Genomic DNA, 115,343 nt, shown 5'->3' on the forward strand with positions numbered 1-115,343 from the left:
TTAGCATGAGTAGTTTTACAGGCAAAGCCGAAACGGATGATAACCACCTACTGAAGTAGGTGGTTTAGGGCTGAAAACAAAAAAAGGAGAGCTAACCTGCTCTCCTTTGTATTTTAACCGTGGATAAACTAAGCCACATTAACCGATTTAGCTAAACTGCTACTTTGGAAAAACTCATCATGCAATGCGCAAATCGCGTGCTGGTATTCCTTATCACTGACAACAAATTGCACATTTACATTTCTCAATGATGAGTGCAGTGCAACTGGCGTAACACCATTATTCATCAATGCAAGTACACCTTTTGCCAACGTCTTGTTGGTATCAATTTGTGAACCGATGGCTGAGATAAGCGCGACCATACGGCCTTTAATCGAGGCATTCGGATAACGTTTCTCGGCTTTATACAATACTTTGTTTAAGCTATCAGTACTGCCACCTAGATAATAAGTAATAGAGTTCGCGTTCATCTCTTTACCAACCAAACTTACACGAGCATCGGAGATGATTTCCATCAATTCATAACTAACGTTATCGGCTTTTCCCACCATTGCTTGGTCAAACAAATGCAGTGCAAATACTTTTTCTTTACCTGCGATAATCTCGACTTTGTCTTCTTCTGGGCGGTAGCTTGAAGAGATCAAAGTACCTTCGTGTTCAGGTTCGAATGTATTTTTAATCTGTAGCTCAATACCACTTTCACGCAAACCCGCAGCGGCATTTGGGTGAATCGCTTCCATGCCAAGGTTCGCAAGTTGGTCTGCTACGTCATAGTTTGTACTACCAATTGGTAATACTTTTTTAGGACCAACAACGCGTGGGTCTGCTGAGCTCAAGTGGTACTCTTTGTGAATTACTGCTAAATCCGCTTTTGTTATTGCTGCAATTCGGCTAAATGTCATCTCACTATAACCTCGGTCATAAGTGTGCATTAGGCCCTCTTTACAGTAAGCATAACCTGTCACGATTGGCAGTTCTTTTGATACATCGATATCAGCAAACGCGTCACTGATCGACTCATCAAGGCTTCTTGGCGCTTGATTATCCCAACCAGACAGGTCAACGAACTTAGCGTTAATACCCATATTTTTTAGTTTTAGTGCTGTGTTGTAAGCACTATGTGCCTCACCGATAGACGAGAGAAACTCTCGAATTTGAGGCAAGTACTGGCGCAACGAAAATTGACCGTACTGACAGGTTTCTAAAATATTCGCGATACAGTTTTTCGCTTCAGCAATGCGGGAGCGAATGAATTTATCCGCACGGATACGATTCATTGGGTCCGCAAAAATATTTTCATTGGTCAGCAACATACGGCTTTCAACGTACGCTAACGCTTCTTCCCATTTGTCGTCGCGTTTCGCGATAAGCTGATAAACGCCTGGTTTACTGGTTTTTTTACACTCAAGCAGCGCATCGGTCATACCACCGTATGCAGATACGACAAAAATACGATTGTATGGTGTTTTGGGACGAAGAATAATATTGTCGAGAACAGCATCAAATGCTGTCATTGATGTACCGCCGATTTTTTCTACGGTAAATGTCATGATAAGCCTTTTTTTGATTGGTAACTTTAAAAAGAAAAAAGAAGAGATAGTTAAGTGTGGGGTGGCAAAGCACCCCACCATCATCTTTTAGTCAACGAGAGGATAAACACCGTTTTCATCGTGCACTTCAGCGCCAGTAATCGGTGGGTTAAACACACACGCCATTACCATTTCTTTATTCTTATAAGCTCTCAAGTAGTGCTCATCGTGTTTATCAAGGATGTATAATGTACCTGGTTTAATTGGGTACGTTTCTCCACCTACAACTTCAATCTCACCTTCACCACTCATACAAAACACCGATTCAAGGTGGTTTTGATAGTGAATATGAGTTTCTGTATCTTCATAAATCGTTGTGATGTGGAAAGAGAAACCCATGTTGTCGTCTTTCAACAACATGCGGACACTTTCCCAGTTATCTGAAACAACACGTCGTTCGCTGTTGCGGCATTCATCTAGAGTTCTGACGATCATAATTAAAATCCTTATTAAGATGCTTGTTTGAAATGTTTCGCAGCGATAGTCTCTACTGCATTTTCAAAGATGCTTAGTCCTTGATCTAGCTCTGATTCGCTGATAGTTAGTGGACAGAAGAACTTCACAACTTCATCGTCTGGACCCGCTGTCTCTATCACCATTCCATTCTCGAAACAGTTTTTCGCAATTTCAGATGCCATGTCACCATTGATACATTCAATACCAACCATCATGCCGCGGCCTTTTTTCTGCACAAACATTTGTGGAAAGCGACGAACACAACGGTCAATAACAGCACTTACCTTGTCTGAACACTGCTTGATGTGTGTTTCAAAATCATCGTTTGCCCAGTAAATTTCTAGTGCTTTTGCCGCAGTAATAAAGGCGTGATTATTGCCACGGAACGTACCGTTATGCTCGCCTGGCTTCCACTGGTCAAGCTCAGGCTTAAGTAATACGACAGCCATCGGCAAACCGTAACCACCGATCGACTTCGATAGCGTCACGATATCCGGTTGGATACCAGACGGCTCGAAACTAAAGAAAGTACCGGTACGTCCACAACCTGCTTGAATGTCATCGACAATCACAAGAATGTCATTGGCTTTACAGATTTTGCTCAAACGTTGTAACCACTCGTTTGAAGCAGCATTTAAACCACCTTCACCCTGCACAGTTTCAAGAAGTACAGCGGCTGGTTTATCCATACCTGCAGAGTTATCATTTAGCATGGTTTCGAACAGCGCAAGACCATCTACGCCAGCGTAACCTTCAAATGGAATACGAGTGACGTTACTTAGACTAGAACCGTTACCTTGTCTGTGATGCTGGTTACCCGTTGCAGCCAGTGCGCCAGCAGTACAACCATGGAAACCGTTAGTAAACGCAACGACGCTGTCGCGGCCTTTTACTTTTTTAGCCAGCTTCAATGCCGCCTCAACAGCGTTAGTACCTGTTGGGCCCGTAAACTGAACCTTGTAATCCAAGTTTCTTGGTTTAAGGATGTAAGTATCCAACGCTTCCAGAAACGATGCTTTCGCTTCTGAGTGCATATCCAAACCGTGAGTAATACCGTCCATTTCAATGTACTCAAGCAACGCTTGTTTTAGTACTGGATTGTTATGGCCATAATTTAGAGATCCCGCTCCAGCAAGGAAGTCTAAGTATCGTTCACCTTGTTCTGTTTCTAGCCAGCAGCCTTTCGCTTTACGAAAAACGACCGGGAAATTGTTTGAATATGAGCGTACGTTGGATTCCTGCTTTTTGAAAATATCCATGATGAGACCGTTTTTAATTCCTATTGTTTGAGGATTATTTGAGAGGAATGCGATACAAATACTCTGTATCGTGTTTGCCTTTAAAGTGGGCTTCTTCATCCAAAAATGTGCTTACTTGGCCAGAATTGCCGTTCATCGCATCTAACTTTTTGAACAGTGCCCAAGAGGCTTTATTATCTTCCGTGATGGTAGTTTCTACCGATTTAACACCGCCTAATTCCTCTCGGGTGAGAAGTTCTTTCAACATGCGGAATGCTAAACCATGACCTCTAAAGCGAGGTGAGACTGCAACTTGCCAGACAAATAAAACGTCTTGCTCGTCTGGTTTCTGATAACCGGAAATGAAACCTGCGATTTCGCCTTTTTGCTCAACCAAAATACTGGTTTTGCTGAAATGCGTAGACTGTAGGAAATTGCAATAAGATGAGTTCATGTCCAATGGAGGACAGTCTGCAATCAAGCTGTAAATGTCGTCACCATCAGAGATTTTAGGCTCACGAAAAATCCATTTTTTACTTGAGTCTTCTCCAATCTCTGGATAAAGGACCCAAGGTGCTGATGTGATCATGTGAAAATACATATCCTTTGAGGTCTAATTAAATTTCCTTTTTATTATGGGCATCCCTCGCGACTAAAAATCAAATAATCCGCCTTTTTATCGGTATTTTTGTGACACACATCACAAAAACAAGCCTATTAACCAAAAGTTAAAATAGTTCGAGGTCTAATTTATTAAATAGTCACCTAAATACGCAGTACAAAAAACAACCAGAATAAGACCATTTTCCATGCTGTTCATTTCTCAGAGAAAAATAGAAATCCAAAAAAAAGCGGCATGCTTTCGCATACCGCTTTTATCAATAATTTAATTGCTGATACTAGTTATTTTGATTTATTAGAAACCGCCTTTGGACGAGGTTCATCCATCAAACCTTTTATCAAAGATACCGTTGCAACAAGCAAAACAATAGTAAATGGTAAACCAGTCGTCACCGCCATTGCTTGAGCAGCAGCTAGACCACCACCCAACATCAATGCAATCGCAACCAAACCTTCAAACGTACACCAGAACACGCGTTGTGGCGTTGGTGCATCGACCTTACCGCCCGCAGCAATAGTATCAATAACCAGTGATCCTGAGTCAGAAGAGGTAATGAAGAACACCACGACTAAGATAATGCCGACAAAAGATGTTATCTCAGCCAATGGCATAACATCTAACATGGCAAAAAGTTTTAAAGGTAGTTCTGCGTTAAACACCGCCTCGTAGCCATCATTAACGTATTGGCTAATTGCGTTACCGCCAAAAGCCGTCATCCATAACACACAAACTGAAGATGGGATAAGAATAACGCAAATAATAAACTCACGAACTGAACGACCGCGAGACACACGTGCGATGAACATACCCACAAATGGTGACCAAGAAATCCACCACGCCCAGTAAAACGCCGTCCAGCCTTGAGAGTAATTCACATCCTCTCGTCCAAATGGCATAGATAAGGCAGGGATATTAGCCACATAGGAAACGATGTTCTCGAAGAAACCAGTTAAAATCGCAATCGTCGGGCCAACAACAATAACAAATAGCAATAGCAGCGCTGCAAGACCCATGTTGATTTCAGATAAGATTTTCACGCCCTTATCGAGTCCAGCCACAACAGAGATTAAAGCGAGCGCAGTAATACCAATAATCAATATAACCTGCGTGGTATTGGTCATTGGGACATCAAACAGGAAGTTCAAACCCGTTGCGGCTTGAGACGCACCGTAGCCTAGCGATGTTGCTAAACCAAAAACCGTCGCTACCACTGCAAGAATATCGATAATATGACCAGTCCAACCCCATACACGCTCACCAAACAAAGGGTAAAAAATTGAGCGCATGGTGAGTGGCAAACCTTTGTTAAATGAAAAGATAGCCAGTCCAAGAGCCAAGAGCGCGTATATTGACCACGGATGAAGTGCCCAGTGGTAAATCGTCGCAGCCATCCCTAATGCCGAAGCTGCAGTTGCATCGCCCTCTGCACCACCTAGCGGTGCCCAGTCAGTACGTACACCATTCTCAACGCTCACGCCACCAATCGCAGAACTAAAATGGGACATCGGTTCTGATACACCGAAGAATACGAGACCAATGCCCATACCTGCAGCAAATAGCATTGCCAACCATCCGGCATAGGAGTAATCCGGTGTTGCTTCAGTACCACCGATTCGCACACGGCCCAATGGTGTGAAGATCAATCCGACACAGACAATGACAAAAATATTACCTGAAGCGAGAAAAAACCAGTCTAAATTGTGTAACAAACCCGCTCGTAGGTCTGCAAAAAACGGCTCTACCTGTTCTCGGAATAATAGTGTTATCACAACAAACATGACGATTGCTAAGCCAGAAATTGCAAAAACACGGTTGTGAATATCAAGGCCAAATGGGCCTACCTTTAGCGCAACGTTATCCTGACCAATTTGATAGTCAGTATCTATTGCGTTTACTTTTCCATCGGGGCGTTGAATGCCACCGTTATTATCGGTGCTCACGGATAATCTCCTTAAAAATACGTGACCAAGTTTAAATTACTTTCGTCGGAGTTCGAGTAATGAAACGTCTTCATCACTACCAAGCACATGTTCATAAAACATTGTTCTTATAAGCGGTTACTCAATCCGTCATCATAATCTTAAAGCCCCCTATCTCTCATTGCATTTTATTGTTTTCACCATAAATAACGCCTATTGCCAAACCGAAGATATTGGCATGTTTCGATTAAAGTGATACTGCAGTTGTGCTTGAAACAGCTCCGCAGTTGCTAACGCATCCGTCAGGGCATGGTGAGGTTGATAAGCAGGGAGGCCATATCTTTCACGAGCGTGCCCTAATCGTACAGAACCGGGTTTCTTGCCTTTCAACTTATTGATAAAACCTCTGCATTCACGGCGTTGTATCGCATACTCAATATCTAACGTATCAACAACAGGAAACTGTATCCCCTCTCCGATGCTATTTAGCAAGGCGTTATTAAAGAACTGCCTTTCAATGTTCTTGTAGTGAACAAGTACCACTTTGCCTGACAACGCATCCAATATTTCACCCAAGATCTGAGACAGCTGCGGCGCGTTTTTAACCTCAGAGTCAGTGATACCGTGAATAATGACAGACTCGTGGTTTAACTCTCTGTTTGGGTTAACGACCCAATGAGCAGAACCATTACATTGAACACGATCAATAGTGAACGGCACAAGTCCGATCGTGAGAATGACATCCTCTTCCGAGTTCAATCCTGTTGTCTCAAAGTCTACCGAGACAAATGGCACTTGTTCAATTGGTGTTTCCCCATTAACCATCGGTGTCGAATAGTAGCGTTTGAGCCTCTCGTCTTTCGCTTCTTTAGCTAGTTGTTTGAACAACATTGACCACTCTGGCGTCTGGGATGTATCCAACAACGGCTGTTCTTTTTCTACTTTTTTTGAGAACCACATTATTTGCTACTTCTCTGGTATCGAAACTTAATGAAGTTCTGAGCGTTACTTAGAATTTGAAATGCTGCTTTTAAGTTTCGACGTTCAAATTCAGACATGTTCTCCGGCTCAATATTGTTGTCTGGCTCTTCTCTATTTTCTATATCAAGGGCTTGGTGACGAATTCGAACCATGTAGATTAGCTCCATCGCATCCCTTAAATCCAAACCTCGACCTTTCGGTAAAATGCCAGCATCATTAATGTCATCTAAACGGTCGAAAGAGTTTTGCGATCGCGAACCGATTGCCAGAGAATGCACCCGTATTAAATCGGCCAACGGAGCCGTCCCCCTTCGCTTCAAGTTAATCGAGTTGCGATGACGACCATCTTTCTCCATCACAAAGTCTTTGAAAAAGCCCAGTGGAGGCGTCCTACGTATTGCGTTATACGCCATACAAGCAAGAAAGCGGTTATTTCTTTTCGCTCGTCTCACAATAAAGCTGCTTAATTGCTCCGCCCATTTCACTCGCCCATGCACACCGAGGAGATCAAAAAAGATATTACTATTTAACAATCTCTCAGGGGTTGGATTGTCTATCCAGTTTCCAAAGCATTCTTCCCATTCTGCACGAGTTTTTCGCCATTCTGGGTTGGTAGCCATAATGTCTCCAGTACAATAAGCATAGCCGCATGCCGCTAAACCATCACAAACAAATTTAGCAAACTTTTCAAAGTACTCTCCGTGAATCTCAACGTCATAACTGTTATCGAGAATAAGGGCGTTATCTTGATCCGTTACAATTAGCTGCTCATCCCTCGCCATTGAACCCATTGCGACTAAACAATAAGGAATGGGCGCTGGGCCGAACTCTTGCTCAGCTAATTCAGCGAGGCGTTGTTTGAAACTACTGCCTATAACCGACATGGCTCGACCAATCATGTGCGCGTTGGCATCTTCATTGACCATTCTTACGAAACAGTCTTTTACTTGTTCAGAAACCTGCTTGAGATCCTCGACACTGGTTTGCTGAAAAATAGAGCTCACTAGCAATAGGCTGTTCTGAGATTCGTAACGAACGATGTCCGTCATGCCAATAATTCCTATCGGCTTTTTATCTTTTAAAATTGGTAAATGATGCACGTTGTAACGCAACATGGTTAACATGGCCTCAAACACATAGGCGTTATAATCCAATGAAACCACGTCATAACTCATGACCTCACTCACTGGAATATTGGTATCAATACCTTGAGCTAGTACGCGAATGCAAAGATCGCGATCAGTCAATATTCCAAGCAGCTGTTCATCATCTTCTTCTGTGAGCTCCTCTGTCGGGCGAATAATGAGCAGAGAGGTGACATTTTCCTCTGCCATTAGTATCGCAGCTTCCTGAATTGAAGCCGTTGCCTCCAGAGTTACTGGATCTCTTGCTAAGATTTTACGTGCCTTAGCGGTGGTAAAGTCATTGCTTTCGGAGCGGCTAGATATTGCGCTTCGCAAACGCGCGCTATCTTCCAGTTCCATGTAGTCCGCAAAGTTTTCAAACTCATCACAAAGTTCATTGAAGATGTTTTCCGGAATACAGTAAACGAGAGTGTCTTCTATCGCTTTGGCTGGCATACGTACGCGGTTGTTCATCAACAACCCCATCTGACCAAACAGTCCACCAGCATCAATCCTGTTGTAAAGTTCACCTTTACGTCGATAAATCTCTACCGCCCCACTTCTCACCATATACAAGTCGCGGATCGTATCTCCGAAGTTAAGGATTTTTGTTCCTTGCCGAAAGTATGCAACCTCGGCATTGAGAGCAATTTTTCTAAGCTGCTCTTCAGGTAGGTCATCAAAAGGTGGGTACTGGCTAATGAAATTGAGCACTTCTAACTGTTCGGCTTCCATTTTTTATTCCATACGTTGCCTAAACTACAGCGATAAATATCACCCTGAGTGAAATCAAGCAATAAATAAATCTAAGGATAACAGTACCTAACCGATTTCACAGGACCAAGTCTTAATCAAAAATTAGAGCTCTAACCTTTTTATATGTAGAGTTCTAAGCTATCAAAGCTTATATCTATGCAAGCGAGTTGAGTTGAAATGTACAAAAAAATTCAAAATAAATTCAACCCTACGTCAGGGCAACGTTATGGCGGATAAAAATACATCACAAGCAATTGTTTTAAATATAAAAAATAAGAACTGAACATACCTTGCTCAACGAACTCTCTATGCACGGCAGAACTAGTTAACCAACCCCCTTTCGTTGAAAGTTGAACTAAAATTAATTAGAGTACAAATCGTTAAACAGTTATAAACACACGAAAAAGGACAGATAACATGGATCCCATACTGGAAGTTAAGGGACTGTATAAAGTGTTTGGAGAAGACCCAGAGAGAGCCTTCTCGCTTATCGACAAAGGCGTCGATAAAGACGGTATTTTTGAACAGACAGGTTTAACAGTCGGCGTAAACGATGTATCTCTCACCATAAATGAAGGGGAAATTTTCGTAATCATGGGCCTTTCTGGCTCCGGGAAATCCACCCTTGTTCGACTTCTTAACCGGCTCATTGAGCCGACTAAAGGTAGTGTTTATCTCAAAGGAAGAGATATCGCCCACATCTCCGAAAATGAACTTCGAGAAGTTCGTCGTAACAATATCTCAATGGTGTTTCAAAGTTTCGCACTCATGCCACACATGACGGTGATTGAAAATGCCGCCTTTGGTTTAGAACTTGCCGGCATCGACGTTAATGAGCGTCAGAAAAGTGCCCTTTCCGCCTTAGAAAGAGTGGGTTTAGACCCTTATGCAGAATCTTTCCCTGACGAATTATCCGGTGGTATGAAACAGCGCGTTGGTTTAGCGAGAGCGTTAGCTTGTGATCCAGACATCCTATTAATGGATGAGGCGTTTTCCGCTTTAGACCCATTGATCCGTTCTGAGATGCAAGATGAGCTTATTCGTCTACAGAACGATGACAAACGCACAATTGTCTTCATTTCTCATGATTTGGATGAAGCAATGCGCATTGGCGACCGTATCGCCATCATGCAAAACGGTGAGGTTGTTCAGGTTGGTACACCTGATGAAATATTACACAGTCCAGCAAATGATTATGTCGAAGCGTTTTTCCGCGGCGTAAACATCGCAAGTGTCTTGACAGCAAAAGATATCGCGCGCAAGAAGCCAGCGGCTGTTTTTAAGAAATCGGAAAATGACGGTCCAGGCTCTGCGATGCAGATTCTGATGGATCACGACCGTGATTACGGTATTGTCGTCGATAAATCTAGCCGATATTCCGGCATCGTATCTCTTGATTCACTACGTTTGGCTCATAAAGAAAACCGTTCGTTAGCCAGTGCTCAATTACCGGATGAAGTTACTCTTCAGCCTGATCAGTCAATTAATGACATTTTGGGTCTGGTTGCTGGTGTTCCTTATGCCGTGCCTGTCGTAGATGAGAAAGGAACTTACTTTGGTGTCGTGACTAAATCACGTCTTCTACAAACACTAGATAAGGATTAACACGATGTCTTCAGAGCAAACTAACAATGATCCCTGGTCAAATACTGCTCCTGCGCAAGATGATCCTTGGTCGCAAGGTACAGAGGCCGCGCCAAGTAATGATTGGCTCAACTCAGAAACTGTAGAGCAAGCACCATTCGATATTATGAACCCATTCCAAGATGCGGTTTTACCCCTCGATAGCTGGGTAGAGTCCGGTTTGAACTGGCTGGTGGAACATGGTCGACCTGTTTTCCAAGCAATACGAGTTCCAATCGACTTTATTCTAACGTCGTTTGAAACTGCTTTGGTGTCTACACCTGCGCCTATAATGGTACTCATTTTATTTTTGCTAGCGTGGCAGTTTTCCAATGTAAAACTTGGTTTTTCTACTCTTGTATCCCTTGTTTTCATCGGCCTAATTGGTGCGTGGTCACAAGCGATGACAACGCTAGCACTGGTGTTAACCGCCGTTTTCTTCTGTTTGCTTATAGGGCTACCAATGGGGATATGGTTGGCAAGGAGCCAAACCGCTGCCAAATTTGTTAGGCCAATATTAGATGCAATGCAAACGACTCCCGCGTTCGTTTACCTTGTGCCAATTGTTATGTTGTTTGGTATTGGTAACGTTCCTGGCGTAGTAGTAACGATCATTTTCGCCCTGCCTCCCGTTGTGCGCCTGACTATTTTGGGTATTCAGCAAGTACCTGAAGAGCTTATCGAAGCTGGCCACTCTTTCGGGGCAAACAAAAAACAGATGCTTTATCGCATCCAGTTACCGTTGGCGTTACCAACCATCATGGCAGGTGTAAACCAAACCTTAATGCTGTCACTTTCTATGGTAGTGATTGCTTCAATGATTGCTGTTGGCGGCTTAGGCCAAATGGTACTTCGTGGTATTGGCCGACTTGATATGGGTCTTGCTGCCGTTGGTGGCTTAGGCATCGTTATTCTTGCGATTTTGTTAGACCGTATCACCCAGGTGTTAGGGGTTAATGCGGGCAACACTAAACTTCGCTGGTATCACACAGGTCCTGTTTCATACCTATTAAAACTGAAAACAAAGACGAACCAAGACGATCTAAAACTTAGGAGAAACATCAATGAATAATTCATGGAAGAAAGCGCTCTCTGTTGGAGCTCTAAGTACTATCGCATTTTCAACTTATGGTGTGGCAAGTGAACTACCGGGTGAAGGTGTCACTGTTCAGCCTGTTCAATCAACCGTTGCAGAAGAAACATTTCAAACGTTGATCGTAAACCGCGCACTTGAAGAGCTTGGTTACGATGTTAAACCGACCAAAGAAGTGGACTACAACGTAGGCTACACCTCTATTGCTAAAGGTGATGCTACTTTCTTAGCGGTTGGTTGGTTCCCTCTTCACGCCGATAAGTACACGATGTCTGGCGGTGATGATAAGTTCTTCCGTAAAGGCCAATACGTAAGTGGTGCTGCGCAAGGTTATTTGATCGATAAGAAAACCGCGGAAAAATATAACATCACGAACATTGGTCAGTTAAAAGATCCAAAATTGGCGAAGCTATTCGATGCAAACGGCGATGGCAAAGCGGACTTAACTGGCTGCAACCCAGGTTGGGGTTGTGAAATGGTTGTTGAACATCAGTTGGATGCTTTCAAACTTCGTGACACAGTAACACACAACCAAGGTAACTACGCGGCGATTATCGCTGATACAATCTCACGTTACAAAAAAGGCGATCCGATTCTTTACTACACTTGGACACCGTACTGGGTAAGTGGCGTTTTAGTTCCAGGGAAAGATGTTGTGTGGTTAGAAGTGCCATTCTCTTCACTTCCTGGTGAGCGTAAGGACATTGATACGACACTAGAGAACGGTAAGAACTACGGCTTCGAGATGAACTCTATGCGCATCGTTGCAAATAAAGAGTTTACAGAAAACAACCCTGCTGCTGCAAAGCTGTTTGAAATCATCAAACTAAATATCAATGATGTTAGTGCTCAGAATATGATGATGAGCCAAGGTAAGAACAGCTCAGCGGACATCGAGTCTCATGTAAATGGCTGGATCAAAGCGAACCAGAAAAAGTTCGACGCATGGGTCGAAGAAGCGAAGAAAGCCGCAATGTAATCATGCCTTTATCAACCTCTAGAGCCAGTTGGTGTTATCAACTGGCTCTTTTTTTACACAAACGCCCCTCCCCCTTACATAGACATACCAACACTTACACTACTCGACCATAAACCCACATTATAATTCACGTTTATTTCACGCTTGCTTTGCTAAAAACAACACAACATAACAATTAAACTATTCGAATAAATATGAAAAACTTATCAAAGAGCTCTGTGTGGGGGCCTTTGCAGCCAATTGCTGCCTTTTCTTTGTTTTCGCTTCTATTTCTGTCTATCTCAAGAGTTTTGCTAGCTTTTTGGCAGATTGACCGTATTGACTCTCTAAACGACTTAATTTACATCCTAGGTCAAGGTTTGCGCGTAGATATTGCAACGCTTTGCTGGTTATTTATTCTTCCAGCACTGTTTTCAACCTTCATGCCATTAACCGGTAAGATGGGAGAGTGTTGGAAGCGAATATTACGCATATGGATGGTTTTAGGGCTTTGGGTGCTTGTATACATGGAGCTAGCAACAGCGCCATTCATTCAGGAATACGACCTACGTCCAAACCGCCTGTTTGTGGAATACTTAATCTACCCAAAAGAAGTCTTGAGTATGCTCTGGACTGGCTACAAATTAGAACTGTTTATTGGTGCGTTAGGTACAGTTTTAACCATCACTTTAGGTTGGAAGTGGAGTAAGAAACTGACCGATAAGGCGCAGCAGGTCAACTGGAAATGGCGACCACTATTGGCACTTTTCGTTGTTCTTTTTGGGGTTGCAGGTGCTCGCTCATCTTTAGGGCACCGCCCGCTAAATCCTGCTATGGTCGCCTTTTCTAACGATCCACTGCTTAACGACTTAGCACTGAACTCATCTTACTCATTGTTGTTTGCGGTTAATAGCATGAAGTCAGAAAAGAGTGCTGAGCAGTTCTACGGAAAAATGGACACTCAAAAGATGTTGGAATTAGTTCGCACTTCATCAACAAAGTCCGACTTCACCCCTTCATTACTCCCAACCATGAACAGTAACCCCGCGACTTACCAGGGTAAACATAAAAACTTAGTGATTTTGCTACAAGAAAGCTTAGGCGCCCAATTTGTCGGTGCTTTGGGTGGTTTGCCTCTAACACCAAACCTTGATGAACTCATGAAGGAAGGTTGGCAGTTCACACAAATGTACGCCACTGGTACTCGTTCTGTTCGTGGAATTGAAGCCGTAACCACGGGCTTTCCTCCATCTCCGTCTCGCGCTGTAGTGAAGCTGAGTAAAAGCCAAACGGGTTTCTTTACTATCGCGGACTTACTAAAAGCTCAAGGCTATCACACGCAATTTATTTACGGCGGTGAAGCCAACTTTGACAACATGAAAACTTTCTTCTTTGGTAACGGTTTTGATCAAATAGTAGAAGAAGATGATTATAACAACCCAAGCTTTGTTGGCTCTTGGGGGGTTAGTGATGAAGATCTATATAACAAAGCAAACGAAGAGTTTGAACGCCTTTCAAAAAGCGACAAACCTTTCTTTAGCTTAGTTTTTACGTCAAGTAATCATAGCCCTTATGAGTATCCGAAAGGCAAAATTGAGCCATACGATTCAGAATATATGACACGTAACAACGCCGTAAAATATTCCGATTACGCTTTGGGCACTTTCTTTGAAAAGGCGAAAAAGTCATCTTATTGGGATGATACCATTTTCATTGTAATTGCAGATCATGATGCACGTGTTTCTGGCGCTAACCTTGTTCCGGTTAAGCACTTTCACATTCCAGCATTGATCCTTGGTAAAGGCATTCAACCACGTAAAGATGACCGCATAGCAAACAACATAGACATGCCGCCTACACTGTTATCTCTGATTGGGGTAGATGCTAAAACACCGATGATTGGTCGTGATTTAACGAAGCCACTGGCTCGCGAAGATGAACGCGCAATGATGCAATACGACAAAAACTTTGGTTATTTAACGCGCGACAATCTCGTTGTGCTTTCCCCTGGTGAAAAGGTATCGACCCTGACGTACGACTTTAAAGACCAAACCATGAAGCCGCTAGAGGTGGACGAGTCTATTATCGAGCGTGCAAAAGCAAACGCATTATTTGCATCTAAAGCGTATCAAAACAACTGGTATTCTTCCAAACACACTCATTAATACCAATGATTCCGCTGATAAAAAGGAGCTAAACGGCTCCTTTTTCTTATTCTGTCACTCACCTCGGGAATGTTCTACTGACAACTCCTGTCGTTCCTTTACGTTAGATTGCCCCTACTATTTCTAATTGATTAAGGAACAAACCATGCTGACTATCAATTCATTCGTTCTCTACGTTGAGGACATCCACATAAGCCAAGTTTTTTATTCGAAACTGTTCGAACGCAAAGTCACGCAGTTGTCTCCAACCTTTGCCGCTATTCCAATGACCGAAGGCTTAACGTTGACACTCAAGCAAAGAGATAATCTTTCACCCCACAGCGGAATTAGAGGTGGTGGCACCGAGCTGTCTTTATCAGTGCCCAACAGGCATACGTTAGAGCGCATTTACAAGCGCTGGAAAGACCTAGGTGTTGAGTTTGTTCAACCACCAGCGACATCAGTGTATGGGTTAAATTTTATGGCTATCGATCCAGATAAGCATCGCATTCGTGTTTTCATAAATGAATAAAAATGCGTTAAAAATGCTTTTTACCCATTCCCAATGTGACTTCAATAAATTAGACTCAAGGAAACATCAAAAGCGGCGTAGTAATAAGAAGGAATGCCCATGAGCTCAAGTATGATCCTTAGCGAATCCCTAATCGAGAGCGGAAGAGATATCCCCCTCAAAGAACTGCTTTATGCAAAGCGCGTGCTGGATAACTACATGGCAGTAGCCAAAGAAAGTAGCCCGCTTGAGCTATTAACTGAGATGAAATCGGCAGCAAAGCAAGTAGAATACTTTACAACGACGAGTAACCCGTGTGAGGCTCGTAATGTCATCAGTCAGATGATTGATAAAATCGACACCGCGGAATCTTTTGCTTCGTTCAAAGCATTAGCAGGTAAGCCATCTCAAGCACTCAATGAACTAATTGAAGATCGAGCTCAGCTGATTAAACACGAACGAGAGCTCCTGCTCGCCTCAGGCTATGACGCCTCACGAATCTAATATACGCGACAGGCTAAAAGTCATAGCTAACAACGAAAAAGGAGCTCTTAAAGAGCTCCTTTTGCTTTTCAAAACCGGATACAAAAGACTTAAAGGCCGATATCTTCCGTTATTGCTTTGATTTGTTTGAGGTCCATTTTATAGACTTCAATCATTTGATCGACCTGACTTAGTCGTGAATTAGCTTCATCATGTTTATCACACGCGTCCGACTTCACGTCCCAAGATTTGCCTTCTAAAAATACGTCACACTCTTTCTTGAGTTTCTCAATCTTAGGTAATAATTTCGACCGTTCTTTCTCGAGAGACTCTAATTCTTGCGAAATTTTCAGCTCTTTCTGGAATACTTCGCGGGACCGCTCAAACATAGTCGCTTGCATATCCGCTTGACGACTCAACTTCTCATTTTCTGACTTCGTCGTGTTGATCTTATCTGCCTGCTGCTTCAATTGAGACTCTAGTGACAAGTTAACCTTCTCGACCTCAGTCAATTGCTTTTGCAACTTCTTAAGTGCTTTCTGGTGCGCTTCGTCTTTCGCGGCAAGTAACTCACTAACTTGGTTTTGTATTTCTTGGTCAAGCGCCTCTTCACGCACTTTTACTTGAGATTCCAACTGGGTTTTATCTTGCGTTAGTGCTTGATACTTTTCTTCTAATACGTGGTAAGTCGATTCCCACTTGTTCGCAGTGACAACCGATCCAACAAGGCCACCAAATGCCAAGCCTAACACCGCAGCGATTGCGATATAGATATGCGTACGTTTGTCACGCTCTTCAATGACAACTACGTCGTCTTGCTCTTCCATTTTGTTCTGAGAACTCACCGTATACTACTCCAAGGACTCTTTTACTTTGCTAGCGGATCAATTCCGCAAACATAATTGATGCTGTATAAATCAGAAATGCGCCAATTAATGTTATAACGGTCGCTTTTTGGACTTTTTCATTGGTTCGATAACGAAACAGCACAAATGCTACTGCAATCAACACCGCAATGGCTAATAATCTGGTCATACCGCCTCCTTGTCCACTCATGAAAAACTGCCTAGGTCCGTAGACTGTTTCACAAAGATTCATTGTAACCCATTTATACGTACCATAAGGTCAACTTAGCGTAGATTTTAAAATAAGTGCTCCGATTTTAATCAATTTTGTGTCCTTAATTGAATAACTTATGTCGTAACGATCGAAACACATTTATCGTTCTGAAGTGTTTTTGGGTTCCATTCCCTAACCCAATAAATTTTATTTATGCCGTGACTCGCACAAAAAGATTGGCAAACATACCTTCATGAAAATAGATAAGGTTATTTCATTGAAAATAAATTGACATAGGGTGTTGAAATGGACCAAAAACATGATAGAGTTCACACGTTAATGATGACCAGCATCATTAACTAACCTTTACTCATTTAATTGAGTAATTGTTCCGATGAAGACTGCAGGAGAGTGGTTATTAATCAAATTTTAACATTTGATTAGCATAACTCGCCGAAGAATTAACTATTTCAGGTGCTACCTAGGTAGCGGGGACTGTAGTTGGAGGAACCTCTGGAGAGAACCGTTAAATCGGTCGCCGAAGGAGCAAGTCTTGCACTCACGCAAGGTGAAACTCTCAGGCAAAAGGACAGAGGAGTGGAAAGTTACAACCTAACTATTTTGCTTGGCCTTCCCGCCTACAACCAATAGCTTAGTTCTTTTAGAGATCGTTGATCTCGTCCTTTCCCTCTTCTCCTTATTAGTTGTTTTATTAAGGGGAAATCATGAACAACCTACAATCTTTACTACAAACCATCGATAATTTTGTCTGGGGTCCACCGCTGCTTATTTTGCTAGTAGGTACAGGTGTTTACTTCACTTTTAGCCTTGGTTTGATCCAGTTTAAACACCTCCCAACAGCGCTAGCGATGGTATTCAGTAAAGATAAGTCATCTAATACTCAAGGTGACGTTTCTAGCTTTGCAGCTCTTTGTACTGCGCTCTCAGCAACAATTGGTACTGGTAACATTGTTGGTGTTGCCACAGCAATCAAACTCGGTGGACCAGGCGCTCTATTCTGGATGTGGCTCGCTGCCCTTTTCGGAATGGCGACTAAATACGCCGAATGTTTGTTGGCGGTTAAGTACCGAAGAGTCGATGATAAAGGCCAAATGATTGGTGGCCCAATGTATTACTTGCAATACGGTGTTGGCTCAAAAGCTCTCGCGATCATGTTTGCAGTGTTTGCTTTGGGTGTTGCTTGTTTTGGTATCGGTACGTTTCCACAAGTAAACGCGATTCTGGATGCAAGTGAGATATCTCTTGGTGTTAACCGTGAGCTATCTGCCTTCGTACTAACTCTTTTGGTTGCTTTCGTAACTTTGGGTGGCATCAAATCCATTGCTAACGTTGCAGGAAAAGTGGTTCCTACCATGGCTGTATTTTATGTGTTGGCGTGTTTAAGCGTGATCATCATGAATGCAGACCAATTGTTCAATGCCGTTGAATTAGTGCTGGTTTCAGCCTTTACATCAACAGCAGCGACTGGTGGTTTTCTAGGTGCAAGCATCATGTTGGCAATCCAATCAGGTATCGCTCGCGGTGTGTTCTCAAATGAATCAGGTTTGGGTAGCGCGCCTATGGCAGCAGCAGCAGCGAAGACAGACTCTTGTGTTAAACAAGGCCTAATTTCAATGACGGGTACCTTTTTCGATACCATCATTATTTGTACCATGACAGGCCTTGCTCTAATCCTGACCGGTGCATGGCAAAGTGACCTTGCAGGTGCCGCGATGACGACTCATGCTTTTGCGGTGGGTTTAAATGCAGATACATTTGGCCCTATGCTCGTCTCAATCGGTTTGATGTTCTTCGCTTTTACCACCATTCTTGGTTGGAACTACTACGGTGAGCGTTGCGTTGTGTTCCTGTTCGGAACTAAAGCTGTGCTTCCATACAAACTGATTTTCGTTGGCTTGGTGGCATCTGGTGCATTCCTTCACCTCGATATGATTTGGCTACTGGCTGATATCGTAAACGGTCTGATGGCAATTCCTAACCTGATTGGTTTGATCGCACTGCGTCACGTCGTACTGGCAGAAACCAAACTGTTCTTTAGCTCAACATCGCAATCAGGTGAAGCAGTGAAAGCTTAGTGAAACGACAGCTGTTCGGTCACAAACTACCAGTAACGGAGAGCAAAGCACATTAGAAATGGTAAAAACATAAAGCCCGCTATTATTTAGCGGGCTTTATTTATCTTCGGTTAAATGGTTAATCTCTCAACCATTGATGCTCAACGTTTTCTCCACGTTCTTCAAAAAACTTCGCATTTTTTTGCTTGAATTGATCCGCTTTCAACTCTGATAGCGGCCAGTCTAAAAATGCTTCTGTTACAAACGAGTCGCCGACACCAACCTCAATCGATTCCAGATGTTTCCCGATGTAGCGATAAAAGTAGCCTTGCCCAAACGCATCGCACACCATAGGTACATGCCTGACACGTTGATGATTGACAGAGACCGAAGCCCAAGTCGTCGTTTTAGGTTCACAGGTTTGCTCTTTTACAACGTCGACCTCAAATTTATTGTCCATAGTTGTCGAAACAAAAACGACAATAGCGTCATGCAAATACACACGCCTGAGCAATAACTGTTTAGTGTCTTGAGTTCGCGTTTGTTGTATTCCATTAGCAAAAGGTTCGAAGTAGCCCCAGTGCCAAGACCAGATCATGCCGCGTTGCGCAAACTGTACTTGTGGCCACGTATGCCAAGCAACAGCGGCACCTATCCCCACAATAAATACAGCGAGTAGTATCAACAATCGATAAATATTACGCATTAAACGGGTTTTTCAATTAATAACTTCACACCAAGTGCGACTAATACTGCGCCCGTCGCGCCTTCCATCCACTTCATAAAGCTTGCATTCTTTAGTAGATTTTTAGCCGAGTTAAGCGCGCCAGCTAAACCACACTGCCAAACCATCGCAATAGCAAAGTGTACAGATGCCATCATCATTGATTGAAGCAAGGGTGAACCTTCTGGATTCACAAACTGTGGCAAGAAAGCCAAATAGAAGACCGCCGTTTTCGGGTTCAAGACGTTAGAAAGAAAGCCCTCTCTAAAAGAGCGCTTACCATTAAACACTTCGTGAATCTGCTCGGTCACGGTCAATCCATCTTTCGACGACATTAGCGCTTTTAAACTGCTCAAACCAAGCCAGATAAGATAAGCTGCGCCAATCATTTTTACGATTTGGAACAACTCTGCTGATTGCGCAAGAATCGCCGAGATACCAACCGCAGAAAAAAAAGCATGTACGAATAAGCCAAAGCAAATCCCTAGACTGGTTGTACATCCATCTTTTAGGCCCGATCGGCTAGTGTTACGGATAACAAGTGCAGTATCTAAACCTGGCGTTAACGTTAAAATCGTAATGGCAATAATAAATGCCTCGAAATTCAAAATATCCATATTATCGTGATAATTAATTGTCAATCCTTCATCAATACCGCCAATCCACAAGATTCGCAAGCTTCTTTTTTAAGAGAGCTATACAACTGGGTGAGTTTATGGACAATGGGTTGGAGTTAATTGTTAATTATTAGTAAATTAACGCAGGTTGCTTAGTGCAACACCATATGAAGGACCCGTTATCGGGTGTTTAGGGAAAGAACAAAAGAATAAGAGTAGTCACATGAACGCATTTACAAAACTCGTTGAACATTCCAAAAAAGTGGCAAATTTTGAGCATCTATCAGCCATCATAGATTGGGATCAAGCGGCGGTCATGCCACCTGGTGGCGCTGAAGCACGCTCGAATGCCACGGCAGAGCTCGATGTACATATCCATTCTTTAATGACTCAACCGCACTTGGGAGAGCTTTTCGCTCAGGCAGAAGAAGAGACGCTGTCTACAAAAGAAAAATCTATCCTAAGAGAAATGAAGCGTGGGTGGCAGCAAGCTAACTTACTACCAGAATCATTAGTTCAAGCTCAATCTCTTGCTGGCTCCAAATGTGAACATGCATGGCGTACGCAACGTGGAGAAAATGACTGGGCTGGTTTTGAAAAGAACTGGGCTGAAGTCGTAAAGCTATCGCAGGAAGAAGCGCAAATTAGAGCCGAAGCAAATGGCACGACTCCTTATGATGCCATGCTCGATGTTTATGAACCTGGCACAACGTCTGCGTCGTTAGACATTCTTTTTGCTGACGTGAAAACCTGGCTTCCTACTTTGATCGATGAAGCGCTTGAAAAACAACAATCAGACAACATCTTATTGCCAACTGCACACTACCCTGCGGAAAAGCAAAAAGCGCTCGGTTTGGAAGTCATGAAGCTACTTCAATTCGATTTTGAACACGGTCGACTTGATGAGAGTACCCACCCATTTTGTGGCGGTGTACCGACAGATGTGCGTATTACGACACGTTATAATGAAAACGAGTTTGTCCAATCATTGATGGGGATTGTCCACGAAACTGGCCATGCTCGATACGAGCAAGGGCTACCAAAAGATTTATCAGGAACACCCGCGGGAGAAGCTCGCTCTATGGGTATTCATGAATCACAATCACTCTTCTTTGAAATGCAAATAGGACGAAGCAGCGCGTTTATCGATCACCTCGCTCGACTGGCTTCTAACCATTTTTCTGGTAGTGAATTCGAAAAAGACAATTTAGCCAAAATTTACACTCGCGTAGAAAAAGGCTTTATTCGCGTAGATGCTGACGAACTAACATATCCTGCTCACGTTATTCTTCGATATGAAATTGAGCGAGATCTCATGAACGGCGTCATCAAACATACAGATGTACCAGAACTCTGGAACGAAAAGATGAAAGCGTACTTGGGGCTATCAACCGAAGGAAACTTCAAAAATGGCTGTATGCAAGATATCCATTGGACAGACGGAAGTTTTGGCTATTTCCCGTCCTACACGCTCGGTGCGATGTACGCTGCACAATTTATGGCAGCGATGAAACAAACCGTCGATGTAGATGCGGTTATTCGTTCTGGCGACTTAGCTCCGATATTCAATTGGCTCTCGGAAAACATCTGGAGTAAAGGTAGCTTATTCACCACTGATGAGTTGGTAAAACAAGCCACGGGTGAAACACTGAATGCTAAACACTTTCAAGCTCACCTAAAAGATCGCTACTTATAAAGCGAAAAGAATAGAAAGTAAAAGCCCAAGGTTCGTACGTTCCTTGGGCTTTTTTTAGGCTCTCTATGTGTTATGCCAAGCTAGGGATGAGCCTAGGCTTGTACAAACAGTCCTCACCCTCTGGTCTAGTTTTAAACCGACGATGAAGCCACATATACTGGCTCGGACTTGCCATGATTGATGTTTCAACTATTTGATTCACGAATGCGGCGGCGCGTTGATGATCCTCTTTCGGGAAACCTTCGACGGGCGCACTAATGGTTAGGGTATAGTGTCCGTCTTTTCCTCTTACCATCGTAAAAGGCACAATGGCGCAATCTGTAGAATCAACCAACAAACTTGTGCCTGTCGTAGTACAAGCATTTTTAACGGCAAATAACGGTGCAAATGTCGAGCGTCGGTTACCATAATCGTGGTCCGGTGCATACCAAACCCGCTCACCCGTTTTAAGTGCTTCAAGCATGGCTTTGACGTTTTTACGATCAATCAGTGTACGATTAGAGCGAGAGCGTCCCTTATACTGAAAATAATCAAAGCACGGATTATTGTTTGGGCGATAAACACCGGTTCCAGACTTTTTAATGCCAAAAGCTCGAGCACCTAACTCTAGATTCATTGAGTGTACGGCCAACATTAATGCACCTTTGCCTGACTTCTCTAAAGCCTCTAGATGCTCCATGCCTTTTATCGTGACGTGTTTGTTTACCCGTTTATCTGACCAAAACCATGCCATTGCGGTCTCAAAAAGTGCGATGCCAGTATTGTCGATGTTGTCTTTTAGAATTGCTTCGCGTTGGCATTCTTCCATATGAGGGAAGCAAAGCTCAAGATTGCGTCTGATCGTAACTTGACGTTTTCTCATGAGTCGCATAGCTAAACGACCAATGTTGCGTCCCAAAGCTAGTTGAACTTTAAAAGGAAGGAGGCTAAGTAAGTACATCACGCTAATGATAATTAACGTTCCCCAGTAACGAGGCAAAAGAAATTCGGCCTTGAATGCAGGCTTTTTGTATTTGTTCATGTAAGTATTGTCAGATGTGCCCATCTATAAGTGATAAAAACAATGATAATGGACTGCACTTTTATCATTGATAACGCTAATAACATAAATTAAAGCGCGCGGATTCTATGGTTCTTCGACACACTACACAATAAGAACTTTGCAGAAATATGTAGGGAATGAAAAAGCAGTAAAGATGAGTCGCCACGTTAACATCTATCGGAGTGATTTATCTACTGCCCTTTCCTAAAGTTTGAAGAAACATAACTTTGTATTTTCAATGCGCTAAATAATGCCTGTTTTTCAATCACATAATGCGACCGTGATGAATACAACAATAAGACGTCATATCAATACTCGCCATTAGCGATTGAATTTGTACTAAAAAGCCGCAGCAATTTCTCGCTGCGGCTTCTTATTCACTTAACAAGTAGAGTGGCGTTATTCGTGCCCTACTGTTTTGGATAATAAATTTACGATCAACACACCAGCGATGATAAACCCAATACCAACTAGGGCTGGTAAGTCTAGACGCTGTCCGTAAACAAAGTAACCAACCGTCGCAACCAAAACGATCCCAGCACCACTCCATATGGCATAAACAACCCCGACAGGCATTGTTTGCACTGTGACGGAAAGCAAGAAGAAAGCGATGCCGTAACCAGTCAAAACGACTGTGCTCGGCATTACTTTCGTAAATTGCTCTGTTTTGGGAATATAAGAAGTGGCAATCACTTCACATACAATCGCTATCGACAGCGCCAACATTGGTGGCATAGAGACAAGCATTTTGAACATAAGGCATTAACGCTCAACAGAAATGTAACCGACAACATGTCCGGATAATTAGGCCGCGCATTATACCCAACTCATCTCACGATGGAATACCACTAACGATGTTTACACACCATCACTTTCGCTTACTTTTTGATGACCAGGTGAAAGGCTGACGTTTTGGTGCTGACGAGAAATTTCAAAGTAGATATGCATATCAATCGGCTCAGGTGTATTGAGTAGCATCTTACCTACTTCACGTTGGAAATGACCATAATTACCTAGCTCATTCGTTAGTTCTAGGAGCTCGTAAGAGGCTTCATCGGCAAACATTCCATACGCATACTGATAATGACTGATATCCTTGCTCTTATCATAACCCAGCTTTTGAAGAGCTTGATCAATCTCTTCCGGCGTATAAATGTCTTTATCACCAAACGAATGCAGTAGCACGCAAGGAACTTCTTGAGCTATGCTCTGAATCTTTGTCTTTCTCTTGAAAATACCGAACATAATGTCCTCCACTGACGATGTTTCCAAATATGCACATTAATGCAAAATGGTGAGCTGATTGTTTTTAGTATGGCTCATTAATTTGAGACTTCCTTAATACGAAGTCACCTTCACATATTAACGTGATCGCATAATTACCAGCAAATAGTACACACTGCGTTTCAAACCTATCTCATCAGAAACTCTGCTTTAGTCACAATTGTGTGACAACCCCGAGTACGGTTTACCATAATGTAAAGAGTAGATTGAAAAGTCGGATTTCGTATCGACATCTAAACTTAATTAAGTTAGCTTTAGAAGTATAGACGTCTAGATTGACTATACTTAGGGAGAGAAAGTCGTGCCAATTAGAATTCCAGATCAATTACCAGCTACCGATGTATTAAGGACAGAAAACATCTTCGTGATGAGTGAAACGCGTGCAGCGAGTCAGGAAATACGTCCTTTAAGAGTACTGATCCTTAATCTGATGCCAAAAAAAATAGAGACTGAAACTCAGTTTCTGCGTCTACTCTCAAACAGCCCACTACAGGTTAACGTCGAATTACTGCGCATTGATAACCGCCCGAGTAAAAATACGCCAACTGAACATTTAGACACGTTTTATCGCCAATTTGAAATGGTGCGAGATAAAAACTTCGATGGCATGATCATTACTGGGGCTCCATTAGGTTTGGTGCAATTTGAAGATGTCATTTATTGGGATCATCTCAAAACCATCATGGAGTGGGCAAAAGATCATGTGACATCCACTCTTTATGTTTGCTGGGCTGCGCAAGCAGGGTTAAAGCTACTCTACGATCTACCTAAAAAAACGCGTAAAGAAAAACTTTCAGGCGTGTATCATCATCAAATCCATCATCAATTTCACCCTATCTTACGCGGATTTGATGACACGTTTTTGGCTCCTCACTCGCGTTACGCAGATTTTTCGCCTCACTTTCTAGAAGAGCATACTGACTTAGACATTTTAGCGACATCGGATGTCGCAGGTGTGTACTTGGCCACCACAAAAGACAAACGCAATGTCTTTGTCACAGGACACCCTGAGTATGATTCTCACACCTTACATAATGAATATATCCGAGATTTAAGCGAAGGTATGGAGCCCGCTATTCCTGTCAACTATTACCCAAACAACAACCCAGATAACCCACCAATTGCAAGCTGGAGAAGCCATGGACACCTCCTCTTTTTAAACTGGCTGAACTACTGTGTTTATCAGCAAACACCGTACGATCTCGATCACTTCAGTGAAGATGCTTTCACTAAAGACGATTAGCTTCAAAATAAGCAAACAAAGCACTCATCATTACCGAAATGTAATATGTGAACCAAGCCGCCATATGGCGGCTTTTTCATAACAGTTTGCAAACCTGATCGCATAGTGTTTTTTCCTCAATAGGTTTTTGCTAAGTAATTCATATCATGCAGAAAGATTCAGGGATGTAGGGATAAAGAATGAAAACAGCAAAGCTCGGTGCACTAATATTATTGTCTCAGTTTGCACTCGTGGGTTGCGTGACGGTGAAAGAAGATGGAAGCCCTGTCGTTAAAGCCGATCCTGTGGCAATGGCAGAATCACGTATCGCACTTGGCTTAGGTTATTTAGACGGCGGTAACATGATTCGCGCGCATGATAACTTACAACAAGCCTTAAACCACGCACCTCAATACTATCGCGCGCAATTATCTATGGCTCACTACTACGAAACGGTTGGTGAAGATATTAAAGCCGAACAGATGTATAAACGCTCTCTACGCCAACACACTAAAAACGGAAATGTGCTCAATAACTACGGTACTTTTCTTTGCAAGCGAGGTGACTTCGAAAAAGCCGATCAGATGTTTAATCGAGCCATTGAGCAGCCTTATTACTACCTTATTCCAGCAAGCTATGAGAATGCAGCTTTTTGTGCGCTAAAATCACAAGATAAAGACAAAGCGAGATACTACTTTACTAGAGCTATCGATCATGACCCTCATAGACCAAAATCGATTTTGCAACTCGCTAAAATAGAAATTGATAGCGGTGATTATACTGAAGCTAGAATTCGATTAATGAGATTCAATCAAATGTATGGCGTGAAGAAGCCCTCTTTGCAACTCATGATTCAACTTGAACGTGCAGCAGGCAATGAAGCTCTCGAGAAAAAGTATCAAAAACAATTGGAAAAATTTTCTTAGTACAAAATAGCGATACATAAGGCGCATTAGCTCACAGCCAATACAGCGCTTGACCAAGAATCCAGTGAATTCAGACTCACGGTGATACATTCATCCTGTACATAAACGTCAAATTCGGTACTATTTGAACGGAATAAGTGACCAAGTCACATTATAAAAAGTGCGCACACAACGAAATTTGTACATCATACTGTTTTTAAGATTGATTTCGGCACATTGATAAATACTAAATATTACTGACATGCACCAGAAGGAAGTTGAAGCCGGATGAAACCTGCCTGCACTCTGTTATTACTCACTTTGCTGAGTTCACCTTTTGTTGTCAGTGCACAAGAAAATATTGAGAAAACATTCACGTTTGGCATTGTGTCCAATAAAGCCCAAAGCAAAATCAAAAAAGCGACGCCCCTTACTCAGTATGTAACTGAAAATATGGCTGAATATGGTTACGCAAAAGGGGCAGTAAAGGTATTTAAAAATTATCGTCAGCTCGCGGTTGCGCTTGAAAATGGCACCGTTCAAATTGCAACGGCGACCCCCTTTAATGCGATGACCTTAGAAAAGGAGTCTAATAGCCAAGTTCTTGCTATACGATGGAAAAAAGGCCTGCAAAAATATCATACTGTGTTCTTTACTAATAAAGAGAGTGGGATTGAGTCACTTTCTGACCTGCGCGGAAAAACGCTTGTTTTTGAAAAGCGCACGTCTACCAGCAGCTATTACCTACCTGCGATTACATTGCTGAATCACGGAGAAAAACTGCAATACCTTCCCTCTCCTGATGACAAACCGGCCAAAGACAGTATTGGTTATTTATTCCTTGATGAGCAACTCGCTCAGTCAAATGAAATCAACCTATCTGTATGGGTATATAAACAGAGAGTTGCGGCAGGAGCATTCAGTAACTTCAACTGGAACAATCCCAAAGATTTGCCAGAGAACATGAAAGACAAACTAGCGATTTTTTCTCGTTCTGTTGAAATACCCAGGGATTTGATTCTCGCTTCTCCAAGCATGAGCCTAGAGCAACAGCGTAAAATCACGTCCATACTGCTTGATATGGATACAACTCACGAAGGCTCTCTCGCACTTAAAAAGTTTCAGAACACCAAAAAATTCAGCGCACTTACTCCAGAAATGCGAGCCTCCTTAAGTACAGTGCGCAAGTCAGTTCACTTGTTACCGAAGGTGGATTGATGTTTCAAAAGCTCTCACTCGAAACCAAATACATTTGCTCGACAATGTTCGTTGTCTTGTTTGTTGTGGTGATAAATCTTGCGTTATACATGCACGGTTACGATGCGTATTCAAATAGCTTAACTCAACAAATCACGAACAACTCTCAAGAAAAAACCGAATCTTACGTTAAGCAAAAAGGGTTGGTTTATGCAGAGCTATTATCAAAACAGCTTTTTGATCCACTCTATACAGACAATATCAGTCAAGCGTATGAGCAAATTAAGGCAACATTGAGCCAGCCAGATGTCTCGAAAATACATGTTGTTGACAATGAAGGGCTAATCTTTCACGACGGCACTACTCAGCTAAGGATGTTTGCCCAACCCCATTACCGCTCTCCTTTTATTTTGAAAGCAATAGAAGAATCCAGAACTCTCGTTTCCTTTTCCAAGCATCAGTTGGAGATCGCAGCGCCGATTCAGCAATCAAATATTACTCTTGGGGCGGTGTATCTTGAGCTTAACTTGATACATCTACTGGAAGAGAAAGAACAGAACATTGAACAAGTCCAAGCGATTACCTCAAACGATAAACAGAAGATGTTTAACTTGCTGCTAACGATCAGTGGGATATCCGTTCTATTCGGTAGCATCATCGCTTATGCTTTGGGGCGGTCGTTAACTAAGCCACTCAAGCAACTAAAAGATCAATTTTCAGAGTCAAATACCCAAGCGCTGCCAGTCACCGACATACAAAGCAAAGATGAAGTGGGAGAACTTATTTCGGCGTACAACAAAATGTCAAACAAAGTGAACCGATACACCAGCCGAGTTGAGTTCATGGCATACCACGATATTCTGACTTCCCTGCCAAACCGAGAAAAGTTACTCATTGATATTCAAACGCAAATAACTGACCACAAATCCCCCTCACTCGCGGTTGTGTTTATTGACTTGGATGACTTTAAGCACATTAACGATAACTATGGACATAACATTGGGGATAAATTGCTAGGCCATCTTGCCTCAGAGCTTCAAGGCCGTTTGCCGAGTTATTTTAAGCCGCTTTACCGCCTTTCGACCATCGTAAGTCGAGTAGGTGCGGATGAATTTGTACTGGCCTTTCCGTGCTCGGACAATCATGAAGCTAGAGAAAAAGCGAACGATATTCATCGCCAACTACTCTCTCCCTTTAGTTTGGAAGAGAACGATATTCAAATTACGGCAAGCCTCGGAATTGCTGTGTATCCAGAATTTGGTTCAAACGCTGAGTCTCTTTTACAGCTTTCCTCTCTTGCGGCGCAGGAATCTAAAAGACGCGGTAAAGACATTATGACGATATACGATTCCACGTTTGATGAAACGATTAAACAACGTTTATACATAGAACGAGAACTGCGTCGTTCAGTACGTGACTTGTCTCAATTCAAGCTGTGGTATCAACCACAATTTGATCTAAAAACCTATCGCCTAATTGGGGTCGAAGCATTGGTTAGGTGGAATCATCCCGAGAAAGGTTATATCAGTCCAGAATCGTTTATCCCGATCGCAGAGCAAAGTGATTTAATATTGGAGCTTGGAGAACATATCATTGAGACGGCAGTTGCTCAGCGGGCAATGTGGGCAGAACATTTCGGTACTGATTTTCACATCGCATTAAACTTGTCCCCAAGACAAATCTATCGCCAAGATTTAAGTCAATTATTTTCTAAGTATTTACGACGACATGATGTCGCCCCTCAAACCATTCATGTTGAAGTGACAGAGTCACTTTTTATTGATGATACAGAGAAAGCTCAATATGTGCTTAAAAAACTACAAAGTATCGGAGTGGAAGTTTGGCTAGATGACTTTGGTACGGGGTATTCAGCCCTTGCCTACCTACAACATATGGCTTTTGACGGGCTCAAGATTGATCGTTCATTTATCGCTCAAATCCGAAAAAGCGATCAAGACGATTCATTAGTTCGCGCGATTGTATCCATGGCTCACAACCTAAGAATGAAAGTAGTAGCCGAAGGCGTAGAAACTCAAACTCAACTCACACGAATGGAGTCTCTCCACTGTGACGTCGTACAAGGCTTTTTCTTAGGTAGGCCTGTACCAGCTGAGGAATTGATTGCATTTGAATACCAACGAGGGAGTGGCGCTCAAAGCGTCAATCACTTTGCTTAGAACGCCGTTTTGTTAACTATTGCCGCTTAGCGCGTTAGTACTCGTAATGCAATATCGGTCACACTTCCCCCACCTCATTAATATGAATTTTCTCTTAAAATCTAACATCTGAGATAAATAAACTACACTTTTCATATCAACTTCTTGGATATGGAAATGCGCGTGGTAGGAATCTTTTCTTGGAACAACCTGTCGGTAAAACAAAAGCTATTTGGGTTGGTTTTGCTGCCAATTTTATTGTTGCTTGTCCTCGCGGGTAAACATGTACAAAGCCTTTCTATCCAGGCTCAGGAACTACAAAAAGCACAGTTATTCTCTGTCTACATCGACCGCGTATCTTCGCTTTATCACCTACCGAATAACCCTGATGTAATAGATAAGCAACTAAAAACTCAGCAGATATCTCAATTGTTACGCGACACCGCTGCACCAGTATTCGGTGAAAACGCTGAGATACTAAACCAGTTGACAAGCTTTGAGGAAGCAACCCTCTCGATGCTCTCTTCGCAAAATCAAGAAGAAAAGTTAGATGCGGCAGAGTGGCGCGCTGATACGTTCAAAGAAATCCTCATGAGCTTAGACAAAGTCTATTTTAGAAATGTGAGTTATGAAACAAACACTCACCTTTCTTCTTTGATGCAACTTGAATGGTTGATGTTCTGGTCCACTGAAGAACATAGATTAAGCGAATATTTGATTCGATCTTCAGAGGAAAATAACGAGTATGACCTCACAACACAGGCTTCTATCCAATCTTTAATCCAGAACCAACAACTATTTCTAGAGCGTTTTGTGACGCTAAATGCCAATCAACAACAAGTAGATCTGCTCATTGAGACGTTTACGGGTGAAGTCTTTATCAAAAGCCAAGAGTTTCGTGCTTATTTATTGCAACCAGCTCAACTCAAATCATTAACCCCGGATGAGATTGATGCGGGGTTATCTGCACTCAACAAACGCTTATCGTTATTACAAAGTGTTGACGACAAAATGGAACAACAGCTGAGTGATGATATATCAAAGACAATCAACACGACGACACAGCACCGCTTTACCTTTATCGCAATGATGAGCCTTTTAACGCTGTTGGTCGTAAGTTTAACGCTAAGATTGGTGCGAAAAGTTACTGGAAACTTGAATCTAGTCCTCAAATTTCTCAGTAACGAAAGCAATGAACAAAGTAACACTGAAAATTCACCTCTTGCTCAACTAATAAAGGGTAAAGACGAGCTGAGTAAGTTTGCTCGAGAGGTAAAAAAGCTTAGTGATGAGCGGATGTTGTCCAGACTAAAGCTCACACAAGCTAAAGAAGATGCAGAACAAGCAAAAGATGATGCAATTAAGGCGAGTAAAGCCAAAAGTAGCTTTTTGGCCAACATGTCCCACGAGATCCGCACGCCGCTAAATGGCGTTATTGGTATCTCTGAAGTCTTATCCGATACTTCCCTGACTGCCACACAACGCGATTACGTCGACACGATTGAAACCTCCTCCCAACTGCTTTTGAGTTTAATTAATGACGTTCTAGACTTCTCAAAAATTGAATCTGGGATGCTGCTCATTAGCCCACATTCAACTTGTGTTCGAGAGTCTATCTATGACATTGCTTCTATCATTTCACCGAAAGCAAAGGAAAAAGGCATCGATGTGCAAGTCAACATTAGCCGTAACACGCCTTACCACGTAATGTTGGATGACCATCGTATACGCCAAGTTGTCATGAACTTCATGTCTAACGCGGTAAAATTTACCGAACAAGGCAGTGTAGAGCTATCGGTCATCACCCGCGAAATAAAAAATGGTGAAGCGGTCATCGAGTTTTCCGTTAAAGATTCTGGAATTGGTATTGATGCCCAGCAGCAAAAGAAAATATTTGCTCCATTTGCCCAAGAGGATAACTCTACTACCCGACAATTTGGGGGAACTGGACTTGGGCTTGCCATTAGCACGCAATTAGTTGAGCTAATGGGTGGAGAAATTCAACTTGAATCCGAGAAAGGTAAAGGCAGTCGCTTCTTCTTTGAACTAACTGCTCCTGTTGTGACTCAAGAGTTTAACGCTTATCACGCTCTGAATCACAACGACATATGGATTGTATGCAGCAGTACTCAACTAGAACAAAAACTGCGTAACGAGTTAAGTTTTTTCAACATCAATATAACGCAGTCAGTAGATACCTTAAGTACGTTGCCAACGTGGATTGATAACGAGCGCGTTATCGTTATTCATGTAGAAGCATCACCAAATGCAGCGGCGATGCATATCGATGAGATAGAAAGCCTTTGTAAACGAAACATTCGTGTCTGCCTCATCAAGCACCTTCATAGCCCACAATTCGACTTTAGAAACAATATCAGCGCCTTGGTCACTCAACCACTACTAGGGCAGCGCTTAATTAAAGCACTTGAAAGTTGTGCGGCAAATTTCTCGCACGCACAACAAGAGAGCACTTCAGCGCAACATGTTAAATCTCTGCCGAAAATTTTGGTCGTTGATGACAATACGGTCAATCAAAAAATCGCGGGGCTACACGTCACAAAAGCTGGCTTCGACTTTGATGTCGCAGTAAACGGACAAGAAGCGGTTGAGAAATTTCAACAGAATCAATACAGCCTAATTTTAATGGACTGCATGATGCCCGTAATGGATGGATTTGAAGCCACCCAAATAATTCGTCAAATAGAAGTAAAAGAAAAACGCGCTTTCAGAATTCCGATTATTGCTCTAACGGCAAGTGTGGTCGATGACGATATACAAAAATGCTTTGACGTTGGAATGGATGACTATGTGCCCAAACCGTTTAAAGCAGGGTTGCTTAAAGAGAAGTTAGATAAGGCAATAGGGTTACGCGTTTCCAACACGACGCCTGCTGAACCACACCAAGAGAACACCACCCCCGATAAAACTCATGAACTACCTGCAAGTTCTGAGCAACCAGAAGCAACGGTAACGCCTATTCGCTCCGAACGCATCTTGCTTGTCGAAGATAATAGAGTGAACCAGAAAGTAGCTTCTCTATTGCTATCTAAAGCAGGCTATCAATTCGAAGTCGCTGAAAACGGACAAATTGCAGTCGAAATGTTCCAAAAAGATGGAAAGTTTGATGTTATTTTGATGGATTGCATGATGCCCATAATGGATGGGTTCGAAGCTTCTAGGCAAATTAGAGCTTATGAAGCGAGTAAAGGATTAGCTAAGACGCCCATTATCGCATTAACCGCAAGCGTCGTAGATGATGACATTCAACGCTGCTTTGATTCAGGAATGGATGCCTACGTACCAAAGCCTGTGCGCAAAGAAAAACTGTTGTATCAAATTGAACAAGCAATGTAGGTGGATTCTATGAGTAGAAATCATTCTCGCGTTGCTTTTCCTTTGCGTTACATAAAACGCTATCTGTTTATTCTGATTGCCCTTCTTTCATTAAATTGCCAAGCTCTCGCTGCAGAGAGCTACGCCGTTTTCTCATTTAATGACGAATTCTCTCCGCTCACTGTCAATAAAGCGCGAAAGTTGTACAGAGGGAAGACGCAACTTTTACAAGGCCAGCGAATTGAACTCTCTGACTGGCCTGCGACATCAACAGAAAGAGCTGAGTTCTATCGTTATCTTCTCAACAAAAATTTAGCGCAAATGAACGCGCATTGGGCAAGCTTGTCTTTTTCAGGTAAAGCTAGACCGCCAAAAGTGATTGCACGCTCTAGCATTGATGACCTCATAGCATGGATGCAAGAGAAGCCCAATAGAATTGGTTATGCCCCAACATCGAGCGTCCCTAGTAATGCTCATGTTTTATGTGTGGTTAGCTCGGAGAATTGATATGAAAAAATATTTAACCATGTTATCGCTGAGTATCGCGACCTTTCCGAGCTCAGCCACGATTGAACTAACAGAACAACTTTCTTTAAGTGGTTTTGGCTCTACTTCGTGGGCAAAATCCGATAACCCAACTACGTTACTAGTTAACCGCTTTATTGGCGATGAATCTTGTTTCGATTGCGATACCACTTTCGGCATGCAGCTCGATTATTTTCACAAGGCATTTCGGGCATCCGCACAAGTCGTAAAGCGCCCGCAAGACCATTGGAGCTCGCCTCAGCTCGAGTGGGCGTATTTGGCTTATACCTATCAAAACATAGAAATACGAGGAGGACGCTTAAGACTGCCACTGTTTTTGATGTCTGAGTACAACTATGTCGGCCACGCTTTTACCCAAGCCCGCCCACCGAATGAGGTATATGACAGCATTCTAGGTATCACGGCTTATAACGGCCTATCTGCACGCTGGATTCATGACCTCAATGAGCAAGTCGTACTTACTGCCATGCCGTTTGTCGGGTTTAAAGACAATAGTGACGTAACCATCAATGAACGTACTGAATTGGAAATTGAGTCAAACAATACTGCAGGGATGAACTTAACGCTAAGCGGAGAGAGCTATCGTTGGAATTTTTCCTACCTCCACGGCGATTATGATCAAACAACGACGCTCTCTAACATTGAGCAGTCCACTCCCGGTGGCGGAACCACAATCATTGACCGTCTAGTTGAAACAGAAAAAAACAACACGATCGATCTGTTCTCTCTAGGGTTAAGATACGAGCTCGATAACATTGTGATTATGGCAGAAGGACAGACCAGCAATCTTTCCTCATCTTGGTACGCGACAACAAGTTATAATGTAAACAAGCTGACTCCTTATATTGTTTACGGTCAGCAGTTTAATAGTCGGGATAAAAAAAGTGGAGACAGTTTCTTACTCGGATTGAGATACGACCTAGATTACAACGTTTCCCTAAACGCAGAATGGCAAAGGTTCAACGCCTACAATAATAGCTCTGGCGCGTTTTCATCAGCCCCAAAGGATGACAGTGCGAGCCTTTATACGCTAATGCTCAACTTCGTTTTTTAATGTTTCTTACAGTACCAACTTCCACAACACTGGGGGCTGTTTGTTGTATTAAGAAGGCTTTTTGCAACACGTAACTAAACGCTAAACAACTGGAAGGGATAGAATCGATCAGATAGGTAAGTGGCAATCCAAACAGAGACAAAGGTTACTCTATTTCGGTTTATTTTGATTGCCTTTTAACCGCTTTTCTTTGCGTCGCAGTGCCCGGAAAAACTTTGACTCTTCGTGGTACCAACCAAGGACACTAATTGGAAAGCCCACGAGCATCATAATAAAAACATCCGCTGGGAGTTGTTCCCAAATGTCGCTTAAAGAATGCAGCTCTCCAAAAATGAACAAACCGATGACTTTACCAAGCAGTAATGCACAACAAATCATAAAGAAGGACTTTAATATATAGTGCCATTTGCCTTTTTTACGCTCTTCTCTCCAATAGGCATATTTATATTGTCGATCGTACATTCATCCCCCCCTAAAGTAAACTTGCCGTAAGTTTAAGCATCTCGATAGCGTAAAGTGCGTTGGCACCTCTTTAATCATAGTGCGTATCTAAAGTGAATGCTTGTCGTGGCAATAAGAAGGAGAGATATTCTGTAGTAAGAGCTACATAATCTCTGAACGTTATATGTCTTGTGTCATTCGGATGATGCCTGATTTTGCTTATCGCTAGTGTTTTCTGAACACCCAAATCGGGCCGATGAGTAGAAACTGTAAATCCTCAAAAAACGACGGTTTTTTACCTTCAATCTTGTGACCGATAAATTGCAATATCCACAATACGCCAAACAAAAGCATAGAAATATGCAGAACGGGCAACATCAATACCTCTAGAGACCAAATAAGGCCAATGCACGCTAATGTGTAGCCGATCATCATCATGAATACGCTCAGAGACAAACGAAAATAGAAAACCCAAGTGGGGATCACCGCTACCCAAACCCAATTAAGTTCGAAGCCTAATAATGAAATCTGGGGAATCGACCAAATAAGTCCAACCACAGAAAGGTAAATACCTGGAACTGCGATTGTGTGAATCTTTTGGTTGATAGGGTTTTGGTGACTCTCACCATATTCTTTTAGCCATTCAGATAATGCTCGCATATCATTCCCCTTTTCCACCTTCTTATTCTTATATAGCCCGAGGATGAAAAAGGTGCGAATTTTTCCGTAAAGGCTACGAGCAACGAGCGACAAGACAACAGAGGCCAGTGCGTTGCCGATTACTCACCAAGCAACGCTCGTTGTGCTTTCGGCAGCTTGGCAACGACAAGAGCATAAGAGCGTTCACACAAATCTTGAATCAACCCATCCTCGACATCACCGTTAAAATAAACCGTTATCCAATGACGCTTATTTAAGTGATAACCCGGGATAATATCCGTAAACTGCGACGTTAAGACTTCTCCATCTTCTGGTTTTACTTTTACGCTGACATACTCCCGACCGTTTCTCTCTGCAATGATGGCAAACATCTTGCCTTTGATTTTGTATACAAGCGCTTCAGGCCCAAATGGGAAATCACTTTCTGCACACATGAAGGTACTTAAGTATTGTTCTAGTTCTTTGCTTTTCATATCCCCTACCTCCTTCTGCGTTCTCACTCAAATTGTGGCAATAGCAATTTTAACGCCTGGTTAACCTGCTCTTTTTCATTGCCTTCTAAACCATGCAATAACGATTGCTGAACGTCTACATGCTCCAAAATTAGCTTGTCAATTAAGGTTAAGCCTTGCTCTGTTAGTTCAACGGTGACGCTACGTCGGTCTTCTTTGCTATGGGTTCTGGTAATAAACCCTTTCTTCTCTAGTTTATCTAAGCGATTGGTCATCGCACCCGAAGTGAGCATCATTGACTCTATTAACGCTGAGGGAGTAAGACAATATGGTGAACCAGCTCGACGCAATGTCGCTAACACATCAAATTCACCCATTTTCAGATCGTACTTCTTATGTAGCTCGGCGACCCTAGATTCCATGTGTTTTGCAATTCGCATTAGTCGACCCATTATTGCCATCGGTTCAGTGTCGAGGTCTGGCTTCTCCCTAGCCCACTGCTCTACCACTCTATCAATTGCATCCATTATTTCTCTCCAAACATCATATATTTTTTATTTTAACATAAAGATACTTTACAAAAAGCCACCTTGCCGATATCGTTACATTTAATTATCTCTACATAAAGATATTTAACATGAACATTTTACTTGCGATGATTCCTGCCTTTTTTTGGGGGACGACTTATGCTGTTACTCAGTTTACTCTACCGGACTGGCCTCCCGTTTTACTTGGTGCTCTAAGGGCACTGCCTGCGGGTCTTTTGTTGCTGGCAATAAAGCCCTCGTTTCCAAAAAGAAGTGAGTGGAAAGTGCTGCTTGTTTTAGGAACCATCAACATCGCTTGCTTCTTTGGTCTCATTTTTGTCATGGCGTTGACGCTTCCTTCTGCCATCTCTGGTGTTGGTATGGTTTCGGTCCCCGTTTTTGCGATGCTGTTTGGTTGGGCGGTCTACAAACGTCAGCCTAGTGGCATTCAAGCGATAAGCGGCGCAACTTTGATTGCTTTAGCTTGGTTCTTATTTGATCCTAGCTCTATTTCTCTCGAACCCGTGGGCTTACTTGCGATGATCTCCGCCATTATGTGCATCGTGATAGGAAGTAGCGTAACAAAGTCACTAGGTACAAAAATGCACTGGTGGACAGTGCTAACATGGCAGCTCATTTTGGGTGGCGTGATTATGTCTATCGCAACAAGTGTGCTGGCGATAAACAATCCAGAGCCATATGTTACGGTCGTTCAGGACGTATCCATGACGAATATTCTAGGGTTACTGTGGGTAGTTATTCTGAACACCGCATTAGGGTATGGCATGTATGTATGGTTATTACAGCGGATGTCGGTCGTAGATTTTACCTTTGGTGGTATTGCAAACCCAGTCGCAGGCATTGTTTCGGGCCTACTGCTATTGGGGGAAACGTTCACTCCTCTGCAATACAGCTTAATGCTAGGAATGATCGTAATGTCATTACTACCTCAGCTCATTACGTCAATCAAAACGAAAAGAGCCGCACTCTCCTCCTAAGTAACGTTAATTCCTAACACTCTAGAAGTAATGAGAGTGTTAGGAATCCTCAAGTGTAACCCCATCAGCAGAAATCAGCGCTAACCTAGGCAACTGACACCTTTAAAACGGTACGTTTTGACATTATGGCTGTTAAGCGCTTGCAAGGTTAGTCAGGGGCTCTGGTTTAGCGTAAACATAACCTTGAATAAGGTAAATCGCATGCTGAGCCAGATATTCGACTTGAGCCTGGCTCTCTACACCTTCTGCAATCATCTCACATTCCGCTTTGTTCGCTGCAGACACAATTGAGTCCAGCACTTTCAACTTTTGATCGTCAGATCCTATTGGATCAATAAACATCTTATCCACTTTTACACACCGGATGCCCAAATCTTGTAGGTAAGAAAAGCCACCATATCCGGTACCAAAATCGTCAATTTTGAACTTGTAGCCTTTATTCGTTAAATACAAAATCTCTTTTTTCGCGGCCTCAGTGTCTTTTACTGGTATTCTCTCGGTCAACTCAAAATGAATTCTATTCGAGATTGGCCAATTTAACTCCGACAGCAACTTCGTTAATACGCCTGACTCTAAATGGGAGGAAACAATATTGATGCTGACCCACGTATGCTCGGGCAAGTCACTTAAGTCTTGTATGATTTTACGAATAAGCTGATTGGTCATCGGGATAATCAGGCCACTTTCTTCTGCAGCACCAATAAACATATTTGGTGGCACCATTCCATCACGTCGCGACCATCGAATCAGAGCTTCATATCCTACTGTCTTACCATCGCGACTATCGACAATCGCCTGGTAGTAAGGAATAAATTCTGTATTACTAATCCCATTTTCAATTAGACCTGTAATGGATTTTCTCAAGCTTTTACCAGATATGTATGCAAAGGCAGTCACAAGACCAGCAAGCACACTTACAAGACCGCCCCACAAAAGTACTCTTTCCTGAGCATAATTTTTAAGTTTTTCACCGCTGTATATCTTGATGAGCATGTTGGCTTGAGACTCTCCTGAAAAGAAAAACTCTTTTGACAGTGCGTTTTCTTCTCCTGCAATATTCGCTTTGCCACGGCTTATCGTTAAATCACCAAATATTGGTTCATCATACTTAAACTCTACAAATAGGCAGTCTTTGCAAGGCGTTTTTATTACCTCGTTAACCCAACTGTTATCAAGTACCCAGAAGACTTCAACGTGTTCATTATCATAAATGACCATCCACTCTATTTGGTCATTCTGTTGCGGCAAAATAAGTGATGCGAAAAAGTTTTCATCCATCTGAAATCGTTCACTACTAGATGGGCGAGACACTTCACTACCAACCGTGGAACACGTTTTTCCGCCTTCTGTGGTCATCGCAATAAAACGAATGTAACGGTTATAAAAACGTGGGTCGCGTAAAGTTCTTACATCACTATCACTACAAGTAAAATCTAACTGAGCAATCTGCTTCACTATTGCTCCGTCCAAATAGGCAGACCTTTGATTTAAATAATCTACGTAAGCATCTATTTTCGACGCTTTTACCGAGTTGACGTAAAAGTTGGTTATCGAATGAAAGGCCACTACAAATATGGCGATGGGAACTAAGCCGAGTAAAATGGCATACCTTGTATTCTTTGTTATCAAAGTTCGACCTGCTAATCTGTCAAGCAACCTAAGTGGGATATGAATACTATCTCATTTTTATAGTCCAAAAAGTGAGGAATGACGCTCAATAAAATTATAGACTCAAGTGGCTTTCAGATGTCGGGATTTAGAATGTGAGCACCAAACCACATTCGAGGAGAACAAAGTAGCGACTAAGTGGAAAGTAAGAACGAGCCCAATTGTTAAGTCATCCGTAATAAAAGTGACGACTTGGAGCTTGAGCAATACTTTTTAGATAGGTAGCAGATACGCTAAAAAACAAAAAGGAAACGATTGATACCAACCGCTTCCTTGATTTGTTATTGCTATTTAAAAGCGCGTGAATTACGCCACTTCAAGAATCACTTTTTCCAACTTATCTAAACCTTCACTAAGCACTTCAGGCTCAATGGTTAGCGGCGGCAACAAGCGAATCACGTTCGCTTTTACCCCACAAGAAAGCAAAATCAGACCATTTTCTTGCGCTTTAGAAATCACCGCTTTGGTCATCTCTTGTAGCGGCTCACCCGTTTCAGGATCAGTAAATTCAATCGCCATCATCGCACCTGTAGTACGGATTTCACCGATAGCAGGCACTGACTGTTGCAGTTTTGTCATACGAGCATTGACCACTTCACCGATACCCATTGCTTTAGCACACAAGTCTTCTTCTTCGATAATTTTCAGTACTTCAAGACCAGCAACACAGCCAAGTGGCGAGCCCGCATAAGTGCCACCTAAACCACCAGGTAGTGCAGAATCCATCACATCCGCTTTCCCAACTACCGCTGAGATTGGGAAACCACCAGCAATGCCTTTCGCCATTGTCATTAGGTCAGGTTCAATGCCTAGGTATTCTGTTGCAAACATTTTACCGGTACGAGCAAAACCCGTTTGGATTTCATCGGCAATCAGCATAATACCGTGCTTATCACACAGCTGACGCAAGCCTTGTGCAAACGCTTCAGGTGCTTTGTAGAAGCCGCCCTCGCCTTGTACTGGCTCGAAGATGATCGCCGCAACGCGTGAAGGTTCAATATCGCACGCAAATAGGTCGTCGATCGCTTGTAAGCTTTGCTCAATGCTGATGCCGTGGAACGCATTTGGGTACGGCGCGTGGTAGATTTCATTCGGGAAAGGACCAAAACCTGCTTTGTACGGCGCTACTTTACCGGTTAACCCCATCGTCATATTTGTGCGACCGTGAAAGCCGCCTTTGAACGCTATCACGCCGCTACGACCAGTATGAGCGCGCGCTACTTTCACTGCGTTTTCGACCGCCTCGGCGCCAGTGGTTAGAAAGATCGCTTTCTTCTTAGTCTCACCCGGTGCAAGTTCTGTCAGCTTTTCAGCCAGCTCAACGAATGACGCGTACGGCGTAACCATCGCGCAGGTGTGCGAAAAGTTATCCAACTGAGCTTTTACCGCTTCGCTAATGCGCTTGTGAGAATGCCCGGTGTTAGTCACCGCGATACCCGCTGCAAAGTCGATGTATTTGTTGCCTTCGATATCCCATACGTAAGCGTTTTCTGCTTTCTCGACGTAAAGTGGGTACAGTGCGCCCATGCCTTGAGCGATAACTTGGCTTCTTCTTTCGTGTAGTTGTTGGTTTGTCATTGTTTTGTCCTTAATTAGTTGCCGCCAAAGCAGAGATATTTCACGTCCATGTATTCATCGATACCTTGTTTTGCTCCTTCACGTCCGATACCGGACTGCTTAACACCACCGAAAGGAGCCACTTCAGTAGAGATCATACCTTCGTTAATGCCGACCATGCCGTATTCGAGCGCTTCTGCGATTTTCCAAACACGGTGAATGTTTTGGCTGTAGAAGTACGACGCGAGACCGTAGATGGTGTCGTTCGCCATTTCGATCAGCTGTTCGTCGCTGTCAAAACGAATCACTGGCGCGACAGGGCCAAAGATTTCCTCGGAAACAATCTTCATGTCGTGAGTAACGTCTTTGAGAACCACTGGCTGCATAAATAGACCATCGAGCTTTTTAAGTTCTGAAACCGGCTTCGCGCCTTGCTCGATAGCACCATCGATCAACGCTTGAATGCCTTGCTTCGCTGACTCGCTGATCACTGGACCAATGTTGACCCCCTCTTCCAATCCGTTACCAACTTTGAGCTGCTGAACCGCAGCGTCAAACTTAGCAACGAATTCGTCATACACTTTGCTGTGTACATAGAAACGGTTCGCACAAACACACGTTTGGCCTGCGTTACGGAACTTCGACGCCATCGCACCCGCCACGGCTGCATCAATGTCGGCATCATCGAATACGATAAACGGCGCGTTGCCACCGAGCTCCATTGAGGTACGTTTAATGTCCGCCGCGCTTTGCTGCATCAGCACACTACCAACTTGGGTAGAGCCAGTGAAAGACAACTTGCGAATCAACGGATGCGAAGTGAAGATAGCACCGACCTGACGGGAGTTTTCCCCCAATACCACTTGCAGCACATCGCGTGGGATACCCGCTTGATAGGCAAGCTCTGCAACCGCAAACGCTGACAGCGGCGTGGATTCAGATGGTTTTACGACAAAGCTACAGCCTGCCGCTAAAGCTGGCGCTGCTTTGCGCGTGATCATCGCGATTGGGAAGTTCCAAGGCGTAATCGCACAGGCAACACCAATTGGCTGTTTGATGGTCACCAAACGCTTGTCTGCACTTGGGGCAGGAATCGTCTCGCCGTAAGTGCGTTTCGCTTCTTCAGCAAACCATTCGATAAAGCTCGCGCCGTAAAGCACTTCACCTTGAGCTTCCGCTAGCGGCTTACCTTGCTCTAACGTCATCAAACGGCCAAGGTCGGCTTTGTTTTCTAGCAGGAGTTGGAACCAACGATTAAGCATGCCAGCGCGCGTTTTTGCTGGCAGTGCCGCCCACTCTTTCTGCGCCACAATGGCACGTTCAATGCCATTTAAAATGTCGTTTTCGGTTGAGACTGGTGCGTACCCGAGGAGTTCTCCGGTCGCCGGATTAGTCACTGCAATGCCCTGTTGTGGATTCGCTACCATAAACGAAACAAGGCTTTGGTTTTGTATCTGTTGCATGGTCATTCCTTTTGACAACTCATCATCGCCGCTAAGCCAGCGGCGAGTTTATGTTTAAGCAGGGATCTGCTGCGTAATGCAGTGGATGTTCCCTCCGCCGAGTAGAACCTCTCTCGACGGTATCGCGATGATTTGGTATTCCGGCATCGCGTTTTGCAAAATATCGATCGCCATAGCGTCGGTCTCTTCGTCCAGCATCGGCAAGAACACATGCTCGTTGACGATAAGAAAGTTGGCATAAGAGGCACTTAGGCGTTCGCCAGCTTGTCGACTCATTCCTGAACTGGCGTCAATGCCATTGGCTTCGCGCTCGCTGTAATGCAACGGACCCGGTAATGGCAAACGGACAATTTCAATCTCGCGCCCTCTCGCATCGTGCTGAGATTTCAGTACTTGTTCCGCTTGACGAGATAACGCGTATTGCGGATCGCTTGGGTCATCGGTCCAACTTAGTACCACTTTACCCGGTGCGATAACGTGCATCAGGTTGTCGATATGGCCGTCTGTTTCGTCATTGAATAAACCATTTGGCAACCAAATGACTTTTTCGATACCGAGGTACGCCTTTAACTGCTCTTCGATTTGCGCTTTGCTCAACTGCGGATTACGTCCTGGGCTGAGTAAGCACTCCTCTGTGGTGTAAAGGGTGCCTTCACCATCGGTGTGAATCGCCCCTCCTTCAAGTACAAACGGAGCACGGTAATGATCAATACCGATGATGTCGCACACCGAGCCAGCGACAAGGTCGTCCTGCTGCCAGTTGTCGTAAAGGCCGTTGTATTCGCCGCCCCACGCGTTGAATTGCCAACTAATCCCACGGCGCTCGCCCGCTTGGTTAACAAGCACGGTCGGCCCGATGTCTCGCATCCACGCATCGTTAAATGGGATTTCCACCAAACGTACGTCTGAGTGGAGCATTTGACGCGCTCGGTCAAAGTTGTGCGAGCATACCGCCACGCACACATTGGTCACATCCGCGATTAAGTTCGCGATTCTGGCAAAGGTTTCTTGCGCGGGTAATGCGTCATCACGCCAGTTGTCTTTCCTTTCTGGCCACGCTAGCCAAACTTCACTAACCGGCTGAAACTCAGCCGGAAAATAGAAGCCATCTTGCGCTGGTGTTGTCGATAACTTCATTTTAATGCCTCTTTAAACGGCTAGTTTGCCAACGCTGGTGTAAAGGTCTGGACGACGGTCGCGGAACAAGCCCCATGCGTGACGCGCTTTCGCTGTCGCAGCAAGGTCGATTTCTGCGTAAATGATGGTTTCACCTTCACGTGGTGCTTCGGCAATTTTTGCACCAGTGTGGTAAGTGATAAAAGAAGAGCCGTAGAACGTCGTCTCGATACCATCATCGACTTCAGTGCCCACTCGGTTTGACGCAATCACTGGAACGAGGTTTGCTGCCGAGTGACCTTGCATTGTACGTTGCCAGTGGTCACGTGAATCCAGTGTCGGATCTTGAGGCTCAGAACCGATTGCAGTTGGGTAAAAAATCGCTTCCGCGCCGTGCAGAGCCAAGCTGCGTGCAAGCTCTGGAAACCATTGGTCCCAGCAAATGCCAGCACCGAACTTACCGAACTTGGTTTGCCACACTTTGAAACCGGTATCGCCAGGGCTAAAGTAGTACTTCTCGCTGTAGCCCGGGCCGTCAGGAATGTGTGACTTGCGGTAGTTATCTAGTACCGTACCATCGGCATCAATCATCACTAGCGAGTTAAAAAACGTATTGCCCGCTTTTTCAAAGTAGCTGACAGGAATCACCACGCCGAGCTCTTTAGCCAACGCACTCATCTCTTTAATAAGACGACAATTCTCCGTTTCTTCTGCAAGCTCAAAATACTTCGCTTCTTGTTTTTTGCAGAAGTAAGGTGCAGCGAACAGCTCTTGCGGAAGAATCACGTTCGCACCGTTTTGTGCTGCTTCGCGAATCGCCTTTTTGGCTTTAGCTAGATTTTCTTCCAGGTCCCAGTTTTTCGTCAGTTGAAGGGCTGCAAATTTCACTACTTTGCTCATTGGATATTCCTTATCTCTTAAATCGCCAGTTTGTCACGTAGGTTGTAGTAAGCCGCGCCCATTGCCGTAAACGGAATTTGGAAGTGGCGGCCCCCCGGGAAGGAGTAATGTTTCAGAGCCGCAAACGCGTCAAAGCGTTCTGCGTGTCCAGTCAAGGTTTCAGCCAACAACTTACCTGCTAGGTGAGTACACGTTACGCCGTGACCGCTGTAGCCTTGTAGGTAGTAAATGTTGTCTGCAAACGAGCCAAATTGCGGCATGCGTGAGTAAGTCAGTAAGAAGTTACCCGTCCAGGTGTAATCAATCTTGATGCCTTTCAATTGTGGGAAGACTTTCTCCATCTTCGGACGAATCAGTGATTCGATGTTTTCTGGGTCACGTGCACCGTAAACTACGCCACCTCCGAACAACAAACGCTTGTCGGCGGTTAAGCGGAAGTAGTCAAGCAAGTAGTTACAGTCTTCAACGCAGTAGTCACTGGTTAGCACTTGTTTTAACTGCTCATCACTCAAAGGCTGAGTCGCTACCACTTGCGTGCCACACGGAATCGCTTTGTTGCTGATGTTTGGTGCCAAACCACCAAGGTAGGCGTTACCTGCCAGTACCACGTACTTGCTCTTCACGCTGCCTTGCGCCGTTTTCACTACTGGGTTAATCCCTTTGTCAATCGACACGACCGCCGACTGTTCGAAGATTTGGCCACCCAGAGAAATAAACGCAGCGGCTTCACCTAACGCGAGTTTAAGCGGGTGAATGTGACCACCGCGCATATCCAACAAGCCACCAGTGTACACTTTGGTGCCTACCGCTTGTTCTACTTCTCCTGCGTCAAGCAGAGTCAGTTGGTCGTTGCCGTAACGCTCCCAGTTCTTCTTATGTTCTTCTAGCCCTTTGAGTTGTTTACTGTTCAGTGCCGTGAACAAGCCGCCTTGCTTGTAATCACAGTTGATGTCGTATTTGTCGATCAGGCCACGGATGATATCGCCGCCTTCAAAAATCATATCGCACAGAGCTTTGGCTTGGTTTTGGTCGTAACGGCTTTCAATCACGTCAACATCTCGGCTGTAGCTGTTAACGATTTGGCCACCGTTACGACCAGTTGCTCCAAAGCCCACTTTTGCGCTTTCTAGCACAACAACTTTAAAACCTTTTTCTGCAAGGTGTAGTGCAGAAGAAAGACCAGAAAATCCCGCACCGACTACACACACATCGCACTCGATGTCGTTTTGCAACTGTGGGTATTCCGGCATGTTTGGCACAGAGTGCGCGTAGAACGAATCCGTATGCTTGTTCATAGAACTATTCCTTTATTTATCGTAATCGTCAGCAGGCTTAAGGATGGAGGCGAATCCAAGTGGTTTTGGTTTCGGTGAATTTTGCAATCGCGTGGAGAGACTTGTCTCGACCATTTCCGCTCATTTTGAATCCGCCAAATGGGACCGTCATGTCACCTTCGTTGTAGTTGTTGACCCAAACCGAGCCGGCTTGCAGTCGTTTTGCTACGCGATGAACGCGGTTGATATTGCTGCTCCAAAGTGCAGCACCTAAGCCGTACTTCGAATCGTTAGCGATCTCAATTGCTTGCGCTTCATCTTTGAATGGAATGACACACAGCACCGGACCAAAAATTTCCTCTTGGGCGACACGCATCTTGTTGTCGACGTTGTCTAAAATGGTTGGGGAAACAAATGCGCCCTGCCCATCGACATCGCCACCACAACGTACGTTTGCACCTTCTGATTCACCTAACGAGATGTATTCCAATACTTTTGATTTATGATCTTGGTCGATGAGTGCACCCATGGATGAACTTGGGTCCATTGGGTCTTTTGGCGTGAACGCTTTCGACGCTTGAATAACTTTTTCTATAAACTGATCTTTGATGCTTTCGTGAACAAGCAGGCGGGTTGCCGCGACGCACACCTCACCTTGGTTGTAGAAACACCCTGCGGCGGTGTCTGCTGCTGCGCGGTCTAAATCATCACAATCTTCAAACACGATGTTCGCGTTCTTGCCGCCCGCTTCTGCAAACACACGCTTTAGGTTGCTCTCACCCGATCTGACCATCAGTTGACCTGCAATGCGCGTCGAGCCTGTGAAGGCGATGCAGTCTACGTCTTGGTGTTTCGCCAGCGCGTCGCCAGCTTCATGACCAAAACCCGTAACGACTTGGAAAACGCCTGTTGGTAAGCCCGCTTGAGAAGCAAGTTGACCTAGGAATATCGCGGTGAGAGAAGATTTTTCTGACGGTTTTAGAATCACGCTATTACCAGCCGCTAAAGCAGGGCCAAGCTTCCAGCACGCAAGCCAAAGTGGGAAGTTCCACGGTACAACCGCAGCAACCACACCAATCGGTTGATGAGAAATAAAAGCGTGTACATCTTTTTCGGTTGGGGCAACTTCGCCGTATACTTTGTCGATTGCTTCTGCGTACCAGCGTAATGCACTCGCCGCACCAGGAATATCGGTAGAGAAGCTGTGAGAGATAGGCTTACCGGTATCAAGCGTTTCTAGCAGAGCCAATTCTTCTTGGTTTTGATCAATCAAGTCAGCAAACTGTTTAAGCACTGCTTTGCGATGAGCTGGGCTGCTCTCGCTCCACTGACCGGATTGAAATGCTTGGCGAGCGTATGAAACTGCGAGATCAACATCTTCATTTTGGCAACGGGCGATTTCGGTGAATATCTCATCTGTTGCTGGGTTAACTACCGGGATGGTTTGCCCTGTTAAAGCAGCACTGTATTCACCGTTAATGTACGCCCTGTTTTCGATGTTTAGATTGTTTTTTAGTTCAATCCATTGCTCTTGGGTTTTCATACGCTCTCCTTGTGATCACACAAGGCAAGCCCCCACTAAAATGTGGTTGGCGTATGCGCACTTATCATTCGACAAGCCTTGTCTGTGTGATTTGTAAATCGATGGGGCTTCGTCGTATCAATAATGTACGACTCGCCCGCTGTTATGACATGAGATTGCCCTTTATATTCCAGAGTGATTTCACCCTCTAATACGGTGCCAATCTCTTCGCCTTCGTGTTTGATTTCTGCCGCACCAGTGGTTCCATAAGGTGCGTATTCCTCGATCAAGAATCCGATGACTTGATCTTTGTCGCCATTCGTTACCAGTTTCATGGACACCGTCTCGCTCCCGATTTCCACAAGATCTGACGGCTTGATGACTACTTTCACTTCATCGTTCGAAGGTTGTTCAAAAGTGAAAAACTCTGATAACGATAAAGAAAATACATTAACGATTTTTTGTAGTGAGCTGACCGACGGGCTCACTTTGCCATTTTCAATGGATGAGATTGCACTGTGGGTAATACCAGCGCGCTCGGCTAGTTCCCTTTGTGACAATCCATGTTTTTTTCGTAACTGAACAATATTTTTACCAATCTCTTGATTGTCCATTCATACAGCTCCAAACGTTTAACGAGAGGTAGCCATCATAAATTCATTGAACAAAATTTGAGAGAAATGATTGGTTTTTGCTTCCCATTCTGGGTGCCACTGCACGCCAACGAAAAATTTTTGATTAGGAAGACTAAATGCTTCTACCAAGCCATCCGGGGCTTTAGCTTCTACTTGTAATAGAGGAGCAAGCTGATCGACGCCTTGGTTGTGTAGTGTGTTCACTTCAAAGAAGGTGGTATTTTCCCAATGATTTTGCACCAGCCATTGTTCAAATAAGCTCTGCTTTTGAACTAGCACAGCGTGTGCTGGCGCGTATTTTTGTTCGAAATCTTCAACAGGCGCTTCACGATGGTCATTGAATCCGGAGTCATGAACGGCTGAGTTTAACGAGCCACCAAGTGCGACATTCATCTCTTGAAAGCCGCGGCAAATACCAAGGCACGGAATGTTTTGGTCAACCGCATGACGAATTAACGTGAATGAGAGCTCATCACGAGCTTCATCTTTGTAGCTCTCTTCGTGCGTTGCATTGTATCGATGTGGCGCAACGTTAGAGTGGCTGCCAGGAAAAAGAAAACCATCACATATGTCTAGGATGGTGGTTACGTCATCGCCCGACATGTCGGGAGCCAACATAATCGGTAGTCCTCCAAAATCCTTTATGGCGCGAAGGTAAAAGTCGTTGACCGCTTGTATCTGATAGCCACCCAACTCTTTAGCGCAGCTAACCACACCAATGATGGGTTTGTGTGTATCTGCCATGATATGTCCGTGTTCAATTTATTTAACACAAACCCTACAAACCATGTACAAAATTATCAACAAAGATGACCATTATTATCGTCACAACGTGATCTGGCGCACTTTTTAGGCTTCAAAACTGAATATTTATGCTCATTATATTGAACAAAACAAAACCAACTGTTACAAAATAGTTAACAGAAAGACATAAAAACCAGCCGTTAAACATCAAAAGCACAGTGTAAGTGCATGTTTAAATTAAAAATAACCTGAAAAACAAACAACTCGTTCAGAGTGCTGTAATTTATTTGTTAATTTGGTTATTTCTAATTTCTACTCGTCAGGCTATTTGGAGAAGAAAATGGAATCGTATCTACAGGAAGTACAAAATTTTAAACAAAAATGGCCCGATATTGAATTTATCGATCTCATCTTTACCGATATAAATGCCACCCCAAGAGGAAAACGCATCCCGATAGATGCTCTAGAAAAACTGAATAAAGGTGTTGCCCTCCCCCTTTCGACCATCACCCTAGATAGCAAAGGTAACGTCGTTGAAACGGCCGGGTTGGGAGAAGATCTCGGAGAACCAGATAATCTCTGCTATCCAATCAGCGGCACCTTAATGCCGACGGCAAAAGAACAAGTTGGTCAGCTACTGCTTAGTATGATGGATGAAACCGGGCAGCACCCTAACCCACTGTTCATCCGAAACATTCTCGCTTCTATATTGCAAACACTGCATGCTAAAGACCAATATCCTTGTGTCGCGCTCGAGCTGGAGTTCTATTTAATAGACAAAACCCGCGGCGAAAATGGCGAACCATTAACGGCAATTAACCCCACGAAAAAAACTCGAGAAAAAGATACCGAGGTTTACGACCTTGATGGACTAGATGACTACGCTGATTTCTTGGCCGACCTTAATCGAATTGCATTAGAACAAGGTTTAAACACTTCCGGAGCCCTATCTGAATCGGCCCCAGGGCAGTTCGAAATCAACTTCAACCATTCTAAAGATGTACTTCGAGCATGTGATGAAATCATCATCGCAAAACGCTTGATTCGCCAGGTCGCTCATCAGCACGGATTTGACGCCACATTTATGGCGAAACCTTTTAGTGAGCAAGCGGGTAATGGCATGCACATTCATCTCAGCTTGGTTGATACAGATGGTAACAACCACTTTAGCCAATCAGACGGTCAAGCGAGCGCCTTCTTCTATCAAACCATGGCAGCGATGCTGTCACAAACATCCGATGCCATGGCCCTAATCTGTCCTAACGTTAACTCTTACCGTCGCTTTGTTCCTGGCGCTTACGTCCCGACCAAAGCCGATTGGGGAGAAAACCACCGCGGTGTTGCGTTGCGTGTGCCTATCAGCGATAGCAAAAATCGCCGTATAGAGCATCGTATAGCAGGCGCTGACGTTAACCCATACATTCTCGCTGCAGTAGTACTTTCCGCAGTATTAGCGAGTGAAAGCTACACCAAAGATCAATGTCCACCGACTCTCAGTGATGATGCAATTGAGTTACCTCTGCGTATGTCAGAAGCTCTAGAGCGACTGGAGCACAGTGAGCTAGCTCAATACATCTCAAGAGATTTTATCGATTTGTATCTAGCTTGCAAACAGAGTGAACTCGCAGAATTTGAGCGAGCGATTACTCCATTGGAAATCGACTGGATGTTGCACTCGGCATAAACAAAGGAAATGAACTTTATGACTACGCAGACCAAGGCGCTGGATGCGCCTCTTAAAATCAACTCTCAACACATTATTGTTTCTTTAATCTCGGTTGCGACGTTTGTCTTTTTTACCACAATCGGTTTGAACCATGAGGAAGGCGAAGCCTACGGATGGATGAGTCTTTTACCAACGGCGTTGGTATTGGTCTTTGCGCTGACAACACACCGAACTGTGGAAGCCCTCTTTAGCGGCGCTATTGCCGGTGTTCTTCTGCTTAACCCAACTGAAGCGGTGGAACAGATTGTTGATATTTCCATGAGTGTAATGATGGATGAAACTATTGCTTGGATCATCCTCGTTTGTGGTTTGATGGGCGGCCTAATTGCTATTTTGGAGAAAGGCGGCAGTATCTTAAGCTTCTCCGACATGCTGGTCACGAAAGTAAAAAGCCGTAAGCAATCGATGCTGATGACCTTTGCTTTAGGTATTCTGATCTTTATCGACGATTATTTGAATGCGATTGCAATTTCTTCCTCAATGAAAAAAGTTACGGACGGCTACCAAATCTCGCGTGAAAAGCTCTCATATCTTGTGGATTCAACCGCCGCGCCTATCTGTATCCTCGTACCGATTTCCACTTGGGCAATTTTCTTCAGTTCGTTGCTAGAAGCAAACGGAGTAGCAGAAGCGGGAGATGGTATCAAAGCATACATTGAAGCTATTCCATACATGGCTTACGGCTGGGTAACGCTGGTGATTGTTTTGCTGGTTGCAATGGAAAAGGTCCCAGATCTAGGCGCGATGAAAAAGGCAGAAAAGCGTGCGAAGAATGGTCAAGTTCGTCCAGACGGTGCAACAGATGTCGACTTTGGTCCCGATGTATCTGCACATACCAACCCAACCATGGGCCTTGTCAACTTCTTGTTACCAATGATCGTACTTGTTGCCGCAAGTTGGTACTTTGGTATCGATCTACTTGCTGGTGTTTTCGTCGCGTTAATCTTTACTATTAGCTTTTACGGCGCACAAAAACTGATCTCGATGAACGACATGTTCGAAGCTGTTTATGATGGCATTAAAGTTATGCTACTGCCGCTTGCGACCGTTATTGGTGGTTTCATGTTGAAATCGGTCAACGACTCATTGGGCGTCACACAATATGTCATTGAGACCGTCAGCCCTTACCTGTCAGCGTCTTACTTCCCGGCGATTATCTTTATGATTACGGGCGCGTTGGTATTTGCAACGGCATCGTCTTGGGGAACGTTTGCAGTAGCGATGCCAATTGTTCTACCTTTGGGCGAACAGCTTGGTGTGCCTCTACACTTAACCGTTGCAGCGCTGCTTTCAGCATCAGCGGCAGGGAGCCACTCTTGTTTCTTTAGTGACTCAACCGTGTTATCTGCACAAGGTTCGGGCTGTACAGCAATGCAACACGCAACCACACAGTTTCCTTATGCGTTGATTGGTATTGTTGCAACCGCGATTTTCTTCTTCATCATCGGTTAGCCCCTTTATCTAATTGCAAAACCCTGCTCAAAAATAGCGGGGTTTTGTTCTATCAAGTCAAATGATCCTCTTAAAACTACTTTACGCCCGTTCAGTATAAAAATACTCAAAGATATACAGCTGCACTCAATAAGGGTTTGGTAAACCTAATATTTTTGGTTTACGCTTAGCGAAGCGTTTATTGTGCAACAAGGCAGCTTTTGAGTAACTTAAATGCCGCCTTAATACAGTGTTAACGGTTGGAGAGACATGAAAAAGTTAGCCCATGAGATATGGATATTTGACGGAGATCCCGTCCAATTCTTAGGACTCCCATACACCACTCGTATGACTATTGTTAGGCTTTCTGATGGTGGCCTTTGGATTCATAGTCCAATTAAGTTATCAAATTCGATTAGAGAGCAAATCAACAATCTAGGCCAAGTGAAATACTTAATCGCTCCTAATCATTTACACCACTTGTTCTTATCTGAATGGGTATCTGCCTATCCTAGCGCAGAAGTTTATGGCACAAATGAAGTCATTAAGAAGTGCCGTGATATACACTTTCACGCTTCACTTAACCAAGGCGGTAATGCTTGGAACTCTGAGATTGAACAAGAACTATTTTCTGGCTCTCCATTAATGGAAGAGTGTGTGTTTTATCATCGACTTTCAAAGACCTTAATTGTTACTGACCTCGTCGAGAATTTTTCTGGCCAGAACTTTAACTACTGGCAGCGGTTTGTGGCTAAAGGGGCCGGTATTCTTGCTCCGAATGGAAAAATGCCTTTGGATTGGCGCCTAAGTTTTATGTTTAGCAAACAAGAGGCTCGAAAACACTTAAATAAATTGCTGTCTTGGAAACCTAATATATTGGTTATGGCTCACGGTGAAATCGTCCTTGATAATGCAGACGAGTTCTTACAGCGCTCTTTTAAGTGGCTAGTATGAGACAACATTGAAAACTCACACAACAGAATAGACAAGAAGCTATTTTAAAACATTAGGCCCTTTTAGCTTAGTCTTAGGGACGAATTTACAGCACTACACGTTATGTTTAACGATAAGCTCCCCTATTCCTCTTAATTGAGCATTATGCAGCAATTTAAAATTCCGTTAGAATTGCACTTCAAAAACTTCAATGCGAAGAATTCTGGACATTGATACGGACATAAGTTCAAGAGTTAACATAACGCAATAGCAATCTCTTACTAATTATTTTGCATCGAGACATTGGCATACTCCCGAAACAAACCCTTCTACTCTAAAGGTTTTGTTAATAACAGTTGCCATGCTTGTTAGTTATTCTCGTTGAACTCAGTATCTTGAAGTTGTTTGAATATATAAATTTAAAAAAAAGAGACATAAGATGCACAAAAAACTCATCATTCTAAGCTTGCCTATTCTATTAGCTGCATGTGCGGCACCAAAGTATACGGTAGAAACAATCTCGAAAGAAAATCAGAGCAAGGAAATCACCATCGTAAAAGACAACGCCACGCGAGATGTTTTCTTAGATTCGATGCAAGACTGGTGTTTGGATACCGCCCATAAATGCACAGTCGTAAGCGACGGCACGCCTCCTGTTAGCTCTGAGCTAACACTTACTTACGTATCACGCTGGAGCTGGGATTTTAGAACATTTATCGCTGATGCTCAGATCAAAGCCTACAAAAATAACGAAAAAGTAGGACAAGTTGAATTTAAAGCACCAAACAGCGCGAATCCAGATAAATGGGGTAAAGACAACAAACGAATCATTTCGATGATGGATCTGTTATTCGGTAAACAAACCGTGAGTGAGGCTCAATCCAAGATTAAGCTGGGCGAAATGTAATGAGCCGAACAATTGCCCATTTAACAAGCATCATATATTTGTAGAGAAAGATAGGAATGTTTAAGTGACTGAAGTCAAAACCATTGGGCTTTTCTTTATAACCGCCATTGCAGAAATATTAGGCTGCTACTTACCTTATCTCTGGTTAAAGGAAGATAAGTCAGTTTGGCTTTTGGTACCAGCAGCGCTATGCCTTGCTATGTTTGCTTGGCTTCTATCTTTACATCCTACCGCAACTGGCAGAGTTTATGCCGCTTACGGTGGTGTCTATATTTTTGTCGCAATTCTATGGTTGTGGTGTATCGACGGCGTTCGACCAACGCTCTGGGACATAGTGGGGGTTTCTGTCGCTATGCTTGGCATGTCAATCATCATGTTTTCACCCAGAGCATCCTAAACGTAACCGAGGGAAACCCTTACGCTTAGTATTTTGGCTATGTGCTAGATTTATTGATTAATAACATTATGACGTAATTGCTACATAGCCAAAGTACGCTTGGGCTTCACCCCAAAACAGCGCTATTTATAGGAGATACTAATGAACCATGCAGTGAAGGCAAGATTTGATGAGTATCCAAAACATGTGCGTATTCGGATAGAAGAGCTACGAAATATCGTCTTAACTATCGCTTCTGAATTAAAACTGGGGGAAGTTGAAGAATCTCTAAAATGGGGAGAGCCAAGCTACAGTGTGAAAACAGGTAGCCCGGTAAGGATGGATTGGAAACAGAAAACGCCTAGTCGTTATTATCTGTTCTTTAATTGCCAAACTAAGCTCGTCGACACATTCCGCGAACTGTATAGTGACTCACTTGAGTTTCAGGGTAATCGAGCAATAATTCTATCTTTATCAGCACCTTTGCCAGAAGCTTCAATCAAGACCTGTTTAGAATTAGCATTAACCTATCAAAAGCGAAAGAACTTACCTCTTTTAGGTATGTAAGATCGCTTAATAAAACTATTTACGGCCGATTAACCATATTCAACTACTCTACCTTTGTATCCTTTTTAATGCTTCCGCAGTAAAGTTTTAGATTAAGTGGTCACGTTAATAGCGCCGTAACCAAACTAGTAATATCGAAATAAAGAAGAGTTTATGAAATCAAAAATCTTGTTCTTACTTATGCTTGGAGCTCATTTCAATGCTTTTTCAGCGACGAACTATCAAGTCAATGTGGTAGTAACAGAGCCTCAATCAACATTCATTTTTCCGACTTTTGAAATATCCTCTAAAGGAAAAAGCAAAACCAGTTTTGTCGACGGCTGCACGTACTTAGGGACCCTTTCAGAACCGAGCAAAAATAGTATACAGCTTGAAGCTACCATGTCATGCAACCAAGATGGCTCTACGTCAAGGATGGAAATGCCGGTATTTGTGCTCAACTCCGAGGGTCAAAGCGCGAGTTATGATCTTGTAGAAAACGGGATCGTGATGTGGAAATATTCTGTAGAAGTTAAGCCGTCACTTAAAAAGTGATATATCAGAAATACTAAAGTAACAATCAGCACTATTAACCGCCGTTTAAGTGTAATAGGTATATTCTTTACGACTTAATGACGTTACTTGTTGCCGCAAGTCTCCAACTCATGTACAAAGCAGCCCTAATTTTAATAGGAGCTAAGTGGCATGAATTTAATTGTACGTCAGGTAACTTTAGGTGATGCTGAAGGCATTACAAACGTCCTCAATCCCATCATTATTGAAGGTTTATACACTGTATTAGATACGCCTTTCACACCTGAAGAAGAAAAAGAGTTCATTACTCATTTCCCAGAACGGGGCGTGTTTACAGTCGCTTTATCCGAAAATAGCTCACAAGTCATTGGTTTCCAAAATATCGAGCCCTTTGCACAATATACAAAAGCTTTTGACCATGTTGGCATAATTGGTACGTTTGTTAGTGACGGTGCTCGTGGCCAAGGTGTGTCTAAACAGCTTTTCAAATCGACATTCGAAGTAGCCAAACAAAAGGGTTACGAAAAACTATTTGCGTACGTTCGCAGCGATAATGAGCGAGCGTTATCAGCCTATCTCAAACAAGGCTTCGAAATCGTAGGGACCGCGAAGAAGCATGCAAAAGTTCGTGGGAAATACGTAGACGAAGTCCTCATTGAGAAGTTTTTGTAGGTGTTATGTCGCTAAACACTAAGCACGCATATAAGAACATTTGAACCAAGACTCAATTTCCGTCGTAGAAATCTCTTTTCTAAAATAGGTTATTTGAAATGAAACTGACCTCGGAAACTGAGTCAAGAATAATAGAAATGGCATGGGAAGACCGCACCCCATTTGAGGCTATCGAATTTCAATTTGGTTTGAATGAATCCGACGTGATTCAGTTTATGCGTAGCCGGCTCAAATCAAGTAGCTTTAAATTGTGGCGTAAAAGGGTTTCGGGGCGCAATACAAAACACAACAAGCTACGAAACTCAGACATCATTAGAGGTTATTGCCCAACTCAATATAAGCCGCGATAGCGAACTGCACTTGGCATAAATTTTTATTACGAATCGCAACATTTATCGCCCTACCTTTGAACCAACTTCATGATTGGAGGGGAATAGTCACCACTTAATTCAACCTAGGTGTTTCAGGGCGATAATAAATTCAATGGGAGTCATCTTAACGTCCTCAGTCGCCATCAAACTAATGATTCCACAGAAAAGATTGATACAAAACGCCCACTAAAAGTAACTCAGATTAAGGCGTCATTTAATCCGTGTATCAATCTCTTTTACCTTCTGTTTAGGCACTAGAATCACTAACCTTCTATTTTATCTTTGAAGGCACAGATAAAAAGCTGCATGATTAAAAAGGAAAAATAGCGGATAACTGTTTAACAAGCACTCGGAGCTTGGAGGCAATTTTGAACAAATTACTTATGATGTTTGCGTTGGTTTCTTTACCTTGCTTGGCTTCTGATGATGTTGAAGATCCCTGCAAAGTAAAAGGCGGGGGCGTTATGGCTGGTTATCAGTGTGTAGAAAAGAAGATGGAATCTGCAGATAAAGAGCTTAACGAAAGTTACAAGGAAGCAATCGCTAGAATAGGTGAGGAAGAAAAAGCACTAAGGAAAACATGGTCTCAGACCGAACTGGTAGAGCCATTTCGAAAGGCCCAAAGAGCTTGGCTAAAATACAGAGACGCCGAATGTGAATTTACGGGCCTGTCTTCCACACCCTCACCCTGGCAAGGTGTCCAGATTGAAGAGTGTAAGTTAAGAATGACGTTAGAACGCGTCGAGTACTTCAATGGAGTATACGTAGGCTAAACGGATTACATCTAACAAAGCACTTCAATAAGATTCGCAACTCTTGGCAATTTCAGTTTAAATGTACTCGGTGTTTAAGATGCAAACGTTCAGGTTGAGTGGTCGCTCCGCTTACTACTTAACCCTGCGTTGTGCGTAAAGCTAATATGGGTGTGAAATAATTATGGAAAAAGACGATTTAGTTGGGCTAGTAGTTAAGTATTTCGAGAAAATAGATGCCGGTGATCCTAGCTATCTGGATCTATTCTCAGAGGATGTTGATTTTTTCTTTCCTAAATTTGGGCAAGCGAAAGGAAAGAGTGCCTTAGTGGAGTTTGGCAATAGGATTGGTAGCTCGTTGATTAGTATCTGGCACGACATAGACGGCTTTCAAATAACGACTGCTGGAAACAAGGTCATTGTTGAAGGACAGGAAGGCGGCGTAATGAGTGATGGTACCTCTTGGCCGGACAACAAAGTTTCCACAGGGCGTTTTTGTAGTGTATTTGAGTTTGAAGGAAAAATGATAAGTCGTATGTTTGTGTACGTAGACCCTGACTTCCCGAGTCGAGATTTTGAGAGAATTTCCGTGCTGTCAGGCGAGAGCAACGTGCGACAAACTGTTCAAGCCTGAATACTACCGTTACCGCATAGCATCTTTGTTATGCGGTAGTATTCGTAGTTAAGGTGTGTTGAGGGCTTTGATATCGCTTTACTCACACCTTATCAGTGCGTTAGCCACATTCCCTTACTGATAGAAATGCTACTTTCTTCAATCGTCCTGTATTATGATAATGAAAAAGATTGCATTAATTTTAAGATTAAAGTGAACCAAAAATTTTTTCTAAAACTACTCCCTGTCCCTTTTCTTCTAGCCGGTTGCCAGTCTACGCAAAGCCAGCTACAGCCTATACCTGAAAACGTATTATCAAACCTATCGACTCAATGGGCAGTGGTAGAGGCCTGTTTTCATTCCGATGCTTATAGCTTAGAGCAATCGGTAAACTATCGAGAGGCCATTAACTATTCTTTTTCTACTTGGCTAGTCGATCAGTCCGATATCGATCAGTCGGTAAATGAAGCTCGTGTAGCGTTATCAGAATATCAGTCTCAGAATGATGGTTTAGGAACAACATGTAAGGATTGGCACCTACCCCTAGAATCTGGATTGCGAGAAGTTAACAATCATAAGAATCAAGTGGCGATAGACCAACAGCGAGCACATGAAATACATAAAGCAAACGCTTCTAAACCTGTGACGTATTCAACACCAGCATCTACTTCGACTAGTAATGTTGTTCACTGTTACAAATTGGAAGACGTTAGCTTGAATAAGAACATTCAAACCTTTAATGGAATGATATGCCCTATAGGCTGGCTTAAATATTATGGCTATTAATGTATTTGATTAATACAGCACTTAAGAATGAACTCTAAGTTTAATTTTTAGTTCAAGATTGGGTTTCTTGTTTACAATGTTATGTTTCCAGTTGGATTACCGTATTCGAATAGATTGACGAAGTTAATCAATATATGTGTATTGATGCTTACTTTTTATCGAGTTATCTTTGTTTGATAGCCATTAAAACGAGTAAGGAAACAAAGTGACTGTGTTAACAAAAGGCATACACCACGTAGGTTTAACCGTATCTAACCTAGAAGCAAGCGCGAAGTTTTTCACTGAACAATTAGGTTGGAGTGAAGTAAAAAGAAATCCAGACTACCCGGCAATATTTGTGAGTGATGGGCATATCATGCTTACACTATGGGCGGCTAAGGCTGATGCCGCCACTCCATTTGACAGAAAAACGAATATTGGTTTGCATCACTTAGCTTTACTGGTAGAGACTGAGAAGCAACTCGATGAGTTGCGTGATCAATTTATGGCGTCGGGAATCGAAATTGAGTTTGGTCCCGAGCTTGTTAAAACAGGACCCGCAAAACATTTAATGTGTTACGACCCAAGTGGTATTAGGGTTGAGTTTTTCTGGGCGGGCTCATAAAACAAACATAACAAAGTTTTATAATAGGGATTTGGCACACATGGCATTGTTAGTTTGCACCGCCTTTGGTGTTTAAGGTGCTCAGTAGAAGCTTGCGTATTGAATGCCCCTCCCCTCCTACTACACATTTTGCGACTTACGAGTAAGTCCAAAAGGATAAATGTTATGTATAAAATCGGCGTTGTTTTATTTGATGATTTCACGGATGTCGATTTCTTTCTTATGTATGACTTGCTGGGGCGCACAACCGACAGTTGGACAGTAAGTATACTTGGAACTAAATCTGAACATCATTCCCACCTCGGTATGAAAGTTAAAACAGACGGACACCTTTCTGAGGTGACGAATCAAGATGTCGTTCTTATTACAAGCGGCAAACAGGGTATTCCAGCCGCTTTAAAAGATGCTGAATTTATGTCAGCGTTGAATCTTGATCCAAATAGGCAGCTAATAGGTTCGATTTGTGCGGGATCATTCATCCTCCATGAACTCGGTTTACTAAAAGGCAAGCGATTAACAACAAACCCAGATGCAAAGGCTGTTCTACAAAGTATGGGAGGAGATGTTCAGGATCTGCCTCTCGTGATAGACGGTAATGTAGCGACGGCCGGTGGCTGTCTTTCACTGATGTATCTAATTGGTTGGTTAACAGAGCGGCTATTTGACTCAAACAAACGAAAAGCTATACAAAATCAATTGATACCTGCTGGGCAATTAGAGCTGTTTGAAGAACTTATTGCCACAACTATTCAATCAGCAGAGTTAGCAAGCTCGGATAACAAGGCGTTAAATAATCATTCATAACATGTGGTGTTTTACATTACGTTAGTTTTAGTGTTTAGGGTAAGTCACACATCAGTCTTGTGTGACTTACCCTTGAACATAACGCCACTTGGGGAAATTAACTTACAGGGAGTAAATCAATTGGTAAAAATGTACGGTTCTGAAGAGACAAGAGCGTTTTGCTGTAATTGTAAAGAAGTAACGCTGCATCGGTACGAAAGCTTCTCTAAAGCGCAGGAAAAGACCGAGAAAAAAGCTAAAGGTTTCTTCTCAGGTCTATTTGCAGCAATAATTAGCTCATTAATGGAAGGCGAAGCGACTGGTGACTACAAATGTACAATATGCGGCACCAATCTTCACACGCCAGATAATTTAGATTAATAGTCATTGTCTCTAATGCCACGGCTAGTGGCACGCAACATGATTTATAGACGGCTCTAGTGGGTTTGAAGCGTATACACCTTATGCATTGCATTTAGGGTTTTGAGGTTGTGTTGCGGATCAAGTAGTGCGCTTTTATCTCTAACAAGGGGCTAAAGCAGAGCAAAAACAAGGGACAAGAAAAGAAGTAGTTTTACTTGAGTATCAATGAATTACAGACACAAAAAAGCCCACCAAAAGGTGGGCTTTTTCTAAAATTTGGTGGGTCCGGGCGAACTCGAATCGCCGACCCCTACCATGTCAAGGTAGTACTCTAACCAACTGAGCTACGGACCCAAATTTTTATGTTCCTAACCATTCAATTCAGAATGGTGCGTCCGAGTGGACTCGAACCACCGACCCCCGCCATGTCAAGGCGATACTCTAACCAGCTGAGCTACGGACGCATTTCTCTGGAACGACGAGGATATTAGCTATAAGCGAACGACGGTGCAAGCACAAATTTACCAACTTTGAACCGTTTGGCGAAAATGTAAACTCAACACGCGTTTTCAGATGATTTTATCGACAAGGACTGAGCCTGCAGGGTTTAAAAGTGTGATCTATATAACTTTTATTATCTCACTTAATTGTCGTAAGGCACTTCACTGAGCATCCAAATCTGTAAGGTTTGCGATACCTTAGGGCAAGTGCCGAACAAAATCTGATATTTAGGTTTAAATGGTTCGCCGATATAGGTTGTACGGATCAACTCTCCTGTTTTGACGTCTACTTGAGTGCTCACCCTGCCTTTGAAGTTTTGAAATATGACAAACTGCTCACTGTGGTAAACCATTTGCTCTCGGTAAAACAAGAAATGATCTTGGGGTGTCTCTGTCAATTCACACTCCAGTGGTTTCAAATTAGGTATCGCACTAGCATTCGATGCGATGAACAACGCCGATAAAATCCATCCGTATCGCATATGGCTGCCCTATTCTGCCCTCTTTTTCAAAGTATAGGCCCTGCCTTGATGAATGATACAAAAAAGGCTTTGATCATCTCTAATCAAAGCCCCTTGTTTCTGCTGGTTAATTGTCGTGTTTAGTCGTCCGCCTCAAACACAACGTTATAATTTTCGGTGTATGTACAATTCGGCTGACGGCTACAAGTAAAGAAACGTCTCCCTTTGAACTCACCTTGGCTTGCGGTTTTAATGATCATCGGACTGCCGCATTTTTTACAAAAACGCACTTCTTTATCGGGCTCAATCAAATCAATGTGTGCCGCAAGCAAACGACGTAATCGCCCAACTTGATAACTGTGCTTTATCGAGGCGCCAATTAAAGGCAGGTTGGCCGTCTTACAAACATGAATCAATAACTTTTGTCTTTCTATCTTACCCTTGTTTAGCTCCTGCCCATTATCCAATTCAACGATAACGCGCGGCTCTAGTGTCCTTGGGTCACAAATAACGTAATCAAAATAGCTTCGAGATATACGATTGTTCGCGACAAAAAACTGCTTCTTATTTTTGATTTCTTTTGGCGTAACCAAACTGGACATGTTTACTTTCGCGAATACTACGGCATGCTCCCCGACCGCCGCTCTTAACGCATTATAGAACGCACCCTCTTGACCTCTGAGCAGAGGGCCTTTCGAGCGATAAGGATAATCACGCGTGTCATCGTGCTTAATCACGTACTTTTGAATAACAAAGAAGAATAAAACCAGAAGAACAACAATGATAAAAATGTTGGTCATAAATAAAGTGCATCCAAAACAACTCGTTGCTCAAAGCGTAAATGGAAATGTTATGCAGAGCAACAAAACCTCGCAATTTTGAGGCGCCACGACGATAGCGAGAAACAGAAAATTTTGCTCACCATAAAAACGAGCCAATCACACACTTGGATTGGCTCGTTTAAATTTTGTTAATACATTATGTATGCTAAGAATCAACTATTAGCGTCTGGCTGATTCTCTGGCATCGCATCAATAAAAGCTGGCAGTTGATTGCATGACTGCACAACCGCGTTAATGGTTGGATAAAAAGAGGTATCTACACCAAAGCGTTGTGCGTTATAAAATTGTGGTACCAGACAAATATCGACAATAGATGGCGAGCTTGTCAGGCTAAACTTGCAATCACCATTTAGTTTACGATGCTTCTGAAGTTTCTCTTCTAATGCTGTAAAACCTTTGTGGATCCAGTGATGAATCCAAGCGACTTTGCGCTCTGGCTCGCAAGCTAACTCCCCCTCTAAATACTGTAGAACTCTTAAGTTATTCAGGGGATGAATCTCCATTGCAATATCCTGAGCCAAAGCTAGCGCTTGGTATCGAAGCGGCGTTTGCTCGGGGATCACAGTGACATCCGGGTAGTGTTCTTCTAAGTATTGAATGATCGCCAGTGACTGGGTTAACTGAACCTCCCCATCCACCAGCAAAGGAACCAGTTCAGAAGCGTTTAACTCATGGTACTCGTCACTGTGTTGTTCGCCACCATTGCGCACCAAGTGTACCGATTTTGAATCATACGATAACTCTTTAAGATTCAAGCAAATACGCACACGATACGCCGCCGATGATCGCCAGTATCCGTATAAAATCATGCTATCGCTCATATCGTCTCCCACCAGCATTGTTAGTGCTTGAGATATTGGCTAACTTGTTGGTCAATCGAGCCGAATATGTTGTTGCCATCCGCATCGAACATTTCCAATCTGATTGAATCTCCAAACGACATGAAGTTAGTCGACGGCTTACCATCACGAATGGTTTCAATCATGCGAACTTCCGCGATACATGAATAGCCAACGCCACCCTCCTCAATCGAAGTGCCATATTCGGCGCCTTGCTTATTAGATACCGTGCCAGAACCTATAATTGCCCCAGCAGATAGCGGGCGCGTTTTAGTCGCGTGAACAATTAAGTCTGCGAAATCAAACGTCATATCGATACCTGCATTCGGGCGACCAAACGGCTTGTGGTTGTAGGTCGAGACCAATGGTAAATGCACTTTGTTTTCGTACCACGCATCGCCTAGTTCGTCTGGTGTTACTGCCACAGGAGAAAACGCAGAAGAAGGTTTAGATTGGAAAAAACCAAACCCTTTAGCTAATTCTGCGGGAATTAGCCCACGCAGTGAGACATCATTCACCAGCATGATCAAACGAATCGACTCCTGAGCCTCTGCAACACTCGCGCCCATTGGTACGTCACCAGTTACCACAGCCACTTCACCTTCGAAATCAATACCCCATTCATCACTCGCAAACTCGATGTTGTCACAAGGACCAATAAAGGCATCAGAGCCTCCTTGGTACATCAACGGATCCGTCCAAAAACTCTCTGGCATTTCAGCGCCGCGAGCTTTTCGAACCAACTCAACGTGGTTTACGTAAGCACTGCCATCAGCCCACTGATAAGCGCGAGGAAGCGGCGACTCGCAGTAGTGCGTTTCAAACTCTTCATACCCTGCAACCGTGCCATTGTTCAGTGCAACGTATAGCTCTTCCAGTTGCGGTGCTAGCGTATCCCAGTTATCAAGTGCCACCTGCATCGTCGGTGCTAAGTTCATGGGGTGGAAAATTTCTGTCGCTGGTACGCAGCGCGTTAAGTCTTTGCTCACGACCATCAACAAACCGTCACGAGTGCCATTTTTCTTGGTTGCTAATTTCATCCTTGCCTCTTACTTCTCTTGCCAGCTATAGACGTATTCTTTGTTTTCTACTTTTTCCAGCTCATCCGAAAACTGAAGTGCGTGACGCGTATCAATCATGACCGCAACTTCGTCGGTGAAAGTCTTCTTATGCTCTCGCCCTGCTTTGAATGCTTTCGGGTGAGGACCATGCGTAAATCCTGCTGGATGGAATGTCACCATGCCTGCTTCAATGTTGTCACGGCTGAAAAAATCACCTGCATGGTAGAACAAGACTTCGTCATAATCGTCATTGTTGTGGTAGAACGGTACTTTGAGCGCTCCAGGATCACTTTCAATTGGACGAGGAACGAAGGTACACACCACAAATCCTGCTCCTACAAATGTAGTATGTGCCGAAGGCGGTAAATGGTAACGATGTGACATAAGTGGACGAATATCACGCCAGTTCACTTTTACTACCGCCAAATCACCATGCCAGCCAATCGCATCCAGCGGGTTGAATGGGTAAGTGATAACACTGACTTTATCGTGGCGTTTCACCTCAACCTGTGTTTGATTCTCAGAATATTGAGCACGGAACTGATCGTTGATCGACGGCGTTTCTAAAACCGCCGGATCAAACACCGCGTGGTTTCCAACCATGCCTTTTTCGGGCAATGTATAAGCCGCATCGGTGTTTTCAATCATCAGAATGAACATCGGCTCGCTTGGTTCTAAACGCCAGCTCGTTGAGCGCGGGATCATGACATAATCCCCTTCGCTCACTTTCAAATGACCATAATCACAGTAGAGATCTGCCGTACCTTGGTGGATGAATAGCAGTTCGTCGCCATCTGCATTTCTCACCAAGAAGTCCATTTTTTCATCCATACGCCAAACACGAACTTTACAATTCGCGTTGTGTAATAGATGCGGGACTGCCCAAGGGGTAATATGGCTGGCTTTTTCGACTAGATTAAAATCAAACGCTCGTGGACGTAGCTCGCCCTCCCACTCAGACCACCCCGTTGGGGCATGTTGATGATGAAAATGTGTTGCGGGGCCGAAGAAGCCACTTCGACCTGCCTCACGTTCATAAATTGCCTCTTCCGGGAAGTCAGCATGTGCTTGTTTAGAGCACACTCCCTCCCGATGAGGGAATGTGATCCATTTATGCATCGCTCAATACTCCTCGGCGAATTTGGTCTTCTTCTATCGATTCAAACAACGCTTTGAAGTTACCCTCGCCAAAGCCTTCATTGCCTTTACGTTGGATGATTTCGAAGAACACAGGGCCGATAACGGTTTGAGTAAAGATCTGTAGCAAGATGCCATCTTTCGTTGGTGCACCATCAATAAGAATCTGCAAATCACGAAGCTTGCTTACATCTTCACCGTGGCCTTCAACACGCTGATCGACTTTCTCGTAATAAGTATCTGGCGTTGGCATAAAGTCCATGCCTCGCTCACGCAAGGTTTTGACCGTTTCGTAGATGTCGTCAGTGGTCAATGCGATGTGTTGAATACCTTCGCCATTGTATTCACGGATAAACTCTTCAATCTGTGATTTATCATCTGACGACTCATTGATAGGAATTCGGATTTTGCCGCAAGGTGCGGTCATCGCACGGCTGACAAGACCAGTCAACTTACCTTCGATATCGAAATAACGAATTTCGCGGAAGTTACCAATGCGCTCATAGAAACCAGACCAGACATCCATGTTGCCTTGCTTAACGTTGTGCGTTAAGTGGTCGATTTCGTAAAGACCAACATTCGCTTTTGATAAACGTTCATCAGCATCATCATAAAAACGAAAATCGACATCATAAATACTCTGCTTTCCATAACGGTCGACAAAATAAAGCAAGCTTTCACCGATGCCATAAATAGCAGGAATGCTTAGCTCCATCGGCCCAATTTCCGTTTTATATTCTTTACCGCCTTTCTCTAACGCATGCGCCAGAGCAACGGTGGCGTCTTTCACACGAAATGCCATGCCACAAACCGACGGACCGTGAACTTTGGCGAATCCCTCAGCTTGGCTATGCGGCTGCGCATTCACAATAAAGCTAATGTCACCTTGTCGATATAACCACGCTTCTTTTGAGCGATGCTTTGCAATCTCCGCAAAACCTAACGATATAAACAGATCTTTAAGCTGTTGAATGCCTTTGTTGTCAGCAGCAGTATATTCAACAAACTCAAATCCGTCTGTTCCTAGTGGGTTATATGCATCAACCATGACTTTCTCCTTGTCTCAGTAGCTTTTGTTTGGACTTATTTTTCTAACTTGGCGCAGGTCTTGAGAAATTGGAATACGTGGGGAGAAATCTTTATCTTGGCGATTTTTACGCATAATTGTAAAATATATATTACACACAGAGAACGCATCGAACCCACTTTCGTAAACATCAAACAAACTGCTTATTTTCAATATATTAGATTGATATTTTCGGCTTTACGCCACCACACAAAATGTAAACAGGTTGTTACTTTGGCATTTTATCTTGGCAACGTAGCTCAAAAAGCAAAAGGGGATGGAAAGTCTATTGCACCCTATCTCTATCCGATTTATTCATTTGATCCTGCAAAACATCAAAAGTAATGTTTCGTGACGCTTCATACAGTTCGAAAGGCTCATTGGTCAGAATCGTGTCATGGATACCCCTTTATTGATTCACCTCAGTTTTATTCAAAAGTAACTGTGCCATAAGTGGTGCTCTGTTCCCTATCGAGCCGAGCCACAAGGCTTCACGCTCGATCAGAAAAAGAGACATCTAATGACGCACATTAATCAAGAACGCTTAGTTGAACACTTTTGCCAACTAGTACGTATCGACAGCGAATCAAAAAACGAAAAACAAATTGCAGAAACACTGGCAGAACAGCTAGGCGAGCTAGGCTTTACCGTACGCAAACTTCCAGTACCTGAGCACATTTCTAACGGTTTTAACGTGTACGCCCGTTTAGACGGCAAAAAAGACGGCTCTATTCTAATGAGCTGTCATATGGATACGGTCACTCCAGGTATTGGCATTGAGCCAATCATCGAAGACGGCGTTATCCGTTCAAAAGGCAATACGATTCTTGGTGGCGATGATAAATCTGGTATTGCTGCCATCATGGAAGCCGTTCGTTGTATTCAAGCGGAAAACCGTGAGCACAAAACGTTAGAACTTGCTTTCACCGTGTATGAAGAAGGCGGTTTATTCGGTTCACAATACTTCGATATGTCACACGTCACTTCAACGGAAGCAATCGTGTTAGATACGGGTGGCCCTATTGGCACCATTGTGACCGCAGCCCCAGGCCAGCAAAAGATCATGGCAAAAATCAAAGGTCGACCAGCACACGCAGGGCTTGCGCCAGAAGAAGGCATCAGTGCGATCATGGTGGCGGCTGATGCTATCAACCAAATGAAGCTACTTCGCATCGACGAAGAAACGACAGCCAACATCGGTATGGTTAACGGCGGTCAGGCCACAAACATTGTTATGCCTGAATTAAAAATCGTGGCAGAAGCACGCTCCCTGAATGGCGATAAACTAGATGCTCAGGTCAATCATATGATCTCAACATTAGAGTCTGTCTGTAAAAAACACGGTGCAGAAGTCGAAATTGAATCTAGCCGAGCCTACGACGCTTTTGTTATTGAAGAAAACCACCCACACGTAAACGCTATAAAAACAGCGTTTTCAGAGTTGGGAATTGACGCCTTCACAAAAGGCACTGGCGGCGGTAGCGATGCCAATAACTTTAACAAGAAAGGTCTCACAACGGTCAACCTTTCAACTGGCATGGCAAAAGTACACACGACAGAAGAGTTTATCGCGGTAAGTGATATGGTCAAAATCACTGAGTTCGTGAAACATTTCCTAGTCAGTTAACGTCGTGCCTTTTGAAGAGCAGACTGACTATCTTCCCCTTCTAGCCTGTGCTTGAAGGGGATTTTAATTTGTATCGAAGCAAAATTACTTCCCGTCATGCCAACTTGATATCAGATCTTCAAAGAAATTCCCCTAGCTCACTTTTTGAGACCAGACAGCTCAACACCTGACACCATGTTACAGTAATGTTAAAACTCGATTGTGTAGACAATTTATACAATATACATTTTTGGCATCTTTCAGGATGAAAAGAGTGAGACAAGGATGAAATTACCTAAGTTGCTTTTATTAGCGTCGATGATGAGCCCAATACTGGCAACATCAAGCTATGCCGCACCGTATCCCGCAGGTGTGACCCTCGCTGAGATACAAGAAATTACGCTAAACAATGGAGCTGAAGTTACTTCTATTGACCCAGCCAAGCAAGCCGCAGAGCCCGCTTTTAATCTCGGTCGAGACCTGTTTGAAGGTCTGGTCATTCAAGATAAGCAAGGTAAAACCATTCCTGGTGTTGCTGAGTCTTGGTCAGTCAATGACAACAATACGGTTTATACCTTCCACTTACGTGATGCAAAATGGTCAAATGGCGAAACGGTCACTGCACAAGATTTTGTCTACAGCTGGCAACGCTTACTGAATCCAAGCACTGCTTCACCCTACGCTTGGTTTGCGGCCATTCCAAATATCGAAAACTCGCAAGCCATTATGAAAGGCGACGCCGCACCCGAGTCCTTGGGCGTGAAGGCGCTGGATGAAAAAACGTTCCAGGTAACACTCGAAGAGCCTATTCCCTTCTTTACGAAACTATTAAGTCATCCAGTGCTTGCCCCCGTTCACAAAGCGACCGTTGAAAAACATGGCAACCGTTGGACCCAGCCTGAGCATATCGTTACAAATGGTGCGTTTACTGTCTCTGAATGGAAAGTTAACGAAAAACTGGTGATGGTTAAAAACCCACATTACTGGGACGCAAGCAATGTAGTGCTGGAAAAAGTCACCTGGCTACCAATTGGTGATGCAAACGTAGTGCTAAACCGCTACCTAGCCGGTGAGATAGACCAAGCGGTTTCCATTCCTGCCGCTCAGAAGAAAAAGTTAATTCAACAACGCCCACAAGAAGTGGCAAGCACCAGTGCGTCTCTTGGCTCCACATTCTATTACCTCAACACTCAACAAGGACCAACAAAAGACGTGCGGGTCCGTAAAGCCCTCTCATATGCCATTGACCGTCAACTGTTAACGAGTGCTATCTTGAGAAACGGTGGGGTTCCAATGTATACCCTTGTGCCACCTCAAACAGATGGTTTTAAATCTCACACTCCTGAGTTCGCAACTTGGAACCGTCATAAACGTATCGAAAAAGCGCAGCAATTACTGTCAGAAGCTGGATACGATAAAAGCAATCCGCTTAAGTTGACGTTTACCGTACCAACTTTCTCGATGGACGTAAAAATGGCAACGACCATGGCAGGTATGTGGAAAAGCCGTTTGGGTGCGCAAATCACAATAAAACAGCTAGAACCGAAAGTGTTCTACGCACTTAAAGAGCCGACCGACATTACTCGCGGCGGCTGGACGGCCGACTACAATGAAGCCTCTACATGGTTGGATATCTTCGTTTCTAGTGGCGAGTACAACGATTCTCGTTATAACAACCCGCAATACGACGAGTTAATGGCTCGCTCAAAGACCATGAGCAACCCATCAGAACTGTATCTACAAGCAGAAAGCATGCTGATTGAAGACATGGCCATTATTCCTATTTATCGTCCGGGTAACGATCAATACCTCATCAAGCCTTACGTGGGCGGCTACGAACTGACAAACCCTGAGTCGTCGTACTACCGCAAGAATGTCTATGTAAAAGCCCACTAAAAGCATGTTTTCGGTCTGAGTCGGCAAGTTCAATGTTTACTTGCCGTTCCTCATATCTCTCGGTGGAGAAGGCAACCTGAGCTCAGACCATTTTTTATTCATAACCGTTCGAAGTGATTTCGGATGACCAAAGGATGATGGATCATGATTTGGTACATTGTTAAGCGATTAGCTATCGCTATCCCCACGCTTCTATTCATCGCACTCGTATCATTTTGGCTGATGCACATTGCACCAGGGGGGCCATTTGATATGGAACGGCCTATGCCAGAGGTGGTACGTGCGAATATCGAAGCAAAATTCCATTTGGACCAGCCCTTCCTTACTCAGTTTTGGATTTACATTGGTAATTTCATACAAGGAGATCTCGGTCCGAGCTTCGTTTATCAAGACTTCAGTGTTACACAGCTCGTCGCACAATCATGGCCTGTTTCAGCAGTATTAGGCGTACTCTCTTTTTGTATTTCCGTTCCACTTGGCATGTTGCTTGGCACCATTGCGGCATTGAACCGAAATAGCCGCCTAGATTACGGCCTGATGACACTTTCGATGACTGGAGTTGTGGTTCCGGCTTTCGTGCTTGCTCCAGTTTTAGTCATGATTTTCGCTATTCAGCTCGGCTGGTTCCCTGCTGGTGGTTGGGAAGGAGGAAAGCTGGCTTTTCTTGTTCTTCCCGTGCTCAGCCTGGCGATTGGCTCCATTGCGAGTATTGCACGCGTCATGCGTGGCGCAATGATTGAAACACTCAACCAACCATACATTCGAACGGCAAAGGCCAAAGGTTTGTCCACAACCTACATTTTATTCCATCACGCTTTGCGACCATCCCTGATTCCCGTCGTTGCGATGCTCGGCCCTGCGTTTGTGTCTGTCGTGACAGGCTCGGTAATTATCGACATTTTCTTTGGTACAGGTGGCATGGGACAACACTTTGTGTCTGGGGCTCTCAACCGCGACTACGGCCTAGTAATGGGCATTACTCTGATTGTCGCTTCACTCACTATCTTCTTTAACCTTGTGGTCGACTTGCTATATACGATTATCGACCCTCGTATACGCGTTTAGGAGTCCGGCATGTTAACGATCAAAAAACTGGATACACAAGCTCTTCAAGATCAAGTCGTCGACAATATTGAAGCCGTCGAAGGTCGCAGTCTTTGGCAGGATGCATGGACTCGATTTCGTAAAAACAGAGCCGCGATGACATCAGTGTATGTTTTGGCGTTCATTACCTTATGCATCACCTTCGGCCCCTCTCTTGCCGCTTTTGGCCATGATGAAATTGACTGGGAAGTGCTCATCGATCCATACGAGCTAGGGAAACCTTCACTGAGCAGTGGCCATTACTTTGGTACCGATGATCTCGGGCAAGATGTCTTTGCTCGCACGATGCAAGGCGGCAGGCTCTCTATTTTGGTGGGTTTTGTCGGCGCCTTAGTCGCCGTTGTTATTGGTACGATTTGGGGAAGTATTTCCGGCTATCTTGGCGGCGTTGTCGATAGCGTAATGATGCGCATTATTGAGGTGCTCGATTCGGTGCCATTTATGTTTATGGTTATCCTGTTTGTTACCCTTTTTGGCAACAACATCTACCTGATTTTTATCGTGATCGGAATGGTATCTTGGCTGGGCATTGCCCGTGTTGTACGTGGTGTCACCTTCGGTCTAAAAAAGAGAGAGTTCATCGAAGCCGCACACTCTATTGGGGTTTCTAAATTGACAATTGTCCGACGCCATGTTCTGCCTAATGTGCTTGGGATCGTGATGGTTTATTCCTCATTAATGGTACCAGGATTCATTATGTTCGAATCGTTTTTGAGCTTCTTAGGGCTTGGTGTTCAACCACCCGACACGAGCTGGGGAATCCTAATTTCCGAAGGCGCAAAAACGATTGACGTTGCATTGTGGATGCTGCTTTTTCCCTCTCTGTTTTTAGTTGCCACCCTCTTTTGTTTTAACTTCATCGGCGATGGCTTGCGTGATGCTCTTGACCCGAAAGACCGATAAGGACAAACCCATGCTATCTATTGAAAACATGAACGTGCGCTTCGATACGCCAGATGGGCAAGTGCAAGCGGTCAGTAATCTCTCCTACTCGATTAAAGCGGGCGAAACTCTTGGGATTGTTGGGGAATCAGGTTCGGGAAAAAGCCAATCTGTTTTCGCATTAATGGGGTTAACCGCAGACAACGGCGCCGTGTCTGGAAGCGCAATGTTCCACGGTGATGATTTACTCGCGATGTCGAAAAAGCAGCTCAACCGCATCCGTGCAGAGAAAATCGGAATGATCTTTCAAGATCCGATGACGTCACTTAATTCATTCATGAAAATTGGCAAGCAGCTTTGTGAAGTTCTCATGATTCATAAAGGAATGAGCCGAAAACAAGCAAAAATGGAATCGATTCACATGTTGGATGCGGTGCGTATTCCCTCTCCCGAAACTCGGATGAATCAATACCCTCACGAATTATCTGGCGGAATGCGTCAGCGAATCATGATAGCGATGGCGTTGTTGTGTAAGCCCGAGTTGTTAATTGCAGACGAACCAACCACCGCATTAGATGTAACCGTTCAGGCTCAAATTTTGACGCTATTACGAGACTTACAACAAGAGTTCAATACGGCCATTTTACTGATCACTCACGATATGGGCGTCGTCGCCGAGATGTGTGATCGCGTATTGGTCATGTATGGTGGTCAAAAAATGGAGCAATCAGATACCGAGACATTGTTCGCTCAACCTGCTCACCCCTATACTCAAGGCCTGCTAAAGGCTATTCCTTCTATCACTGAAGATATGCCGCGTTTACCAATCATCCCAGGTAACCCACCAAGTGCGTTGATTAACCATAAAGGGTGTCCGTTTAGAGAGCGGTGCGAGTATCGAGAGACGCGTTGCCAATACGAAACCCCACGGTTTTCTCCATTAAACACGAGCCAGTCCATTGCCTGTCACGTTAACGCACCCAGTGTTATCACTCCTATTCAAATAAAAGCTTAAGGAGGCGTTATGAATAAAAAAGAAGTCCTCATGTCTGCTCGTGATTTAAACGTCCACTTTCCTGTGTCGCGTCACCTTATTCCAAGTCGACGTAAAATCGTGAAAGCGGTCAATGGTATCGACTTAGATGTTTATCGAGGCGAAACACTTGGCATTGTGGGGGAATCAGGCTGCGGAAAATCAACGCTTGCACGCGCCTTACTTCGCTTAATTGAACCTACACAAGGCGAGTTGACTTGGAAAGGTCAAGACATGCTCGGGTTTAGTAAAAAAGAGCTTTCCTCTCGACGCAGAGAATTTCAGATGGTGTTTCAAGACCCATCCGCTTGTTTGAATCCGAGGTTAACCATCTCAGAATGCATCGCCGAACCACTGCTCACCCACGAGCCGCAACTTAAACGGGCAGAGGTAGAAAAGCGTGTCATCGCTATGATGGATAAAGTGGGTCTCTTGGCTAGCCAGCGAAACCGCTATCCACATGAATTTTCCGGAGGTCAATGCCAGCGTGTGGGCATTGCTAGAGCGTTAATTCTCAATCCAGATTTGGTCGTGTGTGATGAACCCGTTAGTGCGCTAGATGTCTCCATACAAGCTCAGGTCATCAATCTTCTAGATGATCTTAAACAAGAAATGGGGTTAACACTGGTAATGATTGCGCACGACTTAAGCGTGGTGCGCCACATCAGCGACCGCGTTATGGTGATGTATCTTGGTAAACCTATGGAAGTAGGACGTTACGATAAAGTATTTGATGATGCACAACACCCCTACACCAAAGCACTGTTATCTGCTGTCCCGATAGCTATTCCGCAATTAGCACGTGACCGTGAAATACAACTATTGCCCGGCGACCTTCCTTCTCCACTTAACCCACCTAGCGGTTGCGTTTTTCGTACTCGATGCCCAGAAGCAACAGAAGTATGCGGGCAACAGAACCCAATAAAAACAGGCTCGGAGCAGCATCATATCTATTGCTCAAATATGACTTTAGGAACCATTTAATGAACAATACTAACTCAGTAAACCAACGCCTTACGTTATTGCGTGAGGCAATGTCCTTTCACAACGTGTCTGCATATATCGTGACCAACAATGACCCGCATAACAGCGAATACTCAGCGGATCACTGGTTAGCGCGAAGCTGGATTTCAGGTTTTACCGGCTCAGCAGGCGATGTCGTCATTACCCAACAAGGTGGTGGCCTGTGGACTGATGGTCGTTACTATATTCAAGCTGAAGAACAGTTACACGGCACAGGACTTGAACTGTTTAAAGCCAAACAACCAGAAACGCCGACAATTGCCAAATGGCTGGCTACCACGCTCCCAGAAAACAGTATTGTCGCGGTTGACGGGCGCGCCATCAGTTACGCTTTTTATCAAGGCCTCAAACAAGCCTTTGAAGCGAAAAACATTAAGATCATTCTCGACCTAGATTTGCTCACACCGATTTGGCTTGAAAGACCACCTCGCCCAAGTGCACCCGTATTCGTGCACCCCACCGCTTTTGCTGCCATTGACACAGAAAATAAGTTAGCGAGAATCCGTTCTTGGTTAACCGAGAACCAAGTAGATAGCTTATTAGTGTCAACGCTAGATGATGTCATGTGGACAATGAATATTCGAGGTGGTGATACGAATTACTGCCCAGTTTCTGAAGCCTATCTAATCGTAGAGCAATCACTTGCGACACTGTTTATTGATAAGGCCAAACTGCCTCAAGACGTTGAAAGAGCACTGACCGAGCAGAGTGTACACATTCGCCATTACAACTACGTAAGTCAGTATTTGAATCAGCAATGTGAGGGATTATCGCTCGCTTTTAGCCCGACCCACACAGCCAGCTTATTGGTGAGTTCGATTGAACGGAATGTGAATCTAAAGCCAATGGCTTGCCCTGTAACGGCAATGAAGGCCATAAAAAATGCGACCGAGCTAACTAGCCTAGAACAGGCATTAACAGACGATGGTGTGGCAATCGTAAGGTTTATGAACTGGCTAGAAGAGCAAGTTCCAAGCGGACTCGTTACAGAATTATCTGCTGAGGCACAACTGAATCACTATCGCCGTCAAACCCGACATTATGTAAGTGACAGTTTCCGCACTATCGCAGGCTTCGCGGCTCACGGGGCAAAAATGCATTATGCCGCCGATGAAGAAAGCAATGCGGCAGTCAATGAAAGCAACTTCTTTCTCGTCGATTCTGGTGGCCAATACCTTGGCGGGACAACAGACATCACCCGTACTTTCCACTTCGGGTCACCGACCATTAAGCAGCGCAAAGATTATACCTTGGTGCTCAAAGCGGTCATCCGACTGACTCAGACTCGATTCATGAAAGGCTCTACGGGTGCCAATCTTGATATCATGGCGCGTGGCGTCTTATGGCAACATGGTATTGATTACAAGTGCGGCACTGGACACGGCGTGGGCATTTGCTTGAATGTTCACGAAGGCCCACAAAATTTCTCGCAAAGCCACCACGAGGTTGAACTAAAACCGGGTATGGTCATTACCAATGAACCAGGCGTTTATCGCGAAGGTGAGTACGGGGTAAGAATAGAGAACATTCTTAAAGTTGTAGAAGTAGAACAAAATGAGTTCGGCACGTTTTACGGTTTTGAGACCATCACTCTTGCTCCAATTGCGACCAACGCCCTTGACTTATCAATGCTAGATCAAGCAGAGCTAGACTGGCTCAATCATTACCATTCACGAGTCTATCAAGCGCTTAGCCCTTTTCTTGATGCGCAAGATAAAAACTGGCTTCAACGCACAACCCAACTTATTGAGAAATAGGATATCAGCAAGTTTTATAACGTTTTCATTTTCATCTCAAACTCCTTGTTTGCCAGCCTTCGGGCTGGTTTTTTTATAGAGATAACGGCGTGAAAAACAAAAACGCCCCGCAATGTTAGCGAGGCGATCAATTAAATTAAAATGATGCAGTTAAAATGCCCTACTGACGACACTTCTGAGCATCAAAATCAACGACGATGGCGGCATTCTCAAAGTCACCAGAGACTTTAACGTAGCCCCAGTAGTTACTCTGATTTGACAACGTAATACACTCTCCATTACCAATATTATCTGACCACCCGTGAAGATTAGCACCATCCGGCCAACCAGAGTTACTGTATTCAAGCTTTAGGTTGCCCGTACCGTTCCCCGCCGTTATCGCCAGATTTGAGCTCTCATTCACCGCTGGCACGCTCAGCCAAATGGTTTGTTGATTTGCCAAGCAAACAGGCTCTCCTGCTGTTAGGCGTCCATCGCTTACTTTACTTTGCACCGCGCAGTCTTGTGGCAATGTGTCATTACCGCCCAACGTTGAGATAACAACACTATGAGTGGCGGTTGCCGTCAAGCCTTCACTGTCTGTCACACTTAGACTGACCGAATACTCCCCTTCACTCCCATATTGGTGCGTCGGCTTGGTTTGTGTACTTGTCGAGCCATCACCGAAGTCCCATAAGACGCTGACGATCTTCCCGTTTGGGTCTGTACTGTTTTCACTGCTAAATGTAATGCTTTCACCGACTTTCCCCTTACTGTTTGCGGTTATGACTGCATTAGGTGCACCATTTGAGACAAGGGCTTGCTGCCACTGCTCAAACTCACTTTGATACAAATTCGCCCATTGGGTGATCGTGGCCTTGTAATTGCTCCAATTCCCTTGGCGCGTTTCCACCAGCATTTGGTTTACGTCATCTTTATGATTTTCAAACATAAAACGTACAGCTAAGTACCCCCAACGATAAATTCGATCGACATCAAACCCATCATAAGTAGTCTCGAAAATCTCACTTAAGGTATACGTCGAGCCGTCTAAAATCGTCTCAAGTGCTGCTTGGTTGTCATTTTCTTGAGCGACATACTCTGCAATGCCTTCACTCCACCACACTATTTTTTCAGTTGGATGACTAAACCCTCCATAGAGATCAAATCGACCATCTAAGTAATGCACGTATTCGTGCTCTAGGTTCCAGACAAAGTGATCCGCGTTCGCATAAGAGGCTTCATAGGCAATAAAGTTGGGAATATTCCCCGGCAGGGAAGGGTCGCCCTCCAAGTACATACCGCCATTGTCAGTACTAATATCGAAAATTGGCCCTGCGTACTTACCATAATCGGTGCTTGAATCGAAGATATTGACTTGGAGCTGAGTGTTGTGGTCATCTTTTACTGGCTGTTCACCAGTTTCTAATGACTGATGAAAGTAACCCTCTTCGTAGCCCATTTTAGAACATGCGGCCGCGTGTTGCTCTTGCGTCATATTCTGGGACAATATTCGAATTGTCGGACTACAAGTATAAGTTTGCGATAGCACTAAGCCTTTTAGCTCAGTTTCGAAATTACAAATTCCGAACTCACTACAATCTGCGTAATATGAGGCGGTGTCTGCCGCCGCAAGCCAAACTGCGTCACCCCGACCATACATTTCATACTGTTCAAAGATTCGACTTAGCTGACTCTTCATCACAGAACTCGCGTTACCCGTATACTTGGTCAGACGCCCGAGCTCTCGCCCCGCATTCGCGGCCATGAACTCATCTTCAGCACCGATTGATGACGCCCTTAGAGCAAAATCGCCTAAAGCCTTGGCAAGGTCCGTTTGGTTGCCAATTATTTGCACAAATTGCTCGTTCCACTGCCCACCAAACAAAATAGTGAAAACACCGTTAACTGCATTGCGCATATACCAGTGCTGGGCGTATTGATCATTCCAACGAGTAAGCCACTGGGTCACTTGTGGTAAGTACGCGTGCTGCAAGCCCGCACTATCCATAGTGATGATGACTTCACTAAGCACTTTGCCGTGACGATCGCTGTTCTCGTAGAAGTTTGCGTTGTTAACAAACGCATCCACTGATTCTTTCACCGCTGGGGTAACCCATTCAATAAATGAGATGTTGTCATTGTAAAACTCGGCGTAATAACCCGCGCGCAAGTATAAGAACAACGTTTCGAGTTCATCGCTCCCGCCACCTGTATACCCCTTCGCCAATGTCGTAGTACGCTTCGCAATGTTGTACATATGATCGGAGCTAAATACCGACTCTTGAATCCGACTTTCAGCAGAGAATAACTGGTTCACGCACGTCGCGCCCTGACTTAAAATTTCGCTGATCAATTGGTTACTGCTTTCGGTAACCAATGCTTCCAAATCACAAGCAGTGCTCGACTCATCAAGACTTTCAAGTGACTGTACTCGAGTTGCCTTGGAGGGCTGAATAGGGAGAGTTGCGGTTGGTTGGTATTCAACTCGATTGGATTCAACACCGTGTGTATGAGCCGAATGTGCATGTTGCTCTGTAACTTGAGAAACTGGCTCGCTTAACGCAAATACGCCAGTGCTGGTTAATGTTGTCGCAATCGCGACACTCAAAATCTTCAGTTCCATCTAATTTCTTCTATATTGAGTTTTCCTTAGATGCATTACGTCTTTTGCATCGCCACTGCCCTTATTACTGCAAGAGCATCTCCATATAATCTACTCGCAAGACAAGAAGAAACATTTTGTTAACAACTAGATGTGGCGGTATCAGTTTTTGGTACTAGAAGGAACACGGAGTGAACTTTAAAAATTCGTATTTGTTAAAAAATAGAGATGAGCTAGAGAAGAAACGTTTAGTTATACGAGTATACCCAGCACGTTAAATGGCTAGGTATACTCCAAAGTGGGTCGATAAAAATTCGCGAATCAAAGCCCCTAAAGAAGGAATCGGACAATGGGCTAATACTTTTGTAGGCTCTAGGCTGCTTTGTGGTCGAAGAGTGCGGTAATTTGCTCTTTTAACGCGTGCAAAAATTCGGTATTTGGTGTGTTTTCAAGGTACATTTCATACTCTTTAGAGTTATAAAAGTACTCATGCGCAGATGCATTAAGGATCTTACTAAAAGATAGTGTTTCCAACTCGTCTTCAAGGGAACGACTGCTCAATTCACCATATCCTAAATCGCTATCCTCAGCGAATTGGGACTCAATGTTGCTGACATATAAAGCACAATCCTTAATACAGAACTCGACATTACTTATACGTTGCTCGATGTCTTTGAGCTGATCACTGTTCCATTTAGACTTCTCTTGCTCAAGCTTATCAATAAGCCCACTTTCACGAAGCCTTGAATTGTTATCTTTAATTCTTAGTAGCTCATCAAGCACTTTATTAAACTCAGTTTCAGCTCTAAGTCTTAAGATTTCCAAATCCTTGGAGAACAGCTTTGCTTTAAGTTCACTCGCTTGGTACAAGCCAGAGATAGCAGCATTTCTTTTAACTCCAAACATAAAAACCCACCCAAAAGATACTTATTAAAAAGTAGCACACAAAAAGCCAGATAGAAGACGCAAGGTTTTCGTCATTAGGCTACATTCTACGAACGACACTCGATTGTAGCGCAATAAACAGAATTTTCATCACCATGAAACACATACTATTTGAATGAAAATCACACAGTTACTTTGATAAAAGTATTTATTTCAGAAAGAGTAAGACGTAAGTATGTGATGATGTATATTGACGCTTCAAAACAAAAAACGCCCACACTCTACTACCCAAGTCAAACACTAATGTCAGAAACTGGACAAATCACTCACTATTTACAGTAATAAGAAGTCACTGTTTCATTGAAAATCAAAGTGTCAACATAAAGATGGGAAGTAACCGAATCATAGACGGCATCGCTGATGAAACGTTAGAATGCCACTACTTTAATAATCTTCCATAATATTTATGACAGACGCTGATATTGAGCTACAACACCTTTGGTTAGAAGTGCAAGCCGAACGCTGGCAAAACCTGCCACGCTTTTTATTCAGTTACTACTGCTACAAGCACAACCTTGTCAGTAAAACCAACAAAGTTTGTTGGGAGACGGCACGTGCAAGACTGCGCGCTTCAACCTCAATAAAAGAGCGAAAAAAGGCGGTGGTTGAACCGTTAGTCTCTGAGGAAACCGTCGTTGGGTTATTGAAATCCATCAGCAAAGATGGGGAAATGACGTTTAACGTGATGGTAACCACACTTAATGCGTTTTTGCACTATGTTGTGATTAGCAAGGAAGAGAAAGCCCGACTTAAACCAAACATGCCAGCTAGTTGGTATCAGCGATCAAACAAGTCGCCTTTGGCACGTTTCGAGCAAGCTGGCATTAAGCTACCAGAGTGATATGTCAGTCATCGCTGAAGATAAACACAAAAGACAAGCGCCTACAATGAGGCGCAGTTGATCAAAAATTGAGGTGCCCCTAAACAAAAGTGCAAAGTGACCAACAAAGAAAAAGTCTGGTTATTCTTGAATGCCTCTAATGCGTACATTACGTCTACGTAAAAGTTCTAATGTCACGAGCAAACACACCGACATAAAAATCAGCAACGTAGCGACCGCCAATATGGTCGGACTAATTTGCTCTCGAATTCCTGACCACATCTGCCTCGGAACGGTTTTTTGTTCTGCCCCAGTCAGGAATAGCGCCACCACAACCTCGTCGAACGATGTGCCAAAGGCAAACAAGCCGCCAGAAATCATCCCCGGACGAATCAGCGGAAAGGTAATGTGTCTGAAAGTATAAACAGGGTTTGCTCCTAAGCTAGCCGCCGCTTTTACCAGGCTATGATCAAAGCCGCTTAAGGTCGCAGTAACGGTAATGACAACAAAAGGCGTACCTAACGCGGCGTGTGCCAAAATGACGCCTAGATAAGTTTGTGATAAGCCAAGACGTGTGTAGAAAAAGTACATCGCAGCAGCAGAGATAATGACTGGTACGATCATGGGTGAGATCAACAGCGCCATAATCGTATTGCGAAAAGGCAAGTTACTACTGGCTAAACCCAACGCCGCCAGAGTTCCTAGCCCTGTTGCAACGAGTGTCGCCATAAAAGCAATAAACGTGCTGTTTTTCAGCGCCAACAGCCACTGATCACTAGTAAACATTTCTTGATACCAGCGAGTAGAATACGCTGCCGAGTCAAGGTTTAACATCCCCTCGGTAAAAGTAAAGTAAGGCGTTGCATTAAACGATAACGGGATGATGGTCAGAATTGGAGCGATTAAAAAGAACAGCACCACCCCACAAAAAGCTAAGTAACCTGCGTAAGCAACTCGCTCTACTTTTGATGCATAGTTTGGTAATGCCATGGTTATCCCCCAACCTTAAGGTTGTTAATGCCAACCACACGGTTGAACATATAAAACAGAACCAGTACAACGAACAAAAGCAGTCCACCCAATGCGCCAGCCATCCCCCAGTTCAGTGATGTCTGCATATGATAGGCAATCATATTGGAGATCATCTGTCCGCTTCTTCCACCAACCAAAGCGGGCGTAATGTAGAAGCCAATAGAAAGAATGAAAGTAAGCAAGGCCCCCGCACCTATCCCCGGTAACGTAAGCGGCATATAAACTTTGATGAACGCAATGAAAGGCGTCGCGCCTAGAGAACGAGCGGCACGGAAATAAGTTGGGCTAATTCCTTTCATTACGCTATACAGAGGCAGGATCATAAACGGCAACAGAATGTGAACCATAGACACCACCGTTCCGAAGGTATTGTGAATCATCTGAATTCGCTCAGAAGTAAAACCCGACCAAATAAGGAGATCATTAATGACCCCTTGGTTTTGCAGCAGAACAATCCAAGACGTGGTTCTGACTAACAATGATGTCCAAAATGGCAGCAGCACAATAATTAAAAGTAAGTTCGCGCGCTTATCAGGTAAATTGGCAAGCAGGTAAGCAACGGGGTACGCCATCACCAAACAAATTAAGGTGATTGAAATAGACATCCAAAAAGTTTTAAAGAAAAGGTCGACGTATATTTGGCGTTTTTCTGGTTGGGGCTCAATGTCTCCAAACTCATTCACTTGCAAGTCTAGCGCTGCAAGATAGTGACTGAATGTTAATGCGCCACTAAGATTCTTAAACGCCGCCCAATATTTAGGATTAGTCCATCGCTTATCCAGCTTAGCCAACTGTGTCACCGAGCTCGGCAGCGACGTCAAACGAGACAACTTTCTGCCGGTTTTCATGAGTAAACTGCGCATACCAGACTCTTCAATATTCATCCGGTTGGCTATTTTCGGCAGCTCTTTGCTTTGATAAAGCGCAAGTACTTCAACAGAGAATGCCTCAATGACTTCTTGATGAGGCTGACCTTGATAATCCCAACTTTCTAAGGCTTGAATAGTTTGTGGTAGTGACAGGGATATTTCTCGGTTATCCACGCTTCGATAAAGCATGTCGAGGATAGGAAAAGCAAACGTAAGCAGAATAAAACACACCAATGGCGTTGTGAGCATAATGGAGCGAAGCTTTTTTCGGCGCTCGGCCTTTTGCAACTGCGCTTTCAGATTGGTTTCTTGCTCATGAACTTGGCGTTCGATTTCCAATACAGAATCTAATGCGGTTAGCTCTCGACTCATGCTGCTACCTCGCTACTTTGAGTTTGTGTCCCATCAAGAGCATGGCAATCGTCACTTTGCCAACCAATACGACAAATTGAACCAGGCGTTAACTGCAAGTGTTTACGATTATCGTTAGGTACTTTAACGATGAAGTGACCAACGCTCTCTACTTCGACGACCAGACGATAATGATCACCGTGATAAATCAATTCTCGTAGGACGCCCGAGACTTGGTTCTCGCAAGACGCTTTCTCTGGTTGAATAACAATCTTTTCTGGTCGAATGGAAAGTGTTGTTCTCTGCCCTTGCTCAGAGACTCTGACAGGTTTCGCAGTAAATAACTCTTTCCCAACGAGCACTTGGCAATACTTTCCGTTCCACTCTTTGACTAAACCTGAGAGTTGGTTGTTTTCTCCGATAAACTGCGCAACAAACGTATTACTCGGAGATTCATAAAGCTCGGTTGGTGTCGCGAGTTGTTGCACTTCGCCGTGATTAAAAACCGCAATACGGTCGGACATAGTGAGAGCTTCGTCTTGATCGTGCGTCACATACAAAATGGTAATGCCAAGCTTTTCATGCAAATGTTTAATTTCCATCTGCATTTGCTCACGCAGCTGCTTATCTAACGCGCCTAGTGGTTCATCCATCAACACGAGTTTAGGCTCAAACACTAATGCTCGCGCTAACGCAACACGCTGTTGTTGACCACCTGATAACTGCTTCGGGTATCGAGTCGCAACATGCTCAAGCTCGACCATTTCTAATACACTCTGAACTTTGCTTTGAATCGTGTCACTGTCGAGTTTTCGCACCTTTAAAGGAAACGCAAGATTCTCAGCAATGGTCATATGTGGAAACAACGCATAGTTTTGAAACACCATACCGATATCGCGCTTGTGCGGCGCGAGATGATTAACAGGAACGCCATCAATATAAATGTCTCCACCGGTCGCAGTTTCAAAGCCTGCTAGCATCATCAAGCAAGTGGTCTTGCCCGATCCTGACGGCCCCAACATAGTAACAAACTCTCCGGGAGCAATATCTAAGTTGAAGTCTTTCACCACCAAATTCGTGCCATCGTAGGTTTTCTTAACGTGTTGAAAGCTGACATAGTCCTTGTTTTCCGTGCTCATGACTTCCCTCTTCTCATTTTTTGAATATTACGAATGAGTAGAGCGTCAGTTAACGCTCTACTAAACAGCACAATTACAGATTGTATTTGGATAGGTCTAAGCGGGTTTCTAACGCGTGTTCAACCATTTGAATGACTTGTTGACGCTCTTCACCTTGTAAGAGTTGGCGTGGCGCACGAACTTGTTCAGAGCCACGTCCGCAGACTTGCTCGGCCAATTTTATGCACTGAACCAGCGTAGGAATGGTGTCTAAACGCAGTAGGGGTAAGAACCAACGGTAGATCTCTAACGCTTCAGCATAACGACCTTGGCTTGCCAGTTTATAAATCGCAACGGACTCTTCTGGGAATGCGTTGGTTAAACCAGAAATCCAGCCGGTCGCACCTAACACCAATGATTCAAGAGCGATGTCATCAACACCACTGAACACGGTAAAGCGGTCATCAAATTTATTGTAAAGCTCGGTGATACGACGAGTATCAGTGGTCGACTCTTTGATAGCTACAATACTTTCAAACTCAGCCAGTTTCGCCATGATATCGAGGTTTACATCGACACCATAAGCAACCGGGTTGTTATAAATCATGATTGGCATTTCTGGCGTTGCTTTTGCTAGCGTGCGGTAATATTCGAACGTTTCGCTCTCAGACGTGCGGTAAACCATGGCAGGCATCACCATACAACCATCGATACCAATTTTGTACGCATCCTGCATGTAATCAACAGCTGCTGTGGTAATAGACTCTGCTGTACCAGCAATCAAAGGCACACGGCCATTTACGACTTCTTTTGCCGCTTGCAAGACCTGGCGTTTCTCCTCCGGGTACAACGCACAGTTCTCACCGACAGTACCCAAGCAGATAATGCCATTCACACCATCTTTAATTTGGTTATCTATAACAGTTTGCGTTGCGTCTAAGTCGATTGACTGATCTTGACGAAATTGCGTACTGACCGCCGGATAAACACCTTTCCAATCAATTTTCATGAACTACTTTCCTTATATGTATATTGTATGCAATTTAAATGAACGAGCGAAAATGCTCAGACATGGCTATCTATGCCATTTTCTAACAACACCGCCTTTACAGCGGCCAAATCAGCCAAAGCACTGCCAACTGATTTGTATAAAGTAATGACCTCATCGTTTTGACGTCCTGAGATTTGTTGGGCGCAAAGCTGCGGTAATTCCCCTTTGATATCGTCTGACGTGAACACGCCCTCTTGAATTGGAATGAGAAGATCGCCCGCTTCGGCTAATACATTAATACGGCTATCAACATACACCTGTGCTCGTTGCACTGCTTCGGAGTCGCATTCACGCTTATCCAAGTCATGATTACCGACCAAATCAATATGGGTGCCCGGCTGCACGTCTGCGCCATTAAACAAAGGCTCTGCTGATGCGGTAATACAGCTGATGATGTCAACGTGTTTGATAACGTGGTCCACATTTTCTACGACTGAAACACGGAACCGACGCTCATCAGGAAGCGACTGATACTCTGAAGATGACACAATGGCATCTACCGTCGCCTCGGCTTTGTCTGAGTTACGCCCCCAAATATAAACCTGCTTAAGTGGGCGAACCGCAGCGTATGCCCACGCAAAATAAGGCGCAAGATTGCCCGTTCCGAAGATCAACAGACGATCAGCATCGGGACGCGCTAAATAGTCCGCTGCCAACGCAGAAGCTGCGGCGGTGCGCCAAAACGTTAAAACTTTACCGTCCACGAGTGCGAGCGGCTCACCATCGTTTCGTCTGAAAACAAGCAGCTTAGATGCAAGCGTATCTTTGCCTTGCTCGGGATTATGCGGGAAATACGTAAAGGCTTTCACCGCAATCAACTCCTGGTTCCAAGCTGGAAGTAGCGCAAACGCCTCGTATTCTCCCTCTTCTAAGGGCATGACTCGGCGTTGAGGTATTGTTGCTGGCCGCGAGTACATTTCACGCATCGTTTCAATAAGAGACTCCATTGTTAAACATTGCGCGACTTGCTGTGCTTCGATGACTTTCATTATTTCTCCGAAAACATAAATACGGTTGAGGAAAAGTACGGAACCTCGCTTATGGATGAAAACTCGGCCCCATACAAAAACTAACGCCTAGTTAAGCAGCCAGGTGTTGAACTCTTCATTGAGTTCATCCGCGTAGTCTGACCACCATTCATCGTTAATCAGGAAGGCGGTTTGGAAGTTTTGAGGTGCGGTAGGAAGGTTCGCTAAAATGTCTGGGTTCACCTCCGCCGAAGACGACTTACGCGTAGGCCCATAGGCAACGTACTTAGCTTGATCAGCTAATGGTTTTGTTCCTGAAGAAAAAGCAATAAAGTCCAATGCAAGCTTTGTGTTCTCACTCCCTTTAGGTATCGCCCATCCATTCATGTAACCCATTTGACGGTCCCATATAATCCGAAATGGTTGACCTTCATCTTTACGGGCATTGTGGATTCGGCCGTTAAACGCCGAGGCGATCACCACTTCTTTGTCTGCAAGCATTTGAGGTGGCTGGGCACCTGTTGTCCACCACAGCACTTCTGATTTGATCGTATCCAACTTAGCAAAAGCACGCTCACGCCCCGCTTCGGTTTCGAGCAGGCTGTAGACCTCTTCTGGCTTTACACCATCAGCCAATAGTGCCCACTCAAGATTACCCTGAGGTTGTTTTTGCAATGCACGTCGACCTGGAAAAGTTTTTAGGTCAAAAAGATCGGTCAACTTGCTAGGCAAAGCCTTACCTTTAAACGCTTCTTCGTTCACCGCTAATACAGTGGACACTACGATGGTATTGATTGCGCACTCGTGAATCGCACCATCAATGAAATCCTCTTGTGCTGGTGTTCCATCTGCGCCCGGAGGCAAAATACTTGGGCTCACTGGTTCTAATAGCCCTTCGGCACAACCACGAACAATGTCCGGCTTGTCGAGAGAAACCAAATCCCAGCGCACATTGTTCGCTTCCACCTGTGCTTTAATTTCGGCTAATCCGCCGCTGAAATCCTCGGATACGATCTCGACACCTGTTTTTTTAATGAAAGGCTTGTGATATGCCTCCACTTGGCTCTTGGTGAATGCACCACCCCAAGACACGACCGTCAATTTGTCTTCAGCATAAGCAGAGGTCCCCAACAGCATTCCTGAAATCAACAGCGCCAATGGTGCTTTGGTCATTCGTGACATGTTTTACTCCTTTTGGTTGTTTTTCTGGAGGCATCCGAGTACGGCTGTTGGACACCATTTTTGTTAAAATTAAGTTAACATTAGCATTTAATATATTTTATACAATATTTAATATTAAATTTTTCAGGCGAATCGTTGTAATGAAAAAGGTGATAGATCAATCGATGTCGGCTTTCCTTCGATAAGCTCTAAAAGGAGATCTGCCGTAATCGCCGCTTGAGTTAATCCAAGGTGTTGGTGGCCAAATGCCAGTAATACATTTCCATCCCAAATGCTATCAATAACCGGTAACGAGTCGACTGTTGAAGGCCGATTACCCATCCACTTTTCTCCTTGCTTGAGTGGATTTAACTCCGATTCAAACATCTCATCACCTAACTGAAAAAGCATTTCTGAACGTTTCATATTGGGTGGTGATTCTACATCGGCATACTCAACAGTGCCTGCCAAGCGTAGCCCGCCAGACATCGGAGTCATGATGAATTTTCTATCGGCAGAGCTAATAGGAAATGGCAGTACATCACGCTTGTCATCCACCATTAGGTGATAACCACGCTCGGCTTGCATAGGCACTTTGACTCCGGTTAGCTGCCATATCAAAGGCTTAGAATGTACACCAGCGGCAACAATGATTCGGTCAAATGAATGTGTTTGAGACTCAACCAACACATCACCATTTTTCTCCAACGCAGATACACCTTTTTGTAAAATCTTACCGCCAAGAGCTTCAAAAGCTTCACTTAGCTCAACACAGATCTGATAAGGGTCTAGCGTATGTCCTGTATCGGGAAAAAAGACGCCGACACGAACCTTATGGCTGAGATCAGGTATCCGCTTTCGAATCGCCTCTTGCGTCCAAACTTGATACGCCACACCGTTTTTGGCCAGTGAGTTAAGCGTACTTTGGTAGTCTTTAAACAGTTTCTCGTTTTCAAAAGTGAGCAATGAACCATTCATTTTTATTAGATGCGCTTTTCCGATTGAATCAAGCACGCCACGCCAACTTGCCACTGACCGCTCGTTAAGAGTTTTAATCGCGTTTTTTGCCTGCTCCGCGGCTGATGGCTTTGTTTGTAATAGAAAACGAATCATCCACCCGATAGTGCTTGGAATATCTTGCCAACGGATCGAAACCGGACTTTTGGGATCTAGCAGCATTTTAGGTAATTGTGGAAGCAGCGCTGGCGTTGCAAGAGGGAAGATTTGCTCAGTCGCGATATGACCTGCATTTCCCTTAGAGCATCCATTCCCCACGCCATTGGGATCAAAAATTGTGACTTGATAACCTTGCTGCTGCAACTTCAATCCAATTGATAAGCCAATAATCCCCGCACCTATCACGGCGATCCTTTCCTTTTTTGTTTCATCCTTGACCAACATAAATATGCTCCGAGTCACACTTGAAAACGTAGATTGTATACAATATATTTTACATTACGTTAACATCACTATTGTTTAATTCAACCATTTTTTCAGCAAGGAGCGAAAAATGAGACAGGGAACTTTTTTCTGTATTGATGCCCACACCTGCGGCAACCCAGTTAGGCTGGTAGCAGGCGGTGTGCCTCCACTCGAAGGCAATACCATGAGCGAAAAGCGCCAATACTTTCTTGAGCATTATGATTGGATTCGTCAGGCACTCATGTTTGAGCCTCGCGGACACTCAATGATGTCGGGGTCAGTTGTCTTGCCTCCTTGCAGCGATAACGCAGACGCTTCAATTCTGTTTATTGAAACCAGTGGCTGCTTACCAATGTGTGGCCACGGCACCATTGGAACCGTCACTACCGCTATCGAGAATCGCCTTATCACTCCCAAAAAAGAAGGCCGTTTGATACTTGATGTCCCAGCAGGACAAATCGAAGTGCACTACCAAACAAAAGGTGACAAGGTCACGTCGGTGAAGATATTTAACGTACCAGCTTACCTTGCCCACCAAGACGTAACCGTGAACATAGAGGGCTTAGGTGAGCTCACTGTCGATGTTGCTTATGGCGGAAACTATTACGTAATCGTCGATCCTCAAGAAAACTACGCCGGACTTGAACACTACTCTCCAGATGAAATTTTGATGCTTTCTCCAAAAGTTCGCGAAGCGGTATCTCGAGCGGTTGAGTGCGTACATCCAGAAGATCCAACAGTGTGCGGTGTTTCTCACGTGCTATGGACCGGAGAGCCCACTCAAGAAAACGCTACCGCTCGAAATGCTGTGTTTTACGGCGACAAAGCGTTGGATCGCTCGCCATGTGGTACGGGAACAAGTGCGCGCATGGCGCAATGGCATGCAAGAGGCAAACTCAATCAAGGAGAAGACTTTGTTCACGAAAGTATCATCGGCAGCCTATTTCAAGGACGTATAGAAGGCATTACCGAAGTGAATGGCAAAGCCGCTATTTTGCCAAGCATTGAAGGATGGGCACAAGTATACGGTCACAACACGATATGGGTAAACGATGAAGACCCATATGCGTACGGATTTGAAGTGAAGTAATAAGGATAGTAAGGAAGAATGATGACCCCACAAGAACCAACCACTTTTTACGCAGTCAACGCCTTTACTGGTGAGCCTCTACCCACAGAGTTTCCGGTGCATGGGGAGCAAGAAGTTAATCAAGCCGCCTCAGCCGCCCAAAGCGTTGCGCGTGAGTTTCGCCAACTAAGCAATGCAAAGCGAGCGAGCTTACTTTGCTCTATCGCCTCTGAATTGGAAAAGAAGAGTGAAGAAATCGTTGCTCGTGCTCATTTAGAAACTGCCCTTCCCGAAGCACGTTTAAGCGGTGAAATAGGACGTACCGCCAACCAATTACGACTATTTGCCGAGGTTGTGAGCTCGGGTAATCACTATCAAGCAATCTTCGATACGCCAAACCCAGACCGCCAACCACTGCCAAAACCAGATATTCGTCGTCAACAAATCGCAATTGGCCCTGTCGCCGTGTTTGGTGCGTCTAATTTTCCGCTCGCATTTTCTACGGCAGGTGGTGATACGGCTTCGGCACTGGCTGCTGGCTGTCCTGTGATTGTAAAAGGCCATACCGCCCACCCTGGCACCAGTCAACTTGTTGCCGAGTGTATTGAGGCTGCACTTGAGAAAGAGTGCTTACCGCAAGCCATCTTCACGCTATTGCAAGGCAACAAACGCGCACTTGGCCAAGCACTCGTTACCCATCCAAAAATTAAAGGGGTTGGGTTTACAGGCTCCGTCGGTGGTGGCCGTGCGCTGTTCAATCTAGCTCAGCAAAGACCAGAGCCAATCCCCTTCTATGGTGAACTAGGGGCGATTAACCCAACATTTATTCTCCCTTCAGCCATACGGGCAAACGCATCATTGGCTGAAGAATTTGTGGCTTCTATGACTTTGGGCTGTGGACAATTTTGTACAAAACCAGGCGTTGTATTTGTCTTGAATTGCCCAGAAACGCAAGCCTTTATCGAAACCGCTCAAGGGTTAATTCGACAACAATCAACGGCCACTTTGCTAACGCAAGGAATCCGAGAAACATATGAATCCGAAGTGGATAAGCGAACTTCCGAAACAGGCATTAACGTCACTCGTTCTGAACAAGCAGAAGCGACCAATGTCTCACCAGCACTGTTCGTGACGGACAGTAAAAACTGGCGTAAAAACCCACAATGGGAGGAAGAAATATTTGGTCCTCAATCGTTAATCGTAATCTGTGAAGATTTCGATGACATGTTGAAACTGAGTGATTCACTGACTGGATCGCTCACCGCAACCCTTCACGCTACCGCTGAAGACGAAGAACAAGCCAAGCAACTGCTTCCAAGTTTGGAAGAAATCGCCGGACGCCTTGTATTCAACGGTTGGCCAACTGGCGTCGAGGTTGGTTACGCTATGGTTCATGGTGGACCATATCCGGCTTCAACCAATTCTGCCTCAACATCTGTCGGTGCGGAGGCTATTCATCGTTGGTTGCGTCCGGTCGCTTATCAAGCTTTGCCAGAATCTTTATTGCCGGATTCATTAAAAGCGTCGAACCCACTGGGTATCCAACGCGCCATAGATGGCAGTGTGTCCCAATAAGATCAACAAATGGCTCAAAAAGGCATCAACTGATGCCTTTTATTTCACTCTACTTCTCAAAACCTTCTTTCCTAGTTGGTTTGTGCCAGAAAAACAATAAACTACTAAAGTAAAATGGATTGGATACAATATTAATTTCACGGGAGACTTCAATGTCACAGAAACCTGTTTTTAAAACGCGCACTCAGCTCGTTGAGGAAGCAATTCGAACTCAGATCTTGAAGGGCGAGTTAAAAACTGGTCAACCTTTACGTCAAGATGCGTTAGCAAAAGAGTTTAATGTTAGCCGAATTCCTGTGCGTGAAGCGTTAGTTCAATTGGAAGCACAAGGACTCGTTAGCTTTGAACCTCACAAAGGTGCGACGGTCACTGAGCTATCTCCAGAGAAAATCAATGAGCTATTTGAACTGCGCGCTGTCGTGGAATGCCACATTTTAGAGCGCGCGATTCAAAATATGACAGACGCTGACCTTGAACGCGCGCGCGAAGTTCGCGAACGTTTCGAGTCAGTAGTGAACAGTGGCGACGAAGTAGAAGAATGGAGCAACTACAACTACGAGTTCCACAAAGCCCTATATGCGCCAGCCAACATGCCTGAAACTATGGACGTCATTTACAACCTGAACACAAAGTGTGACCGATACATACGCATGCAGCTATTGTTTACTACAGGCATTAAAAAGGCAGAAGAAGAGCACTTAAGCTTGTTTGAAATGTGCCAAAATCGTGATATCGAAGGCGCCAAGTACCTGCTGAAAAAACACATTCTAGAAGCAGGCACAGCGATTCGAAACCTGCTGCTTGAAAGGCAAAATATCAGCCTGTAAACGGAATAACGAATAAGGTGATATTCAAGGATGAATGTTGGACCAAAATTTTTACTCGCAGCGCTACGACAAAAGATTAAAGAAGAAGGGCTTTGCTACAATTCCTTGTCAGAAAAAAGTGGCATCCCTTTATCTAGTATTAAACGCCACCTACATAATCCAGCTTTAGGTTTGGATAAAGTACTTATTTATCTGAACTACCTGAATACCGATCTCATCGAACTCGCAACCTTAGCCAACGAGCTTCAGCACCAAAACGAGCAAATGCTAACAGATGAAGAGAGCGCCCTTTTCGTTGAGCATCCTTATTTACTTGATTTTATTTATATGCTGACTTCTCGTGATATTAAACCGCAAGAGATAGCCCAAACTTACGGACTTTCTGATACAAGCTTACGATTCTATTTGCGTATCGCGGAAATTCTAGGATATGTCGAAAACTTCGGAGACGGCTTGTTTTACCGTTCTGGCCGTCGATTTATTATGGAAGAAGGTACGGCATTAGACACCTTATTCAAAGAGCGATTTCAACAAGATTCGCTTTCTCATGATATCAACCCAGGCGTATGTATAGGTCGCATTAGGCTCACCGAAGAGCAGAAAGTGCAAATAGAGGACGAGCTTTGTAATAAATTAGCGAAACTTAACGCAGTTAACACTTCCAACAATGAAGGTGAACTAACAAATATATTAATGCGCTGCACTCCCGGTGCTCAGATATTTTTCGCTGATGATTTACCTAACATTGACGGAAGCCTATTAAAGCACGTCGCTCAACTCACTAAATTAAGTTAAAGCATCAGACAAATAAATCAAACAAATCCCAGATAACATCATATACCCCTACCAAACTATTGATTCAAAGCGTTTCCTGAATCTAATTCTGATTTTTATTTAGCAAGCATCGCTTAGTCAACTAAGAACTTGTCTTAATTTCACACTTATTAATTGTCTTGTTAGATCTTTTGAAATAGACAGAAAACTTAAGTAATGACTAATTTAGCTTAAGGATAAAAGACAACTTTTTTACGTTATTTACCTCACACTATTTAACTATAAATTTGCAGACGAACAAATTAAATTAATACATTCACCTAGCTAATAAAAACAAAAGCAAAACACATAATTATAATTCTATTATTTATAAGGACATAGAAAAGTGAAATTTAAGTATTCTTTAGCAACGGCAGTCACTCTCGCATTATTACAAGGCTGTGGCGGTGGCGGCGGTGATAGCTCATCACCTACTCCGTCCACTAGCAGTGCAAACGGTCCAACATGGAAAGTTCATGATTTTAGCCAATCGTCGAAAACGTTTATCAACCAATGTGAAACGCCCCGCGTCGGACTGGACCCATATGACAACTATGCCGCCTATCCAGATAAATTGGGCTCTGCATTACACGAAAAACTCTTTTTAAGAGCTTTTACTAACGAAACGTATCTATGGTATGACGAGGTTCCTGATAATAATCCAGCAAACTACAAAACTGTTACTGATTACTTCAATACGCTGGTCACCTCTGCTACTACCGCGACGGGTAAACCAAAAGATCGCTTCCATTTTACCGTCCCTTATGAGGATGATATGAAATCATCGCAATCCGGTTTAGTTGCTGGATTTGGTTTTAACTGGGCATTCCTACGTGGCGTACAACCTCGAGACGTTCGTATTTCCTACACTGAAGAAGCCTCGCCAGCTGATAGAAGCGGCATTGCTCGTGGTGATAAGCTTCTGAAAATCAATAATATTGATGTGGTTAACACCGGTAGTCAGTCCGACATTGATTTTATCAACAAAACGCTCTTTAACCCTGACATCAATCAAGATTACACCTTCACATTTGAGAGTGTTGACGGTCTAGAGAAAACCGTGACGCTTACCGCCTCTGATGTCATGACCTCTCCAGTTAAAAATGCCAAAGTGATTACACACAATGGTATGCGGATCGGCTATCTGCAATACAACTCCTTTGAACCAAGCGCTCAAGCCCCGCTTATTGAGGCATTCAGTACGCTCTCAGCAGAGAATGTTGACGAGATCGTCGTTGATTTACGTTACAACGGCGGTGGTTTAGTCCTTCAGTCCTCGCAAGTAGGCTACATGCTAAGCGGTGCTGGTCAGAACCGAGTCTTCAGTGAGTTGATTCATAATGACAAAGTGATGCGTACCATTAAAGATGGGGATAACATCTATCGCTTTACGAATCTAGCAATAGACTGGGCAGCACAGAAATATTCGGATCAAGTGCTTCCGACACTGAACAAAAAGCGCGTATATGTGCTGACTTCAGGAGGCACGGCTTCCTCAAGTGAACTGTTAATCAACGCTTTGCGCGGCATTGATGTCGAGGTTATCCAAATAGGCTCAACAACCACAGGTAAACCGTACGGGTTCTCACCAGAACAAAACTGCGGCACTATGTACTACACTATTCAGTTCAAGTCGGCGAACGAGAAAAAATTTGGCGACTTCGCTGATGGTTTTATTCCTACTCCAAAGAGCCAAATCAATACCGAGCTAGGCTTAAACAATAGAGTGGAAGGTTGCTGGGTCAATGACGACCTAACAAAACCATTAGGCGATCCGTCTGAAGGTATGCTTTCTGCGGCGCTAAACTACATGGAAACAGGAACCTGTCCGCCAGTATCCCCTTCAAGTTTCAACGCCATGCCGCGTAACATTTCATCTCCGGAGTTAAGCGATCTTCGCTCTCCGCTACGAACAGAGGCAATTCATGTTGAGATCAACTAACTTTTTACGAATGCTGATTCGGGTTGCGCTTTTCTTAGGCACTTCGATTTCTTTGATTGGATGCCAAACTATGTCACAAGAACCCGTTGAAGCATTGAGTAAAAAGAACTCTCCGGAAACAGTCATAGAGATTCAAAACGCGATCGCAGAAATCCAAGGGACACCAGCACCTAGAATCGCAAATAACGTATTTGAATCCTCACCGCATTTGTTGATTGAAAAAGGACGAGTAAAAGGGAACAACAATCAACTGTTGGATGGCAGCTATGCGGATCTTCCAGACCAATATACGTTGCAGATAAGAGGTGAAACCTGTGGCTTGTACTATGCCAAAACAGATACTTTTGTCTCTCTCAGTTCACTAGATTGTGAGCCCATCATTAAGTTTTAGATCTCCCAAAATAGAAGCCCGCTGATATCAGCGGGCTTCCTACTTTATTGTTCAGTGTGAAACGGTCAACGTTACTTGAGTTCAATCCATGCTTTGCGCTGTTGCTTATCCATGTATGACCAAGCTACAAAGCGGCTCACTTTCTGCCCTTGACTCATTTCAACCACACGAACGGCTTTCACACCCAATTTTTCAAGCTGCTTACGCATCGGGCGAACGTTGTCTTTTTTGGATATAAGTGTTGTAAACCACAAGACCTGCGCGGCAAAAGCTTGGCTTTCATTCGCCATTTTTCGGATAAACGCCGCTTCTCCGCCTTCACACCACAATTCAGCGTTTTGACCGCCAAAATTCAACGCAGGTTTACTTGTCTTTACTTGTGCGGTTTGAGGTTTTAGCCCTTTCTTGCGCTGGTTTGCTTTTAGATTATCGATTTTACGCTGGCTGCCCATAGCGGCATCTTCCGCCGAACGGTGGAATGGCGGATTACATGTCGTCACATCATAACGATCATTCGGTTGAATGATACCTCGATAAATATTGGCATCATTGTATTGCTGTACCAGTGCAATTTTTCCCGTCAAAACACGATTGTGCTCTACGATCGTTTGAGCCGATTGGATGGATTTTGGATCGACATCGCTGCCCGTATAGTGCCAACCGTATTTTGTTACACCAACAATCGGATAAATACAGTTTGCTCCCACGCCAATGTCCAACGCTTTCACTTTTTGGTGCGCGTACTGACCTTTTACTTCACCATCAAGTAGTTCTGCCACTCGGTGAATGTAATCAGCGCGGCCCGGAATCGGTGGGCAAAGGTAGGTGTCGGGAATGTCCCAGAACTCGATACCATAATACGCAGCAAGCAATGCTTTATTGAGCATTTTAACAGCATTAGGATCAGAGAAGTTTATGGAGTCTTCCCCTTTCGGATTTTTGATAACGAATGGCTTTAACTGTGGTTCACTTTCCACGAGTTTTTTAAAATCGTAACGACCTCGATGAACATTACGCTCATGCAAACCATTCTTCGCTATTTTTATGAACTCGACTTCGCTCTTTCCTGCAGGCTGCGAGGATTTGCGCGCAACTTTGTCTTTAACACGCTTCGGCTTGGCTTTATTCGCGTCTTTATTCTGACCCGCCATTGAAGTCTTTGGCTTTGCTTGCTTCGCGTTGTGATTATTGTTCTTCATTCAAATTCGCTTTTAAATCGAGGTAAATCATAAACAAACGAGCATCAAATTCGAGTTGGTGATACTCAGGCTCCATGTAGCAACATAACTGATAGAACGCCTTGTCGTGGTTTTTCTCACGAGTATGTGCCAACTCATGTACCACCAGCATTCTTAATAGTGGCTCGGGCGCATCCTTAAATACATTGGCAATGCGAATCTCGTTTTTCGACTTCAGCTTACCGCCATGGTTTCTACTGATTACACTGTGCAAACCAAGCGCGTTGTTTACCGCGTGAATTTTCTTATCGTAGACGACTTTACTGATTGGCGCGGCTTTCTTCATGTAGCGGTTTTTGATTGCCATGGCGTACTCATAGAGCGCCCTTTCGCTTTTGATTTGGTGCCTGTCGGGATAACGCTTTTCGAACCAAGGAACAAACTTGCCACTCGCTATCAATGAGCTCACCTGCTCTACGATGTTTTGTGGGTAGCCTTGAATGTATCGAAGTGACGGATGCATAGAGTTAACGTCTGTTATGACAAAATAAAGGCGCTCAATATACCTGAGATAAAGGACAGTTTCACCTTAGCTTTCGCCTTTCATTTATTGTGAAAGGCCGTTAAACTTCGCCTCCCAATGATAATGGAGAGAAACTCAATGAAACGTGTCGTCCTTTACGTCAAAGACAAATGCCCTCACTGCAAAGATGCTCAACGTTATCTGGATTCGAAAAATATTAACTATCGTTTGTGCAATGCTAAGATGCAACGCGGTCGCAAAGAACTTGATGCGCTTGGTGCTCGTTCAGTGCCAGTTTTAAAAATTGGTGATCGGGTAATGATTGGCTGGAACCCAAAGAACTTCGAGAAGATGTACAAAGGCGACTAGTGCTCGGACGATGAATCTGCGCTGCGTTTAAACGTAGCGCTTGATAAAGTCGATAAACGTTCGATCTGCTATTGATAAATACCCCTGCTTGCGCCAAGCAAGTGCCAGATCCAGCGTCACTGGTGGTTCAAACGGTAAGCCAACAACGCCCGACTCATGTTGAGTCACCAATTCCAGTAACGCGGTAATCGCAAACTCTTGTTTTACAATACTCAAAATCAAAGGCAGTAAGTTGGTCTCGAATGATGACTTCATGGTAAACCCATGCTCCTCACTCACCTGATCCAAAAATTCGCGGTGAAAATAGCCATGCTGAAACATAACCAAATCGTGTTCAAAGAACTCATCAAAAGTAAGAGCGTGTCGCTGGGCTAACTCATGCTCAGGTGAAACAACTGCGACCATTTGGCTAGTAAACAAATGGTCAGTTTCTAGGTCATCAGGCACGTTATCACAACTGATCACACCGATATCGAGTTGACCATTGAGCAGCATACGACGAATCGATTGAGTCCCAGCTTCGACCAAGGTCAATTTTAACTCCGGGAATTGGCTTTTAAACGCCATCACAATTCGTGGAAAGAAATAACTGCCCATCATTGATGGCGTTCCGAGTCGTACTTCTCCTTTCGCTAAGCCTTTCAACTCATCAATCGCGAGCTGCGCGTCGTGCAACTGTTGAATCACCCGCTTGGCATGTATAAGTAGCGTTTCGCCCTCTTTCGTTAAGCTGATTTTTTTATCATCACGGCGAAATAGGGTAACGCCCAAAGACTGCTCAAACTTTTTGATAGAAATGCTTAATGCGGGCTGGGCAATATGCAGGGCTTTCGCCGCATGGGTAATGTTTCCATGTTCAGCGACCGCCAGAAAATGTTTAAGTTGTTTCGATTCCATTAGATCAAAAATATATGGTGTCCATATTTTTAATATATTTTTTTAATTTACAACGAACTGATAGATTGATCACAGTCTCTCCATTTGCTCACATTAGGCAGGATTCATGGTCAGTTTTGGCACACCGGAATACAAACGCATTACGCTCTCGCTAGCGCTTGGTTCCTTCTTGGTTTTTTCAAATTTATACCTACTACAGCCAATGCTGCCCACTTTTGCCCAAATTTTCACGATCTCAGAAACGCAAGTGAACTGGTTATTTGCGGCCTCAACACTCGCTCTCTCTTTTAGCCTCGTTCCGATGGCTGTGTTGTCAGAATCAGTGGGACGAAAGCCAGTCATGATGGCTGGTCTGTTTTCGATTCCTACCCTTTCCGCTTTGATGCTGTTTGGTGACTCATTCCTGTTTTTGGTGGTATGTCGAGCACTGATCGGTGTCGCGCTCGCCGCTTTTGCTGCGGTCGCCGTGGCTTACATGGCAGAAGAGCTCGACAAGCACGCTTTCTCGATGGCAATTGGAACGTACATTGCGGCTAACTCATTAGGCGGTATTGCAGGACGTATTAGCGGCGGCTTATTGGCGGACAATTTCAATGTTGATGTCGCCATTGAAGTTATGATGGTGTTCACTCTTCTTGGTGTCATTGGCGTTCACTATTTATTGCCAACACAGCGCAACTTCACCCCGTCATCAAGCAGCTTGCGCCATCAAAATCGTGCGCTTATTGGTCATTTTAAAAACCAACGCGTATGGTTCGCGATGCTGATAGGAGGACTCAACTTTGCTTTGTTCGTCAACCTTTACTCCGTAATGGGGTTCCGTCTGGTGAGTGAACCTCACAATGTGCCCGTCGGGTTGGCCTCACTGATCTTTATTTGTTACTTGGGAGGAACTTTCTCCTCTCGTTGCGCAGGCCACTGGAGTAAACGTTATTCATCAATCCTCGGCATGTTCTTGGGCGCGATAGTGAGCATGACGGGGATGTGGATTGCGGCGGTTGAAAGCTTGACTGCAATGCTATTTGGGTTGTTGCTGATAAGTTTTGGTGCCTTCTTTACTCATACCCTCGCCTACGGTTGGGTCGGTCAGAATGCCACTCGTGCCAAAGCCACCGCGACAGCGCTCTACTTAGTACACTACTATGTAGGCGGTAGTTTGGGAGGATTCTTACTTCTTTATTGTTGGCAACATGGTGGTTGGTCGAGTGTTCTCATGGGGGGAAGCGCCGTCTACCTAGCGATGTTTGCTGCGATTGCGTATTTGAAACACATTGCCGAAAGAAAGCATACTGACCAAACACCTGACGCTGCGAGTTTAAAGAGTAGCTAAGGTACGCTCATTTGCGTAATACCTCTCTGGTTACTTGGATAACCAACTCTGCTATGCTTGGGCTACTTTAATAAAAACCAGAAAGTCGTATGTCAACGCGTTCAACACAAAACACAGATATCGAAGCGATCACTCAACAGGTCGATCAATGGCTCAACGATGTGGTAATCGGACTCAACCTTTGTCCGTTTGCTGCCAAACCGCAACGTAATAAACAAATCAAAATTTTTGTTAGTGAAGCGACTCAAGAAGAAGCGCTTCTTGAAGATATTTTATTGCAGCTGATTGAGCTGAGTAACACAGAACCCGAACAACTTGAGACCACGTTGGTTGTGGTTCCCAACATGCTACAAGATTTCTGGGACTACAACTTTTGCATAGATTGGGTTGAAGGATTAATTAAGCAGCAAAACTGGGAAGGTATTTTCCAAGTAGCGACTTTCCATCCTGATTACTGTTTTGGCGGCGCAAGGCCTGAAGACGACGAAAACCTGACCAATCGTTCTCCTTACCCGATCTTCCATTTGATTCGCGAAGAGAGTATGGAAAAGGTACTAAAACACTATCCTGATCCTAAATCCATTCCCGATACGAACATCGCTCGTGTTTCCGCCCTTTCAGAGGAAGAACGTAAAAAGCTGTTCCCTTACCTATTTCGTTAAGCACCACCATTCCCCAAAGGCAGATTTATCACCAGTTAGATGCAATGCCCTTGGGGTTCAAAGTGCGGTTTGGTATCATTGCCGCTTCAATCGATTCAATGGAAATTAGAATGCAACTGTCAAAGCTAACCCAAGAGATTTTTGATCACTTATACCGTGATATCACCGAGTTCCGTAGTACGTTCGACTTACCAGTCGCAGACGCTGCAAGCCTTGATGCACAAGCAGATACACTACACACCTCTTTGGCGATCGAAGAGCTAACAGAGCTAGCAGAAGCAGATTGTAAAACTGAGCAAGCAGATGCCATCGTAGACAGCGTGTATGTATTAATGGGCCGTCTCGTTCATCTTGGCCACAGCAAAATAGAAGACAACCTGGCGATCAGCTACTTAATTGATCTTCTATTAAACGTTGCGGTAAACCGTGGTATCGAATTTATTCCTTGCTGGGATGAAGTACATTCAAGCAACATGAGCAAAGTATGCCGTAACGAGCAAGAGTACTCAGAAACAGAAGCATTCTACGCGGAACAAGGCATCAAGTTGATGGCGGTGCAGAAAGGTGAATACATCATCGCGAAATGCGCCGAAGATTTCGTATCGGAAGGTAAAACCATTCGTAAAGGCAAAGTACTCAAATCTGTTTACTACCGCCCTGCAGATCTAAAACCGTTAACTCAATAAGCGTTGAGTTTGGCTATCTCGATTAAAAAAAAACGACCTCAAGTAGGTCGTTTTTTATTGTCCCTAAACATTAATCAAAGATTAAATAAGGTTGCTCATCTACGATGACCTTTTTGACTTGAGTATTGAACACTTCCCCGAGAGCTTCTTCCGTTAGCACAGTATCGGCACTTCCTGATGAGTGCAGCACACCGTTGTTAAGCAGCAATACTTTATCTGCGTGCTTTAATGTGCGATTGAGATCGTGATTAGCAACCAATACTCCAATTCCCTGCGCCGCCATAGTGTTAATCAATTGATAGAGCAGACCCTCTTGCGCAATATCTAACGGTGCTGCTGGCTCATCCAAAATTAAAAACTGCGAAAAAGGATTAATGGTACGCCACACCTGCAAACATACACCTGCTAATCGGACACGCTGCCACTCACCACCGGATAATGTTTGAATACTGCGATGAAGCTTATCTTGCAGTTGTACCAGCTCCACCACCATATTGACAGCATCACGCACTTTGATATCCGCAATCTCAGCACCACTTGGCAGAGATAAAGCGAGATACTGAAACACATCAACATTAAACGCTGGGCGCGATTGCTGACACAAATAACCTCGAACATGAGCTTGCTCTGACAACGGTAAAGTAAGCAAGTTTTTGTTGCCAACGTACACTTCACCACTCATACCGTCTCGGTGACTTAACGTACCAGAAATCGCAGCCAATAAAGTACTCTTACCGGAACCATTAGGCCCAACGATATGTACGATTTCGCCAGCTTTGCATTCAAAAGAAAGAGGCAATAATCGACTACCAACCGACATATGTTTAACGTGCATCATGACTCTTCACCAGCATCCAGATGAAAATAGGTGCGCCAATCGATGTTGTCATGACACCTAAAGGTAACTCTGCGGAGTCCAATAACAGTCTTGCGCCGATGTCAGCAAATACAAGCAACGCAGCACCAGATATTGCAGAAAGTGGCAATAAATAACGGTTTTCAGTACCAAAAGCCAAACGCAACAAGTGCGGCACCACCAAACCAACAAAACTGATGATGCCACCCAAAGCGACTGAGCTACCCACCAAAACAGAAATGGCGAGGATCAATTTCCAACGCATTTGATGCACATCGACACCCAATTGGGTCGCATGAATCTCACCCAGCATCAATTTATCAAGCGACTTGCCTTTACAACATAACCAGATAAGCACCGGTAACATCACCAAAGTAACGGTATGTTGATACCAACTTGCACCGCCAATACTGCCCATTAACCAATACATCAGTTGGCGTAAACTGAGATCATCACTAAAGTAAAATGCCCACGTCACAATCGCGCTCGATAAAATACCCAATGCGACCCCAACCAAAAGCAATCGAGCCGTCGTCAGGTGCATTGCCCTTGCTATCGCCACCAAAACAAACGTGAATACCATCGAGCCAGCAATCGCTGCCAACATAAAAACAATCGGGGTAGGAAGAACAGGTGACGCGAACATGATTAAGACCATTGCTAAGCTTGCGCCACCAGAGATACCAAGCACGCCAGGTTCAGCCAACACGTTCCCAAGCAACACTTGTAACGTCGCGCCAGATACCGCTAACGCAGCACCAATAATTGCCGCAGACACTAACCTCGGTAAACGCAAGTCCACCAATAACTTCTGTTCAAATGCAGATAAGGATTGAAAAGGAGAAAGGAAAATTTCTCCGACCATCAAGTGAATGGCAGAGAGTACAGCGAGCACGATCGACATAACCATCAGGTTACGTTGCCAGCGTCGTTCCTTGTTCAGGATAAGTTGTTGAAAATCCATAGCGGCCGATAAAAACAAACGAGGCTTAACCTTACAGTTAAGCCTCGGTAAATTGCAATTAACTTCTCAAAGCAATGTTGGATTAATCGTAAACCAACTCACCCTCTTCAAAACGGGTTTTCACTTCACAAACCATCAGAGCTGCACGTTGACCTATTGCGACGTGGCGGTTCGGGAAGACAATCGCTTCGTTTTCATTCTTCGCCATTAATGGTTTGTCGCCATCATGACCAAACACTTCGCCGTGAACAAATGAGGTGAAGTTTTCAACATTGTCGTCGAACATAAAGTCAAAGTCTTCGTTCAAACGAACGATTGTGCGACTTACGCGATACTTAATGCATGGTTTTGGTAAGTGTTCTGGCTTCGTTTCCGCAATCAAATTACGTAAAGACAAATCAAACGCGGTCAGTTTATCGAGGTCATTTTCACCGATACGAGCCACACGGCCAAGCTCCATTGTGAGAGCCTGCGCACCAAAATTCTCGGCACTGTACCAGCTAAACGTGCTCGATGGTGAGTTTGACAGGAGCACTGCTTCAATGTGTGCACTGTCCAAGAAATCGATCAATGCCTTGCTGCGCACAGGATGACGAGTCTTAGGACTTACTGCAAACGTATAGTGCTTCGAGCCTCTAATCGCGCAGTGTAAATCAAGGTGCCAGCGTGTTGTCGGGTCGGTATCCTGATAAAAATCTCGAACAAGCAGCTTAAGCGTATCGGCGATAACAAGCTCTTTTGTCTGTTTGTGTTCTTTTTCGTCAAACAAACGGTTGAGGTTTTCTTCAAGGAATCGCGTGTGCGCCAGAGTGGACTCTGGGTGAGCGATAATGAACAGACAACGGGTATCGACCGTCTGGAACCCAGATTCTATGTCTTGAATAATGGAATCCACCAGCTCCATCGGTGCGGTTTCATCTCCGTGAACCCCACAAGAGATGATGATGTTCTTCGTATCCTGAGTATAATTCGCAGGGATTACTTCTAATACACCACGCTGATAGAGTTTAAGTTTTACACCGTTAGAAAGCACCTGCTCCGCTGGTGCGACATCAATATGAACATCTAACGTGTCAGTTAAAAACGATTGGCGAAAGAGAGACTTCGTCATGCGTTACTCCTTAATAGCACGGCGGATATGTTAATAAATTGTACAAAGGATTTTTGTTGCTGCGATCTCACTTATGAGTAGAAATCACTATTTCCCTCGAAAATCCGATGCCTTTTCGCGCCAGGCACTCAAATCAAGCATTGAGGCGTTTAATTTTCAAACAATTACAAAGTGTTAGGGCTGTGAACTTTACCACAGCCCTGATTAAGATCATTATGATTTGATCAAATTTTTGTAGCTATAAAGCAGATTATGCATCAACACTGCGAAAAACTTAGCCGCGCTGTGCGAGCAAACGCTCAAACTCATCGACTTTTTCACGCACTAGCTCAACACTCTGCTGCCAAAACGTTGGCTGGGTTAAATCCATCGACAGATGCTTTTCGACGACATCTTCCGCCATCATGCAGCCTGTATCGCGCAGCAAATTGATGTAATCGGTGTAAAACGCTTCGCCTTTGGTTTCTCGCTGTGCATAGATACCCTTGCTAAACAAGAAACCAAATAGGTATGGGTAGTTATAAAAGCTCACGCTATCAATAGAAAAGTGCAGCTTGCTTGCCCAGAAGTACGGATCCGGTTCGCTCATTACGTCGCCATACCATTCTTTCCAAGTTTCTGACATCAACTCACAGAATTCATCTGCGGTTAACTCTCCATCCTGGCGGCGTTCATAGAACGATTTTTCAAACTCGTAGCGAACCGGAATGTTGATCATTAAAGCTAGCGCAGATGACAACTCTTCCCACAACATCTCGAGCTTTTCATCAACGCTCTCCGCTTTCGAAATCAAATGATCACGAACGATGTTTTCTGCAAAGATAGAGGCGGTTTCTGCTAACGTCATTGGGTAGTAAGTTTGGCAAAGTGGCAAATCACGAATAACCCAGTTATGGAACGCATGGCCAAGTTCATGTGCCAGAGTCATAAGGTCTGAACGGCTGCCACTCCAAGTCATAAACACAAGTGGTGTTCGCGTTGCTGGCAGTTTGGTGCAGTATGCGCCAAGACGCTTGTTAGCATTTGGCGCGGCATCAATCCAACCATTTTGTACCATCAAACGGACAAACTCCGACATCTCAGGGTTTACTGTTTCAAATGCTTCACAAATAACATCAATCGCTTCATCAAAGTCGTAAACCTTCGCTTCACCGCTCAAAGCAGGCATAGCCGCCAGATGATTCCAAGGTTTCATCTCATCCAGACCATGTACTTGCGCCATCAATAAACCCGCTTTCTGACCAATAGCTCGACTGTCTTTGGCTACGGTCATCATCGCATTTAAAGTTTCAGCTTGGATTCGGCTACCATGCAAACTCGGCTCTAGGAAGTGAACTTCACGCTTCGTAGAACGCTTTTTGTTTTCAGTTAAGCGCCATCCTGCTAACGCATTCAAAATCGCAGCGAATGATTCTTGGTGCGTTTGCATTGCATCTTGTACGCCTCGCCACGCGGCTTCTTGACGCTCGAATTCAGAACCATAAAGAATGCTTGCCGCTTGAGAAAACCCAAGCTCTTCACTATTACCATCTGTGTACTCAAGCTTCACTTTCAATGAGCCAGTCAGGTTATCGTATAGGTTACCCCAAGCCGATTTGCCATCCACACTCATCGCAGCCAGTAACTGTTCTTCTGCGTTGCTAAGACGAGTATCCGCCAACTTTCTAGAATTCAAGATAGAAAAAGCTTGCCCACTGATATCAGGATTCTCATGGTCTAACACGCGCAAGATAAACTCTTCGTCGGCATGCGTTAGTGTCAAATCAAAGGGACTGAACGCTTGGGAAAGCTCCGAAAAGATGCGGGTCATTTTACCAAGTAACGATTTCGCTTCGGCGTTTGTTGCATCAACAGAAGCATAACAACTCGCAAAATTTGCAACTGTACCCGCTAAACGACTCGCGGCTTCATTGGTCAAAATCGCATTTTGCATGATCTCTACGTTGCCACAATCTGCTGATTGTTTATTCAAAAGATCAATACATTGTTCCACAAGAGCAATATCGTCTTGAATTCGTGGGTCAGAAAGGTCGTTATAAACGATGGACAAATCCCAACTCGGCGTTGTCATTTCTATATTTCCTTTTTATGTAACTGAGTCAATTTTCGCTTCCTGCACCTAGCAGATGGGCTTCCACTGACATCTTCCGTGACTATGCCCGTAAGCAATATCGTTCTGGGCATTTTAATATTTATAAATTAACGAGTTAAAAGAGGTACGCCAATCGAACGCACCGAGGCGTAAATTTGCTCATCTATGGTAACTGTTACATGCGTGACAGAAGCGTTTCCTATCGACAACGTCGAATACCACTTTGGGTTACGCCAATCTAACTCCAATACATGAGCAAGAATCATACGAATGACGCCACCATGCGTGACGATAAGTAGATTGTCATTGATATCGTTGATGATTTGAGACCAAACGCGACATATGCGCTCAGAAAATGTGCTTAAGCTCTCAGCATTCGGCAACGTATGTTGTGCTGGCGATTGCCAAAAAGCATCTAGCTTTTTCCACTGCTCAGTGAGCATATCAAAAGGCATACCATCAAAATCACCAAATGCCATCTCTTGTAAAGACTCATCCGTCATTACTGGTAATAATTGCTGTTCAGCAATGATGTTTGCCAGTTCTTGACAGCGTGAAAGCGGAGAAGAAATTATTCCACCCACACCTCGTCCACTCTCGGCCCAAGCCCGAGCAATACTCTCTTGATCAGCAGGCGTAACTTTTACATCTGTTTGGCCATGGAGTCCTGGTGGAGCGTCTACTTTTCCATGACGCACAAGATAGATATTGAGTGTTTTCATTTTGTTCCATCCTACTCTTTAAGAACCAACGGCAAACCAGCAGCAACAAAGGTAACGCGATGGCAAACACTGGCTAGTTTTTGATTCATCCGTCCTGCATTATCCACAAAATAACGACTAACCGCCCCCAAAGGTACAATGCCCATTCCAACCTCGTTAGAGACGAATATTAACGTCGCATCTGAGCCACGTACCACCTGTATAAGCTTTTCAATTTCTGCTTCTAGCTTCTCATTGGAACATTCATCACCTAACTCAAATATCCAATTGTTGAGCCACAAGGTTAAACAGTCGATCAATACAACATCGGTGATAGCGAAATTTGTCAGTAACTCAGATAAATGAAGGGGGCATTCATGCTCTTGCCACTCGCCCCCGCGTTGCTTTTGATGATGCGCTATTCGCTCTCGCATTTCTTGGTCAAATGGCAGCGCGGTTGCAACATAGTGTAATGATCGATGAGAAGCGACCGATAATTGCTTAGCTGTTTTTTCTGCCAAATGCGACTTCCCAGAGCGCGCGCCACCGAGTATCAATTGCTTCATGAGGAGTGATACAACCCAATCATAGTGAGATAAATAAGCAGTTCCGACAACTGTTGCGCTGCGCCAAGGCAATCCCCCGTAAAGCCGCCAATTCTCTTGGTTAACCAACGTTTGAACATCAAACGAAATACCACGAGAACAAGCGATATCAAGATCGCATCCGCGATACCAAGCACAAGCAATGTTACGCCACCAGTAAACAACAAAATGGAGACTTCTAGAGAAGACTGGCGACTTGCTAGCGGTTTACTTTTCGACGTATCACTGTCACTGACATAAGGCATGTCATAAATAAGCGTCGCTGCTAGTGCTCGGCTTGCGGTGTAAGCGACGACAATGACCAACCAAAAGTGCGGCAAGTTAGCCAGTTCACTCCAAAAAACATACTTAGCCAATAACGCCATAATGAGAGTGGCGGCACCATAAGTGCCAATACGACTGTCTTTCATAATAGAGAGGCGTCGCTCTACGGTCATGCCACCGCCAATGCCATCCGCCATATCGGTCAAGCCGTCTTCGTGAAAAGCCCCAGTTAACAATAAGCTAAACACCATCGTTAATACTATGGCAACCGACTCTGGAAAAAAAATTGAGGTGAGCGAGAATACCAAAGCGCAAAGTGCTCCAAGCACGAGACCAACTAACGCAAAGTAACGGCCTGCCTGATTCATGCGTTCTTCACTGTAAGGCAACGCTTGGGGCACGGGTAAGCGGCTAAAAAAACTGGTAGCTAATAGAAATAACTCCCACTGGTATCTTAACGATGACGGCGTGACTTTCTCAGAATTATCAGGGACTGACACTAAACTGTAACTCCTGCACTCTCAAAGCTCGCCATTTTGTTGTAAAACTGGGCGGCAGCTTTTAACAAGAGTAAGGCAAGAGCGGCTCCTGTTCCCTCCCCTAGCCGTAAACCAAGGTCGAGCAGAGGTTCGGCTTTAAGATGTTCCAATACAAATTTATGTCCATTTTCTTCAGAGCGATGGGCAAACAACATGTATTCACGCGTTTCTTCGTCTAACAACGTCGCAATATAAGCCGCTACCGATACGATAAACCCATCCACTAAAACTGGAGTTTTAAGCCGCTTGGCTTCTAAAAAAGCGCCCACCATTTGTACGATTTCAAAGCCCCCAACCTGTGCGAGAATCGCTTTGGTATCAAGACCTCGACATCGGTTTACCCCCTGTGCTACCAGTTTATATTTGCGGCTCAACTGCTGTTGATTGATTCCGGTGCCAACGCCAACACAATAATCAATATCTAATGAGCTCAGCGCCGATAACAGTGCTGAGGCCGAACTGGTATTACCGATGCCCATCTCGCCGAACATTAAGAGGTTTGAACCATGCAAAATGGTATGCTCAGCAATCTTCGCACCATATTCTAAACCTAACGCCACTTGTTCTGGGGACATCGCTGGTTGTTTAGAAAAATTAGCCGTACCGTTACCCAACCGTTGTTCAACCAAGTTGGGATGGGATTTAAATTCTGGAACCAGCACATCAATAGGAGCCAACATGCCGCAATCTATTACTTTGAGTTGAATGCCATTAATGTCGCAAAAACAGTTGATGGCTGCGCCGCCAGCGAGAAAGTTAGCCACCATTTGCTGAGTGACTTCGCTTGGCGCAATGCTCACGCCCTCCTCTGCAACGCCGTGATCTCCAGCAAATACCAGCATGCTTGGTTTGCAGATAGCGATGGAATCAACTGGCTGAGGTTTATTCTGACTTTGAATAAGAGCTAACTGCAGTGCCACCTTTTCCAATAAGCCTAAAGAACCGACGGGTTTGGTTTTGTTATCTATGCGTGCTTGTATCTCCGCAGCAAAAGAGTCATCCATTTTTTACGTTCCTTTGATGTTGTCTGGGTGAGAGGTGTTCTGTTGTTCAAGAGGTCTTGTTCAGCGACAGTTTTTGCGCGCCCACTATTGTATACACTTGCATCCAATTGGGGCAGCGCTAATCAAGTTTATCTCAGGATAGTCTGCCGAGTTCGCAGAGCGTCTCACCTTTCTTGCACGAGATGATAAGTAACTCGTTGAAATCCGCTACAATAGCTTAGACTATGTTCCCATATAGGAGAAAAGATATGGATAACAACACCTGCGCAATCATCGCCGGTGCAACTGGCTTAGTAGGCTCAAAAGTCATTGCAAACCTCATAAATCAATCAGGTGTTGGAACCCTATATTATCTTTCTCGCCGCCCACTCGATGGCGTCCTAGATGTGGAAAACAAGCTTATTCCTCTCATTGATGCAGACCTTTCTATCCACCAATGGGATGAGAACCAACCAACACCAACCATCGGCTTTATCTGTTTAGGCACGACCCTTAAGCAAGCAGGCAGTAAGGATAATTTGCGTAGAGTAGATGTTGATCTGGTGTGTAAAGTCGCCCAGCAGATGAAAACAATCGGAGTTAAACGCCTTGCGGTTGTTTCTAGCCTCGGTGCAAATAGTAAAACGCCATCCCATTACTTAGCTTGTAAAGGACAAATGGAACAACGAATCGAAGCTATGGATTTTGAGGAAATCGTATTTGTTCGCCCAGGCCCGCTTGTTGGTCAACGTCAAAGCCCAAGAATGGACGAGAAGTTAGTACAAACTCTGTTTAAGGTAATTCGCCCATTCATGCTTGGCAAACTGTCCAACTTTTTACCGATTCGAGCAGAAGATGTCGCCAAAGCGATGATTTATCAACTTTTCAGTTATCAAGAAGACTCGGTGGTTTACTTACAAAGGAAAGAAATGCGTGACTTACTGCATCACTACGAATAACCATTTTGTACAATTAACGTGCTAATTCACACTCTCACGCGACTTAGATCTCGTTTTTATATTCATTTTAGATCTAGCTAATACCCGTTTGTCATTTTTAAAGTTATATCACGAGCGTTATCTTACGCTCCATAAATAAATCCGTATAAAACCCCGTATAAAATACAACCGCCACTTCGGCTGGTTGATAAGGTAAAATTATGAATTTTGCAGTGATAGCCTCTCTAGCCGTCTTTGTTGGAATATTGTTCTTTCTATTTAATCAACAACAAAAGAAACACACTCTTTCACGTCTCGTTTTGATCGGTCTTGTTACCGGTTCTCTTTTTGGGCTTGCTTTGCAACTCATTCACGGTGAAGGCAACAGCGCAATTGCTCAAACACTTGAATGGGTAGGCATTGTAGGCAGTGGCTACGTTGGTCTACTGAAAATGGTCATCATGCCACTGGTGTTAGTATCGATGATCTCTGCAGTTGTTAAATTGGAGAAAGGTGGCTCTTTAGGAAAAATTTCTGGCCTGACCATCTCTGTTCTTTTAGTAACGACTGCAATTGCTGCACTTATCGGTATCTTGGTGACAACGACATTTGGCCTTTCAGCAGAAGGGTTAACTGAAGGTGCGCGTGAAACCGCTCGTATCGCCGTTTTAGAAAGCCGTGCCGGTACAGTAAGTGACCTAACTATTCCTCAAATGCTAGTTAGTTTCATTCCAACCAACCCATTTGCTGATCTAACAGGTGCTCGCTCGACATCGATTATCGCTGTTGTGATTTTCGGCGTGTTAACTGGTATCGCCGCTCGTAAAGTGATGATAGAAAAAGCAGAGTTGGAATCACCGATTCGTACTTTCGTAGAAGCTGCTCAATCTATCGTTATGCGATTAGTGAAGATGATCATGGCCCTAACGCCATACGGCATCGCAGCACTGATGGCAAAAGTGGTAGCGACATCAAGCGCAGGCGACATCCTAAACCTACTTGGCTTTATTGTGGCGTCTTATGTTGCTATCGCACTGATGTTTGTTGTTCATGGCGTATTGGTCTCTTTTGTTGGCGTTAGCCCTGCGGAATACTTTAAGAAAATCTGGCCTGTACTGACCTTCGCGTTTACATCTCGTAGCTCAGCAGCAACAATTCCACTAAACGTAGAAGCGCAAATCACCAAGCTTAACGTACCACCAGCGATTGCAAACCTATCAGCATCGTTTGGTGCCACTATCGGCCAAAACGGCTGTGCGGGTATCTATCCTGCAATGCTGGCAGTGATGGTAGCTCCAACAATGGGCATCAACCCACTTGATCTACACTTTATCCTGTCATTGATTGCGATTATCACCATCAGCTCATTTGGTATTGCAGGTGTCGGCGGCGGTGCGACGTTTGCAGCCTTGATTGTTCTTCCTGCAATGGGCTTACCTGTGACCATCGCAGCGCTGCTTATCTCTATTGAACCATTGATTGACATGGCACGTACCGCACTAAACGTTTCAGGCTCAATGACTGCGGGTACAATTGCTAGCAGAGTGCTGAAGTCACCAGAAAGTGAAGCAACATTGGAAGAAACACGAGCATAGAACTCAAATTCCTTCCAAAGCGATAAAACGTAAAATATCAAGCCGATGGTTCGCCATCGGCTTTTTTCATTTTCAAAAAATTCAACTTGCATCTTTCGTTGCTAGTCAAGGCGTTGAATGGTCTAATACTGTCATCGGTTTTGTAAACGGTAAGCAGAATGCACCAAGATAATCAGCCCACTTTTTTCTTCTTTGATTATGAGACATGGGGAACCAACCCCGCGAAAGATCGCCCAAGCCAGTTCGCTGGTGTTCGTACAGATGAAAACTTTAATATCATCGGCGAGCCTTTAGTCATGTACTGTCAACCACCGGCTGATTATCTTCCGTCTCCTGAAGCTGCGCTTATTACTGGTATTACTCCGCAAAAAACGGTTCAAGAAGGCCTTTCTGAGCCAGAGTTTATCGCTAAGATTCACACTGAACTCGCGAAACCAAATACTACCAGTTTAGGCTACAACAGCATTCGCTTTGATGACGAAGTGACCCGTTATACTTGTTATCGCAACTTTATCGATCCATACGCATGGAGTTGGCAAAACGGTAACTCACGTTGGGATTTACTCGATGTACTACGCGCGTGCCATGCCCTTCGCCCAGAAGGCGTAGAATGGCCAGAAAACGAAGATGGCTTCACTAGCTTTAAATTAGAACACTTGTCTGTGGCTAACGGCATAGAACATAGTAACGCGCACGATGCCATGGCAGATGTGGTTGCGACTATCGAAATGGCAAAGAAAGTAAAAGCAGCGCAACCAAAATTGTTTGATTACTTTTTTTCTATGCGCCAAAAGCGCAAGCTCAATGATTTAGTCGACATCGTCAACATGACACCGTTGATGCACGTTTCAGGCATGCTAGGGCGCGAATGCCAGTACACTAGCTGGATTGTGCCTGTTGCTTGGCATCCAACCAATAATAACGCCGTTATCACCATCGATTTAGCGAAAGACCCTCAACCTATTCTTGAACTATCCGCAGAAGAGCTGCACGAAAGACTCTACACTAAGCGCGAAGATCTTGGTGAATTGCTACCAGTGCCAGTTAAACTAGTTCATTTGAACAAATGCCCTATTCTCGCCCCTGCAAAAACGTTAACGGCTGAAAATGCGGAGTCTATTGGCATTGATCGCCAGCAATGTCTCGCTAATCTCGCTTTGTTGCGCCAACATCCTGAAATTAGAGAAAAGCTGATTAGCCTCTTTTCAGTCGAGCGTAAATTCGATAAAAGTGATGACGTCGATACACAGCTTTACGACGGGTTCTTTTCTCCGGCTGATCGCGCAGCTATGGATATCATTCGAGAAACCGACCCGAATAATCTTGCTGCATTAGACATTGAATTTGATGACAAGCGCATTAAACCTCTATTGTTCCGCTATCGTGCGCGTAACTTCCCAGGCACATTAGACGAGCAAGAACAAAGACGCTGGGCACTACACTGTCGAGAAGTGTTTGAAAGCCAAATTGAAGAGTACATGCTGAATTTAGAAAACTTAGTTCACGAACATGAAAGTGACGAAAAGAAGATTGCGATATTAAAATCCGTGTACTGTTATGTAGAGAGCTTAGCTTCCTAACTCCTCCTAATACAAGCGCACCTTATGGTGTGCTTGTTGTTTATATACTGTCAAAATGATTAAAGAACGATTCTTACAACTGATCCAACTGCTCATTTCAATCTTCCTCATCATGGGAGCACTTGGCATCGGAATTACCATTCAAAAGTTCACTGGCGTTTCCGTTCCAGGAAGTGTCATCGGTATGCTCGTACTGTTTTTCTCCATGACTCTTGGGCTTGTAAAAGTCGACTGGGTCAAACCGGGCGCCACGCTATTTATCCGCTATATGATCTTATTGTTCGTTCCTATTAGCGTCGGATTAATGCAACATTTCGATATGCTACTCGCTAATGCCCTCCCTATCATTGCTAGCGCAGTTGGAGGCTCACTCATTGTACTAGTCAGCCTCGCTTGGCTGCTGGACTACTTGCTAAAGGAGAAGCACTGATATGTGGTTAGTTGTTACCATTGCGGTTTTTCTTGTCGCGCGCCAAATTGCAATCAAAGTGAATAATCCTCTAGCAAATCCTTTGCTGATCAGTATTGCAGTGCTCATTCCTTTGCTTACTTACTTAAATGTACCGTTTGAAACGTATTATGCGGATAACGAAGGGATCAGTTTTTTACTTCAACCAGCCGTAGTTGCTCTGGCTTACCCGTTATATGAACAACTACCACAAATTAAAGCAAACTGGCGAATCATCACTTTTGCTTGCACAGTAGGCAGTGTGATGTCGATGATGACAACCACCTTGATCGCAGTCGCTTTCAAAGCGGATATCAGTTTAATCGCAAGTCTAGTGGGTAAATCCGTCACTACGCCAATAGCAATGGAAATTTCGAGTCACCTCGGTGGTGAAGCTGCCGTTGCGGCGATCTTGGTTCTGATTGTTGGTTTATTGGGCGCGATTTTGGCATACCCAATTTACAACTTAATTGGAATTAAACACCCGATTGCACGTGGTCTGACAATGGGTACAGTCTCTCATGCCTTAGGCACCGCTACTTGTGCAGAGAAACAGCCCATAGATGCCGCGTTCTCATCACTCGCATTGGTTTTATGTGGGATCATAACTTCTATTTTGGCTCCAAGTTTTTTTGCTTTGGCGGTCTGGCTATATCAATAGTTAAGCGCTCTCGGTCTGCCCTCCTTCCGGCAGGCCGTAGCCTTTCCGTTTCTTACTTATCCCTTTTCAAAACCCTATCTTATCTATCAAACTCACCCAGTAATATCGTGAAGGGACTTGACTGAGATATACATTCATAGCATTAGCATTCTAGCTGCTACCACTCGCTCTAGATTACGTAAGTATAAAGTAGCATAGCGGTAAAAGTCGCGTTGGTAACATACTCCTGCTCCTTGGTCATATGAATATATACTGATATGGTTAATTGTGAGACGGAGATAACGCTTCACACCTGTGCAATCGAATACATGTGTGAGCTCACTCTAATTATGTAACAGAATTATCAATTGCATTATTTATCGTGATCTAACGCACGGAACATTTCTATCTTTCACATAGAATAACTGTCCATGCAATAACAAGGATTCAACATGAAAAGTCGCATTGAACAGGCGCTAGCAGGCGCTCCAGAAGCACTTTCCAAACAACTTGCTCCTATCATCCAAGCTGATGATTTTGATGCTACGCTTTCAGTTCAACAATTTGAGCAGTTGCTTTCAGCTACCGGTCTATCAGACAAAGAGCTTCGTGTTGCGCTACTTCCTTTTGCCGCAGCGTACTCCTATGCTCCCCTTTCTGACTTTTATGTCGGCGCTATCGTTCGTGGTCTTTCAGGTCGCCTTTACTTCGGTGCCAACATGGAATTCTTTGGTGTACAGTTGGGTCAAACGGTTCACGCAGAGCAGTCTGCGATTAGCCATGCTTGGATGAAAGGCGAACGTGGTGTTAAGGATATCACTATCAACTTCAGCCCATGTGGTCACTGCCGCCAGTTCATGAATGAGTTATCTACCGCAAACGAGCTTAAAATCCAGCTCCCAGAACGCGAAGAAAAGTCACTTCATGAATACCTGCCTGAAGCCTTTGGACCAAACGATCTCGGTATCGAGTCCGGCTTAATGGCAGAAGTTAAACACCAATTCTCATGTGATGATGAAGACGCACTCATCCAAAGTGCAGTTGAAGCGATGAACATGAGCCACTCTCCATACACCAACAACTTGAGTGGTTTAGCATTAGAGATGACTAGCGGCCGTGTATTCCAAGGCGCTTATGCAGAAAATGCAGCGTTTAATCCTAGCTTGCCACCGCTACAAGTTGCGCTAATCCAAGTTTTACTTGCGGGTGAAACCTTTGACAGCATCAAAGCCGCTGCATTGGTAGAAAACTCTGAAGGTAAGATCAGTCACTTAGCCGATACGCAATCAACGTTGGAAGCGTTGAATCCAGATATTCCGCTTAGTTTTGTCAACGTATAAACGACAAATTCAACAAAAAGCTCTACAACATGTAGAGCTTTTTTATTACCTAAAAACCAAAAGCAAACGTTTGCTTTGTCATGAAACTTCAGTATGATCTCCTGCAATTTCTGTCTCATCACTCTATTTTGTAAGGGAACACTATGTTTGGCACTGCAACTAGCGCAAATGCTACCCGTGTATTACTTTTAGGTTCTGGCGAACTCGGTAAAGAAGTCGCCATTGAATGCCAGAGACTTGGTTTAGAAGTGATTGCTTGTGATCGCTATGCCAATGCTCCAGCGATGCAAGTCGCTCACCGTAGTTATGTTATCGACATGTTAGATGGGAACGCCTTAGAAGAAGTTATTACGAAGGAACAACCTACTTACGTCGTACCAGAAATTGAAGCCATCGCAACCGGCAAACTGGTAGAGCTTGAAGAAAAAGGACTGAATGTTGTTCCAACCGCTAAGGCAACCAGGCTAACAATGAATCGTGAAGGTATCCGACGTTTGGCAGCAGAAGAACTGGAATTGACGACTTCACCTTATCGTTTTGCAGATAACTTTGAAGACTTCAAAGCCGCGGTTGAGCATGTGGGTATTCCGTGCGTGGTGAAGCCTGTGATGAGCTCTTCAGGTAAAGGGCAAAGTGTTATCAAGACCGAAGACGACGTTACAAAAGCATGGGATTACGCTCAGGAAGGCGGGCGTACGGGTGCAGGTCGCGTTATCGTGGAGGGTTTTATCGACTTCGATTACGAAATCACTTTATTGACCATCAGAGCCGTTGACGGTGTGCATTTCTGTGCTCCAATTGGTCATCGTCAGGAAGATGGCGACTACCGCGAATCATGGCAACCGCAAACTATGTCAGAAAACGCAGTAAAAGCAGCTGAATACACGGCTGAGAAAGTGGTAAACGCGCTCGGTGGCTACGGCATCTTTGGTGTAGAGCTATTTGTTAAAGGCGATAAAGTCATTTTCAATGAGGTCTCTCCTCGCCCTCACGATACGGGTATGGTTACAATGATTTCACAGGAAATGTCTGAGTTTGCTCTCCACGTGCGCGCGTTTACCGGAATGCCAATTAATAATATTGTGCAATATGGCCCATCTGCGTCTGCTGTTATTCTTGGACAAGGAACTTCCACA

General features: G+C 44.1%; 109 protein-coding genes, 2 tRNA genes and 1 riboswitch (1 of these 112 running past the window's edge). Of the genes, 56 read left to right on the top strand and 55 right to left on the bottom strand.

Annotated elements, in window-relative coordinates; genetic code table 11:
* Positions 1–128: 128 nt before the first annotated feature.
* From R7P69_RS08015 to R7P69_RS08045, 7 genes are all read right to left on the bottom strand, one after another.
* Positions 129–1,550 (bottom strand): aspartate kinase, encoded by a 1,422-nt coding sequence (locus R7P69_RS08015; RefSeq protein WP_238952313.1) that lies wholly within the window; start codon positions 1,548–1,550, stop codon positions 129–131.
* 87 nt (positions 1,551–1,637) lie between these two features.
* Positions 1,638–2,024, bottom strand: a complete 387-nt coding sequence (locus R7P69_RS08020; RefSeq protein WP_005377769.1) for an ectoine synthase — start codon at positions 2,022–2,024, stop codon at positions 1,638–1,640.
* Between the two features lie 14 nt (positions 2,025–2,038).
* The gene (gene ectB, locus R7P69_RS08025; RefSeq protein WP_017820939.1) at positions 2,039–3,304 is read right to left on the bottom strand and encodes a diaminobutyrate--2-oxoglutarate transaminase; all 1,266 of its coding nucleotides are present in this window, start codon (positions 3,302–3,304) and stop codon (positions 2,039–2,041) included.
* A gap of 34 nt (positions 3,305–3,338) precedes the next feature.
* Positions 3,339–3,872, bottom strand: coding sequence for a diaminobutyrate acetyltransferase (ectA, locus tag R7P69_RS08030; protein ID WP_005393379.1), 534 nt, complete (start codon positions 3,870–3,872; stop codon positions 3,339–3,341).
* 314 nt (positions 3,873–4,186) lie between these two features.
* Positions 4,187–5,845, bottom strand: a complete 1,659-nt coding sequence (locus R7P69_RS08035; RefSeq protein ID WP_238952312.1) for a BCCT family transporter — start codon at positions 5,843–5,845, stop codon at positions 4,187–4,189.
* 192 nt (positions 5,846–6,037) lie between these two features.
* Complete coding sequence (locus R7P69_RS08040; RefSeq protein WP_017820938.1) at positions 6,038–6,784, bottom strand: 3'-5' exonuclease; 747 nt, start codon at positions 6,782–6,784, stop codon at positions 6,038–6,040.
* Positions 6,784–8,664 carry a DUF294 nucleotidyltransferase-like domain-containing protein gene (locus tag R7P69_RS08045; RefSeq protein ID WP_258619078.1) on the bottom strand — a complete coding sequence of 627 codons (1,881 nt, stop codon included), beginning with the start codon at positions 8,662–8,664 and terminating at the stop codon, positions 6,784–6,786. Before R7P69_RS08045 ends, R7P69_RS08040 begins: the two co-directional genes overlap by 1 nt.
* 438 nt (positions 8,665–9,102) lie before the next feature.
* On the opposite strand from R7P69_RS08045, the gene proV reads away from it, so the two are divergent.
* From proV to R7P69_RS08075, 6 genes are all read left to right on the top strand, one after another.
* A complete protein-coding gene (gene proV, locus R7P69_RS08050) occupies positions 9,103–10,290 on the top strand; it encodes a glycine betaine/L-proline ABC transporter ATP-binding protein ProV (RefSeq protein ID WP_005377777.1) in 1,188 nt (395 codons plus the stop codon).
* Positions 10,291–10,294: 4 nt separating this feature from the next.
* On the top strand, positions 10,295–11,380 hold the full coding sequence (gene proW, locus R7P69_RS08055) for a glycine betaine/L-proline ABC transporter permease ProW (RefSeq protein WP_005377778.1): 1,086 nt from the start codon (positions 10,295–10,297) through the stop codon (positions 11,378–11,380).
* Complete coding sequence (proX, locus tag R7P69_RS08060; RefSeq protein ID WP_005385703.1) at positions 11,373–12,380, top strand: glycine betaine/L-proline ABC transporter substrate-binding protein ProX; 1,008 nt, start codon at positions 11,373–11,375, stop codon at positions 12,378–12,380. Before proW ends, proX begins: the two co-directional genes overlap by 8 nt.
* A gap of 194 nt (positions 12,381–12,574) precedes the next feature.
* On the top strand, positions 12,575–14,524 hold the full coding sequence (locus R7P69_RS08065; protein ID WP_238952310.1) for an LTA synthase family protein: 1,950 nt from the start codon (positions 12,575–12,577) through the stop codon (positions 14,522–14,524).
* A gap of 145 nt (positions 14,525–14,669) precedes the next feature.
* Positions 14,670–15,035 carry a VOC family protein gene (locus R7P69_RS08070; RefSeq protein WP_017820936.1) on the top strand — a complete coding sequence of 122 codons (366 nt, stop codon included), beginning with the start codon at positions 14,670–14,672 and terminating at the stop codon, positions 15,033–15,035.
* 99 nt (positions 15,036–15,134) lie between these two features.
* Entirely contained in the window at positions 15,135–15,518 is a 384-nt protein-coding gene (locus R7P69_RS08075; protein WP_005377782.1) for a hypothetical protein, read from the top strand.
* Between the two features lie 89 nt (positions 15,519–15,607).
* Here R7P69_RS08075 and R7P69_RS08080 read toward each other — a convergent pair whose 3' ends face one another.
* Positions 15,608–16,342: a chromosome partitioning protein ParA gene (locus R7P69_RS08080; protein ID WP_033905210.1), complete on the bottom strand. Its 735-nt coding sequence runs from the start codon at positions 16,340–16,342 to the stop codon at positions 15,608–15,610.
* A gap of 31 nt (positions 16,343–16,373) precedes the next feature.
* Positions 16,374–16,532: a hypothetical protein gene (locus R7P69_RS08085; protein WP_005377784.1), complete on the bottom strand. Its 159-nt coding sequence runs from the start codon at positions 16,530–16,532 to the stop codon at positions 16,374–16,376.
* 527 nt (positions 16,533–17,059) lie between these two features.
* Positions 17,060–17,159: riboswitch (glycine riboswitch) on the top strand.
* A gap of 122 nt (positions 17,160–17,281) precedes the next feature.
* Here R7P69_RS08085 and R7P69_RS08090 point away from each other — a divergent pair.
* Positions 17,282–18,652 (top strand): alanine/glycine:cation symporter family protein, encoded by a 1,371-nt coding sequence (locus tag R7P69_RS08090; RefSeq protein WP_047100667.1) that lies wholly within the window; start codon positions 17,282–17,284, stop codon positions 18,650–18,652.
* A gap of 118 nt (positions 18,653–18,770) precedes the next feature.
* Here the strand turns inward: R7P69_RS08090 and R7P69_RS08095 are convergent, their stop codons facing one another.
* Positions 18,771–19,337 carry a hypothetical protein gene (locus R7P69_RS08095; RefSeq protein ID WP_005385713.1) on the bottom strand — a complete coding sequence of 189 codons (567 nt, stop codon included), beginning with the start codon at positions 19,335–19,337 and terminating at the stop codon, positions 18,771–18,773.
* A complete protein-coding gene (locus R7P69_RS08100) occupies positions 19,337–19,972 on the bottom strand; it encodes a LysE family translocator (protein WP_017820932.1) in 636 nt (211 codons plus the stop codon). The genes R7P69_RS08095 and R7P69_RS08100 overlap by 1 nt, the downstream gene beginning before the upstream one ends.
* Before the next feature lie 223 nt (positions 19,973–20,195).
* Between R7P69_RS08100 and R7P69_RS08105 the strand changes: the two genes are divergently transcribed.
* Entirely contained in the window at positions 20,196–21,668 is a 1,473-nt protein-coding gene (locus R7P69_RS08105) for a carboxypeptidase M32 (protein WP_005377788.1), read from the top strand.
* Between the two features lie 70 nt (positions 21,669–21,738).
* On the opposite strand, the gene R7P69_RS08110 is transcribed toward R7P69_RS08105, so the two are convergent.
* From R7P69_RS08110 to R7P69_RS08120, 3 genes are all read right to left on the bottom strand, one after another.
* Positions 21,739–22,689: an LpxL/LpxP family Kdo(2)-lipid IV(A) lauroyl/palmitoleoyl acyltransferase gene (locus R7P69_RS08110; protein ID WP_064369089.1), complete on the bottom strand. Its 951-nt coding sequence runs from the start codon at positions 22,687–22,689 to the stop codon at positions 21,739–21,741.
* A gap of 420 nt (positions 22,690–23,109) precedes the next feature.
* Positions 23,110–23,445 (bottom strand): DMT family transporter, encoded by a 336-nt coding sequence (locus R7P69_RS08115; protein ID WP_238952349.1) that lies wholly within the window; start codon positions 23,443–23,445, stop codon positions 23,110–23,112.
* A 123-nt stretch (positions 23,446–23,568) separates the two neighbouring features.
* Entirely contained in the window at positions 23,569–23,955 is a 387-nt protein-coding gene (locus R7P69_RS08120) for a DUF6559 family protein (RefSeq protein WP_054576466.1), read from the bottom strand.
* Positions 23,956–24,295: 340 nt separating this feature from the next.
* On the opposite strand from R7P69_RS08120, the gene metA reads away from it, so the two are divergent.
* The 7 genes from metA to R7P69_RS08155 all read left to right on the top strand — a co-directional run bounded on the left by metA (position 24,296) and on the right by R7P69_RS08155 (position 34,407).
* Positions 24,296–25,237 (top strand): homoserine O-acetyltransferase MetA, encoded by a 942-nt coding sequence (gene metA, locus R7P69_RS08125; RefSeq protein WP_005377792.1) that lies wholly within the window; start codon positions 24,296–24,298, stop codon positions 25,235–25,237.
* Between the two features lie 179 nt (positions 25,238–25,416).
* Positions 25,417–26,142: a type IV pilus biogenesis/stability protein PilW gene (gene pilW / locus R7P69_RS08130; RefSeq protein ID WP_017820928.1), complete on the top strand. Its 726-nt coding sequence runs from the start codon at positions 25,417–25,419 to the stop codon at positions 26,140–26,142.
* A gap of 267 nt (positions 26,143–26,409) precedes the next feature.
* Entirely contained in the window at positions 26,410–27,339 is a 930-nt protein-coding gene (locus tag R7P69_RS08135; protein WP_005385723.1) for a phosphate/phosphite/phosphonate ABC transporter substrate-binding protein, read from the top strand.
* Positions 27,339–29,495 carry a GGDEF domain-containing phosphodiesterase gene (locus R7P69_RS08140; protein ID WP_238952309.1) on the top strand — a complete coding sequence of 719 codons (2,157 nt, stop codon included), beginning with the start codon at positions 27,339–27,341 and terminating at the stop codon, positions 29,493–29,495. Before R7P69_RS08135 ends, R7P69_RS08140 begins: the two co-directional genes overlap by 1 nt.
* Positions 29,496–29,651: 156 nt before the next feature.
* Positions 29,652–32,828 (top strand): response regulator, encoded by a 3,177-nt coding sequence (locus tag R7P69_RS08145; RefSeq protein WP_238952308.1) that lies wholly within the window; start codon positions 29,652–29,654, stop codon positions 32,826–32,828.
* Between the two features lie 9 nt (positions 32,829–32,837).
* A complete protein-coding gene (locus R7P69_RS08150) occupies positions 32,838–33,314 on the top strand; it encodes a hypothetical protein (protein ID WP_017633987.1) in 477 nt (158 codons plus the stop codon).
* A 1-nt stretch (position 33,315) separates the two neighbouring features.
* A complete protein-coding gene (locus R7P69_RS08155; RefSeq protein ID WP_025766727.1) occupies positions 33,316–34,407 on the top strand; it encodes a hypothetical protein in 1,092 nt (363 codons plus the stop codon).
* Between the two features lie 150 nt (positions 34,408–34,557).
* On the opposite strand, the gene R7P69_RS08160 is transcribed toward R7P69_RS08155, so the two are convergent.
* The 4 genes from R7P69_RS08160 to R7P69_RS08175 form a co-directional block, all read right to left on the bottom strand.
* Positions 34,558–34,869 carry a hypothetical protein gene (locus R7P69_RS08160; RefSeq protein WP_005377799.1) on the bottom strand — a complete coding sequence of 104 codons (312 nt, stop codon included), beginning with the start codon at positions 34,867–34,869 and terminating at the stop codon, positions 34,558–34,560.
* Positions 34,870–35,073: 204 nt separating this feature from the next.
* Positions 35,074–35,508 (bottom strand): DUF962 domain-containing protein, encoded by a 435-nt coding sequence (locus R7P69_RS08165; RefSeq protein WP_005377800.1) that lies wholly within the window; start codon positions 35,506–35,508, stop codon positions 35,074–35,076.
* A 119-nt stretch (positions 35,509–35,627) separates the two neighbouring features.
* A complete protein-coding gene (locus tag R7P69_RS08170) occupies positions 35,628–35,981 on the bottom strand; it encodes an MmcQ/YjbR family DNA-binding protein (RefSeq protein ID WP_017633985.1) in 354 nt (117 codons plus the stop codon).
* Between the two features lie 23 nt (positions 35,982–36,004).
* Positions 36,005–36,487, bottom strand: coding sequence for a MarR family winged helix-turn-helix transcriptional regulator (locus tag R7P69_RS08175; protein ID WP_017633984.1), 483 nt, complete (start codon positions 36,485–36,487; stop codon positions 36,005–36,007).
* Positions 36,488–36,597: 110 nt separating this feature from the next.
* Between R7P69_RS08175 and R7P69_RS08180 the strand changes: the two genes are divergently transcribed.
* On the top strand, positions 36,598–37,485 hold the full coding sequence (locus tag R7P69_RS08180) for a DMT family transporter (protein WP_017820923.1): 888 nt from the start codon (positions 36,598–36,600) through the stop codon (positions 37,483–37,485).
* 132 nt (positions 37,486–37,617) lie between these two features.
* Here the strand turns inward: R7P69_RS08180 and R7P69_RS08185 are convergent, their stop codons facing one another.
* From R7P69_RS08185 to R7P69_RS08225, 9 genes are all read right to left on the bottom strand, one after another.
* Positions 37,618–39,114 (bottom strand): EAL domain-containing protein, encoded by a 1,497-nt coding sequence (locus R7P69_RS08185; protein ID WP_031777195.1) that lies wholly within the window; start codon positions 39,112–39,114, stop codon positions 37,618–37,620.
* Positions 39,115–39,459: 345 nt separating this feature from the next.
* Positions 39,460–40,731 carry a 4-aminobutyrate--2-oxoglutarate transaminase gene (gabT, locus tag R7P69_RS08190; protein WP_025766730.1) on the bottom strand — a complete coding sequence of 424 codons (1,272 nt, stop codon included), beginning with the start codon at positions 40,729–40,731 and terminating at the stop codon, positions 39,460–39,462.
* A gap of 14 nt (positions 40,732–40,745) precedes the next feature.
* Positions 40,746–42,173, bottom strand: a complete 1,428-nt coding sequence (locus tag R7P69_RS08195) for an NAD-dependent succinate-semialdehyde dehydrogenase (RefSeq protein WP_238952307.1) — start codon at positions 42,171–42,173, stop codon at positions 40,746–40,748.
* 54 nt (positions 42,174–42,227) lie between these two features.
* The gene (gene aguA / locus R7P69_RS08200; RefSeq protein ID WP_225466647.1) at positions 42,228–43,310 is read right to left on the bottom strand and encodes an agmatine deiminase; all 1,083 of its coding nucleotides are present in this window, start codon (positions 43,308–43,310) and stop codon (positions 42,228–42,230) included.
* A gap of 12 nt (positions 43,311–43,322) precedes the next feature.
* Complete coding sequence (gene aguB, locus R7P69_RS08205; RefSeq protein WP_238952306.1) at positions 43,323–44,189, bottom strand: N-carbamoylputrescine amidase; 867 nt, start codon at positions 44,187–44,189, stop codon at positions 43,323–43,325.
* Positions 44,190–44,206: 17 nt separating this feature from the next.
* Positions 44,207–45,484, bottom strand: coding sequence for an NAD(P)/FAD-dependent oxidoreductase (locus tag R7P69_RS08210; RefSeq protein ID WP_053303134.1), 1,278 nt, complete (start codon positions 45,482–45,484; stop codon positions 44,207–44,209).
* A gap of 37 nt (positions 45,485–45,521) precedes the next feature.
* Positions 45,522–47,006 carry an aldehyde dehydrogenase gene (locus tag R7P69_RS08215; protein ID WP_176310937.1) on the bottom strand — a complete coding sequence of 495 codons (1,485 nt, stop codon included), beginning with the start codon at positions 47,004–47,006 and terminating at the stop codon, positions 45,522–45,524.
* A 35-nt stretch (positions 47,007–47,041) separates the two neighbouring features.
* Positions 47,042–47,599 carry an HTH-type transcriptional regulator PuuR gene (gene puuR / locus R7P69_RS08220; RefSeq protein ID WP_005377813.1) on the bottom strand — a complete coding sequence of 186 codons (558 nt, stop codon included), beginning with the start codon at positions 47,597–47,599 and terminating at the stop codon, positions 47,042–47,044.
* An 18-nt stretch (positions 47,600–47,617) separates the two neighbouring features.
* The gene (locus R7P69_RS08225) at positions 47,618–48,364 is read right to left on the bottom strand and encodes a gamma-glutamyl-gamma-aminobutyrate hydrolase family protein (protein ID WP_238952305.1); all 747 of its coding nucleotides are present in this window, start codon (positions 48,362–48,364) and stop codon (positions 47,618–47,620) included.
* 340 nt (positions 48,365–48,704) lie between these two features.
* Between R7P69_RS08225 and R7P69_RS08230 the strand changes: the two genes are divergently transcribed.
* From R7P69_RS08230 to R7P69_RS08300, 15 genes are all read left to right on the top strand, one after another.
* Positions 48,705–50,048, top strand: coding sequence for a glutamine synthetase family protein (locus tag R7P69_RS08230; RefSeq protein ID WP_238952304.1), 1,344 nt, complete (start codon positions 48,705–48,707; stop codon positions 50,046–50,048).
* 18 nt (positions 50,049–50,066) lie between these two features.
* Positions 50,067–51,542: a Na+/H+ antiporter NhaC family protein gene (locus R7P69_RS08235; protein WP_054576461.1), complete on the top strand. Its 1,476-nt coding sequence runs from the start codon at positions 50,067–50,069 to the stop codon at positions 51,540–51,542.
* 249 nt (positions 51,543–51,791) lie between these two features.
* The gene (locus R7P69_RS08240; protein ID WP_042522525.1) at positions 51,792–52,475 is read left to right on the top strand and encodes a DUF4336 domain-containing protein; all 684 of its coding nucleotides are present in this window, start codon (positions 51,792–51,794) and stop codon (positions 52,473–52,475) included.
* 418 nt (positions 52,476–52,893) lie between these two features.
* Complete coding sequence (locus tag R7P69_RS08245) at positions 52,894–53,361, top strand: Sbal_3080 family lipoprotein (protein ID WP_005385757.1); 468 nt, start codon at positions 52,894–52,896, stop codon at positions 53,359–53,361.
* A gap of 64 nt (positions 53,362–53,425) precedes the next feature.
* Complete coding sequence (locus tag R7P69_RS08250; RefSeq protein ID WP_005377819.1) at positions 53,426–53,758, top strand: YnfA family protein; 333 nt, start codon at positions 53,426–53,428, stop codon at positions 53,756–53,758.
* 141 nt (positions 53,759–53,899) lie between these two features.
* Positions 53,900–54,304 carry a DUF1801 domain-containing protein gene (locus R7P69_RS08255; protein WP_017633973.1) on the top strand — a complete coding sequence of 135 codons (405 nt, stop codon included), beginning with the start codon at positions 53,900–53,902 and terminating at the stop codon, positions 54,302–54,304.
* A gap of 153 nt (positions 54,305–54,457) precedes the next feature.
* Positions 54,458–54,838, top strand: coding sequence for a hypothetical protein (locus tag R7P69_RS08260; protein ID WP_138939935.1), 381 nt, complete (start codon positions 54,458–54,460; stop codon positions 54,836–54,838).
* Between the two features lie 150 nt (positions 54,839–54,988).
* Positions 54,989–55,489 carry a GNAT family N-acetyltransferase gene (locus tag R7P69_RS08265; RefSeq protein ID WP_017633971.1) on the top strand — a complete coding sequence of 167 codons (501 nt, stop codon included), beginning with the start codon at positions 54,989–54,991 and terminating at the stop codon, positions 55,487–55,489.
* Between the two features lie 98 nt (positions 55,490–55,587).
* Positions 55,588–55,839, top strand: a complete 252-nt coding sequence (locus R7P69_RS08270) for a TIGR03643 family protein (protein ID WP_005377824.1) — start codon at positions 55,588–55,590, stop codon at positions 55,837–55,839.
* Between the two features lie 404 nt (positions 55,840–56,243).
* On the top strand, positions 56,244–56,633 hold the full coding sequence (locus R7P69_RS08275; protein WP_065274430.1) for a lysozyme inhibitor LprI family protein: 390 nt from the start codon (positions 56,244–56,246) through the stop codon (positions 56,631–56,633).
* A gap of 163 nt (positions 56,634–56,796) precedes the next feature.
* On the top strand, positions 56,797–57,246 hold the full coding sequence (locus R7P69_RS08280) for a nuclear transport factor 2 family protein (RefSeq protein WP_005377826.1): 450 nt from the start codon (positions 56,797–56,799) through the stop codon (positions 57,244–57,246).
* Positions 57,247–57,438: 192 nt separating this feature from the next.
* Positions 57,439–58,011, top strand: a complete 573-nt coding sequence (locus R7P69_RS08285) for a hypothetical protein (protein WP_225466652.1) — start codon at positions 57,439–57,441, stop codon at positions 58,009–58,011.
* Between the two features lie 205 nt (positions 58,012–58,216).
* Entirely contained in the window at positions 58,217–58,615 is a 399-nt protein-coding gene (locus tag R7P69_RS08290) for a VOC family protein (protein WP_017820909.1), read from the top strand.
* A gap of 165 nt (positions 58,616–58,780) precedes the next feature.
* Positions 58,781–59,419 (top strand): DJ-1/PfpI family protein, encoded by a 639-nt coding sequence (locus R7P69_RS08295; RefSeq protein WP_017820908.1) that lies wholly within the window; start codon positions 58,781–58,783, stop codon positions 59,417–59,419.
* A 129-nt stretch (positions 59,420–59,548) separates the two neighbouring features.
* On the top strand, positions 59,549–59,779 hold the full coding sequence (locus R7P69_RS08300) for a hypothetical protein (RefSeq protein WP_017820907.1): 231 nt from the start codon (positions 59,549–59,551) through the stop codon (positions 59,777–59,779).
* A 259-nt stretch (positions 59,780–60,038) separates the two neighbouring features.
* Here the strand turns inward: R7P69_RS08300 and R7P69_RS08305 are convergent.
* The 8 genes from R7P69_RS08305 to hppD all read right to left on the bottom strand — a co-directional run bounded on the left by R7P69_RS08305 (position 60,039) and on the right by hppD (position 65,649).
* Positions 60,039–60,115 (bottom strand) — tRNA-Val (locus tag R7P69_RS08305).
* A gap of 33 nt (positions 60,116–60,148) precedes the next feature.
* Positions 60,149–60,225, bottom strand: a tRNA-Val gene (locus R7P69_RS08310).
* A 179-nt stretch (positions 60,226–60,404) separates the two neighbouring features.
* Positions 60,405–60,743, bottom strand: coding sequence for a hypothetical protein (locus tag R7P69_RS08315; protein WP_053303140.1), 339 nt, complete (start codon positions 60,741–60,743; stop codon positions 60,405–60,407).
* Positions 60,744–60,862: 119 nt separating this feature from the next.
* The gene (locus R7P69_RS08320; RefSeq protein WP_005377831.1) at positions 60,863–61,522 is read right to left on the bottom strand and encodes a DUF2726 domain-containing protein; all 660 of its coding nucleotides are present in this window, start codon (positions 61,520–61,522) and stop codon (positions 60,863–60,865) included.
* Between the two features lie 194 nt (positions 61,523–61,716).
* Positions 61,717–62,385, bottom strand: a complete 669-nt coding sequence (maiA, locus tag R7P69_RS08325) for a maleylacetoacetate isomerase (RefSeq protein ID WP_182016187.1) — start codon at positions 62,383–62,385, stop codon at positions 61,717–61,719.
* A 20-nt stretch (positions 62,386–62,405) separates the two neighbouring features.
* On the bottom strand, positions 62,406–63,443 hold the full coding sequence (locus tag R7P69_RS08330) for a fumarylacetoacetate hydrolase family protein (RefSeq protein ID WP_182016186.1): 1,038 nt from the start codon (positions 63,441–63,443) through the stop codon (positions 62,406–62,408).
* A 9-nt stretch (positions 63,444–63,452) separates the two neighbouring features.
* Positions 63,453–64,583, bottom strand: coding sequence for a homogentisate 1,2-dioxygenase (locus R7P69_RS08335; protein ID WP_213969538.1), 1,131 nt, complete (start codon positions 64,581–64,583; stop codon positions 63,453–63,455).
* On the bottom strand, positions 64,576–65,649 hold the full coding sequence (gene hppD, locus R7P69_RS08340) for a 4-hydroxyphenylpyruvate dioxygenase (RefSeq protein ID WP_005388950.1): 1,074 nt from the start codon (positions 65,647–65,649) through the stop codon (positions 64,576–64,578). The genes R7P69_RS08335 and hppD overlap by 8 nt, the downstream gene beginning before the upstream one ends.
* Positions 65,650–66,187: 538 nt before the next feature.
* Between hppD and R7P69_RS08345 the strand changes: the two genes are divergently transcribed.
* The 7 genes from R7P69_RS08345 to R7P69_RS08375 all read left to right on the top strand — a co-directional run bounded on the left by R7P69_RS08345 (position 66,188) and on the right by R7P69_RS08375 (position 74,968).
* Positions 66,188–67,294, top strand: coding sequence for a M20/M25/M40 family metallo-hydrolase (locus tag R7P69_RS08345; protein ID WP_136976262.1), 1,107 nt, complete (start codon positions 66,188–66,190; stop codon positions 67,292–67,294).
* A gap of 264 nt (positions 67,295–67,558) precedes the next feature.
* A complete protein-coding gene (locus tag R7P69_RS08350; RefSeq protein WP_171342695.1) occupies positions 67,559–69,169 on the top strand; it encodes a peptide ABC transporter substrate-binding protein in 1,611 nt (536 codons plus the stop codon).
* A gap of 144 nt (positions 69,170–69,313) precedes the next feature.
* Complete coding sequence (gene oppB / locus R7P69_RS08355; protein WP_005377838.1) at positions 69,314–70,234, top strand: oligopeptide ABC transporter permease OppB; 921 nt, start codon at positions 69,314–69,316, stop codon at positions 70,232–70,234.
* Between the two features lie 9 nt (positions 70,235–70,243).
* Positions 70,244–71,176, top strand: a complete 933-nt coding sequence (locus R7P69_RS08360) for an ABC transporter permease subunit (protein WP_005377839.1) — start codon at positions 70,244–70,246, stop codon at positions 71,174–71,176.
* A gap of 10 nt (positions 71,177–71,186) precedes the next feature.
* Positions 71,187–72,170, top strand: a complete 984-nt coding sequence (locus R7P69_RS08365; protein WP_238952291.1) for an ABC transporter ATP-binding protein — start codon at positions 71,187–71,189, stop codon at positions 72,168–72,170.
* A 9-nt stretch (positions 72,171–72,179) separates the two neighbouring features.
* Entirely contained in the window at positions 72,180–73,172 is a 993-nt protein-coding gene (locus R7P69_RS08370) for an ABC transporter ATP-binding protein (RefSeq protein ID WP_238952290.1), read from the top strand.
* The gene (locus R7P69_RS08375) at positions 73,172–74,968 is read left to right on the top strand and encodes an aminopeptidase P family protein (RefSeq protein WP_238952289.1); all 1,797 of its coding nucleotides are present in this window, start codon (positions 73,172–73,174) and stop codon (positions 74,966–74,968) included. Before R7P69_RS08370 ends, R7P69_RS08375 begins: the two co-directional genes overlap by 1 nt.
* 160 nt (positions 74,969–75,128) lie before the next feature.
* Here R7P69_RS08375 and R7P69_RS08380 read toward each other — a convergent pair whose 3' ends face one another.
* Positions 75,129–77,573: a collagenase gene (locus tag R7P69_RS08380; protein WP_238952288.1), complete on the bottom strand. Its 2,445-nt coding sequence runs from the start codon at positions 77,571–77,573 to the stop codon at positions 75,129–75,131.
* A gap of 351 nt (positions 77,574–77,924) precedes the next feature.
* Positions 77,925–78,458, bottom strand: a complete 534-nt coding sequence (locus tag R7P69_RS08385; RefSeq protein WP_047100692.1) for a hypothetical protein — start codon at positions 78,456–78,458, stop codon at positions 77,925–77,927.
* 445 nt (positions 78,459–78,903) lie between these two features.
* On the opposite strand from R7P69_RS08385, the gene R7P69_RS08390 reads away from it, so the two are divergent.
* Entirely contained in the window at positions 78,904–79,338 is a 435-nt protein-coding gene (locus R7P69_RS08390) for a hypothetical protein (RefSeq protein ID WP_213870093.1), read from the top strand.
* A 120-nt stretch (positions 79,339–79,458) separates the two neighbouring features.
* On the opposite strand, the gene R7P69_RS08395 is transcribed toward R7P69_RS08390, so the two are convergent.
* The 7 genes from R7P69_RS08395 to R7P69_RS08425 all read right to left on the bottom strand — a co-directional run bounded on the left by R7P69_RS08395 (position 79,459) and on the right by R7P69_RS08425 (position 87,268).
* Positions 79,459–80,307, bottom strand: coding sequence for an ABC transporter permease (locus R7P69_RS08395; RefSeq protein ID WP_213885352.1), 849 nt, complete (start codon positions 80,305–80,307; stop codon positions 79,459–79,461).
* A 2-nt stretch (positions 80,308–80,309) separates the two neighbouring features.
* Positions 80,310–81,590: an ABC transporter permease gene (locus R7P69_RS08400; RefSeq protein ID WP_047100695.1), complete on the bottom strand. Its 1,281-nt coding sequence runs from the start codon at positions 81,588–81,590 to the stop codon at positions 80,310–80,312.
* A complete protein-coding gene (locus R7P69_RS08405; protein WP_048626301.1) occupies positions 81,587–82,708 on the bottom strand; it encodes an ABC transporter ATP-binding protein in 1,122 nt (373 codons plus the stop codon). The genes R7P69_RS08400 and R7P69_RS08405 overlap by 4 nt, the downstream gene beginning before the upstream one ends.
* Before the next feature lie 73 nt (positions 82,709–82,781).
* Entirely contained in the window at positions 82,782–83,696 is a 915-nt protein-coding gene (locus R7P69_RS08410; RefSeq protein ID WP_238842814.1) for a dihydrodipicolinate synthase family protein, read from the bottom strand.
* Between the two features lie 56 nt (positions 83,697–83,752).
* On the bottom strand, positions 83,753–84,727 hold the full coding sequence (locus R7P69_RS08415; protein WP_137281915.1) for an ornithine cyclodeaminase family protein: 975 nt from the start codon (positions 84,725–84,727) through the stop codon (positions 83,753–83,755).
* 87 nt (positions 84,728–84,814) lie between these two features.
* Positions 84,815–85,888, bottom strand: coding sequence for a polyamine ABC transporter substrate-binding protein (locus R7P69_RS08420; protein ID WP_238952286.1), 1,074 nt, complete (start codon positions 85,886–85,888; stop codon positions 84,815–84,817).
* Positions 85,889–86,011: 123 nt separating this feature from the next.
* A complete protein-coding gene (locus R7P69_RS08425; RefSeq protein ID WP_104975267.1) occupies positions 86,012–87,268 on the bottom strand; it encodes an NAD(P)/FAD-dependent oxidoreductase in 1,257 nt (418 codons plus the stop codon).
* Positions 87,269–87,377: 109 nt separating this feature from the next.
* Between R7P69_RS08425 and R7P69_RS08430 the strand changes: the two genes are divergently transcribed.
* The 6 genes from R7P69_RS08430 (at position 87,378) to R7P69_RS08455 (ending at position 93,906) form a co-directional block, all read left to right on the top strand.
* Positions 87,378–88,379: a 4-hydroxyproline epimerase gene (locus R7P69_RS08430; protein ID WP_054574073.1), complete on the top strand. Its 1,002-nt coding sequence runs from the start codon at positions 87,378–87,380 to the stop codon at positions 88,377–88,379.
* A gap of 21 nt (positions 88,380–88,400) precedes the next feature.
* Positions 88,401–89,933, top strand: a complete 1,533-nt coding sequence (locus R7P69_RS08435; protein ID WP_238952348.1) for an aldehyde dehydrogenase (NADP(+)) — start codon at positions 88,401–88,403, stop codon at positions 89,931–89,933.
* A gap of 152 nt (positions 89,934–90,085) precedes the next feature.
* Entirely contained in the window at positions 90,086–90,760 is a 675-nt protein-coding gene (locus R7P69_RS08440) for a GntR family transcriptional regulator (protein WP_139060186.1), read from the top strand.
* A 30-nt stretch (positions 90,761–90,790) separates the two neighbouring features.
* Positions 90,791–91,555, top strand: coding sequence for a hypothetical protein (locus R7P69_RS08445; protein ID WP_005377865.1), 765 nt, complete (start codon positions 90,791–90,793; stop codon positions 91,553–91,555).
* Positions 91,556–91,919: 364 nt separating this feature from the next.
* Positions 91,920–93,515 (top strand): S41 family peptidase, encoded by a 1,596-nt coding sequence (locus R7P69_RS08450; RefSeq protein WP_053303156.1) that lies wholly within the window; start codon positions 91,920–91,922, stop codon positions 93,513–93,515.
* 70 nt (positions 93,516–93,585) lie between these two features.
* Positions 93,586–93,906: a hypothetical protein gene (locus R7P69_RS08455; protein ID WP_052484232.1), complete on the top strand. Its 321-nt coding sequence runs from the start codon at positions 93,586–93,588 to the stop codon at positions 93,904–93,906.
* Positions 93,907–93,977: 71 nt separating this feature from the next.
* Here the strand turns inward: R7P69_RS08455 and rlmF are convergent, their stop codons facing one another.
* Together rlmF and R7P69_RS08465 are read right to left on the bottom strand one after the other, a co-directional pair.
* Positions 93,978–95,105 (bottom strand): 23S rRNA (adenine(1618)-N(6))-methyltransferase RlmF, encoded by a 1,128-nt coding sequence (gene rlmF, locus R7P69_RS08460; protein ID WP_258488705.1) that lies wholly within the window; start codon positions 95,103–95,105, stop codon positions 93,978–93,980.
* Positions 95,092–95,607 carry a M48 family metallopeptidase gene (locus R7P69_RS08465; RefSeq protein WP_005377870.1) on the bottom strand — a complete coding sequence of 172 codons (516 nt, stop codon included), beginning with the start codon at positions 95,605–95,607 and terminating at the stop codon, positions 95,092–95,094. Before R7P69_RS08465 ends, rlmF begins: the two co-directional genes overlap by 14 nt.
* A 138-nt stretch (positions 95,608–95,745) precedes the next feature.
* On the opposite strand from R7P69_RS08465, the gene R7P69_RS08470 reads away from it, so the two are divergent.
* Positions 95,746–95,976, top strand: a complete 231-nt coding sequence (locus R7P69_RS08470; protein ID WP_005377871.1) for a glutaredoxin family protein — start codon at positions 95,746–95,748, stop codon at positions 95,974–95,976.
* 27 nt (positions 95,977–96,003) lie between these two features.
* Here R7P69_RS08470 and R7P69_RS08475 read toward each other — a convergent pair whose 3' ends face one another.
* Positions 96,004–96,873 carry a LysR family transcriptional regulator gene (locus tag R7P69_RS08475; protein WP_017820887.1) on the bottom strand — a complete coding sequence of 290 codons (870 nt, stop codon included), beginning with the start codon at positions 96,871–96,873 and terminating at the stop codon, positions 96,004–96,006.
* Positions 96,874–96,979: 106 nt separating this feature from the next.
* Here R7P69_RS08475 and R7P69_RS08480 point away from each other — a divergent pair, with 106 nt between their 5' ends.
* The 3 genes from R7P69_RS08480 (at position 96,980) to R7P69_RS08490 (ending at position 99,551) form a co-directional block, all read left to right on the top strand.
* Positions 96,980–98,203, top strand: a complete 1,224-nt coding sequence (locus R7P69_RS08480; RefSeq protein ID WP_005377873.1) for an MFS transporter — start codon at positions 96,980–96,982, stop codon at positions 98,201–98,203.
* A gap of 89 nt (positions 98,204–98,292) precedes the next feature.
* The gene (locus tag R7P69_RS08485) at positions 98,293–98,865 is read left to right on the top strand and encodes a DUF1415 domain-containing protein (protein ID WP_042521931.1); all 573 of its coding nucleotides are present in this window, start codon (positions 98,293–98,295) and stop codon (positions 98,863–98,865) included.
* A gap of 110 nt (positions 98,866–98,975) precedes the next feature.
* Positions 98,976–99,551, top strand: a complete 576-nt coding sequence (locus tag R7P69_RS08490; protein ID WP_042521933.1) for a nucleoside triphosphate pyrophosphohydrolase family protein — start codon at positions 98,976–98,978, stop codon at positions 99,549–99,551.
* A 70-nt stretch (positions 99,552–99,621) separates the two neighbouring features.
* Here the strand turns inward: R7P69_RS08490 and btuD are convergent, their stop codons facing one another.
* From btuD to cobT, 8 genes are all read right to left on the bottom strand, one after another.
* Positions 99,622–100,389 carry a vitamin B12 ABC transporter ATP-binding protein BtuD gene (gene btuD / locus R7P69_RS08495; RefSeq protein WP_080773704.1) on the bottom strand — a complete coding sequence of 256 codons (768 nt, stop codon included), beginning with the start codon at positions 100,387–100,389 and terminating at the stop codon, positions 99,622–99,624.
* Positions 100,376–101,371, bottom strand: coding sequence for a vitamin B12 ABC transporter permease BtuC (btuC, locus tag R7P69_RS08500; RefSeq protein ID WP_042521936.1), 996 nt, complete (start codon positions 101,369–101,371; stop codon positions 100,376–100,378). Before btuC ends, btuD begins: the two co-directional genes overlap by 14 nt.
* A gap of 82 nt (positions 101,372–101,453) precedes the next feature.
* Entirely contained in the window at positions 101,454–102,482 is a 1,029-nt protein-coding gene (locus R7P69_RS08505) for a succinylglutamate desuccinylase (RefSeq protein WP_005377878.1), read from the bottom strand.
* Positions 102,483–102,756: 274 nt separating this feature from the next.
* Positions 102,757–104,553: a M3 family oligoendopeptidase gene (locus R7P69_RS08510; protein WP_130546029.1), complete on the bottom strand. Its 1,797-nt coding sequence runs from the start codon at positions 104,551–104,553 to the stop codon at positions 102,757–102,759.
* Positions 104,554–104,681: 128 nt separating this feature from the next.
* Complete coding sequence (cobC, locus tag R7P69_RS08515) at positions 104,682–105,296, bottom strand: alpha-ribazole phosphatase (protein ID WP_005389801.1); 615 nt, start codon at positions 105,294–105,296, stop codon at positions 104,682–104,684.
* Positions 105,297–105,307: 11 nt separating this feature from the next.
* Positions 105,308–105,841 (bottom strand): bifunctional adenosylcobinamide kinase/adenosylcobinamide-phosphate guanylyltransferase, encoded by a 534-nt coding sequence (gene cobU / locus R7P69_RS08520; protein ID WP_065274411.1) that lies wholly within the window; start codon positions 105,839–105,841, stop codon positions 105,308–105,310.
* Complete coding sequence (locus R7P69_RS08525; protein WP_054576446.1) at positions 105,838–106,644, bottom strand: adenosylcobinamide-GDP ribazoletransferase; 807 nt, start codon at positions 106,642–106,644, stop codon at positions 105,838–105,840. The genes cobU and R7P69_RS08525 overlap by 4 nt, the downstream gene beginning before the upstream one ends.
* The gene (gene cobT, locus R7P69_RS08530) at positions 106,644–107,687 is read right to left on the bottom strand and encodes a nicotinate-nucleotide--dimethylbenzimidazole phosphoribosyltransferase (RefSeq protein ID WP_318121560.1); all 1,044 of its coding nucleotides are present in this window, start codon (positions 107,685–107,687) and stop codon (positions 106,644–106,646) included. Before cobT ends, R7P69_RS08525 begins: the two co-directional genes overlap by 1 nt.
* 248 nt (positions 107,688–107,935) lie before the next feature.
* Here cobT and R7P69_RS08535 point away from each other — a divergent pair, with 248 nt between their 5' ends.
* The 7 genes from R7P69_RS08535 to purT form a co-directional block, all read left to right on the top strand.
* Positions 107,936–108,625 (top strand): NAD(P)H-binding protein, encoded by a 690-nt coding sequence (locus R7P69_RS08535; RefSeq protein ID WP_318121561.1) that lies wholly within the window; start codon positions 107,936–107,938, stop codon positions 108,623–108,625.
* A 200-nt stretch (positions 108,626–108,825) separates the two neighbouring features.
* A complete protein-coding gene (locus R7P69_RS08540; protein WP_025766775.1) occupies positions 108,826–110,199 on the top strand; it encodes an L-cystine transporter in 1,374 nt (457 codons plus the stop codon).
* 158 nt (positions 110,200–110,357) lie between these two features.
* Positions 110,358–111,779, top strand: coding sequence for an exodeoxyribonuclease I (sbcB, locus tag R7P69_RS08545; RefSeq protein WP_318111460.1), 1,422 nt, complete (start codon positions 110,358–110,360; stop codon positions 111,777–111,779).
* A 55-nt stretch (positions 111,780–111,834) separates the two neighbouring features.
* On the top strand, positions 111,835–112,209 hold the full coding sequence (locus R7P69_RS08550) for a CidA/LrgA family protein (protein WP_005397786.1): 375 nt from the start codon (positions 111,835–111,837) through the stop codon (positions 112,207–112,209).
* A gap of 1 nt (position 112,210) precedes the next feature.
* Entirely contained in the window at positions 112,211–112,888 is a 678-nt protein-coding gene (locus tag R7P69_RS08555) for an LrgB family protein (RefSeq protein ID WP_005377888.1), read from the top strand.
* A gap of 431 nt (positions 112,889–113,319) precedes the next feature.
* Complete coding sequence (cdd, locus tag R7P69_RS08560; protein WP_005377892.1) at positions 113,320–114,207, top strand: cytidine deaminase; 888 nt, start codon at positions 113,320–113,322, stop codon at positions 114,205–114,207.
* A gap of 143 nt (positions 114,208–114,350) precedes the next feature.
* Positions 114,351–115,343: the 5' portion of a formate-dependent phosphoribosylglycinamide formyltransferase gene (purT, locus tag R7P69_RS08565; protein WP_017633939.1), read on the top strand. It continues 183 nt past the right edge of the window; the window shows 993 of its 1,176 coding nt (coding positions 1–993); the start codon lies at positions 114,351–114,353; its stop codon lies off the right edge, out of view.

Source organism: Vibrio sp. 661 (genome assembly GCF_033339315.1).
GTDB lineage: Bacteria > Pseudomonadota > Gammaproteobacteria > Enterobacterales > Vibrionaceae > Vibrio > Vibrio alginolyticus.

Coding starts and splice junctions, on each gene's coding strand:
- R7P69_RS08015 (WP_238952313.1), bottom strand. CDS start 1,550: ATGACATTTACCGTAGAAAAAATCGGCGGTACATCAATGACAGCATTT.
- R7P69_RS08020 (WP_005377769.1), bottom strand. CDS start 2,024: ATGATCGTCAGAACTCTAGATGAATGCCGCAACAGCGAACGACGTGTT.
- ectB (WP_017820939.1), bottom strand. CDS start 3,304: ATGGATATTTTCAAAAAGCAGGAATCCAACGTACGCTCATATTCAAAC.
- ectA (WP_005393379.1), bottom strand. CDS start 3,872: ATGATCACATCAGCACCTTGGGTCCTTTATCCAGAGATTGGAGAAGAC.
- R7P69_RS08040 (WP_017820938.1), bottom strand. CDS start 6,784: ATGTGGTTCTCAAAAAAAGTAGAAAAAGAACAGCCGTTGTTGGATACA.
- R7P69_RS08045 (WP_258619078.1), bottom strand. CDS start 8,664: ATGGAAGCCGAACAGTTAGAAGTGCTCAATTTCATTAGCCAGTACCCA.
- proV (WP_005377777.1), top strand. CDS start 9,103: ATGGATCCCATACTGGAAGTTAAGGGACTGTATAAAGTGTTTGGAGAA.
- proW (WP_005377778.1), top strand. CDS start 10,295: ATGTCTTCAGAGCAAACTAACAATGATCCCTGGTCAAATACTGCTCCT.
- proX (WP_005385703.1), top strand. CDS start 11,373: ATGAATAATTCATGGAAGAAAGCGCTCTCTGTTGGAGCTCTAAGTACT.
- R7P69_RS08065 (WP_238952310.1), top strand. CDS start 12,575: ATGAAAAACTTATCAAAGAGCTCTGTGTGGGGGCCTTTGCAGCCAATT.
- R7P69_RS08070 (WP_017820936.1), top strand. CDS start 14,670: ATGCTGACTATCAATTCATTCGTTCTCTACGTTGAGGACATCCACATA.
- R7P69_RS08075 (WP_005377782.1), top strand. CDS start 15,135: ATGAGCTCAAGTATGATCCTTAGCGAATCCCTAATCGAGAGCGGAAGA.
- R7P69_RS08085 (WP_005377784.1), bottom strand. CDS start 16,532: ATGACCAGATTATTAGCCATTGCGGTGTTGATTGCAGTAGCATTTGTG.
- R7P69_RS08090 (WP_047100667.1), top strand. CDS start 17,282: ATGAACAACCTACAATCTTTACTACAAACCATCGATAATTTTGTCTGG.
- R7P69_RS08095 (WP_005385713.1), bottom strand. CDS start 19,337: ATGCGTAATATTTATCGATTGTTGATACTACTCGCTGTATTTATTGTG.
- R7P69_RS08100 (WP_017820932.1), bottom strand. CDS start 19,972: ATGGATATTTTGAATTTCGAGGCATTTATTATTGCCATTACGATTTTA.
- R7P69_RS08105 (WP_005377788.1), top strand. CDS start 20,196: ATGAACGCATTTACAAAACTCGTTGAACATTCCAAAAAAGTGGCAAAT.
- R7P69_RS08110 (WP_064369089.1), bottom strand. CDS start 22,689: ATGAACAAATACAAAAAGCCTGCATTCAAGGCCGAATTTCTTTTGCCT.
- R7P69_RS08115 (WP_238952349.1), bottom strand. CDS start 23,445: ATGCCACCAATGTTGGCGCTGTCGATAGCGATTGTATGTGAAGTGATT.
- R7P69_RS08120 (WP_054576466.1), bottom strand. CDS start 23,955: ATGTTCGGTATTTTCAAGAGAAAGACAAAGATTCAGAGCATAGCTCAA.
- pilW (WP_017820928.1), top strand. CDS start 25,417: ATGAAAACAGCAAAGCTCGGTGCACTAATATTATTGTCTCAGTTTGCA.
- R7P69_RS08135 (WP_005385723.1), top strand. CDS start 26,410: ATGAAACCTGCCTGCACTCTGTTATTACTCACTTTGCTGAGTTCACCT.
- R7P69_RS08140 (WP_238952309.1), top strand. CDS start 27,339: ATGTTTCAAAAGCTCTCACTCGAAACCAAATACATTTGCTCGACAATG.
- R7P69_RS08145 (WP_238952308.1), top strand. CDS start 29,652: ATGCGCGTGGTAGGAATCTTTTCTTGGAACAACCTGTCGGTAAAACAA.
- R7P69_RS08150 (WP_017633987.1), top strand. CDS start 32,838: ATGAGTAGAAATCATTCTCGCGTTGCTTTTCCTTTGCGTTACATAAAA.
- R7P69_RS08155 (WP_025766727.1), top strand. CDS start 33,316: ATGAAAAAATATTTAACCATGTTATCGCTGAGTATCGCGACCTTTCCG.
- R7P69_RS08160 (WP_005377799.1), bottom strand. CDS start 34,869: ATGTACGATCGACAATATAAATATGCCTATTGGAGAGAAGAGCGTAAA.
- R7P69_RS08165 (WP_005377800.1), bottom strand. CDS start 35,508: ATGCGAGCATTATCTGAATGGCTAAAAGAATATGGTGAGAGTCACCAA.
- R7P69_RS08170 (WP_017633985.1), bottom strand. CDS start 35,981: ATGAAAAGCAAAGAACTAGAACAATACTTAAGTACCTTCATGTGTGCA.
- R7P69_RS08175 (WP_017633984.1), bottom strand. CDS start 36,487: ATGGATGCAATTGATAGAGTGGTAGAGCAGTGGGCTAGGGAGAAGCCA.
- R7P69_RS08180 (WP_017820923.1), top strand. CDS start 36,598: ATGAACATTTTACTTGCGATGATTCCTGCCTTTTTTTGGGGGACGACT.
- gabT (WP_025766730.1), bottom strand. CDS start 40,731: ATGACAAACCAACAACTACACGAAAGAAGAAGCCAAGTTATCGCTCAA.
- R7P69_RS08195 (WP_238952307.1), bottom strand. CDS start 42,173: ATGCAACAGATACAAAACCAAAGCCTTGTTTCGTTTATGGTAGCGAAT.
- aguA (WP_225466647.1), bottom strand. CDS start 43,310: ATGAAGTTATCGACAACACCAGCGCAAGATGGCTTCTATTTTCCGGCT.
- aguB (WP_238952306.1), bottom strand. CDS start 44,189: ATGAGCAAAGTAGTGAAATTTGCAGCCCTTCAACTGACGAAAAACTGG.
- R7P69_RS08210 (WP_053303134.1), bottom strand. CDS start 45,484: ATGAACAAGCATACGGATTCGTTCTACGCGCACTCTGTGCCAAACATG.
- R7P69_RS08215 (WP_176310937.1), bottom strand. CDS start 47,006: ATGAAAACCCAAGAGCAATGGATTGAACTAAAAAACAATCTAAACATC.
- puuR (WP_005377813.1), bottom strand. CDS start 47,599: ATGGACAATCAAGAGATTGGTAAAAATATTGTTCAGTTACGAAAAAAA.
- R7P69_RS08225 (WP_238952305.1), bottom strand. CDS start 48,364: ATGGCAGATACACACAAACCCATCATTGGTGTGGTTAGCTGCGCTAAA.
- R7P69_RS08230 (WP_238952304.1), top strand. CDS start 48,705: ATGGAATCGTATCTACAGGAAGTACAAAATTTTAAACAAAAATGGCCC.
- R7P69_RS08235 (WP_054576461.1), top strand. CDS start 50,067: ATGACTACGCAGACCAAGGCGCTGGATGCGCCTCTTAAAATCAACTCT.
- R7P69_RS08240 (WP_042522525.1), top strand. CDS start 51,792: ATGAAAAAGTTAGCCCATGAGATATGGATATTTGACGGAGATCCCGTC.
- R7P69_RS08245 (WP_005385757.1), top strand. CDS start 52,894: ATGCACAAAAAACTCATCATTCTAAGCTTGCCTATTCTATTAGCTGCA.
- R7P69_RS08255 (WP_017633973.1), top strand. CDS start 53,900: ATGAACCATGCAGTGAAGGCAAGATTTGATGAGTATCCAAAACATGTG.
- R7P69_RS08260 (WP_138939935.1), top strand. CDS start 54,458: ATGAAATCAAAAATCTTGTTCTTACTTATGCTTGGAGCTCATTTCAAT.
- R7P69_RS08265 (WP_017633971.1), top strand. CDS start 54,989: ATGAATTTAATTGTACGTCAGGTAACTTTAGGTGATGCTGAAGGCATT.
- R7P69_RS08270 (WP_005377824.1), top strand. CDS start 55,588: ATGAAACTGACCTCGGAAACTGAGTCAAGAATAATAGAAATGGCATGG.
- R7P69_RS08275 (WP_065274430.1), top strand. CDS start 56,244: ATGATGTTTGCGTTGGTTTCTTTACCTTGCTTGGCTTCTGATGATGTT.
- R7P69_RS08280 (WP_005377826.1), top strand. CDS start 56,797: ATGGAAAAAGACGATTTAGTTGGGCTAGTAGTTAAGTATTTCGAGAAA.
- R7P69_RS08295 (WP_017820908.1), top strand. CDS start 58,781: ATGTATAAAATCGGCGTTGTTTTATTTGATGATTTCACGGATGTCGAT.
- R7P69_RS08300 (WP_017820907.1), top strand. CDS start 59,549: ATGTACGGTTCTGAAGAGACAAGAGCGTTTTGCTGTAATTGTAAAGAA.
- R7P69_RS08315 (WP_053303140.1), bottom strand. CDS start 60,743: ATGCGATACGGATGGATTTTATCGGCGTTGTTCATCGCATCGAATGCT.
- R7P69_RS08320 (WP_005377831.1), bottom strand. CDS start 61,522: ATGACCAACATTTTTATCATTGTTGTTCTTCTGGTTTTATTCTTCTTT.
- maiA (WP_182016187.1), bottom strand. CDS start 62,385: ATGAGCGATAGCATGATTTTATACGGATACTGGCGATCATCGGCGGCG.
- R7P69_RS08330 (WP_182016186.1), bottom strand. CDS start 63,443: ATGAAATTAGCAACCAAGAAAAATGGCACTCGTGACGGTTTGTTGATG.
- R7P69_RS08335 (WP_213969538.1), bottom strand. CDS start 64,583: ATGCATAAATGGATCACATTCCCTCATCGGGAGGGAGTGTGCTCTAAA.
- hppD (WP_005388950.1), bottom strand. CDS start 65,649: ATGGTTGATGCATATAACCCACTAGGAACAGACGGATTTGAGTTTGTT.
- R7P69_RS08345 (WP_136976262.1), top strand. CDS start 66,188: ATGACGCACATTAATCAAGAACGCTTAGTTGAACACTTTTGCCAACTA.
- R7P69_RS08350 (WP_171342695.1), top strand. CDS start 67,559: ATGAAATTACCTAAGTTGCTTTTATTAGCGTCGATGATGAGCCCAATA.
- oppB (WP_005377838.1), top strand. CDS start 69,314: ATGATTTGGTACATTGTTAAGCGATTAGCTATCGCTATCCCCACGCTT.
- R7P69_RS08360 (WP_005377839.1), top strand. CDS start 70,244: ATGTTAACGATCAAAAAACTGGATACACAAGCTCTTCAAGATCAAGTC.
- R7P69_RS08365 (WP_238952291.1), top strand. CDS start 71,187: ATGCTATCTATTGAAAACATGAACGTGCGCTTCGATACGCCAGATGGG.
- R7P69_RS08370 (WP_238952290.1), top strand. CDS start 72,180: ATGAATAAAAAAGAAGTCCTCATGTCTGCTCGTGATTTAAACGTCCAC.
- R7P69_RS08375 (WP_238952289.1), top strand. CDS start 73,172: ATGAACAATACTAACTCAGTAAACCAACGCCTTACGTTATTGCGTGAG.
- R7P69_RS08380 (WP_238952288.1), bottom strand. CDS start 77,573: ATGGAACTGAAGATTTTGAGTGTCGCGATTGCGACAACATTAACCAGC.
- R7P69_RS08385 (WP_047100692.1), bottom strand. CDS start 78,458: ATGTTTGGAGTTAAAAGAAATGCTGCTATCTCTGGCTTGTACCAAGCG.
- R7P69_RS08390 (WP_213870093.1), top strand. CDS start 78,904: ATGACAGACGCTGATATTGAGCTACAACACCTTTGGTTAGAAGTGCAA.
- R7P69_RS08395 (WP_213885352.1), bottom strand. CDS start 80,307: ATGGCATTACCAAACTATGCATCAAAAGTAGAGCGAGTTGCTTACGCA.
- R7P69_RS08400 (WP_047100695.1), bottom strand. CDS start 81,590: ATGAGTCGAGAGCTAACCGCATTAGATTCTGTATTGGAAATCGAACGC.
- R7P69_RS08405 (WP_048626301.1), bottom strand. CDS start 82,708: ATGAGCACGGAAAACAAGGACTATGTCAGCTTTCAACACGTTAAGAAA.
- R7P69_RS08410 (WP_238842814.1), bottom strand. CDS start 83,696: ATGAAAATTGATTGGAAAGGTGTTTATCCGGCGGTCAGTACGCAATTT.
- R7P69_RS08415 (WP_137281915.1), bottom strand. CDS start 84,727: ATGAAAGTCATCGAAGCACAGCAAGTCGCGCAATGTTTAACAATGGAG.
- R7P69_RS08420 (WP_238952286.1), bottom strand. CDS start 85,888: ATGTCACGAATGACCAAAGCACCATTGGCGCTGTTGATTTCAGGAATG.
- R7P69_RS08425 (WP_104975267.1), bottom strand. CDS start 87,268: ATGTTGGTCAAGGATGAAACAAAAAAGGAAAGGATCGCCGTGATAGGT.
- R7P69_RS08430 (WP_054574073.1), top strand. CDS start 87,378: ATGAGACAGGGAACTTTTTTCTGTATTGATGCCCACACCTGCGGCAAC.
- R7P69_RS08435 (WP_238952348.1), top strand. CDS start 88,401: ATGACCCCACAAGAACCAACCACTTTTTACGCAGTCAACGCCTTTACT.
- R7P69_RS08440 (WP_139060186.1), top strand. CDS start 90,086: ATGTCACAGAAACCTGTTTTTAAAACGCGCACTCAGCTCGTTGAGGAA.
- R7P69_RS08445 (WP_005377865.1), top strand. CDS start 90,791: ATGAATGTTGGACCAAAATTTTTACTCGCAGCGCTACGACAAAAGATT.
- R7P69_RS08455 (WP_052484232.1), top strand. CDS start 93,586: ATGTCACAAGAACCCGTTGAAGCATTGAGTAAAAAGAACTCTCCGGAA.
- rlmF (WP_258488705.1), bottom strand. CDS start 95,105: ATGAAGAACAATAATCACAACGCGAAGCAAGCAAAGCCAAAGACTTCA.
- R7P69_RS08465 (WP_005377870.1), bottom strand. CDS start 95,607: ATGCATCCGTCACTTCGATACATTCAAGGCTACCCACAAAACATCGTA.
- R7P69_RS08470 (WP_005377871.1), top strand. CDS start 95,746: ATGAAACGTGTCGTCCTTTACGTCAAAGACAAATGCCCTCACTGCAAA.
- R7P69_RS08475 (WP_017820887.1), bottom strand. CDS start 96,873: ATGGAATCGAAACAACTTAAACATTTTCTGGCGGTCGCTGAACATGGA.
- R7P69_RS08480 (WP_005377873.1), top strand. CDS start 96,980: ATGGTCAGTTTTGGCACACCGGAATACAAACGCATTACGCTCTCGCTA.
- R7P69_RS08485 (WP_042521931.1), top strand. CDS start 98,293: ATGTCAACGCGTTCAACACAAAACACAGATATCGAAGCGATCACTCAA.
- R7P69_RS08490 (WP_042521933.1), top strand. CDS start 98,976: ATGCAACTGTCAAAGCTAACCCAAGAGATTTTTGATCACTTATACCGT.
- btuD (WP_080773704.1), bottom strand. CDS start 100,389: ATGATGCACGTTAAACATATGTCGGTTGGTAGTCGATTATTGCCTCTT.
- btuC (WP_042521936.1), bottom strand. CDS start 101,371: ATGGATTTTCAACAACTTATCCTGAACAAGGAACGACGCTGGCAACGT.
- R7P69_RS08505 (WP_005377878.1), bottom strand. CDS start 102,482: ATGACGAAGTCTCTCTTTCGCCAATCGTTTTTAACTGACACGTTAGAT.
- R7P69_RS08510 (WP_130546029.1), bottom strand. CDS start 104,553: ATGACAACGCCGAGTTGGGATTTGTCCATCGTTTATAACGACCTTTCT.
- cobC (WP_005389801.1), bottom strand. CDS start 105,296: ATGAAAACACTCAATATCTATCTTGTGCGTCATGGAAAAGTAGACGCT.
- cobU (WP_065274411.1), bottom strand. CDS start 105,841: ATGAAGCAATTGATACTCGGTGGCGCGCGCTCTGGGAAGTCGCATTTG.
- cobT (WP_318121560.1), bottom strand. CDS start 107,687: ATGGATGACTCTTTTGCTGCGGAGATACAAGCACGCATAGATAACAAA.
- R7P69_RS08535 (WP_318121561.1), top strand. CDS start 107,936: ATGGATAACAACACCTGCGCAATCATCGCCGGTGCAACTGGCTTAGTA.
- R7P69_RS08540 (WP_025766775.1), top strand. CDS start 108,826: ATGAATTTTGCAGTGATAGCCTCTCTAGCCGTCTTTGTTGGAATATTG.
- sbcB (WP_318111460.1), top strand. CDS start 110,358: ATGCACCAAGATAATCAGCCCACTTTTTTCTTCTTTGATTATGAGACA.
- R7P69_RS08550 (WP_005397786.1), top strand. CDS start 111,835: ATGATTAAAGAACGATTCTTACAACTGATCCAACTGCTCATTTCAATC.
- R7P69_RS08555 (WP_005377888.1), top strand. CDS start 112,211: ATGTGGTTAGTTGTTACCATTGCGGTTTTTCTTGTCGCGCGCCAAATT.
- cdd (WP_005377892.1), top strand. CDS start 113,320: ATGAAAAGTCGCATTGAACAGGCGCTAGCAGGCGCTCCAGAAGCACTT.